Source organism: Haloarcula sediminis (assembly GCF_035656455.1).
Taxonomy (GTDB): Archaea; Halobacteriota; Halobacteria; order Halobacteriales; family Haloarculaceae; genus Haloarcula; species Haloarcula sediminis.
On record NZ_JAYMGA010000002.1, the window covers coordinates 109,589 to 202,924 of the forward strand.

At 68.0% G+C, this 93,336-nt stretch carries 88 protein-coding genes (1 of these 88 running past the window's edge); 46 read left to right on the forward strand and 42 right to left on the reverse strand.

The window, feature by feature from the left end; all coding sequences use genetic code 11:
- The 3 genes from rad50 to VJ162_RS06210 form a co-directional block, all read right to left on the reverse strand.
- Positions 1-1,544: the 5' portion of a DNA double-strand break repair ATPase Rad50 gene (gene rad50 / locus VJ162_RS06200; RefSeq protein WP_324663113.1), read on the reverse strand. The gene continues 1,138 nt to the left of window position 1, outside the view; only the first 1,544 of its 2,682 coding nucleotides appear in the window; its start codon is at positions 1,542-1,544; the stop codon falls past the left edge of the window.
- Positions 1,545-1,554: 10 nt separating this feature from the next.
- On the reverse strand, positions 1,555-2,841 hold the full coding sequence (gene mre11 / locus VJ162_RS06205) for a DNA double-strand break repair protein Mre11 (RefSeq protein WP_324663114.1): 1,287 nt from the start codon (positions 2,839-2,841) through the stop codon (positions 1,555-1,557).
- Positions 2,842-2,902: 61 nt separating this feature from the next.
- On the reverse strand, positions 2,903-3,229 hold the full coding sequence (locus tag VJ162_RS06210) for a hypothetical protein (protein WP_324663115.1): 327 nt from the start codon (positions 3,227-3,229) through the stop codon (positions 2,903-2,905).
- A gap of 75 nt (positions 3,230-3,304) precedes the next feature.
- Here VJ162_RS06210 and VJ162_RS06215 point away from each other — a divergent pair, with 75 nt between their 5' ends.
- From VJ162_RS06215 to VJ162_RS06270, 12 genes are all read left to right on the forward strand, one after another.
- Positions 3,305-3,793, forward strand: coding sequence for a DUF7310 family coiled-coil domain-containing protein (locus VJ162_RS06215; protein WP_324663116.1), 489 nt, complete (start codon positions 3,305-3,307; stop codon positions 3,791-3,793).
- Complete coding sequence (locus VJ162_RS06220) at positions 3,790-4,254, forward strand: DUF7311 family protein (RefSeq protein ID WP_324663117.1); 465 nt, start codon at positions 3,790-3,792, stop codon at positions 4,252-4,254. The genes VJ162_RS06215 and VJ162_RS06220 overlap by 4 nt, the downstream gene beginning before the upstream one ends.
- Positions 4,247-6,073 carry an ATPase, T2SS/T4P/T4SS family gene (locus VJ162_RS06225; protein ID WP_324663118.1) on the forward strand — a complete coding sequence of 609 codons (1,827 nt, stop codon included), beginning with the start codon at positions 4,247-4,249 and terminating at the stop codon, positions 6,071-6,073. The genes VJ162_RS06220 and VJ162_RS06225 overlap by 8 nt, the downstream gene beginning before the upstream one ends.
- A complete protein-coding gene (locus VJ162_RS06230; protein ID WP_324663119.1) occupies positions 6,070-7,773 on the forward strand; it encodes a type II secretion system F family protein in 1,704 nt (567 codons plus the stop codon). Before VJ162_RS06225 ends, VJ162_RS06230 begins: the two co-directional genes overlap by 4 nt.
- A gap of 34 nt (positions 7,774-7,807) precedes the next feature.
- The gene (locus tag VJ162_RS06235) at positions 7,808-8,269 is read left to right on the forward strand and encodes a DUF7283 family protein (protein WP_324663120.1); all 462 of its coding nucleotides are present in this window, start codon (positions 7,808-7,810) and stop codon (positions 8,267-8,269) included.
- Entirely contained in the window at positions 8,250-8,639 is a 390-nt protein-coding gene (locus VJ162_RS06240) for a DUF7285 family protein (RefSeq protein WP_324663121.1), read from the forward strand. Before VJ162_RS06235 ends, VJ162_RS06240 begins: the two co-directional genes overlap by 20 nt.
- Positions 8,636-9,505, forward strand: a complete 870-nt coding sequence (locus VJ162_RS06245; RefSeq protein WP_324663122.1) for a DUF7284 family protein — start codon at positions 8,636-8,638, stop codon at positions 9,503-9,505. Before VJ162_RS06240 ends, VJ162_RS06245 begins: the two co-directional genes overlap by 4 nt.
- Entirely contained in the window at positions 9,502-12,501 is a 3,000-nt protein-coding gene (locus VJ162_RS06250) for a DUF7286 family protein (RefSeq protein WP_324663124.1), read from the forward strand. Before VJ162_RS06245 ends, VJ162_RS06250 begins: the two co-directional genes overlap by 4 nt.
- Before the next feature lie 112 nt (positions 12,502-12,613).
- Entirely contained in the window at positions 12,614-13,042 is a 429-nt protein-coding gene (locus VJ162_RS06255; protein WP_324663126.1) for a DUF5791 family protein, read from the forward strand.
- Positions 13,039-13,926, forward strand: a complete 888-nt coding sequence (locus tag VJ162_RS06260) for an SDR family oxidoreductase (RefSeq protein ID WP_324663127.1) — start codon at positions 13,039-13,041, stop codon at positions 13,924-13,926. The genes VJ162_RS06255 and VJ162_RS06260 overlap by 4 nt, the downstream gene beginning before the upstream one ends.
- Before the next feature lie 121 nt (positions 13,927-14,047).
- The gene (locus tag VJ162_RS06265) at positions 14,048-15,247 is read left to right on the forward strand and encodes a DHH family phosphoesterase (protein ID WP_407066835.1); all 1,200 of its coding nucleotides are present in this window, start codon (positions 14,048-14,050) and stop codon (positions 15,245-15,247) included.
- 44 nt (positions 15,248-15,291) lie between these two features.
- Positions 15,292-16,377 carry an aldo/keto reductase gene (locus VJ162_RS06270; protein ID WP_324663128.1) on the forward strand — a complete coding sequence of 362 codons (1,086 nt, stop codon included), beginning with the start codon at positions 15,292-15,294 and terminating at the stop codon, positions 16,375-16,377.
- 27 nt (positions 16,378-16,404) lie between these two features.
- Here the strand turns inward: VJ162_RS06270 and VJ162_RS06275 are convergent, their stop codons facing one another.
- Positions 16,405-16,575, reverse strand: coding sequence for an HVO_0758 family zinc finger protein (locus VJ162_RS06275; protein WP_324663129.1), 171 nt, complete (start codon positions 16,573-16,575; stop codon positions 16,405-16,407).
- 115 nt (positions 16,576-16,690) lie between these two features.
- On the opposite strand from VJ162_RS06275, the gene VJ162_RS06280 reads away from it, so the two are divergent.
- From VJ162_RS06280 to VJ162_RS06300, 5 genes are all read left to right on the forward strand, one after another.
- On the forward strand, positions 16,691-17,827 hold the full coding sequence (locus VJ162_RS06280; RefSeq protein WP_324663218.1) for an MFS transporter: 1,137 nt from the start codon (positions 16,691-16,693) through the stop codon (positions 17,825-17,827).
- 141 nt (positions 17,828-17,968) lie between these two features.
- Positions 17,969-18,310 (forward strand): hypothetical protein, encoded by a 342-nt coding sequence (locus tag VJ162_RS06285; protein ID WP_324663130.1) that lies wholly within the window; start codon positions 17,969-17,971, stop codon positions 18,308-18,310.
- Positions 18,311-18,720: 410 nt separating this feature from the next.
- Positions 18,721-19,203, forward strand: a complete 483-nt coding sequence (locus VJ162_RS06290; protein WP_324663131.1) for a DUF7109 family protein — start codon at positions 18,721-18,723, stop codon at positions 19,201-19,203.
- 25 nt (positions 19,204-19,228) lie between these two features.
- Positions 19,229-19,849, forward strand: a complete 621-nt coding sequence (locus tag VJ162_RS06295) for a CoA pyrophosphatase (RefSeq protein WP_324663132.1) — start codon at positions 19,229-19,231, stop codon at positions 19,847-19,849.
- 44 nt (positions 19,850-19,893) lie between these two features.
- A complete protein-coding gene (locus tag VJ162_RS06300; protein WP_324663133.1) occupies positions 19,894-20,991 on the forward strand; it encodes an NAD(P)/FAD-dependent oxidoreductase in 1,098 nt (365 codons plus the stop codon).
- Positions 20,992-21,024: 33 nt separating this feature from the next.
- Here the strand turns inward: VJ162_RS06300 and VJ162_RS06305 are convergent, their stop codons facing one another.
- Both VJ162_RS06305 and VJ162_RS06310 read right to left on the reverse strand, forming a co-directional pair.
- Positions 21,025-21,498, reverse strand: coding sequence for an Hsp20/alpha crystallin family protein (locus VJ162_RS06305; protein WP_324663134.1), 474 nt, complete (start codon positions 21,496-21,498; stop codon positions 21,025-21,027).
- On the reverse strand, positions 21,495-21,653 hold the full coding sequence (locus VJ162_RS06310; RefSeq protein ID WP_324663136.1) for a DUF7559 family protein: 159 nt from the start codon (positions 21,651-21,653) through the stop codon (positions 21,495-21,497). Before VJ162_RS06310 ends, VJ162_RS06305 begins: the two co-directional genes overlap by 4 nt.
- Positions 21,654-21,747: 94 nt before the next feature.
- Here VJ162_RS06310 and VJ162_RS06315 point away from each other — a divergent pair, with 94 nt between their 5' ends.
- From VJ162_RS06315 to VJ162_RS06335, 5 genes are all read left to right on the forward strand, one after another.
- The gene (locus tag VJ162_RS06315; protein WP_324663138.1) at positions 21,748-22,548 is read left to right on the forward strand and encodes a DUF429 domain-containing protein; all 801 of its coding nucleotides are present in this window, start codon (positions 21,748-21,750) and stop codon (positions 22,546-22,548) included.
- Positions 22,549-22,607: 59 nt separating this feature from the next.
- Entirely contained in the window at positions 22,608-24,506 is a 1,899-nt protein-coding gene (locus VJ162_RS06320) for an ABC transporter ATP-binding protein (protein ID WP_324663140.1), read from the forward strand.
- Positions 24,507-24,705: 199 nt separating this feature from the next.
- Positions 24,706-26,025, forward strand: a complete 1,320-nt coding sequence (locus VJ162_RS06325) for a TIGR00341 family protein (protein ID WP_324663142.1) — start codon at positions 24,706-24,708, stop codon at positions 26,023-26,025.
- A gap of 45 nt (positions 26,026-26,070) precedes the next feature.
- Entirely contained in the window at positions 26,071-27,786 is a 1,716-nt protein-coding gene (locus tag VJ162_RS06330; RefSeq protein WP_324663143.1) for a radical SAM protein, read from the forward strand.
- A 252-nt stretch (positions 27,787-28,038) separates the two neighbouring features.
- Positions 28,039-29,856, forward strand: coding sequence for a flippase-like domain-containing protein (locus VJ162_RS06335; RefSeq protein WP_324663145.1), 1,818 nt, complete (start codon positions 28,039-28,041; stop codon positions 29,854-29,856).
- Positions 29,857-30,045: 189 nt separating this feature from the next.
- On the opposite strand, the gene yjjX is transcribed toward VJ162_RS06335, so the two are convergent.
- Positions 30,046-30,543, reverse strand: coding sequence for an inosine/xanthosine triphosphatase (gene yjjX, locus VJ162_RS06340; RefSeq protein WP_324663146.1), 498 nt, complete (start codon positions 30,541-30,543; stop codon positions 30,046-30,048).
- A 208-nt stretch (positions 30,544-30,751) separates the two neighbouring features.
- Between yjjX and VJ162_RS06345 the strand changes: the two genes are divergently transcribed.
- From VJ162_RS06345 to VJ162_RS06355, 3 genes are all read left to right on the forward strand, one after another.
- Positions 30,752-31,717, forward strand: coding sequence for a transcription initiation factor IIB (locus VJ162_RS06345; protein WP_324663148.1), 966 nt, complete (start codon positions 30,752-30,754; stop codon positions 31,715-31,717).
- Between the two features lie 85 nt (positions 31,718-31,802).
- Complete coding sequence (locus tag VJ162_RS06350) at positions 31,803-32,681, forward strand: methyl-accepting chemotaxis protein (RefSeq protein WP_324663149.1); 879 nt, start codon at positions 31,803-31,805, stop codon at positions 32,679-32,681.
- A gap of 30 nt (positions 32,682-32,711) precedes the next feature.
- Positions 32,712-33,740: a DNA-methyltransferase gene (locus VJ162_RS06355; protein WP_324663150.1), complete on the forward strand. Its 1,029-nt coding sequence runs from the start codon at positions 32,712-32,714 to the stop codon at positions 33,738-33,740.
- On the opposite strand, the gene VJ162_RS06360 is transcribed toward VJ162_RS06355, so the two are convergent.
- Positions 33,741-36,965, reverse strand: a complete 3,225-nt coding sequence (locus VJ162_RS06360) for a hypothetical protein (protein ID WP_324663152.1) — start codon at positions 36,963-36,965, stop codon at positions 33,741-33,743.
- A 252-nt stretch (positions 36,966-37,217) separates the two neighbouring features.
- Between VJ162_RS06360 and VJ162_RS06365 the strand changes: the two genes are divergently transcribed.
- Both VJ162_RS06365 and VJ162_RS06370 read left to right on the forward strand, forming a co-directional pair.
- Positions 37,218-37,904: a type I 3-dehydroquinate dehydratase gene (locus VJ162_RS06365; RefSeq protein ID WP_324663154.1), complete on the forward strand. Its 687-nt coding sequence runs from the start codon at positions 37,218-37,220 to the stop codon at positions 37,902-37,904.
- 77 nt (positions 37,905-37,981) lie between these two features.
- The gene (locus VJ162_RS06370) at positions 37,982-38,401 is read left to right on the forward strand and encodes a zinc ribbon domain-containing protein (protein WP_324663156.1); all 420 of its coding nucleotides are present in this window, start codon (positions 37,982-37,984) and stop codon (positions 38,399-38,401) included.
- A 24-nt stretch (positions 38,402-38,425) separates the two neighbouring features.
- Here VJ162_RS06370 and VJ162_RS06375 read toward each other — a convergent pair whose 3' ends face one another.
- The 7 genes from VJ162_RS06375 to trpC all read right to left on the reverse strand — a co-directional run bounded on the left by VJ162_RS06375 (position 38,426) and on the right by trpC (position 45,756).
- Positions 38,426-39,592, reverse strand: a complete 1,167-nt coding sequence (locus tag VJ162_RS06375; protein WP_324663159.1) for a 3-dehydroquinate synthase II — start codon at positions 39,590-39,592, stop codon at positions 38,426-38,428.
- 151 nt (positions 39,593-39,743) lie between these two features.
- On the reverse strand, positions 39,744-40,913 hold the full coding sequence (locus tag VJ162_RS06380; protein ID WP_324663160.1) for an FG-GAP repeat domain-containing protein: 1,170 nt from the start codon (positions 40,911-40,913) through the stop codon (positions 39,744-39,746).
- A gap of 40 nt (positions 40,914-40,953) precedes the next feature.
- On the reverse strand, positions 40,954-41,901 hold the full coding sequence (locus tag VJ162_RS06385; RefSeq protein ID WP_324663161.1) for a sugar phosphate isomerase/epimerase family protein: 948 nt from the start codon (positions 41,899-41,901) through the stop codon (positions 40,954-40,956).
- A gap of 126 nt (positions 41,902-42,027) precedes the next feature.
- A complete protein-coding gene (locus VJ162_RS06390; protein ID WP_324663162.1) occupies positions 42,028-42,831 on the reverse strand; it encodes a 2-amino-3,7-dideoxy-D-threo-hept-6-ulosonate synthase in 804 nt (267 codons plus the stop codon).
- A gap of 26 nt (positions 42,832-42,857) precedes the next feature.
- Entirely contained in the window at positions 42,858-43,688 is an 831-nt protein-coding gene (gene trpA, locus VJ162_RS06395) for a tryptophan synthase subunit alpha (RefSeq protein WP_324663163.1), read from the reverse strand.
- A complete protein-coding gene (trpB, locus tag VJ162_RS06400) occupies positions 43,688-44,950 on the reverse strand; it encodes a tryptophan synthase subunit beta (protein ID WP_324663164.1) in 1,263 nt (420 codons plus the stop codon). The genes trpA and trpB overlap by 1 nt, the downstream gene beginning before the upstream one ends.
- Positions 44,947-45,756: an indole-3-glycerol phosphate synthase gene (gene trpC, locus VJ162_RS06405; protein ID WP_324663166.1), complete on the reverse strand. Its 810-nt coding sequence runs from the start codon at positions 45,754-45,756 to the stop codon at positions 44,947-44,949. Before trpC ends, trpB begins: the two co-directional genes overlap by 4 nt.
- A 94-nt stretch (positions 45,757-45,850) precedes the next feature.
- Between trpC and VJ162_RS06410 the strand changes: the two genes are divergently transcribed.
- Both VJ162_RS06410 and VJ162_RS06415 read left to right on the forward strand, forming a co-directional pair.
- Complete coding sequence (locus VJ162_RS06410) at positions 45,851-46,207, forward strand: hypothetical protein (RefSeq protein ID WP_324663167.1); 357 nt, start codon at positions 45,851-45,853, stop codon at positions 46,205-46,207.
- A 35-nt stretch (positions 46,208-46,242) separates the two neighbouring features.
- Positions 46,243-46,713 (forward strand): MGMT family protein, encoded by a 471-nt coding sequence (locus VJ162_RS06415; RefSeq protein WP_324663168.1) that lies wholly within the window; start codon positions 46,243-46,245, stop codon positions 46,711-46,713.
- Here the strand turns inward: VJ162_RS06415 and VJ162_RS06420 are convergent.
- Together VJ162_RS06420 and lonB are read right to left on the reverse strand one after the other, a co-directional pair.
- Entirely contained in the window at positions 46,710-47,546 is an 837-nt protein-coding gene (locus VJ162_RS06420) for a CPBP family intramembrane glutamic endopeptidase (protein ID WP_324663170.1), read from the reverse strand. The two genes, VJ162_RS06415 and VJ162_RS06420, sit on opposite strands and share 4 nt — an antisense overlap.
- Positions 47,547-49,649, reverse strand: a complete 2,103-nt coding sequence (lonB, locus tag VJ162_RS06425; protein WP_324663171.1) for an ATP-dependent protease LonB — start codon at positions 49,647-49,649, stop codon at positions 47,547-47,549.
- Between the two features lie 171 nt (positions 49,650-49,820).
- Here lonB and VJ162_RS06430 point away from each other — a divergent pair, with 171 nt between their 5' ends.
- Both VJ162_RS06430 and VJ162_RS06435 read left to right on the forward strand, forming a co-directional pair.
- Complete coding sequence (locus tag VJ162_RS06430) at positions 49,821-50,381, forward strand: nicotinamide-nucleotide adenylyltransferase (RefSeq protein WP_324663172.1); 561 nt, start codon at positions 49,821-49,823, stop codon at positions 50,379-50,381.
- Entirely contained in the window at positions 50,378-51,145 is a 768-nt protein-coding gene (locus VJ162_RS06435) for an SAM hydrolase/SAM-dependent halogenase family protein (RefSeq protein WP_324663173.1), read from the forward strand. Before VJ162_RS06430 ends, VJ162_RS06435 begins: the two co-directional genes overlap by 4 nt.
- 4 nt (positions 51,146-51,149) lie before the next feature.
- Here VJ162_RS06435 and VJ162_RS06440 read toward each other — a convergent pair whose 3' ends face one another.
- The 3 genes from VJ162_RS06440 to thsA all read right to left on the reverse strand — a co-directional run bounded on the left by VJ162_RS06440 (position 51,150) and on the right by thsA (position 54,019).
- The gene (locus VJ162_RS06440) at positions 51,150-51,707 is read right to left on the reverse strand and encodes a hypothetical protein (RefSeq protein ID WP_324663174.1); all 558 of its coding nucleotides are present in this window, start codon (positions 51,705-51,707) and stop codon (positions 51,150-51,152) included.
- Entirely contained in the window at positions 51,708-51,905 is a 198-nt protein-coding gene (locus VJ162_RS06445) for a hypothetical protein (protein ID WP_324663175.1), read from the reverse strand.
- Between the two features lie 554 nt (positions 51,906-52,459).
- Positions 52,460-54,019: a thermosome subunit alpha gene (gene thsA, locus VJ162_RS06450; protein ID WP_324663221.1), complete on the reverse strand. Its 1,560-nt coding sequence runs from the start codon at positions 54,017-54,019 to the stop codon at positions 52,460-52,462.
- A 185-nt stretch (positions 54,020-54,204) separates the two neighbouring features.
- On the opposite strand from thsA, the gene VJ162_RS06455 reads away from it, so the two are divergent.
- On the forward strand, positions 54,205-55,020 hold the full coding sequence (locus VJ162_RS06455; RefSeq protein ID WP_324663176.1) for an amidohydrolase family protein: 816 nt from the start codon (positions 54,205-54,207) through the stop codon (positions 55,018-55,020).
- On the opposite strand, the gene VJ162_RS06460 is transcribed toward VJ162_RS06455, so the two are convergent.
- Complete coding sequence (locus VJ162_RS06460) at positions 55,017-55,916, reverse strand: glycosyltransferase family 2 protein (protein WP_324663177.1); 900 nt, start codon at positions 55,914-55,916, stop codon at positions 55,017-55,019. The two genes, VJ162_RS06455 and VJ162_RS06460, sit on opposite strands and share 4 nt — an antisense overlap.
- Before the next feature lie 147 nt (positions 55,917-56,063).
- A complete protein-coding gene (locus tag VJ162_RS06465; protein ID WP_324663178.1) occupies positions 56,064-56,777 on the reverse strand; it encodes a class I SAM-dependent methyltransferase in 714 nt (237 codons plus the stop codon).
- 199 nt (positions 56,778-56,976) lie between these two features.
- On the opposite strand from VJ162_RS06465, the gene VJ162_RS06470 reads away from it, so the two are divergent.
- The 3 genes from VJ162_RS06470 to VJ162_RS06480 are packed head-to-tail and all read left to right on the forward strand — an operon-like array spanning position 56,977 to position 58,843.
- On the forward strand, positions 56,977-57,246 hold the full coding sequence (locus VJ162_RS06470; RefSeq protein ID WP_324663179.1) for a MarR family transcriptional regulator: 270 nt from the start codon (positions 56,977-56,979) through the stop codon (positions 57,244-57,246).
- A gap of 40 nt (positions 57,247-57,286) precedes the next feature.
- Positions 57,287-58,108: an MBL fold metallo-hydrolase gene (locus VJ162_RS06475; protein WP_324663180.1), complete on the forward strand. Its 822-nt coding sequence runs from the start codon at positions 57,287-57,289 to the stop codon at positions 58,106-58,108.
- A gap of 36 nt (positions 58,109-58,144) precedes the next feature.
- On the forward strand, positions 58,145-58,843 hold the full coding sequence (locus VJ162_RS06480; protein WP_324663181.1) for a YkgJ family cysteine cluster protein: 699 nt from the start codon (positions 58,145-58,147) through the stop codon (positions 58,841-58,843).
- Here VJ162_RS06480 and VJ162_RS06485 read toward each other — a convergent pair.
- On the reverse strand, positions 58,840-59,241 hold the full coding sequence (locus tag VJ162_RS06485) for a TRAM domain-containing protein (RefSeq protein ID WP_324663182.1): 402 nt from the start codon (positions 59,239-59,241) through the stop codon (positions 58,840-58,842). The two genes, VJ162_RS06480 and VJ162_RS06485, sit on opposite strands and share 4 nt — an antisense overlap.
- Positions 59,242-59,472: 231 nt before the next feature.
- Here VJ162_RS06485 and VJ162_RS06490 point away from each other — a divergent pair, with 231 nt between their 5' ends.
- Positions 59,473-59,715 (forward strand): DUF7123 family protein, encoded by a 243-nt coding sequence (locus tag VJ162_RS06490; protein ID WP_324663183.1) that lies wholly within the window; start codon positions 59,473-59,475, stop codon positions 59,713-59,715.
- On the opposite strand, the gene VJ162_RS06495 is transcribed toward VJ162_RS06490, so the two are convergent.
- The 5 genes from VJ162_RS06495 to metG all read right to left on the reverse strand — a co-directional run bounded on the left by VJ162_RS06495 (position 59,712) and on the right by metG (position 64,961).
- Positions 59,712-60,317, reverse strand: a complete 606-nt coding sequence (locus VJ162_RS06495; protein WP_324663184.1) for a winged helix-turn-helix transcriptional regulator — start codon at positions 60,315-60,317, stop codon at positions 59,712-59,714. The two genes, VJ162_RS06490 and VJ162_RS06495, sit on opposite strands and share 4 nt — an antisense overlap.
- A 46-nt stretch (positions 60,318-60,363) precedes the next feature.
- Entirely contained in the window at positions 60,364-61,569 is a 1,206-nt protein-coding gene (locus tag VJ162_RS06500; RefSeq protein WP_324663185.1) for an SPFH domain-containing protein, read from the reverse strand.
- A gap of 79 nt (positions 61,570-61,648) precedes the next feature.
- Complete coding sequence (locus VJ162_RS06505) at positions 61,649-62,248, reverse strand: NfeD family protein (protein ID WP_324663186.1); 600 nt, start codon at positions 62,246-62,248, stop codon at positions 61,649-61,651.
- A gap of 25 nt (positions 62,249-62,273) precedes the next feature.
- Positions 62,274-62,630 carry a DUF7312 domain-containing protein gene (locus VJ162_RS06510; RefSeq protein ID WP_324663187.1) on the reverse strand — a complete coding sequence of 119 codons (357 nt, stop codon included), beginning with the start codon at positions 62,628-62,630 and terminating at the stop codon, positions 62,274-62,276.
- A gap of 207 nt (positions 62,631-62,837) precedes the next feature.
- On the reverse strand, positions 62,838-64,961 hold the full coding sequence (metG, locus tag VJ162_RS06515) for a methionine--tRNA ligase (RefSeq protein ID WP_324663188.1): 2,124 nt from the start codon (positions 64,959-64,961) through the stop codon (positions 62,838-62,840).
- A gap of 161 nt (positions 64,962-65,122) precedes the next feature.
- On the opposite strand from metG, the gene VJ162_RS06520 reads away from it, so the two are divergent.
- On the forward strand, positions 65,123-65,467 hold the full coding sequence (locus tag VJ162_RS06520; RefSeq protein ID WP_324663189.1) for a tRNA-binding protein: 345 nt from the start codon (positions 65,123-65,125) through the stop codon (positions 65,465-65,467).
- 55 nt (positions 65,468-65,522) lie between these two features.
- On the opposite strand, the gene VJ162_RS06525 is transcribed toward VJ162_RS06520, so the two are convergent.
- The 4 genes from VJ162_RS06525 to VJ162_RS06540 all read right to left on the reverse strand — a co-directional run bounded on the left by VJ162_RS06525 (position 65,523) and on the right by VJ162_RS06540 (position 69,832).
- Positions 65,523-66,881: an aryl-sulfate sulfotransferase gene (locus VJ162_RS06525; RefSeq protein WP_324663190.1), complete on the reverse strand. Its 1,359-nt coding sequence runs from the start codon at positions 66,879-66,881 to the stop codon at positions 65,523-65,525.
- A 100-nt stretch (positions 66,882-66,981) separates the two neighbouring features.
- Positions 66,982-67,566 carry a YqaA family protein gene (locus VJ162_RS06530; RefSeq protein WP_407066836.1) on the reverse strand — a complete coding sequence of 195 codons (585 nt, stop codon included), beginning with the start codon at positions 67,564-67,566 and terminating at the stop codon, positions 66,982-66,984.
- Between the two features lie 260 nt (positions 67,567-67,826).
- Positions 67,827-68,879, reverse strand: coding sequence for a tyrosine decarboxylase MfnA (gene mfnA, locus VJ162_RS06535; protein ID WP_324663191.1), 1,053 nt, complete (start codon positions 68,877-68,879; stop codon positions 67,827-67,829).
- Between the two features lie 53 nt (positions 68,880-68,932).
- Positions 68,933-69,832, reverse strand: coding sequence for an RAD55 family ATPase (locus tag VJ162_RS06540; protein WP_324663192.1), 900 nt, complete (start codon positions 69,830-69,832; stop codon positions 68,933-68,935).
- A 137-nt stretch (positions 69,833-69,969) separates the two neighbouring features.
- Here VJ162_RS06540 and VJ162_RS06545 point away from each other — a divergent pair, with 137 nt between their 5' ends.
- The 3 genes from VJ162_RS06545 to VJ162_RS06555 all read left to right on the forward strand — a co-directional run bounded on the left by VJ162_RS06545 (position 69,970) and on the right by VJ162_RS06555 (position 73,228).
- Positions 69,970-70,803, forward strand: coding sequence for a phosphoenolpyruvate hydrolase family protein (locus tag VJ162_RS06545; protein WP_324663193.1), 834 nt, complete (start codon positions 69,970-69,972; stop codon positions 70,801-70,803).
- Between the two features lies 1 nt (position 70,804).
- Positions 70,805-72,031, forward strand: coding sequence for a Tm-1-like ATP-binding domain-containing protein (locus VJ162_RS06550; RefSeq protein WP_324663194.1), 1,227 nt, complete (start codon positions 70,805-70,807; stop codon positions 72,029-72,031).
- A 156-nt stretch (positions 72,032-72,187) separates the two neighbouring features.
- Positions 72,188-73,228: a zinc-binding dehydrogenase gene (locus VJ162_RS06555; protein ID WP_324663196.1), complete on the forward strand. Its 1,041-nt coding sequence runs from the start codon at positions 72,188-72,190 to the stop codon at positions 73,226-73,228.
- A 55-nt stretch (positions 73,229-73,283) separates the two neighbouring features.
- On the opposite strand, the gene ppsA is transcribed toward VJ162_RS06555, so the two are convergent.
- Positions 73,284-75,587, reverse strand: coding sequence for a phosphoenolpyruvate synthase (ppsA, locus tag VJ162_RS06560; RefSeq protein ID WP_324663198.1), 2,304 nt, complete (start codon positions 75,585-75,587; stop codon positions 73,284-73,286).
- A gap of 66 nt (positions 75,588-75,653) precedes the next feature.
- The gene (locus tag VJ162_RS06565) at positions 75,654-76,559 is read right to left on the reverse strand and encodes a PhzF family phenazine biosynthesis protein (RefSeq protein ID WP_324663199.1); all 906 of its coding nucleotides are present in this window, start codon (positions 76,557-76,559) and stop codon (positions 75,654-75,656) included.
- Between the two features lie 123 nt (positions 76,560-76,682).
- Here VJ162_RS06565 and VJ162_RS06570 point away from each other — a divergent pair, with 123 nt between their 5' ends.
- Positions 76,683-77,375, forward strand: coding sequence for a phosphoribosyltransferase (locus tag VJ162_RS06570; protein ID WP_324663200.1), 693 nt, complete (start codon positions 76,683-76,685; stop codon positions 77,373-77,375).
- Between the two features lie 68 nt (positions 77,376-77,443).
- On the opposite strand, the gene VJ162_RS06575 is transcribed toward VJ162_RS06570, so the two are convergent.
- The gene (locus VJ162_RS06575; protein ID WP_324663201.1) at positions 77,444-77,722 is read right to left on the reverse strand and encodes a hypothetical protein; all 279 of its coding nucleotides are present in this window, start codon (positions 77,720-77,722) and stop codon (positions 77,444-77,446) included.
- A 79-nt stretch (positions 77,723-77,801) separates the two neighbouring features.
- On the opposite strand from VJ162_RS06575, the gene VJ162_RS06580 reads away from it, so the two are divergent.
- Positions 77,802-78,452, forward strand: a complete 651-nt coding sequence (locus VJ162_RS06580) for a hypothetical protein (protein ID WP_324663202.1) — start codon at positions 77,802-77,804, stop codon at positions 78,450-78,452.
- A gap of 12 nt (positions 78,453-78,464) precedes the next feature.
- Here VJ162_RS06580 and VJ162_RS06585 read toward each other — a convergent pair whose 3' ends face one another.
- From VJ162_RS06585 to VJ162_RS06600, 4 genes are read right to left on the reverse strand one after another with little or no spacing between them, the layout of a single operon-like run.
- A complete protein-coding gene (locus VJ162_RS06585; protein ID WP_407066837.1) occupies positions 78,465-79,568 on the reverse strand; it encodes a site-2 protease family protein in 1,104 nt (367 codons plus the stop codon).
- A gap of 48 nt (positions 79,569-79,616) precedes the next feature.
- Positions 79,617-80,591, reverse strand: a complete 975-nt coding sequence (locus VJ162_RS06590; protein ID WP_324663204.1) for a ScpA family protein — start codon at positions 80,589-80,591, stop codon at positions 79,617-79,619.
- Positions 80,592-80,600: 9 nt separating this feature from the next.
- Positions 80,601-84,188 (reverse strand): chromosome segregation protein SMC, encoded by a 3,588-nt coding sequence (gene smc, locus VJ162_RS06595; protein ID WP_324663205.1) that lies wholly within the window; start codon positions 84,186-84,188, stop codon positions 80,601-80,603.
- Between the two features lie 21 nt (positions 84,189-84,209).
- Complete coding sequence (locus VJ162_RS06600; protein WP_324663206.1) at positions 84,210-84,608, reverse strand: DUF7518 family protein; 399 nt, start codon at positions 84,606-84,608, stop codon at positions 84,210-84,212.
- Positions 84,609-85,218: 610 nt separating this feature from the next.
- Between VJ162_RS06600 and gatB the strand changes: the two genes are divergently transcribed.
- Positions 85,219-86,733 (forward strand): Asp-tRNA(Asn)/Glu-tRNA(Gln) amidotransferase subunit GatB, encoded by a 1,515-nt coding sequence (gene gatB / locus VJ162_RS06605; protein ID WP_324663207.1) that lies wholly within the window; start codon positions 85,219-85,221, stop codon positions 86,731-86,733.
- Positions 86,734-86,739: 6 nt separating this feature from the next.
- On the opposite strand, the gene VJ162_RS06610 is transcribed toward gatB, so the two are convergent.
- Positions 86,740-87,276 (reverse strand): hypothetical protein, encoded by a 537-nt coding sequence (locus VJ162_RS06610; RefSeq protein WP_324663208.1) that lies wholly within the window; start codon positions 87,274-87,276, stop codon positions 86,740-86,742.
- Between the two features lie 175 nt (positions 87,277-87,451).
- Here VJ162_RS06610 and VJ162_RS06615 point away from each other — a divergent pair, with 175 nt between their 5' ends.
- Entirely contained in the window at positions 87,452-89,935 is a 2,484-nt protein-coding gene (locus VJ162_RS06615) for a DNA topoisomerase I (protein ID WP_324663209.1), read from the forward strand.
- Positions 89,936-89,973: 38 nt separating this feature from the next.
- Here VJ162_RS06615 and VJ162_RS06620 read toward each other — a convergent pair whose 3' ends face one another.
- Together VJ162_RS06620 and VJ162_RS06625 are read right to left on the reverse strand one after the other, a co-directional pair.
- Positions 89,974-90,177 (reverse strand): hypothetical protein, encoded by a 204-nt coding sequence (locus VJ162_RS06620; RefSeq protein WP_324663210.1) that lies wholly within the window; start codon positions 90,175-90,177, stop codon positions 89,974-89,976.
- Between the two features lie 205 nt (positions 90,178-90,382).
- Complete coding sequence (locus VJ162_RS06625; RefSeq protein WP_324663211.1) at positions 90,383-90,784, reverse strand: Rieske (2Fe-2S) protein; 402 nt, start codon at positions 90,782-90,784, stop codon at positions 90,383-90,385.
- A gap of 197 nt (positions 90,785-90,981) precedes the next feature.
- Between VJ162_RS06625 and VJ162_RS06630 the strand changes: the two genes are divergently transcribed.
- Complete coding sequence (locus VJ162_RS06630) at positions 90,982-91,701, forward strand: phosphoglycerol geranylgeranyltransferase (RefSeq protein ID WP_324663212.1); 720 nt, start codon at positions 90,982-90,984, stop codon at positions 91,699-91,701.
- 186 nt (positions 91,702-91,887) lie between these two features.
- Positions 91,888-93,192 (forward strand): aspartate--tRNA(Asn) ligase, encoded by a 1,305-nt coding sequence (gene aspS, locus VJ162_RS06635; RefSeq protein WP_324663214.1) that lies wholly within the window; start codon positions 91,888-91,890, stop codon positions 93,190-93,192.
- Positions 93,193-93,336 lie beyond the last annotated feature (144 nt).

The window sequence follows — 93,336 nt, forward strand, 5'->3', positions numbered from 1 at the left end:
TCGAGCGAGTTGAGCCGGTCGGCGGCCTCGGCCAGTGACTCGGCCCGTTCCAGGTCACCCTCGAGGCTTTCGACCCGCTCGCGGGCAGTCTCTAGTTCGTCTTCCAGCTCTGTGACCCGCTCGCGGTCGTCCTCGATGGACTCGACGTGGGGCGATTCGGCCACGTCCTGGCCGCACTCGGGGCATTTCCCCTCCTCCAGCAGCGCCTCGGCCTCGCGAAGGGCCTCACGTTCGCTCTCCAGTTTTGTCTCCAGTTCCGTCACCCGCTGGCGGGCCGTATCGAGGTCCTCGGCGACCGAGTCGCGGTGGTCCGCGGCGCTCTCGCGGTCGACATCGCCGTCCGCGAACCGCGTTTCGAGCTCCGCTATCCGCTCGTCTATCTCGGTGAGCTTCTCGCGGCGCTCGGCGACCGCCTCCCTGGCCGCCTCTAGGTCCGATTCGAGTTCGGCCGCCTCCTCGCGTTTGGCCTCGGCCCGAGAGTCGAGGTCCTCGGCCTCGGATTCGAGGGACTCGGCCTCGCTGCTGTGTTTCTGTGCCTCGACCTTCTGGCGCTCGATGCGCGAGCGCAACTCCTCGGCGCGGTCCTCCAGGGCTTCGGTGCGCTCCGCGACGAGTTCGGGGTCGGCCTCGTCGAGGTCGGTCTGGGCGAGGGTCTCGTCGAGCTCGTTCCGCAGTTCTTCCCGCTCGGTCTTCAGCGCCGAGATGCGCTCTTTCAGCTCCTCGCGTTTCCGGTCGGTCTCCGTGATCTCCCCCTCAAGCGTCTCGATGTCGCCGGTCAGCTCCGTGAGCTGCTCGCGGCGCTCCTCGTACTCCTCCAGAACTGCCGTCGCCCGGTCCAGGGTCTCGGCGGCCGTCTCGCGCTGGTCCTCGATGCGCTCGATTTCGGCTCCCGTCTCCGAGAGTTCCGTCTCCAGGGCGTTCAGACGCTCGTGGAGTCCCTTCTCCTCTTTCGTCGCTATCTGGTCGTCGAGCTGGTCGAGGCGGCTCTGTTTGTCGTCCCGGACGCGTTTCACCCCTACACGGGCGTCGCTGGCCCGTTCCCGGTACTCCTCCAGCTTGCCCAGTTGCAGGAGGTCGTCCAGCATGTCCTGGCGCTCGCTCGCCGAGGCGTTGATGAGCTTGTTCACCTCGCCCTGGCGGACGTAGGCGCAGTTGAGAAACGCCTCGCTGTCCATCCGCAGGAGTTCAGTGACCCGACGGCGGACCGCTCGCGCCCCCTCGAAGGTGCCCTCCGGCGTCTCCAGGACGCACTTGGCGGTCGTCGCCCGCCCGCCGGTGTTTCGCACGCGACGGGTAAGGTGGTACTCCCCGCCCGCGTGGGCGAACCACAGCTCGACCGTGCAGTCGTCGGCACCGATGGTGACCACGTCCTCCAGGGTCCCGTCGATGGCCTTCGAGCCGTAGAGCGCGAAGAAGCAGGCCTCGAGCAGCGAGGACTTCCCGCTGCCGTTGAGCCCGTGGATGACGGTCACCCCCGGGTCGAGGGTCAGGTCAGCCTCGTCGTAACACTTGAACGAGTCCATGGCGATCCGCTGGAACCGCATCAGAGACACCTCACAGGAACTCCTCCAGGGACTGGTCTTCGCCGCCGCCCTCGGCCACGTCGGTATCCGAGTCGGCGTCTGTCGGTTCCTCACTCGCGTCGCCGCCGTCGGTCTCGGCAGCGGCGTCGTCGGTCGCGGTCTCCGCGTCGCCGGCCGCCGGCTCATCGTCGCCAGCGACCGAACCGCCGCCGTCCAGCGCGTCGGGGTCGTCCTCGACCAGTTCGCGCACCCGGTCCTCGACCGTCTCGGCGACGTTCGCGTCGGCGACCTTCGAGGCCCGAACCGTCTCGTCGATATCGCGGGCGGCCCCGCTCAGCCCGAGCTCGCGGACCCGCTCGGCGACGGCGTCGTCGGGGTCAGCGAAGCTCACGCTCGTCTCGCGCTCGTCGGCGGACAGTTCCCGATGGTCGGTGACCCGGGCGACGAGCGCCCCCCGGTCGAGGGCGAACTCCTCGATGCTCGCGGGCGCGACGGGCTCGCCGTCGCCGTCGATGCCGACGATGACGACGGCGGCGTCCAGGTCGTACTGGCCGACCTGGCTGCGGACGCGCTCGATACCCTCCTCGGGCCCCAGTTCCACGTCGACGAAGACGAACTCGCGGGTGTCGAGCCCGCGCCGCGTGATGCTGACCTCGCCGTCGAAGGTGACGATGTTGTAGCCCCGGTCCTCCCGCTCGCTGGCGCTTGCCCGCTCCGTCGACCCGCAGTAGGTGACCCACGCGCCGTCGACCTGTTGCTTGCCCGGCTTGTGGTTGTCCCCCAGCAGCAGGGCGTCGAACTCGACGGAGGACTCACCGAGTACCTCACTTGCCTCCCAGTCGCCGTAGTCGAACGGCTGGAAGAGGCCGTGGGTCACGAGCGCCGCGTGGTCGGCGTCGTGGGGGGCGAAGTCGTAGTCGAGGTCCTCGCGCTTCGAGCGGGGAACGAAGTCCAGCCCGTAGAAGGCCGTGTCGCCGACGACAGTCGGCTCGTCGCCGAGGCGTGTCGCCAGTCCCAGCGAGGCATAGAGATCGAGCCACTGGGCGTCGCGTTTGGCCTCGTGGTTGCCCACGACGGCCAGAAACGGGATATCGGCCGCAGCGAGCTCTTCCAGGATATCGAGCGTCCCCATGATGTCCGACAGCGTCGGCCGCCGGTCGTGGAACAGGTCCCCGGCGTGGACCACCGCGGCCACGTCGTCGTCAATGGCGTCCCGGACGACGGCCCGGAACGCCGCGAGGAAGTCCTGCCGGCGCTCGGGCACGTGGTACTGCTGGTACCCGATGTGGGTATCGCCGGTGTGTATCACCCGTGTCATCTGTGCGGGCGTATGCCAGCCGCTCGTAAAGCCGTGTCGCCACCGGAGTGAAAGTGGTGGGTCACCCGTCGACAGGGCCCCCAGCCGCGACCCGATACTCCTCGAACGTCGCCAGTGCTTCGCGGCCGTCGTCGGCCAGTCCGCTCACCTCGCGTTCGGCCCGTTTGACCGCCCGTTCCAGCCGGTCGAGGCCGACCGACTCGACGAACGCGGCGGCCGCGTCGACGTCTTCGGTGGCTGTCACGGCCCGTTCGATGACTACCCGGTAGTCGGTCGGCTCCGGCCGGTCTTTGACCGCCTGCCCGCCACTCGCTTCCGGGGGCGACCTGCGCGTCTCGCCGTCGGCCAGCGCTGCCAGCGCCGCCTTCACCTGTTCGGTCTCGGTCATAGGCTCGGTGGCGTCGCTATCGTACAAGAACCCTCGGCCGAGAGTTGAAGTGCGGTGGCGGGACCAGCCCCGGCTATGACCGACGTGGAGACACTCGAAGAACGTGTCAGCACGGTCGAACGGGCCGTCACCGACGGCGACCACAAGTTCCCGGCCGTGGACGACCTCGCGGAGCTGACCGAACGGGTCGCGGCCCTCGAAGACCGGGTCGCCGAGCTGGACGAGCGCGCCGACGAGCTCGATGCCGCCACACAGGCGCTCAGGGGGTACGTCGGCAACGTCCGTTCGGTCAACGAGCGCGTCGAGGGGCGTGCCGACGCCGCGCTTGCGGCCACCGAGCGGCTGGAACGCCGCCTCGACGCGGCCACCGAGGAGCGGCGGCCGGGGGACGCCGAGGCCGGCGAGTCGGTTACCGACTGGGAACCGAGCGACGACACCCACGAGGACCGCAGGACAAAGCGGCGTCCGTCCGAGGTCGACAGCGACCGGGATGGGGAGCCGGGGACGACGGCGGCCGACGCCCGGGACGCCGGCGTGCTCGAACAGATACGGGCCCTACTGTGATACTCCGCGTCGTCCTGGCGGTGGCCCTGACCGCCGCACTGCTTTCCGCCGCCACGCCGGCGATGGCCGAGGCCGGCGTCGACAGGGCCGACAGCGCCATGGACCGCCAGCTCGGGGCGTTGGCGAGCGATCTGGGGGCGATGGTCGGGACGGACGACCCGACGGCGGGCCGTGGCGCCCGGCACGTCACCGAACTCCGGCTGCCCGACCGGTCACTGACGAGCGCCGCCGTCACGCGCGTTCGGTTCGCCACCCGCGAGGGGGTCGCGGTGGCCTCGTGGCGGGTCGGCGACGAGCGGACGGGCCACACACGCCTTGCCGGCGTGCCCGTCCGCGCGGTCGGCGGCGGGACACTGACACTCCGAGAACCGGGTACCCATCGGCTCGCGTTCGAACTTCGGTCGCGCTCCGGCGACCCAGTCTTGCGAGTAGCGCGGCTGGGCGGTGAGCGCGATGCGTGAGTGGTTCACCGACAGCAAGGAGAAGGAAGCGTGTCGCTGTGAGACGGCCTTCGAGCGCGGGACGTTGACCGTCGACGCCGACGGCTGTCCCGGCGGTGGGCGCCTGGGCGAGGCCACTGACTGCCTGTCGACCGTCGTCGCGGCGCTGGACGGGGGCGACGTCGACAGCGTCGTCACAGCCGCAAACGGCGTCGAACGGGCCTACCTCGACGACGACGCGGCGCTGCTGGTGGCGGCCGGGCGGTTCGCGGCGCGGGTGGCGGCCACCGACGAGCGGCTCGCCGAGCGCGCTCGACGGGAACCGCTGGCCGCCGCGACGGAGGCGGCCGGCCGGGCGGGCCACGTCGCCGACCTGGCGGCCCGGACCGGCTTCGCGGTCGCCGCGGAAGGAGTCACGCCGGAGCGGGCGCTCGACCCGTACGTCGGCCCGGCCGTCAGCGACGCCCGCATCGCCGCCACGCCCCCGGAAGCTGCCACGCTCAGGACCCGCCGGACCGTCGAGAGCGGAGCGACCGTCCGGCGGTACGAAACGCCGGCAGAGCGCCTGGACAGCTATCACGTCCGCCCACGGGAACACGAGTTCGACGCGGCGACCGCGGCAGCGCTTGCCGACGCCGTGGCCCGGCTGGCGACCGCCGGCGAGGAGACACCGGCGGAAGCCGCCCGAGCCGTCGCCGACGACGGCCGGACGGCGACCCGGCTTGCGAGCGTACTCCGGAAACACACCGAGGGACTCGGCATCCTCGAAGACCTCTTCGCCGACCCGCGCGTCTCGGACGTGTTCGCGGCGGCCCCTATCGAGGAGACGCAACTGCGGGTGCGCGCCGACGGCGAGACGCTCCGGACGAACGTCCGGCTGACCGAGCGGGGCGCTCGCACCCTCGCCTCCACCTTCCGGCGGACCAGCGGCCGGGCCTTCTCCTGGGCGAGTCCGACGCTGGACGCCACTACCACGGTCGCCGGCCGACGGGTACGCGTGGCCGGTGTCACCGAGCCGGTCAGTGACGGCGTCGGTTTCGCGTTCCGTGGCCACGACGAGGCGTCCCTTCGGCTCTCTGAGCTCGTCGAGAACGGGAGCGTCCCCCCGCGGGTCGCCGGGCTCCTCTCCGTCGCCGTCGAGCGCGGCGCGGCCTGTCTCGTCGCCGGCCCCCGCGGCGCCGGGAAGACGACGACGCTCGGGGCGCTGCTCTGGGAGCTGCCACGGGCCGTCCGCACGGTCGTCATCGAGGACACGCCCGAACTGCCCGTCTCGGCCCTGCAGGCGGACGGTCGAGATGTCCAGCCGCTCCGGACCGCGAGCGGTGACGGCCCCTCGGTTGACGCGGCGGCCGCGTTGCGGACCGCGCTCCGGCTCGGCGACGGCGCTCTCGTCGTCGGGGAAGTGCGCGGCGAGGAAGCGGGCGTCCTCTACGAGGCGATGCGCGTCGGCGGGGGCGACAGCGCGGTGCTCGGAACCATCCACGGCACCGGCGGCGAGAGCGTTCGGGAACGGCTCGTCTCCGATCTCGGGGTGCCCGAGAGCGCCTTCGGCGCGACGGACCTCGTCGTGACGCTCGACCCGCCGGCCGCCGACGGCGGGCGCGGTATCGCGGCGGTCGAAGAGGTCCGCAGCCACGAGGACGGCGTCGGGTTCGAGCCGCTGTTCCTGCGGGACGGACCGACAGCGACGGCGACAGGACGGGTCGACCGCGGGGCCAGCCACCTCATCGAGTCGTTGACCCGGGCCGGCGAGTCCTACGCGGCGGTCCGCGAGGCCGTCCGCGACCGGACAGACACACTCGGACCGCCGGACCTGGCGGCGGGTAACACCGGACCATGAGCAGGACGGAGGCGGACAGAGAGCCCGGAGCGGCCGACCGGCTCGGGCGGCTGGTCACCGTCCCCGAGGAGTACGGACGGGCCTGTCGATTGCTCGGGATATCGACGGCCCCCGAGACCATACTCGCTGGGAGCTATACCCTGGCCGCCGGGGTCTGGCTGGTCGGTGTCGCCGCCCTCGCGGTCGGGTCGGGACCGGGCGCGGTCGTCCTCGCGGCGGGCAGTGCAGTTACAGCCGTCGCCGTCGCGCTGGCTGGCCGCTACGGCGTCGGTCTGGCGGCACAGGCCCGCCGAATCCGTGCCCTCGGCGCCGCGCCGTCGCTCGTGGCGACGCTCGTCCTGGGGATGGCGCTGTGGCCCAGCGCCGAGCGGGCGGCGGCCTTCGCTGCGAGCGCCGATGACGGGCTGCTCGGGGAGCGGCTCGACACCCACCGACGGCGAGCCGACCGGACGCCACGGAGCGGGCTGGCGGCCTTCGGCCGCGAGTGGGGCACGGAGTTCCCGGCACTGGAGCGGGCGCTGACACGCGTCGAGCGGGCAGCGGTCGTGACGCCCAAGGAGCGGCCCGAACTCCTTGACGCCGCCCGCCGCGGGATACTGCACGGGACCCGCGACGAGATGGCGTCGTTCGCCGCTGGCCTCCGGGCGCCGGCGACGGCGCTGTATGCCTTCGGCGTCCTGTTACCGCTCGCGATGGTCGCGCTGCTGCCGGCGGTCGGTGCGGCCGGTGTCCCGGTTTCCCCGCCACTGCTCGTCGCGACCTACGGAGTCGGGCTCCCCGCCGGGCTTGTCGTCGCGAGCGCGTGGCTGCTCGCGAAGCGCCCCGTCGCCTTCCCGCCGGCACCCGTGCCACGGAGTCACCCGGATGTCTCGACCGGGACGACGGCAGCGCTCGGGACCGGCGCGGCAGTCGCCGTCAGTGCGTGGCTGGCAGGGCGCGTTCTCCTCCCGCCGTGGGCGCCACCGGTCGCGGTCCTGGGACTCGGAGCCGGAGCGGGGCTCGTCGTCTACTACCGACCGGTCACTGGGGTCCGAGACCACATCGAGGCCGTCGAAACCGGGCTGCCCGACGCGCTCTCGGCGATCGGTCGCCGGGTCGAGCGCGGCGAGTCCGTCGAAGCGGCGTTCGACGCCGCGGTCGAGGCCGCTCCGGAGCCGCTCGCGTCCGTGCTGGCGGAGACGGTCGAGCGCCAGGGGCGGCTGGGCGTCGACATCGAGACGGCCTTTCGCGGCGAGCACGGAACGCTGTCGACCCTGCCGAGTCCGCGGCTCCGGCGCGCCGCCGTCTTGCTGGGCGCGGCCGCCGACATCGGCCCGCCGGCCGGTGAGACTATCGCGACGATGGGCGACCATCTAGACGAACTTGCCGAGGTGGAGCGAGAGACCAGACGGCAGCTCTCGCAGGTCACCGGGACGCTGTCGAACACCGCCGCCGTCTTCGGGCCGCTCGTCGGCGGGGCGACCGTCGCCATGTCGGCCGCGATGGGGAGCGGGGGTCCTATCGAATCGGTCTCAACAGCGTCGCTCGGCCCGGTCATTGGCTGGTACTGTCTCGTGTTAGCTGTCGTGCTGACGGCGCTGTCGACCGGCCTCCACCGCGGGCTCGACCGGGCGCTGGTTGGCTACCGTGCCGGGCTGGCGCTGTGTTCGGCGACGGCGGTCTACTGCGCGGCCGTCGTGGCCACGGGGCTGCTCGTCTGAGCGTTTATATCCGAAGCCGGGACCACCCCGGCCTATGTTCGATACCAACGTCGACACGGCGTACGTCTGGGTGGCCGTCGGGGCGGTGAGCGTCGCCGTCCTCGGCGTCGTCACGCAGCTGCCCACGTCGGCACCGCCCGACGGTGCGGCCGCTGCGGTGATGATAGACGAGGTCGCGACTGGTCCACCGGGGTCGGTGGCCGCCCGCGAACTGCACGCAAGCGAGTGGTCGCTGACGGGGCGCCAGCTTGGCCTTCGCTCCGAGAGCGGGACCGTCCACGAGACGCTGTTGTGTCCGGTCGTGCCGGCCGTGGACACCAGCCTCACGGCCGTTCTCGACGGGAAACGGCCGTCGGCGGTGTTCGGCTCACCCGACGAGTTCAGACAGGCGACGGAAAACGCAACCGTCGACCGAGAGCAGTGGCGGCCGGCGCCGGAACGTCTGACCGCGAGACGCGTCACCTGGGGAGGAGTCGATGTCACGCTCGTCGGCTAGAGCGGCGACGGAGCCGCTTGCGGCGCTTGTCGCCGTCTTCGCCGTCTCCGCTGGGCTCGCGCTGTACGCCGGCACGCTGGATGACACGCTCGCCGATGTCGGCAACGGCCGAGACGTGGCTGGGCCCGCGGCCGACGCCGTCGAGCGGCGGATAACCACCGGCGGCGTCGTCGACCCGACGCGAGTGTCTGACTCACTTTCGGCTGTCCCGTCGGGCTACGAAGGTAACGTCACGCTGTGGGCCGAGCGGCAGTGGTCCGCCGGACCGACACCGCCGGCAGGCGCCGACACCGACAACCGCACGGTCAGCGTCGCGCTGGGTCCGGCGACGGTCCGGCGCGGCCGGCTCAGAGTGGCGGTCTGGCGATGACCCGGGCGACCAGCACCGTGGTCGACGTGACTGTCTTCCTCCTGTTTGTCGGCGCCGCCGTCGCCGTCGTCGTCAACGGCACTGCGGTCGAGGGGGCGACCGCGGAGAACCCCGCAACCGAACGGACGGAGCTGCTCGCGACGAGTACGGCAAGCGTCGAGTACGCGCTGGCGCCGCCAAGCGACCCGCCGCCGTGGACGACCAACGCGACGGCGACACACCAGCGCACCGCCCACGGCACGCTCGCGGAGCTACTGGCCGAGGCCGCGATGAGCCGCGTGCGCTTCGAGGGACACCGGCTCTCACGGGCCGGCGTCGGGTTCGAGCGGGCCGTCGCGACGGCGACGCGGAACCGCCTCCACGAGCGAGGGCGCCGAACCGCCGTCAGAGCGCGCTGGGAGCCCTATCGCGGCGCGCCGCTGGACGCCACGGTGCGAGTCGGACAGCGCCCGCCACCGGAGGCCGACGTGGACGCGGCGACGACGACCGTCGCGAGTCCGTCGCCGGCAGTCGGCGAGCGAGCGCGGTCGGCGGCCCCAGGGGGATACAGGGGCGTCGCCACAGTGGTGGCCGGCGCCGTCGTCGAGGGGCTGTTCCCGCCCCGGCAGGCCCAGCTCGCCCTCGACGGGGACTATCCCGCCGACCGGCTGATGACCCATCGCTACCGTCGGATGGGCAGTCTCATACGCGCCGGGCGCCTGTCGGTCGAGTCGACGCCGACGAGCGAGCTGAACACGGAGCTTACATCCCCACTCGCGGAGCGGTTCACGGCCGACATGCGGAGCCGGTTTGACTCCCCCGAAGCCGCCGCCCGCGCCGTCGACACCGGGAACGTCACCATCACCGTCAGGACGTGGGAGCCATGAGTCGGGCGGTTTCGCTGGCGGCGGACCGGCGGGGCCGGGTGCCATTCGCCGTACTCGGCGTCCTGTTGCTGGTGTCCAGCCTGGCGCTCGCACCGACGCTATCGACCGAGCCGGCCCCGAGCGAAACGGACGTCGAACGGTCGCTGAGCGTGGTGAGTTCGGCCAGCACGACCGCCGTTCGTGACGGGGTCGCGACGGCCGGCCGTCGGGCCGCCGCGGCACCGGTCGTCGAACCGGCAGACACGCCTGTCGGCCGCGCGCTGCGGGACGACCACGCGTTCCGTGACAGCCTGCGGCTCCGGGTGTATCTGCAGGTCCGTGCGAACCTGAAGCGGCTCTCGGCCCACAGCGCCGGGGTCGACGCGACCGCATCGCTGCCGGCGGTGGATTCGACGGCCGAGTACGAGCGCGCGATATACCGCGTGGCCGTCAAGCGGGCCGGCGACAACGACACCGCCGTCCGCGTCACCGTCAAGAACATCACGCTGACCGCCCGGCGCGGAGACGAGGTCGTCACCCGCCGGACGGTCGACCGGACCGTCGTCGTCCCGACGCCGGTGTTGCACGTCCACGGCCAGGTAGAGACCTACGAGCAGCGGGTGCAGAACGGCCTCACCAAACCGGGGCTGAGCCAGCGGATGACGGCCCGGCTGTACCCCATCGCGTGGACGCGCGGCTACGCGCAGTTCGGCGGCGCCCCGATAACGAACGTCATCGCGAACAGACACGTGAGCCTGGCGACCAACGGCGCCCTGCTCGGGGTCCAGCGGTCCGTCTTCGGCCGGAGCGACCCCGAAGGGCGACAGGCGCTGACCGAGGCGACGGCCGCCGTCGGCCTCAACGACATCGTCGCCGGGACCGATAGCCAGCTCGCCAGCGACATACTGAGCCAGACCAGCTACCGACCGGCGAGCCAGAACATCTCAACCGGCGCCGGACACCCCGACGAGTCGCTGCGTGTCGGCGTCAACGGGACGGCCGACGCCGCGTACCGGGAGGTGGGGGTGCCCGACGCACTCAACGCCACTGCCAGGGACGCCTACACCGTCAGGGCGGACGTCGTCACCGAACGGGAGCACCTCAGCGGCGGTCGACCGGACCGGCCCGACCCCCCGGGCGACAACTGGAGCTTCGTGGCCGAAACCGAAAGCGCGGACGCCAGTGTCGTCGACGCGGTCGACACCGAGGTGGCCGTTCCGAGCCGCTGGCACGCGCTCGACAGGTGGGCGCGGGCCGTCGAAATGACCCACACACGCAGAGTGACCTGGAAGAGAGGAAACGACGTGAGATACACCAGAGCGGAGCGCAGCGAGCGGGTTCGCGTGAGCCTCGCGCTCGTCGGCAGACACCGGAACGACTCCCTCGCGCCGGTCCGGGGCATCGAGACGGCCCACGAGGCGGCGGGGAGTCCCCTCGGGGGCGAGAACCTCGCCGACGTGGAACGGAAGGCCGCTGACAAGCTACTGGGCGGGAGCCGGGATCGTGCCGCGAAAGACGTGGCCTTAGAGGAGTTCGAACAGGATGCCGTCTCCGTCACCGGCGAGCGGCCCGAGTCGATACACACGTGGATAGCCAGGGACCTGCGGCGGCTCCGCGAACGGGTCAGGGACATCGCCGTCTCGGCCGACAGGGGCGCGGTGGGGACGTTCCAGTCGAACCCGAGCCGGCAACTCAGGCGGACGCTCCGAAACCGGCGCTCGCAGCTGGTCGACGCGCCGGAGACGTACGACAGTGCCGCCGAGCGGGCCCGGGTCGCGGCCCGAGTGGCGTTTCTCGACGCCGTCGACCGCCGGCTGGGCGGACACGCCGGGAACCACTCGACTGTGGAGTCGGGCCTCGAGGACCGTCTCGGATCGATTTCCGGCGGGTCGCTGGCCGAACTCAGGCGGGGGCTGACCGCCCGCGAAACGCGGGTATCGCGGACCCGTCCGACCCCGGACGGGCCGGCGGGCCCGGTCCGGACACGGGTCCAGGCCCAGCCGCAGTACCTGACGCTGGCGTCGGTCAGCGAATCGGAGTTCCCGGCCGTCGACGGCACCGAACACCCTCTGGCGGCCCGCAACGTCAACGTGTTCAGCGTGCCCTACGGCAACGCCGCGACAGAGGTGTTGAACGGTGCCACTGGCAGCCGGAACCGGGTCGGACTCGCAGCAGCGGCGCGGACGCTTGCGGCGGCTCGGGACACGGAGGTCGGGTCGAACACGAGCCTCGACGAGCGCCGACAGCAGTTGCGAACCGAGGTCGCCAGGGCCAACGGTGTCGTCACCGGGGCGCTCGCCGAACGGGTGCGCACGGAGACGGATGCCGGGCAGGCGGAGAGCGAACAAATCGTCGACGACGCGATGGGTCGGTGGGGGACGACGGCGGCACGCGGGATGGCCCTCGCGAACGACTCCGCGACACAGCGTATCGCCGAGGTCGCCGGCACTCGGCAAGGACTCTCGACACTGGAACAGGACTGGCTCCGTATCAGGCTCCTGCGGACCGCGACCACAGCGCTGTCGACCGCAGGGGCGCGACCGCCGAGAGGGCTGGTGAACCGGACCGCAAACACCGTCCGCGAAACGGCGCGCAGTCGGGCCCAGGGCGCGCTCGCGGACAGCGCCCAGGAGAAGGTCCAGCGAGTCGCAAAGCGGAAGCTGGGGACGCAGGCCTTGCCCGCCGGCTTGCCCCTCGCACCGCGGTATCTCCCGTGGTACGCGACAGTGAACGTCTGGTGGGTGACCGTCGAGGGGACCTACGCTCGCTTCAGTGTGACGGAGAGTCACGGTGCGCCGGACACACCGGGCGCGACGGTCCGATACGTCCGCGAGCGTAGCGCAGTCCGTCTCGACGCCGACGGCGATGGGAGCGGTGAGCGGCTGGGACGGAACAGGCGCATCTCGTTCCGGGCCGACACCGGCGTCGTCGTTGTGGTCCCGCCGAAACCGCGCGGCGTGGGCGACAAGGACGGCAACAGCGTGGAGACCTCGGCAGGGTGGCCCGACGCCGGATAGGGCGATGCGTTGCCGGACCGGCGGCCCCACAGTGGCCGGCTGGCCCTTTCGGTACCGATAGTATCGGCACCGAAGCAAATCAATAAAACATCACCATCCCGTAGTCACGGCCATGCTCAGAACCGAGTTTCCGGATGCGGGCGAGCAGTCGTCCGACGAACTGCTCGCGGCCTACGGGTCGGTGCTCGCGGAGACGGTCGCGTCGGTCGGCGCCGACGCCGTCGTGGCGTCGACGGAGCTTGACCGCGACGCCGTCGATGCCGTCGCTGACGGCGATATCGGGACACTCTCGCTCGAAGACGCGACGGCCGTCCTCGCGACCGACCCGGACCGGCCCGACGCCGACGCCCTGCAGGCCGAGGCCCAGGACATCCTCCTGATGGGGATGACCACGGCCGTGATGGACGTCGAGGCGCTGGCCTCGGGCCTCGACAGCCAGCTCGAACCCAAGGAGATACAACAGAAGATAGAGGGTCGGTACCCGATGAGCCTGGAGGAGTACGCCCTCTTGCACAGCTACATCGAGAGCCAGAAGCGGTGAGCCGGGTCGCCATCCTGGGCTGTGGCTACGTCGGGCTCGAACTGGGCCGACAGCTCCAGTCTGACCACGAGGTCGTCGGGGTCCGCCGGTCCGAAAGCGGCCGCCAAGCTATCGAAGACGCCGGGTTCGACGCAGTCCAGGCGGACGTGACCGACGACGACTCCCTGTCGGCGGTACCCGACGCCGACTGGGTCGTCTTCGCGGCCAGTTCGGGCGGCCGGGGCGCCGAGGCGGCCCGCGAGGTGTACGTCGAGGGGCTGAAAACCGCCGTCGACCACTTCTGGACGCGTGACGACGCCCCCGAGCGACTGGTTTACACGTCGAGTACGGGCGTCTACGGCGACCACGACGGCGCCTGGGTCGACGAGACGACAGCGCTTGACCCACAGACCGAGAAGACCGAGGTGCTCGCGGAAGCCGAGCGGGTCGCCCGCGAGCGGCCGGCCGACTACGGCGGCCACGGGACAGTCGCCCGCTTTGCCGGTCTCTACGGGCCCGAGCGCTACCGCCTGAACCGGTATCTGGAGGGACCGGTGACAGCGGGCTATCTGAACATGGTCCACCGGGACGACGCCGCCGGCTCGGTCCGGTACCTGCTGGAGGCGGACCACCGCGAGGAGGTCGTCCTCGTGGTGGACGACGAGCCGGTCGAGAAGTGGGGCTTTGCGGACTGGCTGGCCGACGCCTGCGGCGTCGAGTTCCCGCCCAAACGGACGACCGAGGAGCGCCTGGCCGACGCCGAACTGTCCGAGACGGCAAAGCGGCGCATCCGGACGAGCAAGCGCTGTTCGAACGAGAAGTTACGAGAACTGGGCTACGAGTTCGACTATCCGACGTTCAGAGAGGGGTACCGGGCGGCGGTCGAGGCGTACGTCGAGGGGTGAGGGAGGGTCTCGGGTGCTCGTGCCGGTGTCGGCGACGCTCAGTCGAGTAGCGACAGCCGGGTCCAACGCTCCACACGAGCGGGGGGAACCTTCTTGTTGTTTCCCGGAGCAGATACGGAATATGAATATGCTGGCCCAGGGTGACCTCGTCAGCCTGGCCGAACGGATACCGGGCTACGCCAGCGAGAACCCGGCAGTAGTCGCCGGGGTCGTCGTCGGTCTGGTCGTACTGGCAGGTGGCGGGACCGCCCTCTACCGCTATCTGGCTCGGTCGCCGGTCAGCCGTCTCCAATCGCTACTTTCCGGCTACGATGCCGTGACGGTGTTGATGCACCCAAACCCCGACCCGGACGCGATGTCCTCGGCCCTGGCCGTCGACCAGCTCGCGGCGGCCGGGGGGACCGACGCGACGCTGTGTTACTCGGGCGAGATTCGCAGACCGGAAAACCGGGCGTTCGAGACGGTCCTCGACCTGGATTTCGACCGCGTCGAGTCCGTCGACGAAATCGAGACCGACGCCGTGGTGCTCGTCGACCACAACGAGCCCCGCGGCTTCGCGGGGGCCGAGAAAGTGGAGCCGGTCGCCGTCATCGACCACCACCCCGGCGGCGGCACCGGGACAGAGTTCACCGACGTGCGGACCGACATGGGCGCGTGTGCGACGATTTTCGCTGGGTACTTCGAGGAGCTCGACTGGGAGTTCGTCGAGGTCGACGTGGCGCTGACCGACGGCGGCGTCGACACGGACAACGTGCCCGATAACGCGGTGCCGAGCCACGTCGCGACCGGGCTCATCTACGGCATCCAGTCGGACACGCGGTCGCTGACAAACGGCTGTTCCGCGGCGGATTTCGCCGCGGCGGGGTACCTCTATCAGGGCGTCGACAACGACCTGTTGAACCGCATCGCCAACCCGCAGGTCGACGCCGAAGTGCTGGACGTAAAGTCGCGGGCGATCAGCGAGCGCGAGGTGCGGGCCCCCTACGGATTCAGCGACGTGGGCGAGGTGTCGAACACGGACGCGATTCCGCAGGCGGCCGACGAACTGGAGACGCTGGAGGGGGTCTCGGCGGTCGTCGTCATCGGCGAGAAGAGCGGGACCATCCGCATCGCCGGCCGCTCGCGGGACGACCGGGTCCACATCGGCCGGGCAATCGAGGCCGTCGTCGAGGACATCCCGATGGCCGAGGGCGGCGGCCACGCCCGCATGGGCGGCGGGAAGATATCGGTCGACTACATGGACGGGCTCGGCCCGAGCGACGGGGTCTCGAAGGCCGACCTGCAGGAGCGGCTGTTCGATGCGATGGGCGGCGAGCTGTAAGGGCAGACCTCGCCCCTTTTGTCCGGGCGGCAGGTAGAGTGGGTATGGCGACACGAGACGGGACGTGGGCGTACCGGGACGCACACGGTGACTTCGCACGAACGTTCTACCGGCGCTTTGGCGACGGCGTCGCGGCCAGCATCGGCGTCGGGACGTATCTGGGCGACCCGACCGACGAGCGCGACGAGAGCTACGAGGCGGCCATCCGGACGGCACTGGAGTCGGGGGTCAACGTGGTCGACACGGCGATAAACTACCGCCACCAGCGCTCCGAGCGAGCGGTCGGACGGGCGCTTTCCGACGCCGATATCGACCGCGAAGCGGCCGTGATTGCGACGAAAGGCGGGTTCGTCCCCTTCGACGGCGAGCGGCCGGCCGACCCCGGCGCGTTCGTCAAGCGCGAGTACGTCGACACCGGACTGGTCGACCACGAGGACCTCGTCGGGGGGCAACACTGCATCGCGCCGGCCTTCATCGACGACCAGCTCGACCGCTCGCTCGACAACCTCGGCCTCGACACGCTGGACCTGTACTACGTCCACAACCCCGAGACACAGCTTGCCGAAAACAGCCGTGAGCGTGTCTACAACCAGCTCGAAGCCGCCTTCGAGCAGCTGGAACACCGGGCCGACGAGGGCGATATAAACCACTATGGCGTGGCGACGTGGGACGCCTTCCGCGTGCCCGCCGACCACGAGAAGTATCTCTCGCTGCCGGAAGTCATCAAGCGGGCACGGGCCGCGGCGAAGTCGGCGGGCAACACGGCGACGCACTTCCGGGCCCTGCAGCTCCCGTTCAACGTGTTCATGGCCGACGCCTTCACCGTCGAGTCACACGGGGGGCCGGAGGGGCCACAGTCGGCGCTGTGGTTCGCCCACGAGGCCGGCCTTGACGTGTTTACGAGCGCGTCGATGATGCAGGGGCGGCTCGCGGCGGAGATGCCGGAAAGCGTCGAGACGAAACTGGCGGGCGAGACGCGCGCCCAGCGGGCCATCAACTTCGCGCGCAGCGCGCCGGGCGTGACCTGCTCACTCGTGGGCACCGGCTCGGTCGAACACGCCCGGGAGAACGTCGACGCGGGGCGGTACGAACCGCTCGGTGCTGATGCCTTCGACGCCGTCTTCGAGTAGGGGCGCCAGTCGGAGTCGGGGACAGTGTCAGCTCAGCTCCGTCCAGGAACGGCCACACTCGGGACAGACACGCTGTTTCCCGATCTCGTCGGGGTCGTTGTCCGTTGCAAGCTCCTCCTCGCAGTGGCTACACGAGAGCCGTCCGTAGCTGTCCTTCTCGACGTCCCCGCTCCGGAGGGCCTTTCTGACCGAGTCCATGTGCGAAAGTGTGACAGCCGTAGTTAAAAAGGCCGCGGCGTTCCGGTAACGCCTTTGGGCTACCGGGTCAAGCGGGGGTGTGTCCCGACAGTCCGTCTTCGGTTCGTTGCTCGGGCTGATATTTTTCGTCAACCTCGCCCGCGTCGTTTTCGCGCCGCTCATCGAACCCATCAGAGCGGCTACCGGCGCGAGCGACGCCACGCTCGGCCTGCTGGCGACGCTGGTGTGGGCCGGCAGCGCGGTCCCCCGACTCCCGACCGGTCTCCTGCTGACGCGGGTCAGCAGAGCGCGGGCTATCTTCGCCGCGGGCGTGATACTCACCCTCGGAACGGCGTTTACCGCGCTGACGACCCACCCCACATTGTTGCTGGTCGGCGCGTTCGTCATGGGGACCGCGAGCGGCGTCTACTTCATCGCGGCGAACCCGCTTATCAGCGAGCTGTTCCCCGAGTCGCCCGGCCGGGCGCTCGGGCAACACGGCGTCGCCAGCCAGCTGGCCGCCGTGGCCGCACCCGGCATCGTCACCGCCGCCCTGGTCGTCGGCACCTGGCGGACGACGCTCGTCGCGCTGGCCGTCGCCGCTGGGCTGATGACCGGCCTCTTTACGCTGATTGCCCGCCGGAACGACTTTCCCGACGCCGGCCGGCGCGACACGGACTTCCTGGCCGCAGTCTACACGCAGTGGCCCATCGTCCTGACGGCCGTCGCCACGCTGGGGCTGACGACGATGGTCTGGAACGGGCTGTTCAACTTCTACGTGACGTACCTGGGGACTATCGGTATCGGTGAGCGGGCCGGCCGAACCCTGCTGCAGGTGATCTTCGCCGCCGGCGTCCCGGCCTTCTACCTCAGCGGCCGGCTCGCCGACCGGCTCCCCGCGGTCCCGTACATGCTCGCCATCCTTGCGGCCTTTACCGGCTGTATCCTCCTCCTGCCCGCAGTGGGCGGGTTCTGGCCGCTGGCCGCGCTCAGCGCCGTCACGGGATACGTCATCCACAGCATCTTCCCCGCCGTCGACACCTACCTGCTTGGCTCGCTGCCGGACCACCACCGCGCCAGCGCGTACTCGGCCTACGGCGCGGGGATGATGGTCCTGCAGGCGCCCGGGAGCCTCCTCGTCGGGCTGCTCCGGGACGCCGGCGTCGGCTTCGCAACCATCTTCGAGTGGATGGGCGGCGGGCTGGTCGCGCTGCTCGTCGTCCTGCTCCTGTTGCATGCTGACGGTCGACTACCCGAGACGGCGCGGGCCTGAGAGCGAGGTATGCAGCCGATGAAATCTGCAAACGGGAATACGTGCTTCCCCAGTGTGGTCAGTATAAATAGTATATCATTGAGCAAATGACTGTACTTACCAGCCAGGGTTTATGTATTACAGCGACGTAAGAACGGTAACATGGAGCAGTTATTATTTAAACCAGACATCTGCGAAAAAGACCTGCAAAGGTTGACGGAGAGCGGAAAAGAGACTTCAGAAACAAATTCACAAATATATGATGGCATATCTGTCCAGTCGGCTCTCCGCCCTGCGGGATTTAATAGTTCACGAGACAAAGAAATGAGAAAACAAGATGGTCAGGTATCTATCACCGACCACCCCTATGCCGAATCAAACACTCGACTATACACACCAGATAGGCCCTCTACATTTTCGGAACCGTCTAAAAAAACCCATCCCGAAGCTACAGATGATACAGAAAAAAGAATCCGAGATTCCAACCTCGCCGCCGGCGCTTAATAAATGGATTGAGCTGATATTGAAAATCGTTAAATTAGGTGAAATTATTGCAGGCAGGTTTGCCAGTGTGACTTACTTTTGGCCTTAGTAGTACGTTCATAAGCACAGTCGCTTTTTCTCTCTGAGCTTCTTAAATTTCGCCTTCATATCAATTAGTCAGTTCACTCTCTGCTGGTAGAAAATAACGCTATGAGAACCGGCATAATACGTCCAATGCGGTGAGTGTGAGTATCCGCCGAGCGGAGCGAGGCGGTTCACCGGACGCGAGGGAGCGAAGCGACCGAGCCGTCCGGCAGTTTTCCCCACGTTTTTGCGAGAGGGGTTCCCGCAGCGAGCGAAGCGAGCGAGGAAACCCCTCGAAGTAAAAAGTGGGCGGAAACGCTGAAGCCCCTGGCCACACGCGTTGGCGTATGGAGTTGACACCGGACGAACTCGCCGGAATCGTCGACGTGGTGGGGCCGGTGACCCGGGAGGAACTCGTGCAGGCCTGCGGGGAGCTTGCGTTCAAGCGGGGCAGGGATGTCGATGGCGAAGCCGTCGAGACGGCCATCGACGACGCCCTCTCGACGTACCACGTTGTTGTGGTCGCCGACCACGACGCCGAGGTCGAGGAGCCGCTCGTAGTGGTCGGGCCGGCGGCGTTCCCGACGCTGGTCGACGGCGCCGAGGACCTCCCGCACATCCTCGACGTGCCCGCCCGGGACATCTCCGGGGAAGCGGCGGCCGCGGCGGCCGAACAGCGGTTCCGCGAGGACGCCGCCGAGGCGGTCCGAGCAGGTGACGACCAGCGTATCCAGACACTGCTGGACGTGAGCTACGACCTCGAAGCGTGGGGACCGGTCGAGCTGGCGACGGCGCGTGGCCACCTCGACGAGGCCACCCACGCGAATTAAGAGCGTCGGCCCCGTCAGTACCGGTATGGACTTCGACCGGGTGGGTGCCCACGACCCCGTGACGGTCACGGGCGAGGAACGGGAGGCGGCCATCGTCGTCCCGGTCGTCAGCCGCGAGGACGACGAGGCGATTCTGTTCACGAAGCGGGCCGACCACCTGAGCGACCACCCCGGCCAGATGGCGTTCCCGGGCGGCGGCCGCGAGCCCGAGGACGCGGACCTGTTGGCGACGGCGCTTCGGGAGGCCGACGAGGAGATCGGCCTGGACCCGAAGGCGGTCCACGTCGTCGGCCGGCTCGACGACATCCGAACCGTCACCAGCTACTCGGTCCGGCCCTTCGTCAGCCGCATCCCCGACCGCGAGTACTACCCCAGCGACGCCGAGGTCGCCGAGATCGTGACGCTACCGGTGGCGGAGCTGACTGACCTCGAAAACTACGAATCCGAACACCGGGACCACCGTCACTACGGCGAGATACGGCTGCACTTCTTCTACGTCGACGACTACACCGTCTGGGGCGCGACGGCACAGATGCTGGTCCAGCTGCTCGAACTGGGGACCGACTGGGAGATGCCCTCGGAGCCGGACCGCTACGCCGAGCGGGGCGACGACCTGCCCGAGCGGGTCCGGGACGAGGTCCGGTGATGGAGCGGTCGACACCGACGAACGCGGCTCCCGCGGGGCGATAGATGCGGGTGGCTGTCGTCGGCGGCGGGGCGGTCGGACTCGCCGTGGCCGGGGACCTCGCTTCGGCGGGCGTCGAGGTGACACTCTACGAACGCGGCGAACTCGGCGGCGGCGCGAGCGGCCGGGCGGCGGGCATCTGCTACGACGCCTTCGCGGACCCGACCGACGCCGCCGTCGCCACGCGCGCTCTGACCCGGTATCGCGAGTGGGACCTGCTCGCGCCGCGTCCGTACGTCTGGGTGGCCCGCGAGGCAGAGGACGCGCGGGCGGTCCGCGAGCAGGTCGCCGAGATGCGGGCGCTCGGGCTCGACGTGGAGACGGTCACGCCCGAACGGCTCGGCGACCGGTATCCGACCGTCGAGACGGCCGACCTGACCGCCTGCGCGGTCGCGAACGACGCCGGGACAGTCGCGCCCGAGGCGGTCGTCGCTTCCCTCGCCGAGCGGGCCCGGACTGCGGGCGCGACTGTCCGAACGGGGACGCCGGCATCGCTGACCGGCCCGACGACCGTCGGGACGGCCGACGACGAGACCGAGTTCGACGCCGTGGTCGCGGCCGCCGGGCCGGCGACGGCGCCCCTGCTTGCCGACCAGGACATCTCGCTGGCGCTCGAAACGTACCGGGCACAGGTGCTCGTCACCGAGCCCGTCGGGGCGTCGCTCCCGTCGCTGTACGACGCCAGTCGGGAGTTCTACTGGCGGCCCCGGGACGGCGGCGTGCTGGTCGGCGACGGTGCCCACGCGGTCGACCCCGATAACTGCGACCCGGCGGCGGACCCGGCGTTCGTCGAGTCGGCGCTCGACCGACTCCGTGCGGCGACGACGCTCGACCCTGCCGTCGCCCGGTCGTGGGCCGGCCTTTGTACGGCGACGCCCGACCGCGACCCCCTCGTCGGGCGGGTCGCCGACGGGCTCTGGGTCGCGACCGGCTGGCAGGGCCACGGGCTGATGCGGGCGCCGGCCATCGGGGAGTACGTCGCCCAGCGGGTCCGGGGAGTCGCCCCAAGGCTCGACGCGCCGCTTGCCGAGCAGTTCGACCCGAGCCGCTTCGAGGGCGACGAGAAGTTTCACCCGCTGGGTGACCCGACGGCTGACTGGTAAGCCGGGTGAAAAACGCCGTCGGCCAAGCGACCGTTACTCTTCGATTGTCTCGTCGTCGGTCGCCCCGTCGGCGGCGGTGTCAGCGTCCTCGCCGGCCTCCTGGGCCGTCTGTTCGGCGACCGGTTCCGCGCCGTGAGCGCCGGCTTTCGGAATCTCGACGTGCAACGTGCCGTCGCCCTGTAGCGTCGCCGTCGCGGCCGCGGCGTCGACGACGGCGTCCTCGGGCAGTGTCACCGACCCGTCCAGCGCGAGCCCGCGGCCGGGGTAGGTCATCTCGTAGTCGTCGTAGAACTCCCGAAAGCGGTCCAGACGGACCTCAACGCGGTCGTCGACGTAGCGCACCTGCAGGTCGCTGGCTGTCGCACCCGGCGCGTCGAAGACGACGAGGTAGGCGTCGTCGGATTCGAGCAGGTCCGCCGGCAGCGGCTTGTTCTCCTGAACCCGCCCCGCGGCCCGGCCCAGGTTCTCGAAGATGGCCGAGCCGATGGACTCGCCGATGCCCATCATAACTCGATCGCCTCCAGGCAGTCTTCGCCCCCGCAGTACGGGCAATCGAAGTCCGCCACGCCCGTCCCGTCGGGCATGTCGTAGGTGTAGTGGAGCTCGAACATGTCGAGTGTACAGTCGTCGTCGGTACAGACGACCTCCAGCGTTTCTGGCATGATATTTCGTTGGTCCGTCAGCGACAAACCGCTTTCGGCGTCTGTCTGCCCTGGTGTCAGAAGGTTGAAGCCACTCGAACAGAACAGATGGGCCATGAGTGGTGACGTACTGGGGGTCGACTTCAGCGGGGCGAGCGCAGCGGGCGATGCGCTCTGGGTGACCGAAGCAACACAGACCGAGGCCGGGGTTCGTATCGACGACTGCTACCGCGCGACGGACAGGTGGGGCCGCGACCGCGAGAGCGCCCACGCGGGACTGGTCGAGCGCATCGCGGCCGACGACGTGTGGACCGTGGGACTCGACTTTCCGTTCACCCTCCCCCAGTCGCTGCTCGACGCCCGGTGTGGCGGGACGTGGCGCGGCTTTCTTGAGTGGGTCGGGAGCGACGGCGGTCCGGCGGACCCGGGGGCCTTTTCGGCGGTCTGTCGCGACACCGCCGAGACGAGCGTCGGCAAGCGCGACCTGCGCCGCGAGACCGACGCCCGCCGCGGGGCGCTCTGTCCGTACACCAACCGCGTCCGGAGCATGACCTACCACGGCGCCCGGGACGTGCTCGGGCGGCTGGCCGACCGGGGAGACACCGCGGTCGTGCCGATGCAAGACGACGCCGAAGCTGAGACCGTCGTCTGTGAGGTGTATCCGGCTGCCACCTTCGGCTGGCTGGGCTGTTACCGCGAGGGGTACAAGAACACCGACGGCGCCCGAGCGCGTCGGGAGTACAACCTCTCGGCCGTCGAGGACTGCAGCGTCGCCGTGGGCGACCACCGCGGGACCTATCTGGACAGCCACGACGCGCTGGACTCGCTGGCGGCCGCGGTGTCGGCGGCCCGCGCCGACGGCGGCTCGGGGCCGACGCCGGCCGGCACCCGCGAGGAAGGCTGTATCTACGTGTAGCGGACAGTCAAAACTGGCCAGAAGCCGGGAGTATTTGAGTTCGTAGCCGAAGACAGTGTATGAGCGACGACGGCGGCTTCGAGGGGGTTCGCGAGAACGTCGACGGGAACCCGATACTGAAACTCGTCGGCTACGCCCGTCCCTACCGACTCCGGCTGGCCGTCGGGATTCTCACCGCGTTCCTCACGCGCTTTGCGCGGCTGGTGCCGCCGATAATCGTCGCGGCGGCTATCGACCGCATCGTCCTCCGGAGCGGGGACCCGGGTCTTCTCACACAGGCCGGCCTGCTCCCGACTGGGGAGATAGCGACCGAGGCGGCCCGTATCTCCTTTCTCCAGCGGCTGGTCGTCATCGCGGCCATCGCGTATCTCATCAGGTCGGCGACGCGCTTTGCCTCCAGATACCTGTTGCAGTCCTCGGCCCAGAAGATACAGCGGGACCTGCGAAACGACACCTACGACCACCTCCAGCGCCTCTCGATGGACTTCTTTGCCGACCACCAGACCGGCGGGATGATGTCCATCCTCAACAGCGACATCAACCGGCTTGAGTCCTTTCTGAACACGGAGTTTCGCCAGATAATCCGCGTCGTCGCGACGGTCGGCGGTATCGCCGTCGTCCTCTACACCTACTCGCCGCTGCTCGCGCTCGTCGCACTGGCCCCGGTCCCGATTGTGGGCCTTGCGAGCTACCTCTTTCTCTCCTACATCGAGCCGCGCTACCGCTCTATCCGCCAGACCGTCTCGCGGCTCAACACCCGGCTAGAGAACAACCTGAGCGGCGCGCCGGTCATCAAGGCCTTCGACCGCTACGGGTTCGAGCGCGAACGGGTCGTAGAGCAGAGCCAGCAGTACCACGACGAGAAGGTCGCCGCGTTACGGATTCGCAGAGCCTTCTTCGCCGGGCTCCGACTGCTGACCGGCGTCGTCTTCGTCGCCATCCTCTATATCGCCGGAATGGACTTCATCACGAGCCCGGAGGGGGAAGCCATCCTCAGCGCCGGCGGGTTCGCTGCCTTCTTCCTCTACTTACGTCGCCTGTACTCCCCGATGCGACGCGTCGGCAAGTCCGCGAACAAGTACCAGCTCGCAAAATCCAGCGCGGAGCGGGTCTTTGGCCTGCTGGGTCAGGAGCCGACCATTACGGACCCCGAGGACCCTTACACGCCCGACAGCATCGACGGGGCAGTCGAGTTTGACGACGTGACTTTCGGCTACACCGACGAGGAGACGGTGCTCCGGAACGTCTCGCTTGACGTGGAAAGCGGCGCGACGGTCGGGCTGGCGGGCGCGACCGGCGCCGGCAAGTCGACGCTGCTGAAGCTCGTCCCGCGCTTTCACGACGTGAACGCGGGCGCTGTCAGCGTCGACGGCGTCGACGTCCGCGAGTACGCCCTCCAGGCGCTGCGGGCCGACATCGCCGTCGTAGAGCAGAATCCCTACCTGTTCTCTGGCACCGTGGCCGAGAACATCGCCTACGGCGACCGGGACGTCCTCGACGGCGAAGACCGGGGCGACGACGGGGCCCGCGAGCGGGTCCGCGAGGCCGCCCGGTCGGCCCAGGCCCACGAGTTCATCTCGGAGCTACCGGAGGGGTACGACACCGAAATCGGCGAGCGCGGCATCAAACTCTCGGGCGGCCAGCGCCAGCGGGTCGCCATCGCGCGGGCCCTGCTGAACGACCCCGAGGTCATCATCTTCGACGAGGCGACAAGCGACGTGGACACGGAGACCGAGCGGGCGATTCAGGCGAGCATCGAGCGGCTGGTCGCGGACCGCACCGCCTTCGTCATCGCCCACCGGCTCTCGACCATCCAGGACGCCGACACCATCGTCGTGATGGACGACGGCGAAGTCATCGAGCGGGGCAGTCACGAGGAGTTGCTGGCGGGCGGCGGCGAGTACGCCGACCTCTGGGCAGCGCAGGCCGACGAACAGCCGGTCAGCGCCGACGACTGATACTGCCGGCTGTAGCCAGCTGACGGGGTTTGAAAGCGTGAAACCCGTTGGAAACGGCCACCCGTACTGCGAGTACACCGAGCTTACCACCTAGCGCCCGGTCCACGCGTCAACCTCGGCGGGATTGCCACCTGCTGGACAGCAGCCACAGCCGATACCCGACGGCTACTTTTCCCACTCCCGACCCACCGCACACCCCATGCGCCTGGTGCAGGTCGTCGTTCCGGACGAGAAGCGGGCGGAGATCGTCTCGACACTCCGAGAGCACGAGCTGGGTGTTTCGACCACGAAGGAGACCAGCGGAGAGGGCGACCGGACGCTCGTCTCCTTTGTCGTCCCCGCCGACGCCGTCGAGCACGTCCTCGACGAACTCCACGAGGTCGGACTAAAAGAGGAGTGGTACATCGTCTCCCTCGAGACGGAGTTTGCCTCCTACGAGAACGTCGACGAGGCCCAGGACAAGTGGGCGAAGACGCCAAACAGGGTCGCCCCGCGGACGCTCCGGTCGAAGGCCAAGGACATGCGTCTCAACGAGCGGTCGTTCCTGTGGATGATGACCCTCTCGACGGTCATCGCGACGGCGGGCCTGCTCATCGGGTCGCCGGCCATCGTCGTCGGCTCGATGGTGCTTGCCCCTATCGTCAGCCCGATGCTGACCGCGAGCATCGGCCTCGTGCGGGACGACCAGGGGATGGTCTTCGACAGCATCCGGATGCAGGCCGTGGGGCTGGGCCTCGCCGTCGTCGGGGCGACGGCGTTTAGCTGGCTGCTGAAGGCCGTCTTCGCCGTTCCGGCCGAACTCGCCGTTGCCAACATGGAGCTGATAGCCATCCGGTTCTCGCCGGGACTGCTCTCGGTCGTCGTCGGGCTGGCGGCGGGGGCGGCCGGCTCTTTCAGCCTCGCGACGAAGGGACAGGTCGCCATCGTCGGCGTGATGGTGGCCGCGGCGCTCATCCCCACGGCGGCCGCCGCCGGTATCGGCTTCGCCTGGGGCCAGCCGGCGGTCGGCGTCGGGGCCGTGGTGTTGCTGACGCTGACCATCGTCGCCGTCAACCTCGGCGCCTTTCTGACGTTCAAGTATCTGGGGTACGAGCCGGACCACGTCGACCGCGGCGTCTTCACGACGGAGGGGGTCCGGCGGACCGCCGCCCTCGCGGCCACCGTCATCGTGGTCGTCGCGGTGGTCGGTGCCGTCGGCGTGGGCACCTACCAGCAGGTGACCTACGAGCGGTCGGTCAACGCGGCGACGACGGAGGTGCTCCAGCGGGACGCCTACGACGAACTCGGCGTCGTCTCCATCACCGCCGAATACGTCGGCGTCGGGCCGCTGTTTGACCCGTCGACGGTGACCGTGACACTCTCCCGGACCAGTGACCGCCCCTACGAGGGGCTGCCCGACGAGCTCGCCCGGGCCATCGACGACCGGACGAACGAACGCGTGACGGTACAGGTTCGGTTCCACGACTACGAGCGCTCGACCTCCCCGAACGCGGCGACGCCGACCCCGCGACCGGCCTGAGCGCAACCGAACACCGTTTTAGGCGTCGAGCCGTAACCAGCCGGTATGACTGACCCCGCCGAACTCGACGTGACCATCGTCGACGGCTACGTCGACGAGCCCGCTCACTTCGGGGTCCCGCCGTACATCTCGACGTACCCGCGCTACGCCGCCGGCGCGCTGGTCGACGTCGGCGTCCCCGAGTCCAGCATCACCTACCACACCATCGACGAGCTGCGCGAGGACACCCACCTGTGGCGCGACGTCGAAGACGCCGACCTCATGGTGTACGTCGGCGGGATGACCGTCCCCGGGAAGTACGTCGGCGGCACGCCCGCCGAGCCCGACGAGGTGCGAAAGCTGGCCTGGACCGCCGACGGTACCTCCATCATCGGCGGCCCGGTCCGCTTTGGCGTCGGCGAGGCGAACGAGGGGGCAAGCGAGACGGCCCGTGACGACCTCGATTTCGACTTCCTCGCGATGGCCGACATCGAGGCGGCCGTCTACGACCTCGTCGACTCAGGGCTTGAGGGGTTCAACGACCGCTACCGCGACATCGAGGAGGAGACCCGCTGGGCCCGTGCGGGCGCCTTCGTCGTCGAGCAACACCCCAACCACCCCGACTACCTCATCTGCGAGATGGAGACCTCGCGGGGCTGTCCGTACCGGTGTTCCTTTTGCACGGAGCCGATGTACGGCAACCCCGACTTCCGGCCGCCCGAGAGCGTCGTCGACGAAGTCGATGCGCTCTCGGACAGGGGCGTCGCACACTTCCGACTGGGCCGGCAGGCCGACATCCTCGCCTACGGCGGCGACGGCGAAGCACCTAATCCCGACGCCCTCCGGCGGCTCTACGGCGGCATCCGGGAGGTCGCGCCCGACCTGGAGACGCTCCATCTGGACAACATGAATCCCATCACCGTCGTGAAGTGGCCCGAGAAGGCCCGCGAGGGGATTCGGATTATCGCCGAGCACAACACGCCCGGCGACACGGCCGCGTTCGGACTGGAGTCGGCCGACCCCGAAGTGATGAGCGACAACAACCTCAACGTCACCGCCGACGAGTGTTTCGAGGCGGTGAAGATAGTGAACGAGGTGGCCGGCTTCCGCCCCGGTGGCGACCGCGACTCGGCGCCCAACTTCGGCGACGACGCCGCCCGGCGGCTCCCCAAGCTGCTGCCCGGTATCAACCTCGTCCACGGGCTGAAAGGCGAGCGCCGGGAGACGTTCGAACACAACAAGAACTTCCTCCAGCGCGTCTACGACGAGGGGCTGATGCTCCGGCGGGTGAACATCCGGCAGGTGATGGCCTTCGAGGGGACCGACATGGCCGAGACCGGCGCCGACATCGCGAAAGACCACAAGCAGCTGTTCAAGCAGTACAAACAGGAGGTCCGCGAGACCATCGACAACCCGATGCTCCAGCGGGTCGCCCCGCCGGGGACGATACTCCCCGACGTGCACCTGGAGTACCACCAGGACGGCAAGACCTTCGGCCGACAGCTCGGGACCTACCCGCTGCTCGTCGGGCTGCCGGGCGAGCGGGAACTCGGTCGGACTATCGACGTGGCCATCACCGACCACGGCTACCGCTCGGTGACCGGCGTCCCCTACCCCCTCGACGTCAACAGCGCCTCGATGGCGGAACTGGCGACGGTGCCCGGTGTCGGCCGGAGCCGGGCCGGCGATATCGTGGTCGGTCGCCCCTATGAGGCGGCCAGCGAGGTCGGTGCCGACCTCAGACAGTTCATTACCACGGAGACGCCCGAGGGGGCGGACTGACACAGACCGTCGTAGCTCTGTCCCAGGAGTCGTCCGAACTCGGGCTCGGTGGTACCGGGAAGCGACGATGACGTTCCGTCTGAGCCGACCGACACAGCGGGGCCCGGACGCCGCTCCGGTCGGTCACCAGCCGGTCCCCGACCGGTCGCAGTCGATCGATTGGTCCCTCGCGTGATAGGTGTGGTAAGCATAGTATAACGCCCACAGAAGCGAACGGAAGCTACTTTTGTCTCGACGGCGCAAAGAGTGTCAATGAACGATATCGAGGTGAGTGTCGTCCTCCCCGCGTACAACGAGGAGGACACCATCGAGCGGACGGTGATGGTCACGCTCGATACTCTCGCGGACTTTCTGCCGGCGGACGCCTTCGAGGTCATCGTCGCGGAGGACGGCTGTGACGACCGAACGCCGGACATCGCGACCCGGATGGCCGAGGAGGACGACCGGGTCCGGCATATCCACAGCGACAGCCGGCTCGGTCGAGGCGGAGCCCTAGAGTACGCCTTCGAGCGGGCTCACGGCGACACGCTGGTGTACTTCGACACCGACCTCGCGACGGACATGCGCCACCTCGAAGAGCTCGTCGAGAGCGTCCGCTCGGGCGGGTACGACGTGGCCACCGGCTCGCGGTGGCTGCCCGAGAACCGCGCCGACCGTCCCGCGAAACGCGGCGTGCCGAGCATCGGTTTCAACACGCTCGTGCGGACCCTCCTCCGCTCGGACCTGCAGGACCACCAGTGTGGCTTCAAGGCCCTCTCCCGGACCGCCTTCGAGAACCTCGGCCCGAAAGTCGAGGACGAACACTGGTTCTGGGACACCGAGCTGCTCGTGAAGGCCCAGCGGGAGGGGTACCGCGTCAAGGAGTTCGCCGTCGACTGGGAGCCAAAGGGCGACTCGAAAGTCGACATCGTCCGGGACGTCTTCGGGATGGGGAGCCAGATTCTCCGCACCTTCTGGGAGCTTTCGGTCAGCCCGCGCATCACCCGTCGGGTGTCGATGGGCGCTGGGACGCTGCTGGTCGTCGTCGCCTTGCTCCTGATGACGCAGTATCTGAACCCACAGACAGTGCTTTCGGAGATGGCCGGCGCCTCGCCCGGCCTCGTCGCCGTCAGCGCGCTCATCTACGCCGTCTCGTGGCCGCTTCGCGGGCTGCGCTACCGCGACATACTGGACTCGATGGGGTTTCACGAGAAGTGGGGCTTTCTCACCGGCGCGGTCTTTATCAGCCAGACCGGCAACCTCGTCTTCCCGGCCAGACTCGGTGACGGGGTGCGCGCCTACGTCGTCAAGGCGAGGCGCTCGATTCCGTATCCGTCGGGCTTTGCGTCGCTGGCCGTCGAACGCGTCTTCGACCTGCTGACCATCACCGTCCTGGCCGGGACGGTCATGCTGGGACTGGCCGCGACCGGCTCCGCCGGCGAACTGCTTTCCGCCGTCACCGGCAACGCGGTCGGCGGCGACACCGCACAGAGCGGTCAGACCGCCGTCTACGTCGCCGCAGCCGTGGGGCTTGCCGCTATCGGCGCCGTCGTCGCCATCGTCGCCAGCGCCCGCACCGACGCCAACTTCGTCCGTGCGACCATCGGCCGGCTGAGCGAGGATTCCTACGCCGACTACGTCGCCGGCGTCGTCGAGGGATTCGTCGCCGATATCCAGACCGTGACCGCCGACGGGCCGGCTTTCGCCCGCGTCGGTCTGGGCAGCCTGGCCATCTGGGGACTGGACGTGCTGACCGCGCTGGCGGTCTTTGCGGCCTTTGGCTACTCGCTGACCCCGTCGCTGGTCGCCGTCGGCTTCTTCGCGGTCAGCGTCGGGAACCTAGCGAAGGTGCTCCCGCTGACCCCCGGCGGCGTCGGGCTCTACGAGGGGGCTTTCACCATCATCGTCGCACCGCTGACACCCGTCGGCGTCACGGCCGCACTCAGCATCGCCATCGTCGACCACGCCGTCAAGAACGCCGTCACCATCCTCGGCGGCGTCGCCTCGATGGCGTGGCTCAACGTCTCCCTGACGACCGCCGTCGAGGAGTCCCGGAGCGTCGAGGACATCCAGCCCGAAGCGGACGACTAGCGAGGGGGCGCCCGCTGGGCGAAACCTCGACCAAGCGCAGCGGTGACCGAAGGGAACCGCGAGCAGCGGGGAATCGAGCGTAGCGAGATTCCTCGGAACGGTCGAGCAGAGAGGGACCGAAGGTCCCTCAGGCAGTCGGACAGCGGAGCTGTCCGACGACGGCGGAGCCACGAGACAGCGGGGACTCTCTTATCGCAAGAACGGGCCGAAGGCCCCGGCTACGGCGTCGGTAAGTGCGTCCGTCCGACTCACGCGCCCGGCGGTGTAGACGCCGATAGCGCCTTCCTGTCGACCCAGTTCCTCGCGGCCGAGTTCGTCGTCGAGGACCGGCCCGAGTTCCTCGCCGTCCCGGAGTCGCTCAGCCACGGGGTCGGGGAGTCGAATCGACGGGCCCGCCCCGAAGTGGGTCGTCGTCCCGTCGGTGACGGCGGCCCACATGATGAGCCACAGTCCCGCTGGCGTGTCGCGCTCGGCGACGCCGCCTTCGATACCGACACCGTAGTCGGCGTCGGTCGCCGACAGAGCCGCCTCCGCGCGGTTGGTGGCGCCACGGACCGTCTCCGCACGGCCCCGTGGCTGTTCCGGGACGCCGGAGTCGACCCCGAGCGCCGTCGTTTCGGCCTCGGCACAGACGCGCTCGACCGCGGTCACTTTCACCGGGTTCTCGCTCCCGATTGCGACGTACATGGACGGGAAATCTACCGTATGGATCATGATAGTTGTTATTTGAATGGTGGCACTACCGCATGTAGATCGGTCGTAGGTGGCGTGAGACTGTCGTCAGCCACCCCATACCACAATTTTTAAATGTCTTTCGGACGGATTCAGTTTTACCGATTGCCTCCGGGTTCCTCAGCAGTGTACTGTGCCCGGTGAGCCCCCGCCATCGCAACCAATGAACGAGCAAACACGAACGCGACAGCACACAGAGGAAACAGAGACGGAATCGACCGAGTCGACCTCGACGGCCTGCCCGGAGTGTAGCGGCTCGCTGGTCATCGACGACGAACACGGCGAGACGGTGTGTGAGGACTGTGGCCTCGTCGTCGAGTCCGACGAGATAGACCGCGGGCCGGAGTGGCGCGCGTTCGACTCCAGCGAGAAAGACGAAAAGTCCCGCGTCGGCGCGCCGACGACGAACATGATGCACGACAAGGGGCTGTCGACCAACATCGACTGGCGCGACAAGGACGCCTACGGCAACTCCCTGTCGGGCAAGCAGCGCCAGAAGATGCAACGGCTTCGCAAGTGGAACGAGCGGTTCCGAACCCGTGACTCCAAAGAGCGCAACCTCAAGCAGGCCCTGGGCGAGATAGACCGCATGGCCTCGGCGCTTGGCCTGCCCGAGAACGTCCGCGAGACGGCCAGCGTCATCTACCGCCGGGCGCTCGACGAGGACCTCCTGCCTGGCCGGTCCATCGAGGGCGTCTCGACGGCCTCGGTCTATGCCGCCGCCCGTCAGGCCGGTGTCCCCCGGAGCTTAGACGAGATCACCGAAGTGTCCCGCGTCGAGAAAAGCGAGATCGCCCGCACGTACCGTTACGTGGTACGGGAACTCGGACTCGAAGTGAAGCCGGCCGACCCCGAGAGCTACGTCCCCCGCTTTGCCTCCTCGCTGGAACTCTCCGACGAGGCCGAACACCGCGCCCGCCAGCTGCTCCAGAACGCCAAAGAGCAGGGCGTCCACTCGGGCAAGTCCCCGGTCGGACTCGCCGCCGCTGCGGTGTACGCCGCCGCACTGCTGACAAACGAGAAGACCACACAGGCCGCCGTCAGCGAGGTCGCCGACATCTCCGAGGTCACCATCCGCAACCGCTATCACGAGCTGCTGGAAGCCGAGCAGGACCTCCCTGTCGCCTGAAGTAACCGGCACTTTTTTCCCGCGGAGAATCACCGCTGATAACCGCGGAGGTACGTTTAATTCGGTGGCCAGACGCGTTCAGTACATGGCTACGGACTTCGGCAGTGGCGGTCAGGGGATGGCAGACACCGACAAGGAACTCGGGAGTGCTATCGACGAGCTGTTGCGCACGTCCGAGAACGTCTCGGGGAGCTCACAGGAGATAAGCGACCTCGCGAACCAGCAGTCGGACAACATGCGGGAGGTCGCCGGCGAGGTCTCGAACCTCTCGGCGACGGTCGAGGAGGTCGCATCCAGCGCGAACCAGGTCCAGCAGGTCAGCGAGCGCGCACGGGAGCTTGCGGACAAGGGACGGGACGTGGCCGACGACGCCATCGACGCGATGGAGTCAGTCGACGAGGCCAACGAGATGGTCTCCGAGGACGTGAAACAGCTCCGCGGGCGCATCGACGAGATCGACGAGATCGTAGAGGTCATCAACGACATCGCAGACCAGACGAACATGCTGGCGCTGAACGCCTCCATCGAGGCCGCCCGCGCCGGCGAGGCCGGCGAGGGGTTTGCCGTCGTCGCCGACGAGGTCAAATCGCTCGCCGAGGAGTCCCAGCAAAACGCCACGGAGATCGAACAGCTCGTCTCGAACATCAAGGCCGACACCGAGGACACCGTCGAGAGCATCGAGGAGGCCAACGAACAGGTCGAATCGGGCATCGAGCAGGTCTCAGAAACCGTCGAAATCCTGCGTGACATCGACGAGTCGGTCCAGGAGGCCGCCCAGGGCGCCGAGGAAGTGGCGTCGGCCACCGACGAGCAGGCCGCCTCCACCGAGGAGGTCGCAAGTATGGTCGATATGACCGCAGAGAACGCCGAGGAGGTCGCCGAGGAGATAGAGGAGATCGCCGCGGCCAACGAACAACAGACCGCGAAGATAAACGAGATACAGTCGCTGGTCGACGAACGGTAAGCACAAGTCGGGGCCCCCGCATCGACCCGTATGGAGACGCGCCACCGGGCTATCACCGGCGATGCCCGCGAGCTGCCGCTTGCCGACAACAGCGTCGAACTCGTCGTCACCTCACCGCCGTATCCGATGATAGAGATGTGGGACGACATCTTCGGGGCCTTAGACCCCGACATCGCCGACGCGCTCGGCGCCGGCGACGGGGACCGCGCCTTCTCGCTGATGCACGACGTGCTCGATACCGTCTGGGCCGAGCTGGCACGGGTGCTCGCGCCCGGCGGCATCGCCTGTATCAACGTCGGCGACGCGACCCGGTCGCTGTCGGACGGCTTCCGCCAGTACCCCAACCACGCCGAGATAACCCAGCGGCTGACCGACCACGGACTGCGGGCGCTGCCGGACATCCTCTGGCGGAAACCGACCAACAGCGGCGCGAAGTTCATGGGCTCGGGGATGGTCCCGCCCAACGCCTATCCGACGCTGGAACACGAACACATCCTCGTCTTCCGCAACGGCGAGCGCCGCACGCTGGAGCCCGGCGCCGACCGGCGCTACGAGAGCGCGTACTTCTGGGAGGAGCGCAACGAGTGGTTCTCGGACCTCTGGGACCTCCCCGGTGAGACCCAGGACATCGACGACGGCCTGCGGGACCGCTCGGGCGCCTTCCCGCTCGCGATTCCCCACCGCCTCGTCTCGATGTTCTCGGTCCGGGGCGACACCGTGCTGGACCCGTTTCTCGGGACCGGCACGACGACGCTCGCGGCGATGGTCGCCGGTCGCGACTCCGTCGGTATCGAGCGCGACGCCGACCTGCTTGCGGCCCTCGACGACCGCGTCGACGGCGTCGGCGAGCGCTCGCGACGGGTCGCCCAGCAGCGCCTCGACGCCCACCGCGAGTGGGTGAGCCAGCGCCGCGCCGACGGCAAGGAGCCGGGGTACGAGGCCGAATACTACGATTTCGCCGTCAACACGAAACAGGAGCGACGTATCCGCTTCTACGCCGTCGACGGCGTCGAGCGGACCGACGAGGGGTACCGCGTCACCCACGTCCCCGTCGAGTGATTAGGGGAGGAGCCCCGCGAGAGCCTCAAGCGGCGACTCGTCAGTAGTCGATTCCGTCGTTGGTTCAGCCGTCGTCTCAGGCGTCGGTTCGGCTGTCGGTTCAGCTGTTGGTTCTGGTGTCGGCTCCGGCGTCTCAGTCTCCGTCGGTTCAGCCGTTGGTTCTGGTGTCGGCTCCGGCGTCTCAGTCTCCGTCGGTGTCTGTTCGTCGGTTTCCGGCGGTGCCTCCACGGTGATAGCGAGCTGTTCCGTGCCGTTCAGGGAGACCGGGCGGCCATCCTCGGCGGTGCCGGTCAGCGTGTAGGTTCCCGGTTCGAACTGCTCGGTGACCGTCTCGCCGGCCGGTGCGTTCACCGTCACGTTCTCACCCACCTCGGGTGCGGCTGTGACAATCACGTCGGTTTCGTTCGGATTTTCGAGCGAAACGGTCTGGTTGTCGACTTCGACAGTCAGGTTCGCCGGCGGGAGCGGCGGTTCGCTGATGGTGATATCGAGCGTTGCCGAGTCGTTCAACAACACCGAGCGGCCGTCGTTGGCCTCTCCAGTCAGCGTGTAGTTGCCCGGCTCAAGCGTCCCAGTCGTCGTCTCGCCAGCCAGTGCGTTCAGCGTCACGTTCTCTCCCGCATCGGGGGCAGCCGTGACAGTCACGTTCGTTGCACTCGGGTTCTCGATTGAGACGTTCTGGTCGTTGACGTTCACAGTCAGGTTTGCCTGCGTGAGCGGGGCATCGCTGACACTGATATCGAACGTCTCCGAGCCGTTCAACAGCACCGAACGGTTGTCCGCAGCCGTCCCGCTCAGGGTGTAGGTGCCCGGTTCGACCGGCTCGCTGACCGTCGCGTTGGCCGGCACGTTCAGCGTCGTGTTCTCACCCGCATCGGGGGCAGCCGTGACAGTCACGTTCGTTGCACTCGGGTTTTCCACCGAGACGTTCTGCCCATTGACGGCGACGATCAGGTTCGCCGGCGCGAGCGGCTCGGCGCTGACACTGATGTTGAACGCGTCCGAACCGTTTAGCAACACCGGGCGGCCGTCGTCGGCCACTCCAGTCAGCGTGAAGTTGCCCGGCTCGAACGGCTCGGTGACCGTTCCGTTGGCCGGCACGGCCACGGTGCGGTTCGTGCCGTCCTCGGGCACCGCAGTCACGGTCACCGACGTGTCGGCCGGGTTCTCGATGGAGACGTTCTGCCCGTCGACTGCGGCCGAGAGATTCACCGGCTCCTCGCCCTCGATTGTGATGGCGAACTGTGCGGAGTCGTTCAACAGGACAGTCCGGTTCCCGGCTTCTCCCGTCAGCGTGTAGGTACCCGGCTCAAGCGGCTCCATCGTCGTCGCCCCGGCGGCCGCGTCGATACTCACGTTCTCGCCCGTCTCGGGCGCCGCGGTCACGTTCACCGACGTGTCGCTGGGGTTCTCGATGGAGACGTTCTGCCCGTCGACTGCGACGGCGAGATTCACCGGTTCGGCGGGCGGGCCCTCGATACTGACGGTGACCTCGTCCGACCCGTCGATAGGCACGCTCTCCCCGTCCACCGTCTCGGCCGTCAGCGTGTACGTCCCGGGGTCGAGTCGCTGGCTCGCCTCGAAGTTGCGCGGGACCTCGAACTGGGTGACGGCGCCGTCGTCGGCGCTGGCGGTAACTCGCACGCGGTCGTCGTTCGGGTTATCGACGGTTAGCGTCCGGTTCTCGGCAGATGTGCGCAGGCTCTGGAGTTCGGGGCCGACCGAGAGGGTGAGTTCGTCACGGCCGGCAATCTGGACCGTGCGGCCGTCGCTGGTCTCGGCGGTCAGCGTGTACGTCCCGGAGTCTAACTCCACCGTCGTGGACTCGCCGGCGGCCAGCGTCGCCGTCTGTGGGTTGTCCTCGCCCGTCAGCGTCACGGTCACGGCCGCGTCGTTGGGGTTCGCGAGGAAGACGCCGCCGTCGCCGGCCGACGCGAAGAGGCTCCGGAGGCCGTCATCGTCGTCATCGCCGTCAGTGGACCGGTCGGATTCGACGCCGCCGCTTGCGTACACCTCGATGGTCTGTTCGTTGAAGATGTTTATCTCCGCGGCCGTCCCGGCGGCGTCGGCAGCGGCGCCTTCGGTCTGTATCTGTATCTGCTCGACCGTGACCGTCTGGCGCTGTATCAGCGAGAGCGCCCCCTCACCGGCCCCTCTCGCGGCCGACTGTATCTGCGTGACAGTCGCGCGCTGGTACTGCGAGACGGCGCCGCTCGCGGCGCTCTGTGCCGCGGTCTGTACCTGAACGATGGTCACCTGCTGAATCTGGACGACGGTCCCCTGGCTCGCCCCCGCGGCGGCGGCCTGAATCTGTGTGACCGACGCGTCCTGGCCGGCCGTGAGCGCCCCGCGGGCGGCACCGCGAGCGGCGGCCTGGACCTGCGTGACTGACACCGACTGTACTTGGGTGAGCGCCCCCGACGCGGCGCCCATCGACGCTTCCTGTATCTTCTTGGGGTCCTGGTCGCCGGCCCCCTCGGCGCCGCCACCGGCCGCGCCGAACGCCGCCGCCTGTAGCTGCGTGACCGACACGGACTGGTTCCCGGTGAGCGAGCCGTAGGCGGCCCCCTGTGCGGCCTCCCGTATCTGGGACACCGTCACCTGCTGGGCCACGTCGCCGGCGGCGCCGGCGGCCGACCCGACGGCGGCGTACTGGAGCTGCGTGACGTTCACCCGCTGGGACTGGGCGACCGACCCGTGGGCCGCGCCGTAGGCCGCGGACTGCAGCTGCACCGACTCACCTGTCTGTGACTGCGAGAGCGCCCCGGCGGTGCTGGCGTAGATGCCGGCCTGGAGTTGCGTGACGTTCACCGACTGGCTCTGGAGCAAGGCCCCGTGGCTCGCTCCGGTCGCGGCAGCCTCGATCTGCCCGACGGAGGCGTTTTGCTGCTGGCTCGCCGCCAGCCGGGCCGCGTCGATGGCCGCCTGGCGCTGTTCCTGCGTGACGTTTACACCCTGTTGCTGGGTGAGGTTGATACCGGCCCGCGCGCCGCGGGTCGCGGCGGCCCGCTCGTCCTCGGAGAGGTTCGGAGACTGGTCTGGCCCGGTCGCGTTGACCGACGCGAGCGTATCGAGCCGGTCGCTCACGACCTCGTAGTCGACGGCCCCACCGGCTTGGGATTCCCCATCTACCTGCTGAGTGCCGGCCCCGAGCTGGGCTCCCGACACCGAGACGGCACTGCCAAGAAGCAGGGCGACGAGCGCGAGCGTCAGCGCCCGTGTCATGGGTCCACCCGCCGGCGTCGCCGTGTCCAGTTGGCTGCTCCGGTCCGGTCGCGGTACACGCATCTGTGTCTCATGAGAGACGGTGCCAAACCAGCGTAGATAAACCCGACAGACCGTTGTTGTGTCCGGTCGACCTTACGGTAGCGATAGGGACGGCGAACCGATCACAGACCGGGACGCAGTGGTACGCAGACGGCGACGAGAGCAGGGTGACACCGACGGGATTTTGGCCCGCATCCGCGAAGCCCGGATATGGATTTCAGTTCGTTCCGGCTGCTCGCGGCCGGTGCCGACCTCGCGATGGAACCCCACGCGCGGGCCGACGCCGACGGTGTCGAGCTGCGGATGGACTTTGCCGCCGACCCGCTCGACCAGCTCGACGCCTACGACGGGGAGCTGCCGGTGCTTGTGACCAACCGCGTCGCCTGGGAGGGCGGGGAAGCAGACGACACCGCGGAGCGACTCGACGCGCTAGAGCGGGCCGTCGAGTTCGACGCCGTCACCGCCGTCGACCTCGAACTCGACGCGCTCTCGGACGAGGGCGACCACGACGCCGGTCGGGTCGCCGACCACGCCCGCGAGCACGGGGCGTCAGTCGTCGTCTCGACCCACGACTTCGAGGCGACGCCCGAGCGAGCGGCCATCGTCGACCGGCTCGAACGGGCCTGTGCGTACGGCGACGTCGGCAAGATGGCTACAACGGCGCAGTCGTCCGACGACGTGCTGGCGATGCTGGGCGCGACACGGGACCTCACCGCGGCCGGCGAGACCGTCGCGACGATGTGCATGGGCGAGGCGGGCCGACACTCCCGTGCCGTCGCGCCGCTGTATGGCTCGCGCATCGGCTACGCGCCGGTCGACCCCGAGGCGGCGACTGCACCGGGCCAGTACGACCTGTCGACGCTGCGGTCGCTGGTCGAACAGCTAGAGAGCGAGTGATCGCACCGCCACCGGTGTGACCGGCCGCTGTCCCGGGTTCGGAAGATATAGGGGTGTCCCCGCTAGATTCGGGGAGTATGACCGATACCGGACGCAAGCGGCCGTGGCTCGCCGCCGTCCTCGCGTTCATCTACCCCGGCCTGGGGCACGTCTATCTCCGGGAGTGGCTGCGAGCGGTCCTGTGGTTCGGGCTCGTGTTCAGCACGACGACGCTGCTGATCAACGATTCGGTGATGGCACCGCTGAACGACGGGCTCTCCGTCGATGGGCTCGTGGCCGTCGCCCAGAGCGTCCCGACGGAGGCGACGGTGGTCCTGTTCGTCATCACTGCCTTCTCGATGGCCGACGCCTTCTACATGGCCACGCGGGGGAACGCGGAGACCGAGGTCGTCGAGGGGACGAAGTGCCCCCACTGCGGGAAGGAACTGGAGGAGGACCTCGACTTCTGTCACTGGTGTACGACGCGGCTGGACCAGCCCGTCGAGCCCGAGAAGTAGCCCCGAAAAAAGCGGTCCGAGCGGTTATTTCTCGATGATGCTCTCTTCGATCTTCTCGCCGAAGTGGGTGGCCGTGTCCTCGTAGTGGACCAGTATCTCGTCGCCGGCCTCCAGGTCGGTGATCGCTTTGCGGCCGTCACGTGCGTGGACCTTGATGGTCTCGGCGTTCTGTAGCAGCGTCTCGATGCGGTCGCCCTCCTCGGTCTCGGCCTGGACCCGGAACATCGGGCGTTTCTCTATCTTCGCGCGGCCGACGATGGCCTCGCGGGTGTGGCCCTCCTCGTCGACTATCTGGACCTCGTCGCCCGACTGCAGCTCCGAGAGGTACTTCGTGCCGCCGTCGGGCGTGCGGACGTAGGCGTGGACCGCGCCGGCGTTGACCCGGAACGGTCGGGAGGCGACGTAGGGTGATTCGGCCGTCTCGGCGTGGACGAAAAAGAGCCCGCGGGCCATCGAGCCGACGAGCATCCCCTCGTCGTGGTCCATCAGGTTGCCCGTGTCGATACACACCCGGTCGGCCGACCCGGTCTGTTCGACAGCCGTGACGGTGGCGTACTCCAGGTCGACCTGCTCGCGGCCCGCCTCGTCGCGGACCTCGACGGTCTTTCGAATCTCGTCGACGTCGTCGGTGTCGAGCAGGACGCCGTCGGCGCCAAGCTCCAGCGTCTCGTAGGCTGTGCGGGCGTCTTCGGCGGTCTGGACGCCGGTGATGAGTTCGGTGTCCTCGCCGACCCGGGCGATGAGATTTTCTAGCGGGATTATCTGCCAGTCGTCGCCGATGACGATGGTGTAGTCGGCTTCCGCGGCGACGGCCTCGGCGAAGGCCTCGTAGTCCTCGTCGAAGATGCGGACGTAGCCGCCGTCGGGCGCCGCCCCGTCGCGCCGGAGCGCCGAGAGGTCGGCCGACCCCGAGAAATCGGTCGGGAGGTCGACGGTGCCGTCGCCCTCGCCGTCCTTGCCGACGACGGTGGCGTCGGCCTCCGAGTCGCCCGCTTCGGCCTCCATGACGTGGGCGTCGCCGTTCGCGAAGGCCGCGATGTTGACCTCACCGAGTTCCCGTACCTTCTCGACGTCCGCCTTGTCGACCAGTACCCAGTCCACGCCGGCCTCCAGCCCGGCGGTGATGCGTCGTCTGCGTGTCTCCCAGTCGCCGACGTCGCTGTCGGCCTTGAGCCAGACGGTTCGTGTCATACGCTCACGATTGCGACGGCGGGGCTTGAACGTGGCGGATGCCCGAGAGTGGTCGACGGGGCGTGGTCGGTCATACTGGTGGCTGTAACAAACTGAAGTAATTGGCCACCCCGGGGTGGCGAATATCTTTACGAACTTACAGCCACCAGTATCAGTCCCGGTACCAGACATCGACGTGATGGTCGGGACCGTACGACTTGCCGACGATATCTAGCCCGCCGTCACCGGTCATGTCGGCCAGTTTCGCCTCGTGGGTCGGGACGCCCCGTTCGACGACGTGTTCGGTGAACCGGCCGTCGCCGTGGTTCTCGAAGAGCAGCTGTTCCGGGGCCTCCGCCTCGCCCAGGGACATCTCGCCGACGTAGATGTCCGGGTAGCCGTTACCGGTCACGTCCGCCGTCTGGAGGCTGTGTGGGTTGAACAGACCGTCGCGGAGTATCTCGGGCTCGCCGTCGGGGTAGTCGACCCACGCCAGCCGTCCGGGGTGGGTCCCGAACGTCGGCGAATCCCCCTCCGAGAGGACGATTTCGGGCTCGCCGTCACCGTCGAGGTCGGCGACGGCGACGCGGGTGTCGTCCCAGCCGGTACAGATGTCGTCGCGGGCCCACCCGTCCTCGTGGCGGTGGTAGACGTTCGTCCCGGCCACGATTTCGGTTCGGCCGTCACCGTCGACGTCGGCGGCGGCGAGTCCCTCACACCGACGGTCGTCATCGAGGACGTGGCAGTTAGCGACCGGCCAGGGCTCCCGGAACGGGTCCGCCGGCACGTCGTAGTAGAACACCGACTCGGCGTCCTGGGAGAGCCCGACGAGCTCCGGCTCCCCGTCGTCGTCGACGTCCGCGACGAGCAGGTCGTGGTACTTCTCGAAGGCGTCGGTGATGTGGTGCTGTCGCCACGGCTCCCGCGGGTCCGCGGGCTGTTCGTACCAGTAGAGGTCGGACTTGCCAAACCCCTGTCCGACGACGAAATCCAGCCGCCCGTTCCCGCTGATGTCCGCGAGGTCGCTCCCGACGCCGGGGTGTAGGTTGAACTCCGTGGCGAGAGCGTGGCGCTCCCAGCCGGGGTTCTCGTACCAGAACACGTTCGTCTCGAACCGGAGCGCGAGCCGACTCGCCGGACCGGCCATCGGCAGCTGGACCGCCGTCCCGGCGATGGGGACGGTCGGCTCCCCGCCCATCCCAACAACGATGACGTCGGGGCTGCCGTTGCCGGTCAGGTCCGTCGTCTGGAGGCTGTTGAGTTTGCTACAGGGCGGGTGGTCGTCGATGCGTTCGTGCGTAAAGTCCAGCGCGGTGTCGGCTCGCTCGGCTGCGTGCTCCATGCCGTTCGTTTCACGGTCGCTCGCCTTCGTTATATGAGCGCTAACCCACCTCGACCGGCGTCTGATACCGGAGAGCGTGTGATTCGAAGGCGTCGATCCCGTTTTCGATTGGGACCGAGGGCTCCGGCGGGTCGTCGTTTTCCAGGACGACCCACTCGGCCTCGGTCGCGGCCGCCGCCTGGATTGCCGCCGCCACGTCGACGTCGCCCGCGCCGATGGGTGCGGGTCGCTCCTCCGGGTCGGGACCCGGCGACGCCACAAACTCGTCTTTGACGTGGACGAGCGTCGACCGGTCGGCGGTCGCGTCCAGCACCGCGGTCGGGTCGAAGCCGGCGACCCGAACGTTGCCGACGTCCGGCTCGACGTGGACCGCGTCCGTCCGGTCGAGGAAGTACGCGAGCCCAGTCTCGGCGAACGCGTCCGCCGTCGGCGGCGACGTGACCCTATCGAGGAGGTGTTCGGCCGCGGTCCCGGCCATCCGTCGGCCCGTCGCTAGCGGCCCGGCGTCGCGCTGGTCGCCCGGCGGGGGAAGCGGGGTCGGATTGAAGACGCCGGACGCGATATCGAGGGGAGCCGGCGTCTCGACCCGCTGGAACTCGAAGCACTGGTTGTGGTAGTGAAGCGAGACGCCCGCCTCGGACAGCCGCGCCGCCCGCTCGTTGACATACTGCGCGAGACGCCGGACGCGAACTGGAGTCCGGAAGTGCGACGGCGACACGTGCGCGATAGCGACGGCGTCACAACCGAGTGCCCGGCACGTTTCGATGACCGCAGGGAGCCGGTGGGCGAGGTCGGCCAGCCGCACGTGTATCCCGACCGCTTCGAGCCCGGCGTCGGCCAGCTCCGTGAAGAGTTCGTCGGCGTCAGCCGTCGGCGGGCTGGCGAACTCGACTCCCTCGTAGCCGGCCTCGCGTATCCGGGACAGCAGGGCGGGACGCGGCGTCTCGGCCGCCCTGACCGAGTACAGCTGGAGCGCGGGTCGAACCATCGGTCACGGACTCACCGAACCCATACGCACAACGCCGTCCAGCGGCGGTATCAGTATACGGGCCCTAGAATCGCGGCAGCTACCGACGGGCCTAACGGTCACAGCCAGAAAACGGGGCCGAGCGGGTCAGGCTTCGACGGCGAGCCCGGCCTCGCGCAGCGCTTCGTCGGCGGCGGCGTCGTCGTGGACGACGCTGGCGACCGCGCGGGCTATCTGCTCCGGTTCCTCGTGCTGGAAGATGGACCGCCCCATGGAGATGCCCGAGGCGCCGGCGTCCATCGCCCCGCGGACCATCGAGAGGGTCTCCTCGTCGGTGCCTTTCGAGCCGCCGGCGATGACGACCGGCAGCGAGGTGGACTCGACGACGTGCTGGAAGCTCTCGGCGTCGCCGGTGTAGCCGGTCTTTACCACGTCGGCGCCGAGTTCCTCGGCGAGTCGAACGGCGTGGCCCACGGACTGGTTGTACGTCTCGTTGTCGGGGTCGATGTCCGGCCCGCGGGCGTAGGCCATCGCCAGCACTGGGAGGCCGTACTGGCTGGCTTCGGTCGTCAGTTCGGAGAGGTCCTCGATCTGGTCGGGTTCGTACTGGCTCCCGACGTTGATGTGGAAGGAGACGGCGTCGGCCCCGGCGCGGATGGCATCCTGGACGGTTCCGGTGACCCGTTTGTCCTGTTCGTCCGGGCCGATCGTCGTCGAGCCGTTGAGATGGGTTATAAAGCCAGCGTCGTTCTTGTTCGGGTGGACGCGGCCGGCGATACCGCGCTGGGTGAGAACCGAGTCGGCGCCGCCACGTGTCACCCCGTCGATCGTGGATTCGATGTCTTTCAGCCCTGTTACAGCCCCCATTGTGATGCCGTGGTCCATCGGGACAATGACGTATCGGCCGTCTGTCCCGATGCGTTCGAGTCGTGCGCGTTTGCCTGCAGTCATGTTATGGGAATCTGTGGCAAGAACGATTATGTGCGTTCCGGTTGCGGCCGTTCCTGTGCGCCCCGAAGGGCCCCCGTCTTTATCTCTCGGGCCAGCGCCTCCAGCCGGTCGGCGACCGCCTCGGTCGGGTCGCCGTTCTCCGCTCCCTCGGCGACGATATCGACCAGCGCGGAGCCGACGATGACGCCGTCGGCGCCCGCGGTGACGATGCGTTCGGCGTGGTCGCCGGTCTTGATGCCGAAGCCGACGGCTTTGGGCACGTCCCAGTCGGCGATACGGGCCAGGGACTCCTCGGTGGCGTCGTCGACGTCGTCGCGGGCGCCGGTGACGCCCAGGCGGGCCTGGACGTAGACGTAGCCCGACACCTGCTCGCGCATCCGTTCGAGCCGTTCCGGCGTGGTGGTCGGCGCGACGATGAAGACCAGGTCGAGGCCGAACTCGTCGCAGGCGTCCCGGAGCGGGCCGGCCTCCTCCGCCGGCAGGTCGGGCACGACAAAGCCCTCAATGCCCACCTCGGCTGCGTTCGCGACGAAGTCGCGGGGCCCCTCGCTGTCCCCGTACTGGTAGATGAGGTTGTAGTAGGTCATACAGACCAGCGGCACGTCTACGTCGAGGTCGGAGACGAACTCGAAGAACCGCTCGGGGGTCATCCCGGCCTCAAGCGAGCGGACGATGGCGTTCTGGATGGTCGTCCCCTCGGCGATAGGCTCGGAGAAAGGCAAGCCGAGTTCGATGGCGTCGGCCCCGCCCTCGGCCAGCGCCTCGACGTAGGCAAGCGAGTCCTCGTAGTTCGGGTCGCCCGCGGCGAGGTAGGGGACGAAGGCGGGTTCGTCGGCGAAGGCCGCTTCGAGCCCCATCAGAGGCCACCCCCGCCCATCCGCTGGAGGATGGACATATCGGGCGCGATATCCAGGTCGCGCTTGGTCGTCTCCTCGATGACGGTCTCTAGGTCCTTATCGCCCCGGCCCGAGACGTTGACGACGACGCTGTCGCCCAGGTCGTCGTGGTGTTTTTCGAGATAGCCGAACGCGTGGGCCGTCTCCAGCGCCGGGATGATACCCTCGTCCTGGGAGAGGCGGTGGAACGCCTCCAGCGCGAGGTCGTCGTCGACGTTGACCGGCTGCACCCGCCCCTCGTCGACGAGGTGGGCCAGTTCCGGCCCGACGCCGGCATAATCCAGCCCGGCCGAGACGGAGTGTGACTCCATGATCTGACCGTCGGAGTCCTGCAGCAGTTTGGTGCGAGCGCCGTGTAAGACGCCCTCGTCGCCGGTCGAGAGCGTCGCGGAGTTGGGGGCGACGCCCTCCTCCTCGTCGACCTGCAGCGAGGAGCCGCCGGCCTCGACGGCGTGTAGCGCCACCTCGCTGTCGTCCACGAATTCCGCAAAGGCGCCCATCGTGTTCGAGCCGCCGCCGGCACAGGCCACCACGTCGGTCGGGAGCCCGCCGGTCTTCTCGATGGCCTGCTCGCGGGCCTCCTCGGAGATGACGGCCTGGAAGTCCCGGACCATCTTCGGGAAGGGATGGGGGCCCACGACACTCCCGATGACGTAGTGGGTGTTCTCGACGGTGGTCGCCCACTCGCGCATCGTCTCGGAGATGGCCTCCTTGAGCGTGCCGCGGCCGACGGTCACCGGCACGACCTCGGAGCCGTTTATCTTCATCCGGAAGACGTTGGGCCGCTGGCGGGCGATGTCGGTCTCGCCCATGTATATCTCACAGGGCATATCCAGGTGGGCCGCGGCCATCGCCGTCGCGGTGCCGTGTTGCCCGGCGCCGGTCTCGGCGATGATGCGCTCTTTGCCCATGTATTTGGCGAGCAGGACCTGCCCGAGCGCGTTGTTGAGCTTGTGGGCTCCCCCATGCAAGAGGTCCTCGCGTTTCAGGTAGACGTCGGTGTCGTAGCGTGCCGAGAGCTGGTCGGCGTACTGCAGCGGCGTCGGCCGGCCGCCGAAATCGGCCAGCCGTGACCGGAACTCGTCCATGAAGCCGTCCTCGTTTTCGAGTACGTACCGCTCGTAGGCGTCGGCCAGCTCCTCGATGGCCGGCATCAGCGCCTCGGGGACGTACTGTCCGCCGTACTCGCCGAACTTGGGGTCGTGTGCGTCGTCAGTACTCATGTCTGTGTGTCCGTATCTGTCGCCGTCTCGGCTGCCGTCAGCCGCCGCGTGTTCTCGGTCACGTCCGAATCGCCGCCGTGGTCCATGATGGCCGAGCCGACCAGCAGGGCGTCGGCCCCGGCCGCGCGCATCCGGCGGACATCGTCCGGTGTGCCTATGCCGCTTTCCGCAATGAGCGTGACGGCTTCCGGCGCCGCCGTCGCCGCCTCGGGGAAGGTGTCCAGATCCACGTCCAGTTTCGCCAGGTCACGGTTGTTGACGCCGACGATGTCGGCCCCGGCCGCGACCGCGCGTTCGACCTCCTCGGCGGTGTGGGCCTCGACGAGTACCTGGAAGCCACGGTCGCGGGCCGCCGAAAGCAGGTCCGCCAGGGATTCAGTGCCCTCTTCCTCCAGAAACCGGACGATGAGGAGAATCACGTCGGCCTCGACCACGTCGAGCTGGGCCTCGTGGAGGACGAAGTCCTTCCGGAGGACCGGGACGTCGACGGCCTCCCGCACCGCGTCGAGCGTCTCGGCGGCGCCCCCGAAGTGGTCGGGCTCGGTCAGCACCGACAGCGCCGCTGCGCCGCCCGCGACCATCCGCTCGGCCAGTTCGACCGGGTCGTCGGTGCGCTCGCCGTCGGCGGTCGGGCTCGTCGGCTTGACCTCCGCGATGACCGGCACGCGGCCGTCGGCCTCGGCCCGCTCGAAGGCCGCCGGCAGCGAGCGCGCGTCGACGGTGACGCGTTCGCCCCCGCCGCCCCGTTCGCGGGCCGCCGCGAGTATCGACTGCACTTCCGGCGCCATTCGTCCGTTGGATCCCATTACTGGACACTAACGTACAGAAGTGTACATAAGTGTTGTCGTCCGGTGGGCCGGAACGGAGCTTTTTGCGGTCGGAGCGAGACGGGAGAGACGAATGGTCCCCGACCCACCGCCGCGGACGGCGATGCTGGCCGGCACGCTGGGGCTCGCCGGGCTGACGGGCTGGGCGGTGGCCGGCGGAGAGCCCCTCCCGCTGGTCGCCTTTCTCCTCACCGCGACCCTCACCGGGGCGGTCGGCGCCAGCGAGGTCGTCGCCGAGGTCGCCGCCTGGTACTACGTCCTCCAGAGCGCGGTACTCGGTCTGTTCGGCGTCGGGCTGGTACTGCTGGGCTACATCTCGCCGCTGGTCGTCGGGCTGACGGCCGCGTTCGCCCTCGCGGGAGTGGTCTTTGCCGTCAGATACAGCCGGTCGCGCCGGGCCGTCCCCCCGCCCGAGGAGAACGCCCCGTAGCCAATATTCAAGGCGCGGCAGGCCGATGCCCAGCCATGGCAACGCCAACCGGAGACGCCGGCATCTACGCCCGCGAATCGACCTATCTCGACCGGTTCGTCCAGTTCGGCGAGGCGGGCGACCGAATCATCTCCGTCTCGTTTCCGACCCAGCCCGACGCCGACAGCTCGGACGACCACCCGTTGCTTTCCCGCATCGAGGCGTACCTCGGCGGGGCCGAGGACGACTTCGAGGACGTGACCGTCGGGCTGACGGTGCCGACCGACCAGCGGAACGTGCTCGAAGCCGTCGACCAGATCCCCTACGGCGAGGAGGGGTCGGTCGAGCAGGTCGTGATGATGACACAGGGGCTCGGGTCGGACGAACAGGAGGACCGGAAACAGGTCCGTGAGGCGCTCGCGGCGAACCCCGCGCCGCTGCTGATTCCCGACCACCGCGTGCGTGACGGGCCAAGCGGCGCCCCGCCGGAGGTAGAACAGAAGCTCCGGTCGGTCGAGGGGCTCTAGAGGCTGGGCCGACCGACGCCCAGCCCCTCGTGGACCGTAAGCTCCAGGGCGTTGACGAGGTAGTGGGCGACGACGACGGCAAGCAGGCTGTTCGTGAGGACGAACAACACCCCGAGGGCCGCCCCGAGCGCGCCGGTGACGACGACGCCCACCCGGCCCTGGGCACCGTGGCCAAGCGCGAACGCCACCGAGGAAACGACGACCATCGCCCACGCGGGTACGCCGAGGCCGGCGACCGGGACGCCGATGGCGGCGGCCCGGAAGAGCAGCTCCTCGACGACGGCTATCGTCGGCAGGACGACCCCGAGGAGGACGACCCACCCCGCCGGCGAGTCCGGCGCGAGCAGCTCCCGCAGGGACTCGTCGACCCCGATACCGAAGCCGTCGGCGACCGCTGCGGCGAACTCGTTGCCCACCCAGAAGCCGACGCCGGCCGCCAGACCGACCCCGACGGCCGGCAACCCCGTCGAGAGGGGGTCCAACGTGACACCGAAGGCGGTGGGGGGTATCTCGAAGACAAAGGCACCGCCGAGCAGGAGCAACCCGAACAGTCCCTGCGTGAGCGCGACGTTGGCCAGCAGGGTACCCGTCGAGAGCGCGTCGGGGGTGTATCGCCCCTCGACGCGCCGGCGCCGTCGGGCGGCCCGTGGCGTCTCGAACCGAGGGTAGGTGTCGTCGGCCGGCGCCGCCGCCCGGAGCCGTTCGGGGCTGGCCGTGCTGGCGGTCACGCCGCTTCCCTCACCGGAGAGCGAGCGCTGGGAGAGCTTCGAAAGACCGAGCAAGGCGGTCAGTAGAAATCCCGTGAGGCCGACAAAGGCGGCCCACTGGGGCATCTATTGTGGGCTGGGACTGCCGCTGCCCTGGCGCCCGACCTCGTGTTCGAGGGCCTTGCCCGTGATGGACTTCAGCCGGTCGACCAGCGAGTCCTTCTCGGGCTCGCCGGCGAGTGCGACCTCGAGCACTTCCGAGATGTGTGACACCGGGACGATCTCGATTTGCTCCTCGTACTCCTCCTCGATCATCACGTCCTGGGTGTTGGCCTCGGGGATGATGACCGTGTCAAGCCCGGCTTTGGCGGCGGCCTCTATCTTGTGGGTGACGCCGCCGACCGGGAGCACGTCACCGCGGACCGACAGCGAGCCGGTCATGGCGATGTGCTGTTCGATGGGGACGTTCTCCAGGGCGCTGATGACGGCGGTCGCCACCGTGATGGAGGCGGAGTCGCCGTCGACACCGCCCTCGCCGGCCTGGACGAACTGGATGTGGACGTCCTTCTCGGAGATGTCCTCGTCGCTGAACTTCTTGATGATGGCCGAGACGTTTTGCACTGCTTCCTCCGCCATCTCCTTGAGCTGGCCGGTGGCGATAACCTGACCCGGCCCCTGCGAGGGCGTGACCTCGGCCATCACCGGGAGGACGATACCGCTGTCCTCGCCCATGACGGCCAGGCCGTTGACGCGGCCGACCACGTCGCCGTCGTTGACGGTGAGCTCGTAGTCCTTGCGCCGTTCGATGTAGTTGTCCGCGAGCTGTTGCTCGATGGACCGGGAGCGGCGCTTGGCCTGGAGCACGTCGGCGCGTTCGGTCCGCTCTCTGTCCTCGGCGCGGGCGATGTCGCCCGCGACCCGAACCAGTCCGCCGAGGTCGCGGAACTTCAGCGTGAGATGGCCCTTCCGGCCCGCGCGCCGGCGGGCTTCGAGGATGAGCTCCTCGACGGCCTCCTCGGTGAAGTGGGGCAGACGCCCGTCGTTTTCGACCTCCTGGGCGACAAAGCGGGCGTACTTCCGGCGCATCTCGGCGTCGTCCTCGATGGTGTCGTCCATGTACACCTCGTAGCCGTACCCCTTGATACGCGAGCGCAGGGCCGGGTGCATGTTCTCCATCGCGTCTAAGTTCCCCGCCGCGATCATGATGAAGTCCGTCGGGACCGGCTCCGTCTGGACCATCGCGCCCGAGGAGCGCTCGGACTGACCCGTGATGCCGAACTCGCCCTCCTGGATGGCCGTCATCAGCTTCTGCTGGGAGCGGATGTCGAGGGTGTTGATCTCGTCGACAAACAGCACGCCCTTGTTGGCCTTGTGGATGGCGCCGGGCTCGACGCGGTCATGAGAGGGCGTCTCCATCCCGCCGGACTGGAAGGGGTCGTGGCGGACGTCACCCAGCAGCGCGCCGGCGTGGGCGCCCGTGGCGTCCTCGAAGGGAGCGGTCTTCTGGCTGGCGTTGTTGACCAGCAGGTTCGGGATCATCGAGTCGCTGCCTCTGGAGCTGTAGCGGAAGGCGAGATAGATGACACCGGCAGCGAGAATCCCCAGCAGAATCTGCTGGGCGATGATAAGCGAGTAGCCGATGACGATGGCGATGATGATCCACATCAGGAAGGTCCGCATCTGGTTGCGCTTGCGGGCCTCCTCCTTGTGGGCCTCGACGATCTGTTCGCCCTTCCCGCCCGGCACCGTGCGGACCTTGGGCTCGTTGCCGTCGTCGGGGTTGTGATAGACCAGCACGTCCTGCAGTTCCTCGCGGGGCAGCAGCTGGCTCATCGCCTTCGCGAGCATGGACTTGCCCGTCCCGGGCGAGCCGATCATCATCACGTGTCGGCGCTGCTTTGCGGCCTTCTTGATCACGTCCCGTGCGTGGTCCTGTCCGATGACCTGGTCGACGAGGCGGTCGGGGACCTCGATGTCCTCGGTCGAGTCGATATCCAGCCCGCCAAGCAGTTGCTCTTCGGCGTCCTGGAACTCGGACCCACCCTCAATCTCGACGTCGCTGCCGAGAGTCGTGTCCGACGTTGCTCCGTCGTCCGGGGGTGGCGCCTCGCCCTCGGAGTCGGACGCGCCGTCGGTCAGCTCCTGACCATCGGCCGGCGTCTCCTCCTCGGGTTCGGTCGCCTCCCGGTCGGCGTCGGGAGCCGCGTCAGTGTCGGTGTTGTCGCTCATACAAACGTTGTTAACATCGGTTTGGAAGGCCTGTCCACTGATATACTTTCTCCCCGCGGGTGGCGTTGCCACACCCTCGTAACCGCCGGACAGCGGCGCGTCTGACGGGCGAGGTTTCACACCGGTCGGCGGCCCGTCGGGTTTATCAGACCGCCAGCCACACGTCACAGTATGCGCGGGTTCTACATCGGGCGGTTCCAGCCCTACCACGACGGGCATCACGCGATGGTCGGCCGCATCGCCGAAGAGGTCGACGAGCTGGTGTTGGGTATCGGGAGCGCCGACGACTCACACACGACACACGACCCTTTCACCGCGGGCGAACGCATCATGATGCTGACGAAGGCCGTCTCCGAGTTCGACCTCCGGACCTACGTGGTCCCCCTGGAGGACATCAACCGCAACGCCGTCTGGGTGAGCCACGTCGAAAGCATGTGTCCGGAGTTCGACGTGGCGTACTCGAACAACCCCCTCGTCGTCAGGCTGTTCGAGGAGAGCGGCATCGAGGTGCGCCAGTCGCCGATGTTCGACCGCGACCGGCTGGAGGGCAGCGAGATACGCGAGCGGATAGTCGCGGACCGCGCGTGGCGCGACCGCGTCCCGGACCCCGTCGTCGAGACCATCGAGGAGATAAACGGCGTCAAGCGGCTCCAGCACATCTCGGCGTCGGACTCGCTTGAGCGCTACACCGCCGAGGACGAGTCCATCGACGCAGTCGACATCGGTGAATGATAACGCTCGCCTCGGATTTCGGCTCGCCGTACCCGGCGGCGATGAAAGGCGTCATCTGCCGGCGGAGTGACGCCCGCCTCGTCGACATCGCCCACGACCTCCCCAGACAGGACGTGCGGGCGGCGGCGTTCTGGCTGACCCAGACGCTGCCGTACTTCCCGCCGGCGGTCCACTGCGTCGTCGTCGACCCCGGCGTCGGCACCGACCGGGCGGCGCTCGTCGTCCGCGTCGGCGACGACGCGCTCGTCGGCCCGGACAACGGCGTACTCCTCCCGACCGCCCGGGCGCTGGCGAGCGCGGCCGACGGGCCCATCGAGGTGTTCACCTGGGCCTACGACGACCCCGAGAGCTCGACGTTCCACGGTCGGGACGTGTTCGCGCCGGCCGCGGCGACCGTCCACGAGGCCGGCGTCGACGCCGTCGAGACGTTGGAGCGTGCGACACCGACCGACGACTACGCCGACCTGCGCTTTCCCGAGCCGACGGTCGACGCCGACCGCGCTCTCGGCGAGGTGCTGGTCGTCGACGATTTCGGCAACGCTATCACCAACGTTCCGGGCGACGTGTTGGCCGACCGGTTTGGGGGCAGCGTGACCGTCAACGGCGAGTCGGTCCCCGTCAGGCGGGCCTACGCCGAACTCGAAGCGGGCCAGCGCCTCGTCACCGTCGGGAGCCACGGCAACGTCGAACTCGCCGTCAACCGGGGGCGGGGCGACGGCGCCTTCGGCGTCGCGGCCGGCGACGGAATCGAGCTGCGCTGGTGACCGACTACCCGTTGAGGTCCATCCCGCTACAGTTCGGGAACTCGGGCTGTTCCGGGCAGTTCTCGCACTCGTCGAGTGCCGTCAACCCCTTGTAGGCGACGTAGGGGACCAGCATGGCCAGGAAGACGCCAAGCGCCGGGAGCCGGACGGCCGGGCGGAAGACGACCGGGTACACCAGACAGGCAAGCCCCGCCGCGAGGGCGACCTTCGTGACGACCCGCAGCGTGTGCTCGCTCGTCCGGTAGATGAGTTCGTACAGCAGCCGGCTCCCCCGGCGGTACAGCAGTTTGTACCCCACCATCGGGGCGATGGCGGCGGCGCCGACGGCGTAAAACGCCGCCACGTCGAGCGTCGCGACCGCCGGCACGGTCAGGTGAAGCAGGGACAGCACCAGCAAAGCGGCCAGCCCGACGGGATAGACGATGAAACAGCCCATACACAGCTCGGTGCCGCGCAACTCGAAGGTGTGGTGGGCGTAGTACGCACAGCTTGGATGGTGGGCGAGGACGAACCGGTCGACGTCGTCGAGCGCCCCAGCGATGCGTCCGCTGATGTCGGCCATCTAGAGGTCGGCGTTACAGTTCGGACAGGTGGAGGCGCTCATGTCGGCCGTCTCGCGACACTCCGGACAGACCTTCCGTTCTTCCTTGTTGGCGAAGTAGTAGTAGATGCCGACCGGGAGACACACCAGCAGGCCGATGACCAGCACGGCCATCTCTCCGGCGAACTCCTCTTTCGTTTCAGTAGTTTCCGCTGACATACTGGGTGGGCGTTCAGAGGGATCCTGTATAGTCTTTTCGACCAAGAAACAGAACCGGCCAGCGAACGGTCGCCGGATTTTTAGGCCGTCCGAAAACCGACAACCTTATGTGTTTTAGGTGCACCTAAAACAATGTATGCCGGCCGAACAGGTGTTCCCGTTGTCGTGTGCCGAGTCCGAGACGGTCCGAGATCAGCCTGCTCGCCGGACATCGGTCACACCGGATGCGATAGGGGGTGAGAATCGACGAGACTGACACTGTCTCGGCGGAGCCGTCGTCCGTCAGTCCGGCCGTCGCCGCTCCCAGCCGGCGCGGTCAGCGACACCGGAACGACGGTCCCCAAATGTCGGTGCCATCTGTTATCGCGGCGACGTACCGTGGGCATGGTCGTCGGTCACACCGACGCTGTCGCCGCACCACGAGTCAAACTCGTGTCTGTCCCTTCTTGTACTACGTCAGACAGCCGCCGGCTCGGCGCACAGTGTCCGGGGTCGGTCGGTTGACGAACGTACCCGCGTGTTTCGAGCGGCAAAAAAAGTCGGTACGAAACGGCTTACGAGGAGCTGATAACGTCGTCGATGCGGACGATCATCGTCGCGGCCTCGGTGGCCGAGTCGACCGCCTCGCGCTTGACCGCGGCGGGGTCGAGGATGCCGTAGTCGACGGGGTCGTCGACGACGCCCGTCTGGCCCTCGCTGATGACGCCGGCGATGCCCTCGCTCTCGTGGCGCGAGCGCAGGTCGACCAGGGCGTCGATGGCGTCGAGGCCGGTGTTCTCCGCGAGCGTGCGCGGGAGAACGTCGATGGCGTCGGCGAAGGCCTCGACGGCGAGCTGCTTGCGGCCCTCGATAGCGGCCGCGGAGTCACGGATGTGGTCGGCGGCGGCGATCTCGGTCGCGCCGGCACCGGGGACGACGCCGCCGGCATCGAGGGCGGCGATTGTCACGTCCAAGGCGTCGTTGAGCGCGCGCTCTATCTCGTCGACGACGTGCTCGGTCGAGCCCCGGGCGAAGACGGTGACCTTCTCCGCTGCCGCGCCGCCCTGAACGAACGTCACCTCGTCGTCGCCGTGTTTCTCGACGCCGATGGTCTCGGCGGAGCCGAGCGCGTCCTCGTCGAGGTCCTCGACGGAGCCGACGCGCTTGGCGCCGGTGGTCTCGACGATGTCTTTCGCGGTCGAGGAGCCGACGCTCTCGACGGCCAGCACGCCGGCCTTGGCGAGTTGGGAGGCGACGCGGTCCGCGATGTCGTCGGTGACAAAGACCACGTCGGCGCCCGACTCGACGACCGACTCGGCATAGCCCGAAAGCTCCTGCTCCTCGGCGTCGAGGGCGGCGTTGAGCTGGTCGACGTTGGTGACGTTGTACTGGGCGTCGACGTTGCTCTCCTTGACATCGAGTTCAGCGTCAAGCACCGCGATGTCCGCGTCCTCGACCGAGGTAGGCATGTTGTCGTGGACGGGCGTGTCGTCGATGATGACGCCCTCGACGAGTTCCGTCGCGGAGGTGGACGCGCCGGTCTGGGTGTGGACATCGATGTTGTCCCGCAGAACCCCGTTGTCGGTCTTGGCGTGGCGGACGGCCTCGACGACGACTTCGGCCAGGCGCCCGGCGTCGACGTCGCCGGTGCCCTTGCCGGTCATCGAGGACTCGGCGACCTCGACGAGCGTGTCGTCGTCGAGCTCGACGTCGAGCACTTCGGCCTCGATGGCCTCCTGTGCGAGGGCCGCGGCCTCGTGGTACCCCTCGACGATGGTCGTCGGATGGACGTCGTCGTCGAGCAGGTCCTCGGCCTTCGCGAGCAGTTCGCCGGCCAGTACGGACGCCGTGGTCGTCCCGTCGCCGACCTCGTCCTCCTGGGTCTGTGCGACCTCGACGATCATCTGTGCGGCGGGGTGTTCGATGTCCATCTCCGAGAGGATGGTCGCGCCGTCGTTCGTGATGACGACGTCGCCGCTGTCGGAGACGAGCATCTTGTCCATTCCCCGCGGGCCGAGCGTGGTCCGTACAGACTCGCTTACGGCCTTACCGGCAGAGATGTTCGACGACTGTGCGTCCTTCCCGTGTGTGCGCTGGGCGTCCTCGTCGAGAATGAAGAGGGGCTGGCCGCCCATGCGTCGCTGGCCAGATGACATAGCTGTGTAGCCTCACTTTATCCATCGCAAGCGGTTCTATATAAATATATCGGTCGAAGGCCCGTCCGACCGACGGACGGAAGCACGACGCGGGCGCCGGCGGGCCGGTGTCCGAGCCGACACGGCCCGATGATTTATTAGCCGCTTTACCCCATGTCAAGTAGATGCTGGAGCTGGAGCACGGCTTTCGGGTCGTCGACGTACACGCACGCGTGGAGCCGGACGAGGGGCGCCGGCCCCGGCCCGGCCTGGGCGACCCCGAGCAGCTCGAACGCGAGATGCACCAGGCCGGGGTGGTCCGTGCCGTCGTCTACCCCAGCGCCCGCGACGGTGACTATCTCAAGGCCAACAACGCCGTCGCGCGGATGTCGGTCGGCCGGCCGCTGGTGGCCTTTGCCCGCATCGACGGCGCTCGCGAGCCGGGCGGGGGCGCCGGCTCGCGGCTCCGGAGCCTCGCCGGCCGCGGAGGGGACCACACCACGCCGGAGGACATCGAGCAGTACGCCTACGACGACCGGTTCTACGGGTTCAAGCTCCACCCCGAGAAGGACGGCGTGCCGCCCGAACCCGTCCTCGAACAGTTGGCCGAGGTCGACCTGCCGGTGCTCGTCCACGGCGGCGAGGAGATGCCCCCCTCGGCCGTCGCCGACGAACTGCTGGGCCATGACATCCCCATCGTCCTCTCGCACTTCGGTGGCCACCCGCTACGGGTCCCGCTGATGGACGAGGCCGTCGACCTGCTTGACGACCACGACCGGCTCTATCTGGACACGAGCGTCGTCCGCTATCGGAACCCGCTGGAGCGGGCGATTCGGGAACATCCCGACCGGGTCCTCTTTGGCAGCGGTGCGCCACACACCCATCCGAACGTCGCGGTGATGGAGATTCTGACGCTGGACGTGCCCGAGGACGCGATGAAGAAAGTGTTCTCGAACAACGCGGGGCGGGTCGTCGAGCCGCTCGCCCCGCGGCAGTTCTAGTCCGACCGCCAGTCGTACACCGCGACGGCGCGGTCGGCCCGCATCGAGCGGCCGTTGGGGTTCTCGCCGCCCCGGTACCTCGCAAGCAGGCCGTCCGTACCGCCCGTCCCGGCGCCGCCGACGACGTCCCGCCCGGTCGAGAACCACTGCGACGGGGCGGTGTTGCCCCGGGCGACGCCTTTCAGGGCCTCGACGGCGTCGCTGCCGGCGTGGCTCAGCAGTCGTCGAACCACTGTCGGCCGCACCCCGTAGTTTTTCACCATGCGGTAGGCTAGCGACCGGTACTTCCAGTGCCAGTCCCGTTCCCGGATGCCGCCGTCGGCCTCGAACTCGCGGCGCACGCACATCCCGCTGTTCCACCCGACCGTGTAGTCCCGCTTGGCTAACCGGTGGGCTACGTCCCGGGAGCTCCCTATCTCCAGGTACTCGTCGAACCCGTCGAGTGCGTCGAGCGCCTCGCGCCGGAAGGCGACGTTGCCGGCGTTGAAGTACGTCACCTCGCGCCCGGCGATGGTCCGTGACTCCTTTGACTCGGTCGTCATCCCCGCGGTGAGTTGCTCGTGGGTCGGCCCCGTGACGACCGCGTTCGATTCGGTCCCCGCCCGGACGGCCTCGTGCCACCCGTCCTCGACGGAGAGGGTGTGACTCACGAGCGCCACGGTGTCGCCCGTCGCCCGGTCCAGCCCGGCGTTGCGGGCGACGGTGACAGAGCGGTCCGCGATCTCGACCAGCACGTCCACGTCCGACCGGTCCCGAACCATCCCGGTCGTGCCATCGGCAGACGGTCCGTTGACGACGATGACCTCGGCGTCGGGCGCCTGCTCGGCGAGTGCGTCCAGACAGCCGGCCAGCTCCTCCCGGCCGTTCAGTGTCGGGACCACTACCGATAGCTCCATAGTCCACGATTCGACTCCGGAGCCGCATAAAACTCGCGGGCTATGGCCGGCCGTGAGACGGGACAGCAGGGCGCTCGGGACAGTCAACGGCACAGACAGCTGTCTATGGCAGTGTGAACGCAGAAATCCACACCCAGCCCCGAGCCGCTACTGCGGCGAGACGTGCGTGTTCCAGTACGAGACCGAGGCGACCTTATCACCCAGCGGCGTCCCCCCGATAGCCGTATCGATAGAGCGGAACGAGGCGGCCAGTTCGTTGGGAATCTTCCGGTAGAAGCCGTAGGGGAGCACCCAGTCGTGGGACTCCTCGGCGAGTTCGAGGTCGGCGCCGTCAAGCAGGCGGTCTATCTCCCAGCGGGAGTACAGCCGCGACCCCATCGGGAGCGCCCAGTTGTACAGCGACCGCGTCGAGAAGCGGTTGAACGTATCGAAGAAGACCTGCTCTTTTGCGACCCGGCGCATCTCCGCGAGGAACGCGGCGGGGGTATCGGCCAGGTGGAAAAACCGCATCGCCAGCACGGTGTCGAAGTGGTTGTCCGGGAAGGGCAGTCGAGCGGCGTCGCCGCGCATGAACTCGACGTGGTCGTCGACGCCGGCCGCCTGGGCCTTCTCGCGGCCCTGCTGGAGCATCGGCCCGGAGATGTCCAGGCCGACGATGTCGGCGTCGCGTTCGGCGAGCATGACCGTGAACCGTCCGGTCCCGCAGGCGACCTCCAGTACGTTCTTGTCCTCGACCGGACCGATGGCGTCGAGCACCGCTTCCTTCTCGCGGCGGTCGATAAGCCGGCCGCCGCGTGAGAAACGCTTGGCCTCGTACTCTTCGGCCACGGTGTCGGTCTGGTACCACTCCTGCCCTTTCACGCACGAGTGTGCCCACCGGGGGAATAAAACGATACTGGAATCGCCGTTCGGCGAGCAAGTTGGACCACGCCACCACCGGGCGGGTAGAATTTCGCAACCCGGCTGTTGTATAAGGAGATATTAAACACACCATAGTATCTGTATTGTTTGGTCATGGATATAGCCAACTTTTACCACCTGTAGTGGATTGTCGTCCAGTATGAGTACGACCACCGAGGATGTGTCGGCTTCACCGTTCGCACAAGAGGACTTCCGGGAACGGCTCCGCGAACTGCCGCCGAGCGCCAAACTCGTCGCGAAAGTCCTGGAGGACGACGCCCCGCTCTCGCAGGGCCAACTCGCCGAGACGTCGCTGCTGCCCGACCGCACCGTCCGCTACGCGCTGAACCGACTGGAGGAGTCCGAGCTCGTCGACTCCCGGTACAGCTTCACCGACGCGCGAAAGCAGGTCTACTTCCTTACAGCGTAAGCCACCGGAGTTTTGAGCGTCGCCCGCGACCGGACAGCCGATGGACTGGCGCCGGATAGACGTTCCCGTCGAGTCGCGCGCACCGACCGGTGAGACCGCCGCGTATCTGAGTGCTGGCCCCGGCGCCGTCCTCGTCGACCCCGCAGGGCGGACAGCGGCCCTCGACGACGCCGTCGAGGCCGCCGATGTCGCCCACGTCGCCGTCACCCACCACCACCCGGACCACGTCGGCGCCGTCGCTGACTACGCTCGCGAAACGGGCGCGACCGTCTGGGCCCGTCGAGGGCGGACCGACGCGTTCGAAAGCGCCACCGGCATCGCACCGGACCGGACCTTCGCTGAGGGGACAGTGATTCCGGCCGGTGTGGAACGCGGCCCCACGAGCAGTCGACCAGCGGCCGACGGCGTCGAGGTACTGGATCTACCGGGCCACGCCCCGGAACACGTGGGCTTTGCCACCGACGCCGGCGTGGTCAGCGGCGACGTGGCCGTCGCCGAGGGGAGCGTGGTCGTCGGCGCCCCATCGGGCGACATGCGGGCCTACTGCTCGTCGCTGCGCCGGCTCCACGCCCGGAGTCCCGAGACGCTGTATCCCGGCCACGGACCGACTATCGAGGCGCCACGGACCGTTTGCCGGCGGCTGCTTGGCCATCGGCTCGACCGCGAGAAGCGCGTCCGCGAGGCCGTCGAGTCCGGCGCGAAGACGCCCGGGGAGATACTCGACCGAGCCTACGAGAAAGACCTGACCGGCGTCCGGGACCTCGCCCGCGCGACGGTTGTCGCTCACCTGGAGAAGCTCGCTGTCGAGAGCGCGGTTCAGTGGGACGGGAAACGGGCCGGACCCCGCGGCGGCCGGCCGTGACACACGCCTTTTGTCCGTCCGCGCCCAGTGACGGGTATGGACTCGCTCGAAACCGAACTCGACCGCGCCCGCGAACTGGACGTGGCCGAACTCGCGGACGCCATCGAGACCATCGGCTTCGAGTGTACCCGCTGTGGGGCCTGCTGCAAGAGCGAGGACGCGGGCTGTGGGGACGACACGGCTGCTGACGGCGACACTGGAGAGAGCGACGAGCCAGACCCCCACACCGCCACCGTCTTCCCCGACGAAATCCGGCGGCTGCAGGACGCCGGCGACTACGACTTCCGCGACGTGGCCCGGCCGATGCCGTACGGTCTGGAGGAGACGCCCGAGGGCACCCAGGGCGAGACCTTCGAGTGGGCGCTCCAGACCGACGCCTGTGGGGACTGTACGTTCTACGACGAGACCGACGGCGTCGGGGCCTGCACCGTCCACGGTGACCGGCCGCTCATCTGCAAGACGTACCCCTTTTCGGTCGCGCTCGGCGGGACGAGCCAGCCGATGGGCGAGGCGGTCGACACCGAGGGGATGGTCCGCGCACACGAGTGTGAGGGACTGGGCCGGGACATCTCCCGAGCGGACGCCGAGGAACTGGCCGCGGCGCTCAAGGAGCGAGCGATCAGAGAGCTGCGGGAGGCAATCGGCGTCAGAGAGAACTACGAGCCGACGGACGCCGACGGCGTGGTCGTCCACGACTCGGAGGGGCAAAAACGGCCCGACGGCAGCGAGCTCTAGATGTCCTCGTCGATTATCTCGCCGACCGCGAAGTTGGATTTGACCTCCGTCACTTCGATTTTGACGCGCTCGCCGATGTCGGCACCGGGAACGATGATGACGTAGCCCCGTTCGACGCGGGCGATACCGTCGCCCTGCTTGCCGATGTCCTCTATCTCGACGTAGCGGGTCTCGCCCGGTTCGACCGGAGGCTGGGGCTGGTCCGGCGGCGTCTCCGTGTCGGTGCTCTCGTCGGCCTCGCCGTCGATATCCGCGGAGATGAGAGCGACCCGGTATGTCCCGCCCGCCTCGATGGCACCCGTCTCGACCTCGCGCCGTGGCACCTCGACGATATACCGGTCGTCCTCGGCAGTCACGTCAGCACTGAACAGACACAGCAGTTCGTCCGAGATTTCCATAGTGATAGACCTCCACTTGCCATACGACCGGCCACGATTAAAGAACTGCCGGAGAAGGTGACCCGACGTTCGTACCGGTCCGGCCGCGTTTCCCCGCTGTACCAACCGGGGCCGAGCGGCCCTGATTGTCCCCGCTTACGAGGGCGGTAGGGAGAGCAAACCGCAAGACAGCGACCGGTTAACCCACCGTACCAAACCCCCTAAGGGAGTTTCGCTCGAACTACCGAGTACATGAGCGCAACTGCACAGGCGACCGACAGCCCGCTCTCGGAGAAACAGCGGCAAATCCTCGAGTACCTGCAGACAAACGCCGACGAGCAGACCTACTTCAAGTCGCGGCTCATCGGCGAGGAGCTCGGCCTCTCGGCCAAGGAAGTGGGGACGAACATGACCACCATCGCGGACGGGGACTACAGCGTCGACGTGGAGAAGTGGGGCTACTCCTCCTCGACGACGTGGATGGTCGAGGCCTAGGGGTCATACCGCAGCAGCGAATCGGCGTCGGCGGCAAGCTGTGCGGCGCCGTCGCCAAATGAGTCGGCGTACCGGATCAACAGGGTCAGGACGGTCTCGGGCTCGGCGACGGCGTAGCCGTCGTCCCGGGTGAGGAGCCCGGCCCCCTCCAGGTCCTTCGCGTGTTTGCTTATCGTGGGTCGGGACACCGAGAGCCGGGTCGCAAGTGCCGAGGCCGTCACCGATGGGTCCCTGAGGAGGGCGACGAGCATCCCGCGGGGGGTCGACCGCCGCAGGTAGCCAAGCGTTACCTGCTCGAACTCGCTGAACTGGTCGGCCGGGAAGTAGCGCCGGTAGTCGCCGTCTTTCCGGGAATCGACGGCGCCCTCGTTCTCCAGCCGGTGGAGGTGGTGCTGGGCCTCGCCGGTGCCCAGCTGGAGGTCGTCCCGGAGCTTCGAGAAGTGTGTCCCCGGGCGGGCCGAAACGTAGCCCGCGATTGCGTCGGGCGTGTCACTCTGGCTGTCGCCGCTGGCCAGGCCGACGAAGGGGCTGGCAGCGCCGAGGGCGGCAAAGCGGCGTAACGTGGCTCGCTTGTCCTCGTCGACCCCCTCGTCCCCGGTCATATATCTTACAGGATGGAGTTCTGCTATAAAACGGCTTCGGGTCCGTTTATTTACCAGTTTCGCTGTCGCCGTCCCCGGAGCCGCCGGTGTCGTCCGGACCGCCGGCGATGTCGGTCTCGCCGCCGACGCCGTCATCGATCTCGGCGTCCATCTGTTCGATCATGTCGTCGGCGTTGTCGACACCGGCGTCCTTGCCGCGTTTTATCTTCTGGGCCTCCTCTTCCATGGCCTCGACGTCGACCTCGGCCTCCTCGTCTATCTGGCCGAGTATCTCCTCGATGTCGTCGAGCCCGAGCATCTCGCGGGTCTCCTCGGTGAAGTCCAGCGCTTCGAGGGCGTGGCCGTTCTCCTTGACGTCCGACCCCTGGAGGTGCTTGCCGTAGCGACCCACCAGCGAGGTGAGTTCCTGGGGGAGCACGAAGGTGGTGGACTCGGACTGCCCCATCCCTTCCAGCGTCTCCATCCCCTTGTCGATGATGGCGCGCTCGCCCATCGACTCGGCGGATTTTGCCCGGAGGACCGTCGAGATAGCGTCACCCTGGGCTTCCAGAATCTGGCTCTGCTTTTCACCCTGGGCGCGGATGATGTTGGACTGCTTGTCACCCTCGGCGGTCTCGATGGCGGAGCGGCGTTCACCCTGGGCCTCCAGAATCATGGCGCGGCGTTTCCGCTCCGCGGAGGTCTGTTGCTCCATGGCCTGCTGGACGTCCTTCGAGGGGTTGACCTCGCGGACCTCGACTGACTCGACGCGGACCCCCCACTCGTCGGTGGGCTCGTCCAGTTCGCGGCGGATCCGCGAGTTTATCTCCTGGCGCTTGTTCAGCGTGTCGTCGAGTTCCATGTCACCCAGCACGGCACGGAGGGTCGTCTGGGCGAGGTTCGAGACGGCGCGCTCGTAGTTGTCGACTTCGAGGAACGCCTTCTTCGGGTCCATCACCTTGATGTAGACGACGGCGTCGGCGGTGACGGGCGAGTTGTCGCGGGTGATAGCTTCCTGACGGGGCACGTCGAGCGTCTGGGTCCGCATGTCAAAGCGGGTGACATCCGAGACGAAGGGGTAGATGAAGTGAATCCCCTGGTCGAGGATGCCGCGGTAGGTCCCCAGGACGGTGTAGGCACCTTTCTGGTACGGTCGGATGATAACGACACTGGAGTACGCTACAGCGATGGCCAACACCAGCAGCACCATCGTGACGAACACGAAGACGCTGCCGGCGAGGAAACCCTGTAGCGGTATGAGCGGGGCTGTCATGACAGGCGAAACTCCGGAGCGCCGAAATAAAAGCCTTCGGTGACTGTGTCACAAACTACCGATATTCAAGCCAAGCGGCTCACGCGGTGTCGGATTCGGTCTCGGCCTCAGGCGCCGGGCTCTCCTCGCGGTCCCGCTCTAACGCCCGGTCGATGTCGTCGTCGCTCGTCGCCGTCGCCTCGACCTTGAGGACGTTGCCGCCGCCGGGGTCGACGACCAGCACCTCGGTCCCCTCCTCGATGTCGCCGCTCACGCTGCGGGCCTCGTAGTAGGGGTTGAAGCCGCCGTCTTCCAGTTTGACCTGTCCCTCGCTCTTCGTGACCCGCTCGGTGACCGTGCCGAACTGGCCCTGGAGCGAACTCGACGAGAGCGACTGGCCCCGGCCGGGCGCCGAGAAGTCTATCTTCCGGTACCCCCACAGCGTGACCGCCGTCGTCATGAGGACGGCGGCCGCGAGGATGAGCGGCGCGAGAATCCCGAGGCCGGGCGGGATGAAGAAGCCGACCAGCCCGGCGACCAGCAAGGCGGCGCCAAGAACGAAGAAGTGTGCCCCGGGCGCGAACGCCTCGGCGACGATGAGTGCCGCGCCGGCCAGAAAGAGGACGGCCGATATCGTCGTACCGAACAGCGGTTCGAGCTGGGCGGGCACGAGAGCGAGCGGACCCACGGGAACGTGCATACCGCTGTTTAGGGTCGCTGACTGATTAAGTGTCGGGGGTGGTCCGGATGAGGACGCCGTAGCAGACGGCGGTCACGAGTCCAACAGCAGCGACGACGGCGACGGTCAACACCAGATTCAGCCCCACGACCGTATCCGCCAGCGCGAGTACCGTGAGACAGATACCCAGCGCCACGAACAGGGTGTTCTCCGGCGCGGGCGTCTGTGGCGTCACCTCGATGTCGGGGGCGAGAGAGCCCGCGACGGCCCCCTCGTCGTCCCCGTCGGAAGAGTCCCCGTCGGCCGCCGCCGACGGCTCGGCCTCCTCGATGACGTCGGCCGGTGTCGCGTTCTCGTACTCAGCGACGAACTTGTCCCCGTCGTCGCTTCCGTCGGCAGACATGGGCGTCGCTAGGACGGCGAGCTACAAAAAGGGACGGCGACTAGTCTTGGTAGTAGTTAGCCAGGAGAGCCGGAGCGTGACCAGCCAGAAAGCCCCCGAGCGCTCGGCCCTTTTCAGTCCACCCGTAGCCGGTTGGTCAAACAGCGCTGGGTGGGGCTATCTGGCACGCCACCGTTGCTGTCGGTGTAACAAAGACTGCGCCGACAGTTACTGCACCCGGGTCCCAAGCGGCGCGTCCTCGTGGGTGGTCAGCAGGTCGGCCTCGTCGCCGGCGGCAAGCACCATCCCGTTGGACTCGATACCGAAGATGGTCGCCTGCTCCATGTTGGCAAGGAGGATGACCCGCGTGCCGGGCAGGTCCTCGACGTCGTGCAGTTCGGCCAGGCCGGCGACGACCTGGCGGACCTCGTGGCCGATGTCGACTTCGAGTTTGAGGAGCTTGTCGGCGTCCTCGACGGGCTCGGCGGTGAGGATTTCGCCGACGCGCATGTCGACGCCCTCGAAGTCCTCGAACCCGATGCGGTCGGTCTCGAGCGGTTCGAGGTCGACATTGTCTTCCTCGGCCCCGTCGTCCGCTTCGGGCTCGCCGTCCCCGCTCGCGTCCTCAACGCGGCGCTGCAGCTCCGCGTTGAGCTCCTCGATGTGGTCGTCCTCGACCTGCTCGAACAGCTGGTTGGGCTCGTCGAAGGTCTCGGGCGGGGCCTCCAAGGCCGTCGAGAGGGAGACGTCGGCGACGGAGCCGGCCTCGCCGAGCTGGCCCCACAGCCGCTCGGCCTTGCCGGGCAACACCGGCTGCATGAGGACTGCGACGGCCTTTGCCAGCTGGACGCAGTCGCGGATGACCTGTGCGGCCTCGTCGGGCGAGTCCTCGACGAGGTGCCACGGCTCGGTCCGCTGGATGTACTCGTTGCCGTAGTCCGAGAGGTCGGTCGCGAGCGACGCGAGCGTGCGAACGTCGTACTCCCGCACCGCCGCCTCGAACTCGTCGAGTGTCTCCTCGATGCGGTCGCGGACGTCGTCGCTGACCTCGGCGTCGGGCGTGCCGTCGTAGTTGCGGTGGGCAAAGAGCAAGGCGCGGTTGATGAAGTTCCCGACGTTGCCGACGAGCTCGCCGTTGACCCGCTCGGCAAAGCGGTCCCAGGAGAAGTCCACGTCGGTTTCGAGCCCGGCGCCGGTGGCGATGTAGTAGCGGAACAGGTCGGGGTGGAAGCCGGCATCGAGATACTCGTCGGCCCACACCGCCCGATTGCGGGAGGTCGAGAGGGCCTTGCCGTCGATGCCGACGAAGCCGGTCGCCAGAATCGAGCGGGGCTCGTTGTAGCCGGCGCCCCGCAACATGGCCGGCCAGAAGACGGCGTGGTGCTGGATGATGTCCCGCCCGATGACGTGGACGATTTCGCCGCTCTCGTCGGTCCAGTCGTCGTCCCACTCGGTCCCGTGGCGGGTCTCGCCGTCGAACTTCCAGACCTGCTCCCAGTCGTACTCCTCTTTGCCGACGCGCTCGGAGTACTGCTTCGTCGAGGCGACGTACTCGATGGGGGCGTCGACCCAGACGTACAGCACGAGGTCCTCGCCGTCTCCATCTGCATCCGGATAGTCGATGCCCCAGTCCATATCGCGGGTGATACAGAGGTCCTGGAGCTCGCCGTCGACCCACTCGCGGGGCTGGTTCTTCGCGTTGTCGGTGCCCTCGATGCGGGAGAGGAACTCCTGGAGATACGCCTGGAAGTCCGAGAGTCGGAGGAACTTGTGTTCGCGGGTGCGGTACTCGGCGGGGTTGCCCGTCAGCGTCGAGACGGGCTCTTCGATTTCGCCGGGTTCGAGGTGGCGCTGACAACCCTCGTCGCACTCGTCGCCGCGGGCCTGTTCGCCACAGTAGGGGCAGGTCCCCTCGACGTAGCGGTCGGGCAGGGGCTGGTCTTCCTCGGTGTCCCAGGCGACCTCGATTTCCTTCTCGTGGACGTGGTCCTGGTCGACCCACGAGCGGACGAACTCCTGGGTGAGTTCGGTGTTGGTCTCGTCGTCGGTGTGGCCGTAGTTGTCGAACTCGACGTTGAACTGCGGGAACGTCTCGGCGTACGTCTCGTGGTAGTCGAGCGCGAACTCGCGTGGTTCGACCCCTTCTTCGGCGGCGTTGACGGCGACGGGCGTCCCGTGCATGTCGGACCCACAGACGAAGGCGGTCTGCTGGCCGATGCGTCGGAGCCCTCGCGAGAGGGCGTCGCCGGCGACGTACGTCCGGAGGTGCCCGACGTGTAAGTCGCCGTTGGCGTAGGGGAGCCCACAGGTGACCACCGCGGGGCGGTCCGTGGGAAAGTCGTCGTGGCTCATACCCGTTCTGTGCCACCGGCGGGTCAAAAGGAGGGCGGTTTGCCGTCGGGAACAGCAGCCGTTATACCGACTGTTGTTGCTGTGTCCCGGCACTCGTCCGACCGGGTCGGCGACAGGCGTCACCAGTTCGTATTAGGTCCCTGGACGGCGAGAGTGGGGACATGGGATTCAGCGAGGACCGAATCGACCCCGCGGCGTTCCTGGAGGACGTGGAGATGCGCATCGGCGAGGTCGCCGACGCGGAACCGTTCCCGGAAGCCCGCAAGGACGTGTACAAGCTGACCGTCGACTTCGGCGACCGGACGCTCCAGTCGGCGGCCGGGCTGACCGACGTGTACGACCGCGAGGAGCTCGTTGGCAGCCAGGTCGTCGCCGTCGTGAACCTGGGAACCGTGACCGTCGCCGGCTTCGAGAGCGAGTGTCTCGTCACCGGCGTCGACGGCGACGACGGCGTGGTCCACCTGACGACCGAGCGGGACGTGCCGCTGGGGACGCGGGTCTACTAGTCGCTGACAGCGCCGAGAGGCCAGTCTATAGCCGCGGGGACGCCACGGCGACCGCTCAACGCACCCTCGCGACCAGCCGCCGGTGGACCCGCCGCCAGTACAGCTCCGCGAGGAGCCAGGCAAGCGCCGCGCCGGCGAGCCCCAGCGCGACCAGCAGGTCGCCAAAGCGCATCCACCCGGGCGCGACATACAGCAGCCCGTTGACGAGCGGGCCGGTGACGAAGGCGACGACCCAGGCGAGTCCGGTCGTCTGCTCCCCGGTCGCCGAACCACCGCCGGTCCCGTTGGTCAGTGCCTGTCTGCTCCGTCCGTTCGCGCTCTCGTCGCCCGTTCCGAGGCGCTCGGCCTCGTAGGGGGTCGGGACGGAGATACTCCAGACGACATCGCCGTCCACGTCGACTTCGAGCACGCGGTCGCCCTGTGAGTCCGTCACCAGGGTGTGGCCGCTGGGGAGGCGGTCGGCATCGCGGGGCCAGCGGAGCTGGTCGTCACGCCACGTCCACGCCTGCCGCCACTGGCCGTCGACACGCTGGTACTCGACGACCCGGTTGTTCTCCGAGTCGGAGACGACGACGGCCGGGCCGCCCCGAGCTTCGGGGATGTAGTCGGGGTTGTGTTGCTCGTAGAGGATGCCGTAGGCGTCCTCGGCGCCGAGCGTCCAGTTGCGCTGGAGGCCGCTGCCGGGCTCGATGAAGACGACCCTGTCGTGGTTGCGGAGACTCGCCATGACGCGGCCGTCGTCCAGTATCTCCACGTCGTTGACGTGGGTCCAGTCGCCCGGCTGGCCGCCGCTTTCCTCGCGGTCGAAGGCCTCCTCGGCGCGCCACTCCCACTCGACGGCGCCGGTCGTGGTGTTGAGCGTGAACACGCGGTCTTCTGCGATGTCGGCCACGACGAGCCGGTCCTCGCTCAGGCGGTCCACGTCGTGCCAGATGTCCCACGCCGTCACCGCCGTGTGGATTCGCTCGGTCTCGCCCGTCGTGAGGTTGGCGCGTTCGATGACCACCTTCGCACAGCCGTCCTCGTACGAGCCGTTGTCCCGGGCCGCGAGCGCGTCGGGGCAGTCGTCGTACCTAGAGCCCGCGACGTAGAGGACGGTCCGGGACCCGGGCGGGTCCGGGTCCACGTCGAAGTAGTTCCCGTAGGTGTTGTTGTGATACAGCGTCCGGCCGTCGTCGGTGAAAGCGACGATGGCGGCGGTCCCGCTGTTGCCCCCGGGAGGGTCCGTCGTCACCACGGTGGCGTTCGGTCGCTCGGGCACGACCGCCTCGCGCTCGGACAGCGGCGCGTCGGTCTGGTTCGCCGCCGCGGCGGCGGCGTTCGGCGGCGTCTGGACCCAGGAGACGAGCAGCGCCACCGAGGCGGCGAGTACAACGACGGCCAGCCCGGCTCGAATCAGCGTCCGTCGTCGCATGCTATCGGCACTCCCCACAGTGGTCGGCGATACCGGCAACACAACGGTACATAGCAGGGCCCAGCAACGACTGCATATTAAACGTTGCCGGCGCGGTCCGCTACAACAGCGCCAGCGTCCCGCCGGCCAGCCCGAGCGTCACCAGCAGGCGACCCGCGCTGCCGAAGAAGGTCGCGGCGCCAAAGCGGGCATAGTCCTCCTCCAGGACGGTGAAGGCGTAGATAGATATCGTATCGGGGAAAAAGGGGACACACAGCGCCAGCGCGAGGCCGACGTAGCCGTACTTTCTCGCGATCTGGACGGTTTTCTTCTCGGACCACTCGATGACGTCGAACCGGGACTCCTTGATTCGGCGCACGAGCGGCCCGTACTCCTTTGCCTCCTGGCCGATGTGGAACGCAAAGAGGCTCCCCAGCGCCTTGCCGAGGGCGCTAAAGAGGATGATGGCGACGAGGTTCCCGTTCGTCGACAGCCCCAGTCGGAGCGACCCGGCCGGCACGAGAACGACCTCGCTTGGCAGAGGCAGGATGAAGGCGATAAGAAAGGAGTAGACGGCGATGATGCCCAGTCCCGTCGGCCCGGTCGCCGTACAGACGGCCTGTTCCAGGAGGGCGAGCGACCCGTCGGCGGTCCCACACTCACTGAGGAAGGCGACGGGCAACGGAAACGGGGGAGACAGACTCACACCACCCCCTAGCAAACAGCGGGTACTAAAGCTTGATATGTTCCCTCCGGAGCGGTACCGAGAGAGTCCGGTACGGCTGCAACGACGGCACAGTACCAGTCCAGGTCCGCCACGAACGACCGCAGCATCGACCGCGTCACGTGGGACAGCACCTTTTTCATCGTCGGGTCGCCGGGGCGACCGCTCCTCGAAAAACGTGCGCGAAAACGCGCGAATCGCGCTGCGATTCGCGTGAACCGCGCGCCAGCGGCGCGCGGATATCAGTACCAGTCCAGATCCGCCACGAACGACCGCAACATCGACCGCGTCACGTGGGGCATACAGACCACCCGCATCTCGCCGGCGCCGGTCTTGGAGACGCGCCAGCCCCGCTCGCGGAGTTCGTCGGTCATCGGCACGGAGAGGTCGGCGGCCACGAGCGGGAGTTCGGGGCCGACGACGTCGTGGCCCCGGCTGTCCAGCTGGTCGGCCAGCCACTCGGCGTTGTCCATCGAGCGCTCGTACTGCTCCCGGTAGCCCGCGGGCCAGAGCTCCTCCATCGCGGCGACGGCCGACGCGACGCCGGCGCCCGAGCGGGTCCCCGTCAGGGTGAGCTGGCTCGTCGATTCGAGATACGGCGTCTCGACGGCCAGTTCGTCAAGCAGCGTCTCCTCGCGGGCAAGCAGCCCGCCGGCGGGGACCGCGGCCTGGCCGACCTTGTGGGGGTCGATTGTCATCGTGTCGACGGCGGCGTGGCCGAAGTGCCAGTCGTGGTCGGTAAATGGGAGATAGAAGCCGCCCCAGGCGGCGTCGACGTGACAGAGCGCGTCGGCTCCGTGTGCGAGGTCGGCAATGGCCGGGACGGGGTCGACGAAGCCGTACTCCGTCGAGCCGGCGACGCCGACGACACAGACGGTGTCGTCGTCTATCAGTTCGGCCATCGCCGCGGTGTTTGCGCGATACTCGTCGGCGGGCGCGGTCCGGAGTTCGAGGTCCAGCACGTCAGCCGCCTTGGTAAATGAGAAGTGGGCGTGGACTGGCGCGACGACGTTGGGGTCGTCGGTGTCGGCCCGGTTGCGGGCGATGCGCAGCGCCTGGATGTTGGCCTCGGTACCGCCGGAGGCGATATAGCCGGCCGGGTCGGCCAGCCCCGTGAGGTCGCCCAGGGCGTCGACGGCCTCGCGTTCGAGGTCGGCGACGGTCTCGTAGGTCCCGGGGTCGCCGGGGTTGGTCGCCAGAAACCGCTCGGCCGCCTTGCGAGCCACCGGGTGAGGGGCGGTACACATAGACGAGAGCACCCGTTCGAACTCCTGTGGCTCGGCCCGCTGTAGCATTCCTGTGCCGAATGTAGAGGGCGACCGGTTTAGCCGTTGTGTTCGTTTCGGGCTCACCAGTTCGAGGGGCCGATTTTCTTGGTCGCTTTCGCCCGGAACCCGGTAGGGCCGACGAGAGACTCAAAGACCGTCTGGCGTTCAGTGTCGAGCGCGCCGCCGAACGAACCCACGCGCATCGTCCGGTAGGTCTCGAACCCCTTGTCGTTGGAGTAGAAATACACCGAACCGTGGAGCAGCCCGTGAACGCGGTCGTCCTTGCGGACCTCCCCGGCCGGTCTGTCGAACTTGACGAAGGCGACGTTCCCCCAGTTGACGACGGCCTCGCGCAGCCCGACGAGGAAGGCGACGATACGGCCCTGGGAGAGGCCAAACTCCCTGGCCCGGTCGAGGTCCGTCAGCGAGTCGATGACGACGATGTCGTCGGTGCCTCCGGCCACCCGCTCGGCGATGTCGTCCAGTAGCGCGCGGAACGTCTCGTCGTCCGGGTCGGCGGTCTCGGGTTCGTCCTCCTCGACCGGTTCGATGTCGCTGTCGGTGCGCCGGGCGTCGAACAGCGCCGGGGGCACCGGCAGCAGTTCCATGAACCGCTGGGAGAAGTCCGCGACGGTCATGTGGTCTGTCAGCGTCTCGAACTGATAACCGTCGAGGACGGCGTCAAGTTCGCTGTAGACGTGCTCTCGGTCCTGCGAGAGCGTGACGTAGGTGACTGACTCCGGGATGGCGTCGCTCCGGCGGGCGATGTGGCCGGGGACGAGGTCGGGGTCGTGCTTTGCGAGCATCAGCGTCGCGAGGCTGGTGTAGGTGAAGGCGTCGCCGCCGGCGTCCGAGGCCCCGGCGAGCAGAACCGAGCTCCCGGTCGGGATACCCCGGACGTTCCCGTCCAGCCCCGGAATGCCAAAGGGGATGTACGACACACCGCGGCTGATGCTCTTGGCGTCGGGTGTCGGTGACATAGCGGATTGAGAGGGGACCGGGTAAAAAGTGTAGCGTCGGGGAACAGCTGTCAAACGAGCTGGCACGCAGTGGTTTACAGTAGAATATAACTATTGTTCGGCAAAGTTTGAAGAGGCAGCCATCGGTACGCCGACACATGGCGTTTACACGCGAGGAGTCACTCGAACGGCTCAGAGAGACGGTATCGGACGGCGACCCCATCATCGGCGCGGGCGCGGGAACAGGCATGTCGGCGAAGTTCGCCGAGCGGGGCGGCGTCGACCTGCTCATCATCTACAACTCGGGGCGCTACCGGATGAACGGCCGCGGGTCGCTTGCCGGACTCCTGCCCTACGGCGACGCCAACGAGATCGTCGTCGAGATGGGCCACGAGGTCATCCCGGTCGTCGAGGACACGCCCGTCCTCGCCGGCGTCAACGGGACCGACCCGTTCCGGCAGATGGACGTGTTCATCGAGGACCTCAAGCGGCGGGGCTTTTCCGGCGTCCAGAACTTCCCCACGGTCGGGCTCATCGACGAGGACAGCTCCTTCCGGGCGAATCTAGAGGAGACGGGGATGGGCTACGACAAGGAGGTCGAGATGATTCAGGAGGCCGCCGAGCAGGACATGCTCACCTGCCCGTACGTCTTCACCGAGTCACAGGCCCGCGAGATGGCCGAGGTGGGCGCGGACATCATCGTCTCCCATATGGGCCTGACCACCTCCGGGGACATCGGCGCCGAGACGGCCCTGGACCTGGAGACGGCCGCCGAGCGCGTCCAGGCCCACCACGACGCCGCCAAGGCGGTAAACGAGGACGTCATGGTCATCTGCCACGGCGGCCCCATCGCCTGGCCCGACGACGCCGAGTACGTCCTGAACAACACGGAGGGCGTCGTCGGCTTCTTTGGGGCCTCCAGCATCGAGCGCCTGCCCACGGAGGAGGCCATCCAGAACCAGGCCCGCGAGTTCAAGGAGATAGAGTTCTGAGATGGCCGTCGTCATCGTCGGGACGCTCGACACGAAAGGCGAGGAGATAGCGTTCGCCAGGAGCGTCATCGAGTCCCAGGGCGTCGACACCCACCTCGTCGACGTGGGCGTGATGGGCGACCCCGAAATCGAGCCCGACACCGGCGCCGCCGAGGTGGCCGAGGCCGGCGGCACGAGTCTGGAGCAGCTCCGCGAGGACGGCGACCGCGGCGCGGCGATGGAGGCCATGGGCGAGGGCGCGGCCGCCGTGGCCGAACGGCTCCACGAGGAAGGGGTCCTCGACGGCGTGCTCGGACTGGGCGGCTCCGGGAACACCTCAATCGCGACGGCGGCGATGCGGGCGCTCCCCGTGGGGGTACCCAAGTTCATGGTGTCGACGGTGGCCTCGGGCGACACCGAGCCCTACGTCGGCTCGCGCGACATCGCCATGCTGTACTCGGTGGCGGACATCGAGGGGCTGAATCAGCTCTCCCGCCGGGTCATCAGCAACGCCGCGCTGGGGATAGTCGGGATGGTCGAAAACGAGCCCGACGTGGAGGTGCCCGACCGACCGACCGTCGCGCTGACGATGTTCGGCGTCACCACCCCCTGCGTCCAGCGCGCCCGCGAGGTGCTCGAAGAGAAGGGGTACGAGACCATCGTCTTCCACGCGACCGGCACTGGCGGGCGGGCGATGGAAGCACTCGTCGAGGAGGGGCTCGTCGACGGCGTGCTGGACGTGACGACGACCGAGTGGGCCGACGAACTCGTCGGCGGGAACCTAAACGCCGGCCCCCATCGTTTGGAAGCGGCCGGCGAGGCGGGCATCCCGCAGGTCGTCTCGACCGGCGCGCTGGACATGGTGAACTTCGGGCCCCGAGAGTCGATCCCCGAGGAGTTCGAGGGCCGCCACTTCCACGTCCACAACCCGCAGGTGACGCTGATGCGGACCACACCCGAGGAAAACGCCGAACTCGGCGAGATACTCGCCGGGAAGCTCAACGGCGCGACCGGTCCGACCGCGATGGTGCTCCCGCTGGGCGGCGTCTCGATGCTCGACGTCGAGGGCGAGGATTTCCACGACCCCGAGGCCGACGCGGCGCTGTTTGACGCGCTGCGGGCGAATCTCGACGACGGCGTGGAACTCATAGAGCGCGAGGAAGACATCAACGACGAGGCGTTCGCGGCGGCGCTCGCCGAGAAGTTCGACGAGTACATGCGCGAGGCCGGGGCCGGTCCCGAGGCGTAGTCAGGGAAACCCGCTATCGAGGGGGTGACACCCACCCGTGGGGCCGTGGGAGCCTCGGTAAAACGCGGGGCCGACATCCCGGCTGTGAAATAGCTCACTGCGTCGAGCGGGTATAACACGATAGACTATTATGATATCGGCCGGAGGTGTATTGCGATGAAAGCAGTCCAGTTCGACACGCACGGCGACAGAGACGTGCTCACTTACGGCGAGTTCCCCGACCCGGACTGTGGCCCCCGAGAGGTGCTGGTCGACGTCAAGGCGGCCTCGCTGAACCACCTCGACATCCACACGCGGCGCGGCCTGCCGGGACTGGACCTCGAACTGCCACATATCCCGGGGAGCGACGCGGCCGGGGTCGTCACGGAAGTCGGCCACGAGGTCACGCGGCTCGAACCCGGTGACCGCGTCGCGCTGCTGGCCGGCACGAGCGGCGGCGACGACGAGTTCAGCCGCAAAGGAGACCCGACGCTCGCGCCAGACTTCCACATCATCGGCGAACACGTCAGAGGAGTCCACAGCGAACTCGCCGCGGTTCCCGAGGCGAACCTCACGCCCGTCCCGGAGGGGGTCGACTGGGAGACGGCCGCCGCCGCGCCGCTCGTCTTCCAGACCGCCTGGCGGATGCTCCGTGACCGCGGCGAGTTACAGGTCGGCGAGTCGGTGCTCGTGCTCGGGGCGTCGGGCGGGGTCGGCCACGCGGCGGTACAGGTGGCCGCCGAGGCCGGCGCGGAGGTGTTCGCGACGGCGAGTACCGACGAGAAACTCACCTACGCGGCGGAACTGGGCGCCGACCACACCATCAACTACGAGGAAGACGACTTCGCGAGCGAAGTCCGGTCGCTGACCGGCGGCCGCGGCGTCGACATGGTTGTCGACCACATCGGCGCACAGACCTGGCAGGACTCGCTCAAGAGCCTCGTGAAGGGCGGCCGCGTCGTCACCTGCGGGGCGACGACCGGCGGAACGCCGGAGACGGACATCAACCGCATCTTCTGGAACCAGCTCCAGGTCATCGGCTCGACGATGGCGACCCACGGACAGGCGGAGGAGGCACTCGACCTGGTGTGGGACGGGACCTTCGAGCCGCGCATCCGCGAGACGCTCCCGATGAGCGAGATATCCGAGGCACACCGGCTCATCGAGGAACGGGAGGGGTTCGGAAAGGTCGTCGTCGTGCCCGACAGCGAGCTGTAGCCGGGCGACCGAACGCGGCTGACGCGAACGCCGCGTCGACGGCGGCAGACCCGCTTCAGCGCACGGACTCGAGCAGTAGCCGCTGTTCGACCCGCTTGACCTCGTGTTGGACGTCCCGGACTGCGTCGATGTTCGCCGAGATGGAGCTGACGCCCTCGTCGACGAGGAACTGCACCATCTCGGGTTTCGAGGCCGCCTGTCCGCAGATGCTCGTCGCCACGCCGTGCTCGCGACAGGTCGCGATGACCCGCCCCATCAGGTCGAGGACGGCGGGGTGGAGCTCGTCGAAGCGGTCCGCGACGTTGCCGTTGTTGCGGTCGACCGCGAGCGTGTACTGCGTGAGGTCGTTCGTCCCGAAGGAGGCGAAGTCGATGCCCGCCTCGCAGAGTTTCTCGATACCGAGCGCGCTCGCGGGCGTCTCGACCATCACGCCCCAGTCCCGTTTCTCGGGGTCGATACCCGCCTCCTGCATCAGCGACTTCGCCCGCAACACGTCCTCGGCGTCCGTGACGAGCGGGAGCATTAGCTCGACGTTGTCGTAGCCCAGTTCGTACAGCCGGGCGAACGCGCGCAGTTCGAGTTCGAACTCCTCCGGCCGGTCCAGCGACCGCCGGACGCCGCGGTAGCCGAGCATCGGGTTGTGTTCGGCGGGCTCGTCCTCGCCGCCCTGGAGCTGGCGGAACTCGTCGGAGGGGGCATCGAGCGTGCGGACCCGCACCGGCCGCGGGTAGAAGGCCTCGGCCACGCCCCGGACCCCCTCGACGATCTCGTCGACGTAGGCCCGCTCGCCGTGGTCCTCGACGTAGCGGGCCGGTGTCTTGTCCGTCGAGAGTATCATGTGCTCGATGCGCAACAGGCCGACGCCGTCGGCGCCGGTCGCCGCGGCCCGCTCGGCCGCCTCGGGGATGGAGACGTTTACCTTCACCTCGGTGCCGGTCATCGGCTTGACCGGCGAAGGCTGTTGGTCCGTCGGCGCACGCGCGTCCGCCGACGGCGCAGCCGCCGTGCCGTCGCCCGACTCGTCGGTCGCCCCCTCGCGCTTGCCGACCTGGACGGTGCCCATGTCGCCGTCGATGGTGACGGGCTGGCCGTCCCGGAGCCGGTCGGTGGCGTCGTCGGTGCCGACCACAGCGGGGACACCGAGCTCGCGGGAGACGATAGCGGCGTGGCTCGTCATCCCGCCCTGGTCGGTGACCAGCCCCGCCGCGCGCTTCATCGCCGGCACCATGTCGGGCGTGGTCATCTCCGTGACGATGATATCACCCTGCTCGACCTTGTCGAGGTTGTCCAGCTTGTGGACGACGCGGACGGCCCCGGTCGCTTTGCCGGGACTGGAGCCGATACCCGAGAGGCGAACGTCCTCGCTCTGGTCCGCCATCGCGCCGCCGTCGGCCGACGCACCGCTGCCCGCGGCCTCGACCGGGTCGTCGATGGTCGTGATGGGGCGGGACTGCAACAGGTACAGCTCCCCGTCGTAGATGGCCCACTCCACGTCCTGCGGGGAGCCGTAGTGGGCTTCGACCCGCTCGCCCAGTTCGAGTAACCGGGCGAGTTCGCCCTCGTCGAGGACCTGCGCGTCGCGTTTCTCGTCGGGGACCGACCGCTCGACCGTCTGCCCATCCTCGCCGCGGACACACATCACCCGCTTCTCGGCGACGGTCACCTTAGTCACCTCGCCGCTCTCGCGGTCGAGGACGTAGTTGTCGGGCGAAACGGTGCCAGAGACGACGGCCTCGCCCAGCCCCCAGGCGGCCTCGACGATGGCCGTTGGCTCGCCGGTCGAAGGGTGACTGGTAAAGAGGACGCCCGACTTCTCGGCGTCGACCATCTCCTGGACGACGACGGCGATGTCGACGGCGTCGTGGGCGAAGCCCTGTTCGTTGCGGTAGTAGATGGCCCGCTGGGTGAAAAGCGACGCCCAGCACTCCTTGACCCGGTCGAGCAGGTCCGCGCGCTCGACGTTCAGATAGGTGTCCTGCTGGCCGGCAAAGGAGGCATCGGGGAGGTCCTCCGCCGTCGCCGAGGAGCGAACGGCGACGGGGCCGTCCCCCATCTCGTCGTACGCCGAGAGCACGTCCTCGCGTACCGCTGTCGGGACCTCGGTTTCGAGAATCAGCTCCTGGGCGCGCTCGGCCGCCCCCGCGAGTGCCGCCGAGTCGTCGCTGTCGACATCGACCGCGTCGAACAGCGCCGCCTCGATGCCGGTGTCCTCGATGAACGCCCGGTACGTCCCAGCTGAGACGACAAACGCCGACGGGACCGGCAGCCCAGCGCCGGCCAGTTCTCCCAGGGATGCTGCCTTGCCGCCGACCCGGTCGAGGTCGTCGGCACCGATCTCCGCGAGCCACAGTGTGTGCATGGACTCGTGTGTTCTTTAATGAACGTCTATTATGTTCCTTGCGGTCTACCGGCCAGTAGAGAGCGGCTAGACCTCGATGATGTCGTCGTCGCTGTCGGCCTCGGGGACGGTCATCGACCCGTCCATCGTGGTGACTGCCCGCCCGCCGACCCACGCCTCCAGCCCGTCGGTGTCAACGCTGACCGTCCCGGGCCTGTCGAGGAAGTGGCCCCCCTCGACGACCACCTGCTCGATGGTGTCGTCGAGTGCGCCCTCGCGGCGGACGTAGGCCCCACACGCCCCGGCGGCGGCGCCGGTGACGGGCACCTCGCCGACGCCGCGGCCCGGCGCAAACCCCCGGCCGTGCAGCGTCGCCTCGCCGGCGATGGTGTCGAAGGTGAAGGCATAGAGGCCGACGGCGTCGACGCGGTCACACAGCGCCCGGATGGCCGGCAGGTCGGCGTCGATTCGGCTGACGTGTTCGAAGTAGTTGACCGGGACCAGCAGCCACGGCTCACCGGTGTCGGCGACGGCCATGGGCATATCGGCGCCCACGTCCCGCAGCGTCGCCACGTCGATACCCAGCGCGTCGGCCACCTCGTCGTGGTCGAGCGAGACCGCCCGGATGTCGGCCTCGCCCTGTTCGACCCACACCGTCCCGTCCGGCTTGACCTCCACGTCGCGGGTCCGCCCGACGGTCGCCATCGCGGACTCGCCCGCGTCGAGGTCCCCCCGCTCGAACAGTGCGCCGTAGGCGGCGACAGCCGCGTCGTCGCTCCGGTCCAGCTCCCCGGTCGGCCCGAAAAAGCGGAGCCGCCGGTCGGCCCGGTCGCTCTCGAAGACAAAGGCCGTCGCGCTTGCGCCCAGCTCCCCCGCGATGGCCGCCATCTGGTCGTCGCTCAGTCCGTCGGCGTCCAGCACGACCCCCGCCGGGGTCCCCGCCATCGGCTCCGCGGTGAAGGCGTCGACGAGCAACACGTCCCGTGTGTCCATGCCCCCCTGTTGTGCCAGCCCCCGGATAACAGTTGCTGGAGCGAGGGGTCACGCCGGGACACGTGGCCCCGCACCCGGCGGCCGTCGTGAAACCGTTAAGCCCCCACGCCCGTCTGTCCAGATATGGGCGAGTTACCGGCGGAGTTCTCGTGTACCGTCACGAACTGGGAGTATATCTACGACCTCTGTCGCGACGTGGCCGACGAGGTGAAAGCGGCCGAGTTCGAACCCGACGTGGTCGTCGCGCTGGCCCGCGGCGGCTGGTTTGCCGGCCGGTGTCTCTGTGACTTCCTGGGCCTCGACGACCTCGCGAGCCTGAAGATAGAACACTACGTCGGCACCGCACAGCAGAGCGACGAACCCGAGATTCGCTACCCGCTTGCCGACGGCGCGGTCGAGGGCAAGGACGTGCTCGTCGTCGACGACATCGCCGACACGGGCCAGTCACTCCAGACCGCGGCCGACTGCGTCGCCGACCGCAACCCGGCGAGCGTGCGGACGGCGACGCTGCAGTTGCTCGACACCAGCGACCACGAGCCGGCGTTCGTCGGCGAACGGCTGGAGGAGTGGACGTGGGTGGTCTACCCGTGGAACTTCATCGAGGACATGACGGAACTCGTCGCCGGCGTCATGGCCGAAAGCGACAACCAGGTCCACTCCACGGCCGACATCCGGTCGCTCCTGCGGTCACACCACGACCTAGACCCCACGGCACTGGAGATAGCACAGCCAGACCGGCTCGGGGAGGTCATGGCCGAGATGGTCCGCCGGGAGCAAGCGGTGTCGACCGACGGCGGCTGGCGTCTCGCTGACTGAAACGCCAGCGGCCGACGGCGGCTGGCGCCTCGTCGGCCGAGACGGGTAGTGCCGTCTGCCAGCCCCGCTCAGTCCCGCTCGTCCGAGACATCGGGTCGTTCGCCGTGGAGGTCGAACCACTCCCGCAGCGGGGCGCGAATCCCGTCGACAGTGACGGTGACATCGCCGTTGAACCGCCACCTCGCACGCGGGGAGTCCTCGCCGAAGTAGATGGGGATGTCGACTTCGAGGTCCTCGACCGCGACGTCGAGGGAGTCCTCGCGGTCGACCGTCTCGTCGAGCAGCCGTTCGACGGCGGCCTGCAGTTCGTCGATGTCCGGTTCCGGCATCCCCGTGTGCTGGCTCATACAGTCGGCTACTGGCTCCACCTATCTCTTTGTTTCCCCGACCCGCGGAGTCTTCACGCCCGAGGCCGTCGGGCCGGGTATGGAAACACACGCGGGCCGGTTCCGGGTGTACCGCGTCGTCGAGTCGGTGCCACACATCAACTTATTCGACACCGAGGGGACGCGCCTCTACACCGCCTACCAGTCGGGCTACGGCGACCGGCAGGAAGACATCGACGCGCTCCGGACGGGCGACCTCGGCGAGGCGACGCTGGGGGGCGACCCGGACGACCCCGACGAGGCGTGGTCCATCCAGTCGGTCGAGCGCGTCGGCGGGGTTCGGATGGCCTTCGCCGTCGATGCCGACCCCCCGGCCGTCGCCGAGGAGCTGTGGACCGAGGGCCAGGAGCGACCGTCGACGACCGCACTAGAGTCAGACGGCAAGCCCGTCGCCGAGGTCGCCGTCCAGCCCCGGGCGCCGCTGCCGGGCGGCGCGTTCGTCCCCAGCGTCCTCACCGGGCTGGTCCCCATGGAGGACCGACTGACCGAGCTCCAGTCGACCGGCGAGGCGGTGACCGACGCGCTGTTTGTCGACCCGGACCCGCCGGACGCCGACCGCTACTCGCGCCCGTTCGGTGCCGTCGTCTTCTTCAGCGCCGCCGGACGGGAGCTGCGCGACGAGTTCTACGCGGCCTACGGCGTCGCCCCCGACGCCGACAGCCGCCCGGAGTACGACCCGTATGGCATCTAGAGCGGGGCAGTCTTAGACGGCGACGACGATGGGCACCGGGACGAAACAGAGCGCCCCCAACACGAGCGTCAGGACGCCCAGCGCCCGGCGGCGGGGTCCAAGCGGCGTCTCGACGAGCGGTGTGGCCGTGCCCGCACGCGAGAAGACCAGCGCGATGACACCCCAAAAGCCCCACAGCGGGGCGCCCCGGCCACCTTCGAAGGCGACGAGATAGCCCGCCAGCCCGAAGAGGCCGAGCGGCACAACGAGCTGGACCGCGTCCATTCGCTCGCCGACCAGCGAGCGGCTGATGTGGGCCCCGTCCAGTTGCCCGACCGGGATGAGGTTGAGGAAGGTGACGAAGGCACCGACCCAGCCGCCGATGACCACCGGGTTTGGCAGCAGGTTCGGGTCGCTGTAGGACAGCGACTCCCCCAGCAGGGCGGCGATACCCTGTATCAGCGGGGGATACCCCAACTCGATACGTGAGATGAGCCCGCCGGCGACGTAGATGGGGTCAAGCGTCACCCCGACGGCCGTGACGGCGACGGTCGCGACCAGCCCCGCGAGCGGCCCGGCGACCCCGATGTCGAACAGCGCCCGCCGGTCGGGGATGTTGTCCTGCATCCTGATGACCGCCCCCAGCGTGCCGATGACGTTGAACGGCAGCGGGATGAAGTAGGGCAGGCTGGCCTGGACCTCGTGGTACCGCGAGAGCGCGTAGTGGCCGAACTCGTGGACCGCGAGAATGCCCATGACGGCGGCCGCGAAGGGCCACGCCCGCCAGAGTACGGCGGGCTCTTCGACCACCGAGAGCCCGTACCACCGCGTCCCCGCGTACAGCGTCGAGAGCAGCGTCGCCGCCGCGAGGGCGACGTTGCGCCACGGGACGCCGTCGACGCCCAGCGACCGCTCGGTCGCTACCAGCACGTGGCCGCCGGACTCGCTTTGCAGGCGCACGCGGTAGCCGTGCTGTCGGAAGGTCGGGCCGACCTGCCGGATGACCTGTGCGGCGTCGGTCACCGGGTCGCCGTAGTACCGGATACCCCCCTCCGTGAGGTCGATATCGCGGACGCTGAAGACGTCGGCGAGGCGCTCGGGACCCGGCGGTGACTGAGCCGACTCCTGACCCATCATCGACATGTACGGCGTCGAGCGTTTTGAACCTGTTTGCGGACCGGGGGGCTAGTCCGCGACGGCTTCCCCGGAGCCGGTGGCGGCATTGGGGTCCTGGATCCAGAGGTCGCCAAAGAGGTCGTCCTGCTGGAGGACGACACGGCCCCGGTGGGCCAGAAACAGCAGACCGAGGAACGTCTCGACCCGCGAGCCGCCGGCGCGCTCGATCTCGCGGTAGAGTACCTCCTCGCGGCCCTTGTCGTACTGCTCCCGGACCGCGGCGTAGACGTCCTCGATGATGTCGTCGATCTGCTCGCCGTGGGCGGTGCCGGTCACGTCCTCGGCGGAGGGTTCCTCGTCCAGGCGCATGTCGTCGGCGCCACGGTAGTCGAGTTCCTGGGTCCCCCGCTGGAACCCCTTCGGCGAGCCGCTGGTGTCGTACTCGCGGGACTCCTTCCACCAGTTGTCCCGCTCGGCCTCCCGCAGGTCCCGGACGAGTTCATCGAGCGTCTGTGGCATCCCGCGGGCCCGACGCCGTTCGAGCCGGCGGTCCATCTCCGACTCCAGGGCCGCAAAGGGGTCGGGCTCCTCGATCGGGTCGTCGCCGGACATCGCCCGCTCCCAGGGCTCGACGGCCTCCTCCTCGGGCTCGTCGGTCCCGAGCATCGCGTCGCTTTTCATCCGAATCAGGACGGAGGCGTAAAACAGCGCCCGGCCCGAGGTGCGCAGGTCGCTCCCGTCGATGGCGTCTAAGAACTTGTCGGTCACCTGCACCACGTCGATGTCCCACGGGTCTATCTCGCCGTCGTCGGCCAGCTGGACCAGCACTTCGACGGGTTCGGGAGCGTCGTCGCCGTCGCTCCCGTGGGGTTCGGGTGCGTCGTCGTCCGTATCCGGGGCACCCTCGCCGGCCCCGGGCGCGTCGGCGACCGCCGCCCCGTCGTCGACGGTCGGCTCGCCGGTGAGCAGGTCCGCGTCGGACCCCTCGCCGGGCGGTTCGCGGTCCTCGTGGCCCGTGATGTCGAGTGGGATATCGTCGGTCATAGTGTCCTCTCAGTCGTCTGCGACAATTTCGTCCTCCTCCTCGCCGTCCCCGGAGAGGTCGATACCGGTCACGGCCGAGACGTTGTCGCCCTGCATCATCACGCCGATGGCCCGCTCGGACCGTTCCAGCATGGCCGAGCGGTGCGAGACGACGACGAACTGGGCGTCGCCGGCGAGTTCGTCGACGAGTTCGCCCACGAGGTCGGCATTTTTCGCGTCGAGGAAGGCGTCGACCTCGTCTAAGGCGTAGAACGGCGCCGGGTTGTGCCGCTGGATGGCGAAGATGAACGCGAGCGCCGTCAGTGACTTCTCGCCGCCTGACATCGCCGCCAGCCGCTGAATCGGTTTGTCGCCCGGCTGGGCCTTCATCGTCAGGCCGCCCTCGAAGGGGTCGTCCTCGTCCTCCAGGTGGAGGTGGCCGGTGCCGTTCGACAGGCGCTCGAAGATGTCCTGGAACTGCTCGTTTATCTCGTCGAACGACTCCATGAAGGTCGCCTTCTTCTTCTGTTCGTAGCTGTCGATACGCTCCCGGATGCCGTCGGCCTCCTCGACCAGGGTTGCTTTCTTGTCCTCCAGGTCGGCCAGCTCGTCGGCGACCCGGTCGTACTCCTCGATGGCGCGCATGTTGACCGGCTCCAGGGCCTCCATCTCCCCGGTCAGGCGCTCTATCTCGGACTCGACGGTCTCGTGGTCGGGCACGTCCTCGGGGTCGTAGTCCCCGACCTGCGCTTCGAGTTCGTCTATCTCCCACTCCAGGCGCTCGCGGTCCTCGCGTTCGTCTTCCAGGTCGCGCTCGACATCGGTGACCTCCGACTGTTGCTCGTCGCGGGCCTCCTTTGCGGCCTGAAGGTCCTCGCGGAGGTCCTCGCGTTCGCCTTTGAGTTCGGCGAGCTCGTCTTCGAGCGCTTCGACCTCGGCTTCTTTCTCCGCTTTCAGTTCCTGTTTCTCCGTGACTTGCTCTTCCAGCTCCGCAATCGTCTCCTCCTTCTCGGCCTTGCGGTTCTGGGCGGCCTCGATGTCGTCGTGGAGCTCCTCGATGGCGTCTTCGGCGTACTGTTTCTCCAGTTGCAACTCGTTGAGCTCCGCGTCGAGGTCGTCCTCGCGGTCCTCCAGTGCGTCTATCTCCCCCCGTATCGCCTCGCGCTCGTCGGTCAGGTCCGGCAGCTCGGAGTCCTGGACCTCCGCCTCTAGTTCCTCGATATCGGACTCGATGTCGGCGATGGCGTCGTTGGCCGCTTCGATGTCGGCCTCCAGCTCGTCCATCTCGTCGGCGACAGAGTCGCGCTCGGCGGCGATCTCCTCGATGGCCGCCTCCAGGTCGTCGATGCGCTCCCGTGTCTGTTCGAGTTCGGCCTGCTTGCGCTCGATACTGGCCTCGATGTCGCGGACCTGCTCGGTCGCGTCGGACTCGCGGTCGCGGGCGTCGTCGAGTCGCTCCTCCACGTCCCGCAGCTCCTCGCGCACGTCGGCGCGCTCGTCCTCCAGTTCCTGAATACGGGTCGCGACGCGCTCCAGCTGACCGGCCCCGCCCGAAAAGGAATACCGGGTGCCCGAGGAGGAGCCGCCGGTCATCGCGCCGCTCTTCTCGACCAAGTCGCCCTCTAAGGTGACCATGCGGTAGTCGCCCATCAGCTCCCGCGCCGTCTCCATCGTGTCGACGATGACCGTATCGCCAAGCACGTACGAGAAGACGCCCGCGTACTCGGGGTCGAAGTCGACGAGGTTGTAGGCGAAATCGATGACGCCTTCTTGGTTTGGCAGCGTCGGCAGCGAGCGGTGCTGCATCTGCGTAATCGGCAGGAAGGTCGCCCGGCCGGCATTGCGCGATTTCAGGTACTCGATACAGGACTGGCCGACGCCGTCGTCGTCGACGACGACGTGGGCGAGCCGCCCGCCGGCGGCGGTCTCACAGGCGGTGGCGTACTCGGCGGAGACCCCGCCCAGCTGCCCGACGGTCCCGTGGACGCCCTCGCGGCCGGCGTTGAGAATCGCCGTCACTGCACGGCCATAGGAGGAGTCCCCGTCCTGGCCCGCCTTCGCCTCCAGTTCGGCGTACTCCTGTTGCTTGGCGCTTATCTTGTCCTCCAGGCTATCGAGGTCGGACTGGAGCTCCCGTTTCTCGGCCCGGAGGTCGTCGACGACCTCGCCGATGGTTCCCTTGTTCTTCTCGGCTTTCTCCAGTTCGGTCTCTAAGTCCTCTATTTCGGCTTCGAGGTCCGGAATCTCCGCCTCCGCGTCCTCGATTGCCTCGCGTTTCTCGTCTTCCTCGTTGGAGCGCCGGCGGGCCTCATCGAGCAGGCGGTCCTGCTCTCGCTGGAGGTCGTTGCGCTCGGTCTTCCGTTTCTCCAGCTCGTCGCGTTTCGCTTCGAGTTCGTCCTTTATCTCCTCGAACTCCTCGCCGATATCGTCGATTCGGCTCTGTACGTCGGCCAGTTCGCTCTCCTTGCTCGCGATATCGGCTTTGACGTTTGACTTCTCGACTTTCGTCTCGCGGATGTCGCTTTCGAGTTCGTCGATGGTCTCTTGCTTGCGGTCTATCTGGACGAACGCCTGTCGGCGCTCGTTTTCCGCGGCCTCGGCGGCTTGCTGGGCGCTCGCGATTTTGTCTTCCAGCCGCGAGATATCGCCCTTTATCTCCTCGATGTCGCGCTTGATGGCGAGCTGTTCGTCCTCGCCCTTGCGCTCTATCTCGCCGTTTAGCTCGTGGAGCTCGTCTTCCAGCCGGACGACCTTGCCCTGCCTGCTGTCCAGCTCTTCCTGTAGCTCGGCGAGCTCGCTTTCCAGCGCCTCGATGGCGGCCTCCGTCTCGGCCAGCTCCTCGCGTTTGTCCTCCAGCTCGGCCGCTTTCCGATACCCCTCGTACTCCTCTTTCTCGTCCCGTAGCTCCTGGTACTGCAGCGCCGTCTCCCGCTCGTCTTCGAGCTGGTCGAGCCGGTCCTGTTTCTCCTCGATGCGGAGTTCGGCCTCGTCGATGCGCTCCTGTACGACCGCCAGTTCCTCGAAGGCGTCCTCTTTTTTCTGGTCGAACTGCGCGACGCCGGCGATCTCGTCGATTATCTCCCGCCGGGAGCCGGCGGTCATGTTGATTATCTCGGTCACGTCGCCCTGCATCACGACGTTGTACCCCTCCGGGGTCACGCCGGCCTGGGCGAGTAAGTCCTGGATGTCAGAGAGGTTGACCGAGCGACCGTTGATGTAGTAGTAGGAGTAGTAGTTGTCCTCGGTCTCCTTGACCCGGCGTTTGATGGATATCTCGTCGACGTCGCCGACGTCTTCGGTTCCGGCGGTGTTGACGACCTGCGCGCGGGAGACGGTCCGGTCATCGTTGGCGAGGATGACCTCGACGCTGGCCTCGCGCTCGCCGCTGTACTCCACGTCCTCGTCGGCGTGGCCGGGGTTGTAGATGAGGTCGGTCAGCTTCTCCGCGCGGATGCCCGACGTGCGAGCGAGTCCGAGCGCAAAGAGGACCGCGTCGATGATATTAGACTTTCCCGACCCGTTCGGACCCGAGATAGTGGTAAAGTCCTCGTAGAACGGGATTCGGGTCTTGCGCCCGAAGCTCTTGAAGTTGTCGAGGACGAGCTCTTTGATGTGCATACGGTGAGAGGGGCCGCCCGTCTAGGCCACGATGATGTCGGAGCCGGAGTCCTCGTCCGTCTCCGACTCGGCGTCGGCCTCGGGGTCGGCGGTGTTGTCAGACTCCTCGGGAGCCTCAGTGTTAGATGTACCGGCCTCGGGCGTCGCCGTGTCGCCCCCGGCCTCGGGAACCAGAATCTCGCTCTCGGTCGAGGTGGACTCCGTGGCGTCGTTGGCCGACGGCTCCTCGGACTGGCGTTCGGTCCGCTCCTCGCCCGCCTGTTCGGGCGGCGCCCGGCTGAACCCGTTTTGCTCGTCGACGGTGTTTTCCAGCTCGCGGATTCGGACCTTGCACTCGACCAGCTCGTCGGTCAGCCCCTCGACGGAGGCTTCCAGTTCCTGAACGCGCGTTTCCAGTTCCTCGACGCGGTTGCCACACATATGCCACACAGTGACGGTCCGCCCACATAAACGTGCGTCAGACAACAGTTCGGATTCCGATAGATAGCGTGTTTGCGTGCGCTGGCGGATATTCGAGCGTGTCGCGGGGTGATGGCTCGGTGGTCGGATACTGTCGCTATCTGGAGTGGAAACGCGGGGTAGTAACTGGGTACCATATCGTCGCAGTGGTCAGTGGTGCGAATCGGACTGCCGACAGCCAGAAAGCCCCGACCTGTTCGACTCGGGGGCCTCGCTGCGGTCCTCGCTCACTTCGTTCACTGTGGTCCTTGCGTCGTCCGCCATCGTCGAACAGGTCGCCCCTTTCAGCCCCACCCGTAGCCGGTTGGTCAAACAGTACTGGGTGGGGCTGAAAGGGGCGGCTGGCTTCGGGAACCCCGACGATGCAAGCACCGCAGGAACGAACAGAGTGAGTGACGAGGAGCGCAGCGAGTCGCGGGACCGAAGCCAGCCGGGGCTTTCTGGCTGTTAGCAACACTGTGGACTAGAACCGGTGAGAGACCGTTTTGGTACTCAATGTCGTCACACACTCCCACAGCCACCACAGCTAGGGGTCGTTACGCTTTAGCCGGCGGCCGTCGAACCACGGGTAATGACTGCACAAGCCGCCGAGTCCGGCGAGCTCGCGGCCGTCATCGGGCTGGAGGTCCACGTCCAGCTGGAGACGGAGACGAAGATATTCTGTGGCTGTTCGACCGAGCCCAGCGAGGAGCCAAACACCAACACCTGTCCGGTCTGTCTGGGGCTGCCAGGGGCGCTGCCGGTGGTCAACGAGGGGGCCGTCGAGGCCGCCGTCAAGGTCGGCAAGGCCATCGACGCCGACATCCCCGAGGAGACGGCGTTCCACCGGAAGAACTACTACTACCCCGACCTGCCAAAGAACTTCCAGATAACCCAGTACGACTCCCCCATCTGCCAGGACGGCGAACTGGAGTTCGCCGTCGAGGGTGAGCGCCGGGCGGTCGACATCCGGCGGGCCCACCTGGAGGAAGACCCCGGCTCCATCAAGCACGTCCGCGACGGGAGCGGGCCACTCGAATCCCGCACCACGTCCATCGAGCGGGCCGACTACACGCTCGTCGACTACAACCGCGCGGGCACGCCGCTGATGGAGATCGTCACGGAGCCGGACTTCCGCGCACCCGGTGAAGTCCGGGCCTTCCTCGAAAAGCTGGAGGAAGTACTGGAATATCTGGGCGTCTTCGACGCGACCCGCGACGGCAGCCTGCGCATCGACGCGAACCTCTCGATGGTCGACGCCGACGAGGTCGGCGAGGACGGCCACATCGACGAGTCGGTGCTCGAAGACGCCAACCGCACGGAGGTCAAGAACATCTCCAGCCACAAGGGCGCCGAGAAGGCCCTGGCCTTCGAGGAGTCCCGCCAGCGCAAGCTCGTCCAGTCCGGGCGCGCGGTGGAACAGGAGACGCGCCACTTCAACGAGACCCACGGCAACACCGTCTCCATGCGCTCGAAGGAGGAGGAGAAAGACTACCGGTACTTCCGCGAGGCCGACATCCCGCCGCTGCAGGTGTCGGGCTGGAAAGACGAGATATCGATTCCGGAACTGCCCGACGCCCGCCGCGAGCGGTTCGTCGCCGAGTACGGGCTCAGCGACGAGGCCGCCTCGAAGCTCACCAGCACGAAGCAGGTCGCGGACTTCTTCGAGAGCGTCGCCGAGCGGTTCGACGCCGACCTCGCCGCGACCTGGGTCGCCGACAACCTGCTTGGCGAACTCAACTACCGCGACATGTCCGTCACGGACATCGACGACCGCTTCGAGGAAGTGACCCGCCTCGTCGAACTCGTCGACGAGGACGAGATAACCGCCAAGAACGCCCACGAGACGGTGCTCCGGGAGATGCTCGACGAGGGCGACGACCCCGACACCATCGTCGAGCGGGAGGGGCTTGGCAAGACCTCCGGCGACGAGGTCCAAGGGGCCGTCGAGGAAGCCATCGACGAGAACCCCGACACCGTTTCCGACTACTACGACGGCGAGGACAACGCCCTGAACTTCCTGGTCGGCCAGGTGATGCAAAAGACCGGGGGGAGCGCCGACCCCGGCGAGGTCAACGGGCTCCTGCGTGAGGAGCTAGACGAGTAACCGCGGCTACGTCTCGCTGGCCTCGGTCCGGTCGCTGTTCTGTCGCTGTGTCTGTGTCACGACCGCCGGGTCCACCCGAAACAGCGCCGCGAAGATGACGACCGCGGCCGTCTCGACCAGCTTGATAGCGCCCTCGACCGGCTCGGTGTCGAAGTGCGAGAGGATGAGGAGGACGGTGTTTTGCTCCCCGTGGCTGTGGCCGCCGCCCGACGCGGGCGCCGAGAACCCGTCGGCGAGGAAGGCGCCGTGGCCGGTGGCGTGCCAGAAGACCCAGGCGGCGATTGAACCGACCAGCACGAGCGCGGCCCCGGCGTACGCGGTCCGCAGGCTCACAACATCGAAGGTGACGAGATACGGGCCGGCAAGCAAAACCGCGCCGAGCGCGACAAAGAGGAACGGGCGCGGGTCCGGCGGGACGCCGGTCCCGAAGGCGTTGAGATAGACGAGGCTTCGCGGGAACCCCCACCAGAGGTGGTACGCCGCCGTGACGAAGACGAGCGCGAGGGCGACCCCGCGGAGGATGCGGGCAGTCCGTCTGTCCATAGTGGGACTGCGGGACACGTCGTCAAGAGCCCATCGAACGCGTTTCCGGAACTTCTCGCGCCTACGCGAACGCCGCGCGTGCGCCCTCACGCCCGCGCTGTCGTCCGATTTCCCGAAAGTCTTTAGAACGCCTCCGAGCGTAGCGACCCCTAATGAGTACGACAGGTGGTGTCCGATGGAGCTGATAATCACGGAGAAGGACAACGCCGCCCGCCGCATCGCCGAAATCCTTTCGGAGGGAAGCGCCGAGGCCGAGCGGCGAAACGGGGTCAACGTCTACCGGTGGGGAACCAAGCGCGTCGTCGGCCTGTCGGGTCACGTCGTCGGCGTCGACTTCCCGCCCGAGTACAACGACTGGCGCGACGTCGAGCCGGTCGAGCTCATCGACGCCGAGGTCACGAAGGAGGCGACCCAGGAGAACATCGTCACGACGCTCAAACAGCTCGCTCGCAAGGCCGAAAGCGCCGTCATCGCCACTGACTACGACCGCGAGGGGGAACTCATCGGGAAGGAGGCCTACGAGCTCATCCGCGAGGAGACGGACGTGCCCGTCTCACGCGTGCGCTTTTCGTCCATCACCGAGCGCGAGGTCCGGGAGGCCTTCGCCGAGCCCGACGAGATAGATTTCGACCTCGCGGCCGCGGGCGAGGCCCGACAGATTATCGACCTCGTCTGGGGCGCGGCGCTGACTCGCTTTCTCTCTCTCTCCGCGCGCCAGCTTGGCGATGACTTCATCTCCGTCGGTCGGGTCCAGTCGCCGACGCTGAAGCTTATCGTCGACCGCGAGCGGGAGATTCAGGCCTTCGACCCGGAAGATTACTGGGAGATATTCGCCGACCTCACGAAAGCCGAGTCGACCTTCGAGGCCCAGTACTTCTACGACGACGACGGGAGCGAGGCCGAACGCGTCTGGGACGAAGACGACGCCGACGCCGCCTTCGCCGACCTCTCGGGGGCCGAGGCGGCGACCGTCACCGGCGTCCGCCGGCGCACCCGCACGGACAGCCCGCCGACGCCGTTCAACACGACGGCCTTTATCTCGGCGGCGGGTTCCCTTGGGTACTCCGCCCAGCGGGCGATGTCCATCGCCGAGGAGCTGTACACCGCGGGCTATATGACCTACCCGCGCACGGACAACACCGTCTACCCCGAGGACTTAGAGGAAGACGAACTGCTGGACGCCTTCGTCAGCTCGCCCGACTTCGGCGAGGACGCCGAGTCACTGCTCGAACAGGACGAGATCGTCGCCACCGAGGGCGACGAGGAGACCACCGACCACCCGCCCATCCACCCGACCGGCGAGCTCCCCTCGAAGTCCGAGCTCTCCGAGGACGAGTGGGAGGTGTACGAACTCGTCGTCCGGCGCTTTTTCGCGACGGTCGCCGAGCCCGCCACCTGGGAACGCCTGCGCGTGGTCGCCGAGGCCGCCGGCCGCTCGCTGAAGGCAAACGGTAAGCGCCTGGTCGAACCGGGCTATCACGCCGTCTATCCGTACTCCAGCGCCAGCGAGAACCACGTCCCCGACGTCGAGGAGGGCGAGCAGTTGGCGATGACCGACGTACGCCTGGAAGACAAACAGACCCAACCGCCCCGACGCTACGGCCAGTCGCGGCTCATCGAGACCATGGAGAAAAAGGGGCTCGGGACCAAGAGCACGCGGCACAACTCCATCGAGAAGCTGTACGACCGCGGGTACATCGAGGGGGACCCGCCGCGACCGACGACACTCGCCATGGCCGTCGTCGAGGCCGCCGAGGAGTTCGCCGACCGCGTCGTCAGCGACGACATGACCGCCCAGTTGGAGGAAGACATGACCCGCATCGCCAACGGCGAGGCGACGCTTGAGGACGTGACCGACGAGTCCCGCGAGATGCTCCAGCGGGTGTTCGAGGAGCTGGCCGACTCCCGCGAGGAGATCGGCGAACACCTCCAGGAGTCCCTGAAGGCCGACAAGACGCTCGGCCCGTGTCCCCAGTGTGGCGAGGCGATGCTCGTCCGGCGCTCCCGACAGGGCTCCTACTTCGTCGGCTGTGACGGCTTCCCCGACTGCCGGAATACGCTCCCCCTCCCCTCCACCGGCGAGCCGCTGGTGCTGGACGAGGAGTGCGAAGAACACGAGATGCACCACGTGAAGATGCTGGCCGGCCGGGACACGTTCGTCCACGGCTGTCCCCGCTGTGAGGCCGAGAAGGCCGACGAGAGCGAGGACGAAGTCATCGGTCCGTGTCCGGACTGCGGTGTGGAACACGACGGGGAACTGGCTATCAAGCACCTCCGGTCGGGCTCCCGGCTGGTCGGCTGTACGCGCTACCCCGACTGCGAGTACTCGCTGCCCCTGCCCCGCAACGGCGACATCGAGGTGACCGACGAGTTCTGCGACGAGCACGACCTCCCCGAACTCGTCGTCGACCCCGACAGCGACGACCCGTGGGAGCTTGGCTGTCCCATCTGTAACTTCGAGGAGTACCGCGCCAGAAACGCCATCGAGGAACTGGAGGACCTGAGCGGCATCGGCGGCGCGACCGCCGAGAAGCTGGAAGCCGCCGGCGTGGACTCTCTGGAGGCGCTCCGGGAGGCCGATGCCGACGTCGTCGCCACCGAGGTCCAGGGCGTCAGCGCGAGCCAGGTCCGCGACTGGCAGACCGAGCTGGAAGCCTGAGACCGCCGGCCGTTACCCGTGAGGCCGGCAGTGAGTCCCTACCGCTCTAGCTTCACTGTCTCGCTCGCGGCCGCGATCAGCCGCTCGATGCTGTCACGCAGGCCCACGTACTCCCGCTCGAAGTTCGTCTCCTGTTGCAGCGCCTGTCGCTTGGCGCGTTCCTGCGTGTACCAGTCGCTCATCGTGCCCTCTTCGACCCGCTTCTCGTAGTCCGCCGGGAGGTCGTAATCGTGTCTCGCCATTGCTGTCTTGGTCTGGAGACCGGTCACCCGCATGGCTCGGCCGGCGCTGCTCGCCGCCCAGTTTAGGTTCCGGCCACTTTTCGATTTTTGTTTAGACGTGTGTCTTCTAAAGTCTTTTTCTACACTATTTTTGTCCCATAGTACCCTGAGAAATTGGACTGCCTCCCAGACGAAAAGAGACGAATCCGGAGCGGCTGCCCGTGGGCTATAGCTGTAAGTGCGACGTCGAACCTGGCCCATCGTCGTCGTCGATACCGCCCTCGTGGGTGAACTCGTAGTCGTCGTCGATGAGGAAGACGGTGCCGTGGCGCTCGGCGATATCGATATCGGACAGCGTCGTCCCGGCGGCCTCGCCGTTGTCGCAGTCGCCCCCGCAGGCGTCGAACAGCGAGCCGTGGCGGGGACAGATAATCTCCCCGTCGCGCATCGGTACCCCGCGGCCGGTGTCGAAGCGCTGGTTCTCGTGCGTGCAGCGGTTGACCCACGCCTCGACGCCGTCCTCGCAGGGCACCACGAGTATCTCCTCCGGGTCGCCGTAGGGGTCCTCGGCGGTGAACAGGTACGAGCCGTCGTCGTGGACCTGCTCGACAGTGGTCAGCTGGTGCATGTGTCCGGCCAGTGCCGGGAACGGCTAAGCGGTGACGGTCGCCCGACTCTGCGGGGCACCGTCGCCCCGGCCCCAGAGGGGCCACAGCCGCCCAGCGGACGGTACGCTTACCGGCCCGGCGTCGGACCCCGGCGGCGCCACAGCGCCGAATCCGCCCATTCGAAGCCGTTATGCCCACAGGCGAACGTCCCATCCGTATGAGCGACTGGGCGGACTGGGACCACATCACCAAAATCGACCCGGACAAGACACTGTACGCCGACGAGACCTACGAGGACGTGGCCGCTACGGGCACCGACGCCATCGAGGTCGGCGGCACGACCGGCATGACCGAGGAGAAGATGAAGCGGGTCGTCGACGCCTGTGGCAAACACGACATCCCCGTCTACATCGAGCCGTCGAACCCCGCGTCGGTCGTCCACAGCGACCGCCACGACGGCTACCTGATTCCGGTGGTGATGAACGCCGGCGACGTCACCTGGATCACCGGCGCCCACAAGGAGTGGATTCGCATCGACGACGACATTGACTGGTCCCGGACCTTCACCGAGGCCTACATCGTGATGAACCCCGATGCCTCCGTCGCCACCTACACGCAGGCAAACTGCGACCTAGACGCCGATGAAGTGGCCGCCTACGCCGAGGCCGCCGAACACCTGCTTGGCCAGGAGATAGTCTACGTCGAGTACTCGGGGATGCTCGGCGACACCGAGAAAGTCGCCGCCGCGGCCGACATCCTCGACGATGCGACGCTGTTCTACGGCGGCGGCATCCACGACTACGACTCCGCCCGACAGATGGCCGAACACGCAGACACCGTCGTCGTCGGTGACCTGGTCCACGACGAGGGGGCCGACGCCGTACGCGAGACCGTCGAGGGCGCACAGGACGCGAAAGCGGCTAAGCCGACCGAGTAAGCGGTCCCCGGTTCAGGGCTCGCTGCGCTCACTGTTCGCGTTCCCGAGGTGGCTCGCTACGCTCGCCACCTCGCACCTGCTCCGCGGCTCACTGCGTTCGCCGCGTCGCTTTCGAGATGCTTCCCTTCGGTCACCATCTCGCACAGAAAGACTGTCCTTAAGTCCGGGGACTCAGAATCCAATCCCATGGACGACCGCACTTACACCGCAGACGCCGAGCCGGGCGACCACGTCACCGCGGCCGGCTGGGTCCACGAGATCCGCGACCTCGGTGGTATCGCTTTCCTCATCCTCCGGGACACGACCGGGAAGATTCAGGTCAAGTTCGAGAAAGACGAGATGGACGAGGACCTCGTCGAAACCGGGCTGGGCGTCCAGCGCGAATCGGTCATCTCGGTCACGGGCGAGGTCGAGGAAGAGCCACGCGCCCCGACCGGCGTCGAGGTCACGCCCGAGAGCGTCGAGGTCATCTCGGAAGCCGACCCGGAACTGCCGCTCGACCCCTCCGGCAAGGTCGACGCCGAACTCCCGACGCGGCTGGACAACCGGACGCTGGACCTCCGGAAAGAGGAGGTCAAGGCCATCTTCGAGATCCGCGCCGAAGTGCTGCGCTCGGTGCGTGAGGCCTTCCGCGAGCTGGGGAGTACGGAGATCAACACGCCGAAAATCGTCGCCACCGGTACCGAGGGCGGCACCGAGCTGTTCCCCATCACGTACTTCGGGCAGGAAGCGTTCATGAACCAGAGCCCGCAGCTGTTCAAGCAGCTGATGGTCGGCTCCGGGCTGGAGCGGGTCTTCGAGATCGGCCCGATCTTCCGCGCCGAGGAACACAACACGCCCCGCCACCTCAACGAGGCGACCAGCATCGACTTCGAGTCAGCCTTCTACGACCACACCGAGGCGATGGACGCCTGCGAGCACGTCGTCAAGTCCGCCTACGAGGGCGTGGCGGAGAACTGCGCCGACGAACTGGAAGCGCTGGGCCTCGACGAGGAGTTCGAGGCGCCCGAGGGCGAGTTCCCGCGGCTCACCTACCAGGAGGCCTTAGACGAGATCAACGCCACCGGCGAACTCGACGAGCCGCTGGTCTGGGGCGACGACCTCTCGACGGAGGCCGAGCACGTCCTCGGACAGGAGGTCGGCGAGCACTACTTCATCACCGACTGGCCCAGCGAGATCAAGCCGTTCTACATCAAAGACCACGACGACGACGAGGAGATATCGACCGGCTTCGACATGATGCACCCGTCGATGGAGCTGGTCTCGGGCGGCCAGCGCGAACACCGCTTCGACCGCCTCGTCGAAGGGTTCGAACAGCAGGGGCTCGACCCCGAGGCGTTCGACTACTACACCAAGATGTTCAAGTACGGCATGCCACCCCACGCCGGCTGGGGGCTCGGTGGCGAGCGCCTGGTCATGACGATGCTCGGGCTCGAGAACATCCGCGAGGCCGTCCTCTTCCCGCGAGACCGTCAGCGCCTGTCTCCGTAGAGTCGCTCTGTCTCGCAGCGGTTCGAGACCGTCAGCGCCTGTCTCCGTAGAGTCGCTCTGTCTCGCAGCGGTTCGAGACCGTCAGCGCCTGTCTCCGTAGAGTCGCTCTGTCTCGCAGCGGTTCGAGACCGTCAGCGCCTGTCG

Bases quoted from the DNA above. Each gene is read 5' to 3' on its own strand.
- mre11 (WP_324663114.1), bottom strand. From the start codon at position 2,841: ATGACACGGGTGATACACACCGGCGATACCCACATCGGGTACCAGCAG.
- VJ162_RS06210 (WP_324663115.1), bottom strand. From the start codon at position 3,229: ATGACCGAGACCGAACAGGTGAAGGCGGCGCTGGCAGCGCTGGCCGAC.
- VJ162_RS06215 (WP_324663116.1), top strand. From the start codon at position 3,305: ATGACCGACGTGGAGACACTCGAAGAACGTGTCAGCACGGTCGAACGG.
- VJ162_RS06225 (WP_324663118.1), top strand. From the start codon at position 4,247: ATGCGTGAGTGGTTCACCGACAGCAAGGAGAAGGAAGCGTGTCGCTGT.
- VJ162_RS06230 (WP_324663119.1), top strand. From the start codon at position 6,070: ATGAGCAGGACGGAGGCGGACAGAGAGCCCGGAGCGGCCGACCGGCTC.
- VJ162_RS06235 (WP_324663120.1), top strand. From the start codon at position 7,808: ATGTTCGATACCAACGTCGACACGGCGTACGTCTGGGTGGCCGTCGGG.
- VJ162_RS06240 (WP_324663121.1), top strand. From the start codon at position 8,250: ATGTCACGCTCGTCGGCTAGAGCGGCGACGGAGCCGCTTGCGGCGCTT.
- VJ162_RS06245 (WP_324663122.1), top strand. From the start codon at position 8,636: ATGACCCGGGCGACCAGCACCGTGGTCGACGTGACTGTCTTCCTCCTG.
- VJ162_RS06250 (WP_324663124.1), top strand. From the start codon at position 9,502: ATGAGTCGGGCGGTTTCGCTGGCGGCGGACCGGCGGGGCCGGGTGCCA.
- VJ162_RS06255 (WP_324663126.1), top strand. From the start codon at position 12,614: ATGCTCAGAACCGAGTTTCCGGATGCGGGCGAGCAGTCGTCCGACGAA.
- VJ162_RS06265 (WP_407066835.1), top strand. From the start codon at position 14,048: ATGAATATGCTGGCCCAGGGTGACCTCGTCAGCCTGGCCGAACGGATA.
- VJ162_RS06270 (WP_324663128.1), top strand. From the start codon at position 15,292: ATGGCGACACGAGACGGGACGTGGGCGTACCGGGACGCACACGGTGAC.
- VJ162_RS06275 (WP_324663129.1), bottom strand. From the start codon at position 16,575: ATGGACTCGGTCAGAAAGGCCCTCCGGAGCGGGGACGTCGAGAAGGAC.
- VJ162_RS06285 (WP_324663130.1), top strand. From the start codon at position 17,969: ATGGAGCAGTTATTATTTAAACCAGACATCTGCGAAAAAGACCTGCAA.
- VJ162_RS06290 (WP_324663131.1), top strand. From the start codon at position 18,721: ATGGAGTTGACACCGGACGAACTCGCCGGAATCGTCGACGTGGTGGGG.
- VJ162_RS06295 (WP_324663132.1), top strand. From the start codon at position 19,229: ATGGACTTCGACCGGGTGGGTGCCCACGACCCCGTGACGGTCACGGGC.
- VJ162_RS06300 (WP_324663133.1), top strand. From the start codon at position 19,894: ATGCGGGTGGCTGTCGTCGGCGGCGGGGCGGTCGGACTCGCCGTGGCC.
- VJ162_RS06305 (WP_324663134.1), bottom strand. From the start codon at position 21,498: ATGATGGGCATCGGCGAGTCCATCGGCTCGGCCATCTTCGAGAACCTG.
- VJ162_RS06310 (WP_324663136.1), bottom strand. From the start codon at position 21,653: ATGCCAGAAACGCTGGAGGTCGTCTGTACCGACGACGACTGTACACTC.
- VJ162_RS06315 (WP_324663138.1), top strand. From the start codon at position 21,748: ATGAGTGGTGACGTACTGGGGGTCGACTTCAGCGGGGCGAGCGCAGCG.
- VJ162_RS06320 (WP_324663140.1), top strand. From the start codon at position 22,608: ATGAGCGACGACGGCGGCTTCGAGGGGGTTCGCGAGAACGTCGACGGG.
- VJ162_RS06325 (WP_324663142.1), top strand. From the start codon at position 24,706: ATGCGCCTGGTGCAGGTCGTCGTTCCGGACGAGAAGCGGGCGGAGATC.
- VJ162_RS06330 (WP_324663143.1), top strand. From the start codon at position 26,071: ATGACTGACCCCGCCGAACTCGACGTGACCATCGTCGACGGCTACGTC.
- VJ162_RS06335 (WP_324663145.1), top strand. From the start codon at position 28,039: ATGAACGATATCGAGGTGAGTGTCGTCCTCCCCGCGTACAACGAGGAG.
- yjjX (WP_324663146.1), bottom strand. From the start codon at position 30,543: ATGTACGTCGCAATCGGGAGCGAGAACCCGGTGAAAGTGACCGCGGTC.
- VJ162_RS06345 (WP_324663148.1), top strand. From the start codon at position 30,752: ATGAACGAGCAAACACGAACGCGACAGCACACAGAGGAAACAGAGACG.
- VJ162_RS06350 (WP_324663149.1), top strand. From the start codon at position 31,803: ATGGCTACGGACTTCGGCAGTGGCGGTCAGGGGATGGCAGACACCGAC.
- VJ162_RS06355 (WP_324663150.1), top strand. From the start codon at position 32,712: ATGGAGACGCGCCACCGGGCTATCACCGGCGATGCCCGCGAGCTGCCG.
- VJ162_RS06360 (WP_324663152.1), bottom strand. From the start codon at position 36,965: ATGACACGGGCGCTGACGCTCGCGCTCGTCGCCCTGCTTCTTGGCAGT.
- VJ162_RS06365 (WP_324663154.1), top strand. From the start codon at position 37,218: ATGGATTTCAGTTCGTTCCGGCTGCTCGCGGCCGGTGCCGACCTCGCG.
- VJ162_RS06370 (WP_324663156.1), top strand. From the start codon at position 37,982: ATGACCGATACCGGACGCAAGCGGCCGTGGCTCGCCGCCGTCCTCGCG.
- VJ162_RS06375 (WP_324663159.1), bottom strand. From the start codon at position 39,592: ATGACACGAACCGTCTGGCTCAAGGCCGACAGCGACGTCGGCGACTGG.
- VJ162_RS06380 (WP_324663160.1), bottom strand. From the start codon at position 40,913: ATGGAGCACGCAGCCGAGCGAGCCGACACCGCGCTGGACTTTACGCAC.
- VJ162_RS06385 (WP_324663161.1), bottom strand. From the start codon at position 41,901: ATGGTTCGACCCGCGCTCCAGCTGTACTCGGTCAGGGCGGCCGAGACG.
- VJ162_RS06390 (WP_324663162.1), bottom strand. From the start codon at position 42,831: ATGACTGCAGGCAAACGCGCACGACTCGAACGCATCGGGACAGACGGC.
- trpA (WP_324663163.1), bottom strand. From the start codon at position 43,688: ATGGGGCTCGAAGCGGCCTTCGCCGACGAACCCGCCTTCGTCCCCTAC.
- trpB (WP_324663164.1), bottom strand. From the start codon at position 44,950: ATGAGTACTGACGACGCACACGACCCCAAGTTCGGCGAGTACGGCGGA.
- trpC (WP_324663166.1), bottom strand. From the start codon at position 45,756: ATGGGATCCAACGGACGAATGGCGCCGGAAGTGCAGTCGATACTCGCG.
- VJ162_RS06410 (WP_324663167.1), top strand. From the start codon at position 45,851: ATGGTCCCCGACCCACCGCCGCGGACGGCGATGCTGGCCGGCACGCTG.
- VJ162_RS06415 (WP_324663168.1), top strand. From the start codon at position 46,243: ATGGCAACGCCAACCGGAGACGCCGGCATCTACGCCCGCGAATCGACC.
- VJ162_RS06420 (WP_324663170.1), bottom strand. From the start codon at position 47,546: ATGCCCCAGTGGGCCGCCTTTGTCGGCCTCACGGGATTTCTACTGACC.
- lonB (WP_324663171.1), bottom strand. From the start codon at position 49,649: ATGAGCGACAACACCGACACTGACGCGGCTCCCGACGCCGACCGGGAG.
- VJ162_RS06430 (WP_324663172.1), top strand. From the start codon at position 49,821: ATGCGCGGGTTCTACATCGGGCGGTTCCAGCCCTACCACGACGGGCAT.
- VJ162_RS06435 (WP_324663173.1), top strand. From the start codon at position 50,378: ATGATAACGCTCGCCTCGGATTTCGGCTCGCCGTACCCGGCGGCGATG.
- VJ162_RS06440 (WP_324663174.1), bottom strand. From the start codon at position 51,707: ATGGCCGACATCAGCGGACGCATCGCTGGGGCGCTCGACGACGTCGAC.
- VJ162_RS06445 (WP_324663175.1), bottom strand. From the start codon at position 51,905: ATGTCAGCGGAAACTACTGAAACGAAAGAGGAGTTCGCCGGAGAGATG.
- thsA (WP_324663221.1), bottom strand. From the start codon at position 54,019: ATGGGCGGCCAGCCCCTCTTCATTCTCGACGAGGACGCCCAGCGCACA.
- VJ162_RS06455 (WP_324663176.1), top strand. From the start codon at position 54,205: ATGCTGGAGCTGGAGCACGGCTTTCGGGTCGTCGACGTACACGCACGC.
- VJ162_RS06460 (WP_324663177.1), bottom strand. From the start codon at position 55,916: ATGGAGCTATCGGTAGTGGTCCCGACACTGAACGGCCGGGAGGAGCTG.
- VJ162_RS06470 (WP_324663179.1), top strand. From the start codon at position 56,977: ATGAGTACGACCACCGAGGATGTGTCGGCTTCACCGTTCGCACAAGAG.
- VJ162_RS06475 (WP_324663180.1), top strand. From the start codon at position 57,287: ATGGACTGGCGCCGGATAGACGTTCCCGTCGAGTCGCGCGCACCGACC.
- VJ162_RS06480 (WP_324663181.1), top strand. From the start codon at position 58,145: ATGGACTCGCTCGAAACCGAACTCGACCGCGCCCGCGAACTGGACGTG.
- VJ162_RS06485 (WP_324663182.1), bottom strand. From the start codon at position 59,241: ATGGAAATCTCGGACGAACTGCTGTGTCTGTTCAGTGCTGACGTGACT.
- VJ162_RS06490 (WP_324663183.1), top strand. From the start codon at position 59,473: ATGAGCGCAACTGCACAGGCGACCGACAGCCCGCTCTCGGAGAAACAG.
- VJ162_RS06495 (WP_324663184.1), bottom strand. From the start codon at position 60,317: ATGACCGGGGACGAGGGGGTCGACGAGGACAAGCGAGCCACGTTACGC.
- VJ162_RS06500 (WP_324663185.1), bottom strand. From the start codon at position 61,569: ATGACAGCCCCGCTCATACCGCTACAGGGTTTCCTCGCCGGCAGCGTC.
- VJ162_RS06505 (WP_324663186.1), bottom strand. From the start codon at position 62,248: ATGCACGTTCCCGTGGGTCCGCTCGCTCTCGTGCCCGCCCAGCTCGAA.
- VJ162_RS06510 (WP_324663187.1), bottom strand. From the start codon at position 62,630: ATGTCTGCCGACGGAAGCGACGACGGGGACAAGTTCGTCGCTGAGTAC.
- metG (WP_324663188.1), bottom strand. From the start codon at position 64,961: ATGAGCCACGACGACTTTCCCACGGACCGCCCCGCGGTGGTCACCTGT.
- VJ162_RS06520 (WP_324663189.1), top strand. From the start codon at position 65,123: ATGGGATTCAGCGAGGACCGAATCGACCCCGCGGCGTTCCTGGAGGAC.
- VJ162_RS06525 (WP_324663190.1), bottom strand. From the start codon at position 66,881: ATGCGACGACGGACGCTGATTCGAGCCGGGCTGGCCGTCGTTGTACTC.
- mfnA (WP_324663191.1), bottom strand. From the start codon at position 68,879: ATGCTACAGCGGGCCGAGCCACAGGAGTTCGAACGGGTGCTCTCGTCT.
- VJ162_RS06540 (WP_324663192.1), bottom strand. From the start codon at position 69,832: ATGTCACCGACACCCGACGCCAAGAGCATCAGCCGCGGTGTGTCGTAC.
- VJ162_RS06545 (WP_324663193.1), top strand. From the start codon at position 69,970: ATGGCGTTTACACGCGAGGAGTCACTCGAACGGCTCAGAGAGACGGTA.
- VJ162_RS06550 (WP_324663194.1), top strand. From the start codon at position 70,805: ATGGCCGTCGTCATCGTCGGGACGCTCGACACGAAAGGCGAGGAGATA.
- VJ162_RS06555 (WP_324663196.1), top strand. From the start codon at position 72,188: ATGAAAGCAGTCCAGTTCGACACGCACGGCGACAGAGACGTGCTCACT.
- ppsA (WP_324663198.1), bottom strand. From the start codon at position 75,587: ATGCACACACTGTGGCTCGCGGAGATCGGTGCCGACGACCTCGACCGG.
- VJ162_RS06565 (WP_324663199.1), bottom strand. From the start codon at position 76,559: ATGGACACACGGGACGTGTTGCTCGTCGACGCCTTCACCGCGGAGCCG.
- VJ162_RS06570 (WP_324663200.1), top strand. From the start codon at position 76,683: ATGGGCGAGTTACCGGCGGAGTTCTCGTGTACCGTCACGAACTGGGAG.
- VJ162_RS06575 (WP_324663201.1), bottom strand. From the start codon at position 77,722: ATGAGCCAGCACACGGGGATGCCGGAACCGGACATCGACGAACTGCAG.
- VJ162_RS06580 (WP_324663202.1), top strand. From the start codon at position 77,802: ATGGAAACACACGCGGGCCGGTTCCGGGTGTACCGCGTCGTCGAGTCG.
- VJ162_RS06585 (WP_407066837.1), bottom strand. From the start codon at position 79,568: ATGATGGGTCAGGAGTCGGCTCAGTCACCGCCGGGTCCCGAGCGCCTC.
- VJ162_RS06590 (WP_324663204.1), bottom strand. From the start codon at position 80,591: ATGACCGACGATATCCCACTCGACATCACGGGCCACGAGGACCGCGAA.
- smc (WP_324663205.1), bottom strand. From the start codon at position 84,188: ATGCACATCAAAGAGCTCGTCCTCGACAACTTCAAGAGCTTCGGGCGC.
- VJ162_RS06600 (WP_324663206.1), bottom strand. From the start codon at position 84,608: ATGTGTGGCAACCGCGTCGAGGAACTGGAAACGCGCGTTCAGGAACTG.
- gatB (WP_324663207.1), top strand. From the start codon at position 85,219: ATGACTGCACAAGCCGCCGAGTCCGGCGAGCTCGCGGCCGTCATCGGG.
- VJ162_RS06610 (WP_324663208.1), bottom strand. From the start codon at position 87,276: ATGGACAGACGGACTGCCCGCATCCTCCGCGGGGTCGCCCTCGCGCTC.
- VJ162_RS06615 (WP_324663209.1), top strand. From the start codon at position 87,452: ATGGAGCTGATAATCACGGAGAAGGACAACGCCGCCCGCCGCATCGCC.
- VJ162_RS06620 (WP_324663210.1), bottom strand. From the start codon at position 90,177: ATGGCGAGACACGATTACGACCTCCCGGCGGACTACGAGAAGCGGGTC.
- VJ162_RS06625 (WP_324663211.1), bottom strand. From the start codon at position 90,784: ATGCACCAGCTGACCACTGTCGAGCAGGTCCACGACGACGGCTCGTAC.
- VJ162_RS06630 (WP_324663212.1), top strand. From the start codon at position 90,982: ATGAGCGACTGGGCGGACTGGGACCACATCACCAAAATCGACCCGGAC.
- aspS (WP_324663214.1), top strand. From the start codon at position 91,888: ATGGACGACCGCACTTACACCGCAGACGCCGAGCCGGGCGACCACGTC.